Source organism: Microbulbifer sp. ABE4_465 (assembly GCF_056160765.1).
Genome location: NZ_JBSWXV010000002.1, coordinates 519,043 through 634,385, shown reverse-complemented (window position 1 = coordinate 634,385; position 115,343 = coordinate 519,043). Strand labels below are relative to the sequence as shown.

General features: G+C 57.6%; 91 protein-coding genes and 1 other RNA gene (2 of these 92 only partly in view). 51 read left to right on the top strand and 41 right to left on the bottom strand.

Going from position 1 to position 115,343, the window contains the following annotated elements:
• Positions 1–528, bottom strand: the 5' portion of a protein-coding gene (gene rlmE / locus ACXAG1_RS06320; protein WP_475092016.1) for a 23S rRNA (uridine(2552)-2'-O)-methyltransferase RlmE. The gene continues 93 nt to the left of window position 1, outside the view; 528 of the gene's 621 nt are visible here — the first part of the coding sequence; the start codon lies at positions 526–528; the stop codon falls past the left edge of the window.
• Positions 529–599: 71 nt separating this feature from the next.
• Between rlmE and ACXAG1_RS06315 the strand changes: the two genes are divergently transcribed.
• Positions 600–905 carry a YhbY family RNA-binding protein gene (locus ACXAG1_RS06315; protein ID WP_475092015.1) on the top strand — a complete coding sequence of 102 codons (306 nt, stop codon included), beginning with the start codon at positions 600–602 and terminating at the stop codon, positions 903–905.
• Between the two features lie 78 nt (positions 906–983).
• Here ACXAG1_RS06315 and ACXAG1_RS06310 read toward each other — a convergent pair whose 3' ends face one another.
• The 5 genes from ACXAG1_RS06310 to mobA form a co-directional block, all read right to left on the bottom strand.
• Positions 984–2,966, bottom strand: coding sequence for a hypothetical protein (locus tag ACXAG1_RS06310; RefSeq protein WP_475119256.1), 1,983 nt, complete (start codon positions 2,964–2,966; stop codon positions 984–986).
• Between the two features lie 196 nt (positions 2,967–3,162).
• Entirely contained in the window at positions 3,163–4,560 is a 1,398-nt protein-coding gene (pntB, locus tag ACXAG1_RS06305; protein ID WP_475092013.1) for a Re/Si-specific NAD(P)(+) transhydrogenase subunit beta, read from the bottom strand.
• A 12-nt stretch (positions 4,561–4,572) separates the two neighbouring features.
• Positions 4,573–6,114 carry a Re/Si-specific NAD(P)(+) transhydrogenase subunit alpha gene (locus ACXAG1_RS06300; RefSeq protein ID WP_475092012.1) on the bottom strand — a complete coding sequence of 514 codons (1,542 nt, stop codon included), beginning with the start codon at positions 6,112–6,114 and terminating at the stop codon, positions 4,573–4,575.
• Positions 6,115–6,783: 669 nt separating this feature from the next.
• Positions 6,784–7,575 (bottom strand): molybdate ABC transporter substrate-binding protein, encoded by a 792-nt coding sequence (gene modA / locus ACXAG1_RS06295; RefSeq protein WP_475119255.1) that lies wholly within the window; start codon positions 7,573–7,575, stop codon positions 6,784–6,786.
• A 126-nt stretch (positions 7,576–7,701) separates the two neighbouring features.
• Positions 7,702–8,373 carry a molybdenum cofactor guanylyltransferase gene (gene mobA, locus ACXAG1_RS06290; protein WP_475092010.1) on the bottom strand — a complete coding sequence of 224 codons (672 nt, stop codon included), beginning with the start codon at positions 8,371–8,373 and terminating at the stop codon, positions 7,702–7,704.
• Positions 8,374–8,842: 469 nt separating this feature from the next.
• On the opposite strand from mobA, the gene ACXAG1_RS06285 reads away from it, so the two are divergent.
• The 15 genes from ACXAG1_RS06285 (at position 8,843) to ACXAG1_RS06215 (ending at position 28,326) form a co-directional block, all read left to right on the top strand.
• Entirely contained in the window at positions 8,843–9,019 is a 177-nt protein-coding gene (locus ACXAG1_RS06285) for a hypothetical protein (protein WP_475092009.1), read from the top strand.
• Positions 9,020–9,027: 8 nt separating this feature from the next.
• On the top strand, positions 9,028–9,630 hold the full coding sequence (locus ACXAG1_RS06280) for an ANTAR domain-containing response regulator (RefSeq protein ID WP_475092008.1): 603 nt from the start codon (positions 9,028–9,030) through the stop codon (positions 9,628–9,630).
• Between the two features lie 54 nt (positions 9,631–9,684).
• Entirely contained in the window at positions 9,685–10,773 is a 1,089-nt protein-coding gene (locus tag ACXAG1_RS06275) for a CmpA/NrtA family ABC transporter substrate-binding protein (RefSeq protein ID WP_475119254.1), read from the top strand.
• Positions 10,774–11,175: 402 nt separating this feature from the next.
• Complete coding sequence (locus ACXAG1_RS06270; protein ID WP_475119253.1) at positions 11,176–12,654, top strand: NarK family nitrate/nitrite MFS transporter; 1,479 nt, start codon at positions 11,176–11,178, stop codon at positions 12,652–12,654.
• Between the two features lie 146 nt (positions 12,655–12,800).
• Positions 12,801–14,267, top strand: coding sequence for a NarK family nitrate/nitrite MFS transporter (locus ACXAG1_RS06265; RefSeq protein WP_475119252.1), 1,467 nt, complete (start codon positions 12,801–12,803; stop codon positions 14,265–14,267).
• Positions 14,268–14,464: 197 nt separating this feature from the next.
• Complete coding sequence (locus ACXAG1_RS06260; protein ID WP_475119251.1) at positions 14,465–16,213, top strand: bifunctional protein-serine/threonine kinase/phosphatase; 1,749 nt, start codon at positions 14,465–14,467, stop codon at positions 16,211–16,213.
• A 292-nt stretch (positions 16,214–16,505) separates the two neighbouring features.
• On the top strand, positions 16,506–19,034 hold the full coding sequence (gene nirB / locus ACXAG1_RS06255; protein WP_475119250.1) for a nitrite reductase large subunit NirB: 2,529 nt from the start codon (positions 16,506–16,508) through the stop codon (positions 19,032–19,034).
• A gap of 329 nt (positions 19,035–19,363) precedes the next feature.
• Complete coding sequence (nirD, locus tag ACXAG1_RS06250; RefSeq protein WP_475092002.1) at positions 19,364–19,720, top strand: nitrite reductase small subunit NirD; 357 nt, start codon at positions 19,364–19,366, stop codon at positions 19,718–19,720.
• A gap of 24 nt (positions 19,721–19,744) precedes the next feature.
• On the top strand, positions 19,745–22,447 hold the full coding sequence (locus ACXAG1_RS06245; protein WP_475092001.1) for a nitrate reductase: 2,703 nt from the start codon (positions 19,745–19,747) through the stop codon (positions 22,445–22,447).
• A 294-nt stretch (positions 22,448–22,741) separates the two neighbouring features.
• On the top strand, positions 22,742–23,995 hold the full coding sequence (gene moeA / locus ACXAG1_RS06240; protein ID WP_475119249.1) for a molybdopterin molybdotransferase MoeA: 1,254 nt from the start codon (positions 22,742–22,744) through the stop codon (positions 23,993–23,995).
• 200 nt (positions 23,996–24,195) lie between these two features.
• On the top strand, positions 24,196–24,489 hold the full coding sequence (locus tag ACXAG1_RS06235) for an antibiotic biosynthesis monooxygenase family protein (RefSeq protein WP_475119248.1): 294 nt from the start codon (positions 24,196–24,198) through the stop codon (positions 24,487–24,489).
• Positions 24,490–24,711: 222 nt separating this feature from the next.
• Positions 24,712–25,398 carry a tRNA (guanosine(18)-2'-O)-methyltransferase TrmH gene (gene trmH, locus ACXAG1_RS06230; RefSeq protein ID WP_475119247.1) on the top strand — a complete coding sequence of 229 codons (687 nt, stop codon included), beginning with the start codon at positions 24,712–24,714 and terminating at the stop codon, positions 25,396–25,398.
• Between the two features lie 363 nt (positions 25,399–25,761).
• On the top strand, positions 25,762–26,490 hold the full coding sequence (locus ACXAG1_RS06225) for a dienelactone hydrolase family protein (RefSeq protein WP_475119246.1): 729 nt from the start codon (positions 25,762–25,764) through the stop codon (positions 26,488–26,490).
• Positions 26,491–26,600: 110 nt separating this feature from the next.
• On the top strand, positions 26,601–27,548 hold the full coding sequence (locus ACXAG1_RS06220) for an ATP-binding cassette domain-containing protein (protein ID WP_475091996.1): 948 nt from the start codon (positions 26,601–26,603) through the stop codon (positions 27,546–27,548).
• A gap of 16 nt (positions 27,549–27,564) precedes the next feature.
• Positions 27,565–28,326 carry an ABC transporter permease gene (locus ACXAG1_RS06215; RefSeq protein WP_475091994.1) on the top strand — a complete coding sequence of 254 codons (762 nt, stop codon included), beginning with the start codon at positions 27,565–27,567 and terminating at the stop codon, positions 28,324–28,326.
• A gap of 71 nt (positions 28,327–28,397) precedes the next feature.
• Here ACXAG1_RS06215 and ACXAG1_RS06210 read toward each other — a convergent pair whose 3' ends face one another.
• Entirely contained in the window at positions 28,398–29,042 is a 645-nt protein-coding gene (locus ACXAG1_RS06210; RefSeq protein ID WP_475091993.1) for a TetR/AcrR family transcriptional regulator, read from the bottom strand.
• Positions 29,043–29,315: 273 nt separating this feature from the next.
• On the opposite strand from ACXAG1_RS06210, the gene ACXAG1_RS06205 reads away from it, so the two are divergent.
• A complete protein-coding gene (locus ACXAG1_RS06205) occupies positions 29,316–30,464 on the top strand; it encodes an efflux RND transporter periplasmic adaptor subunit (protein WP_475119245.1) in 1,149 nt (382 codons plus the stop codon).
• Between the two features lie 51 nt (positions 30,465–30,515).
• Entirely contained in the window at positions 30,516–33,608 is a 3,093-nt protein-coding gene (locus ACXAG1_RS06200; protein WP_475119244.1) for an efflux RND transporter permease subunit, read from the top strand.
• Positions 33,609–33,706: 98 nt separating this feature from the next.
• Here the strand turns inward: ACXAG1_RS06200 and ACXAG1_RS06195 are convergent, their stop codons facing one another.
• From ACXAG1_RS06195 to ACXAG1_RS06150, 10 genes are all read right to left on the bottom strand, one after another.
• Positions 33,707–34,630 carry a glycerophosphodiester phosphodiesterase family protein gene (locus ACXAG1_RS06195; RefSeq protein WP_475091990.1) on the bottom strand — a complete coding sequence of 308 codons (924 nt, stop codon included), beginning with the start codon at positions 34,628–34,630 and terminating at the stop codon, positions 33,707–33,709.
• Entirely contained in the window at positions 34,631–35,392 is a 762-nt protein-coding gene (locus tag ACXAG1_RS06190) for a glycerophosphodiester phosphodiesterase family protein (RefSeq protein WP_475119345.1), read from the bottom strand.
• A gap of 37 nt (positions 35,393–35,429) precedes the next feature.
• Complete coding sequence (locus tag ACXAG1_RS06185) at positions 35,430–36,860, bottom strand: hypothetical protein (protein WP_475119243.1); 1,431 nt, start codon at positions 36,858–36,860, stop codon at positions 35,430–35,432.
• Positions 36,861–37,094: 234 nt separating this feature from the next.
• The gene (locus tag ACXAG1_RS06180) at positions 37,095–38,219 is read right to left on the bottom strand and encodes an ABC transporter permease (protein ID WP_475119242.1); all 1,125 of its coding nucleotides are present in this window, start codon (positions 38,217–38,219) and stop codon (positions 37,095–37,097) included.
• Complete coding sequence (locus ACXAG1_RS06175; protein WP_475119241.1) at positions 38,216–39,193, bottom strand: ABC transporter ATP-binding protein; 978 nt, start codon at positions 39,191–39,193, stop codon at positions 38,216–38,218. Before ACXAG1_RS06175 ends, ACXAG1_RS06180 begins: the two co-directional genes overlap by 4 nt.
• Complete coding sequence (locus tag ACXAG1_RS06170) at positions 39,180–40,370, bottom strand: HlyD family secretion protein (protein WP_475091985.1); 1,191 nt, start codon at positions 40,368–40,370, stop codon at positions 39,180–39,182. Before ACXAG1_RS06170 ends, ACXAG1_RS06175 begins: the two co-directional genes overlap by 14 nt.
• A 7-nt stretch (positions 40,371–40,377) precedes the next feature.
• A complete protein-coding gene (locus tag ACXAG1_RS06165) occupies positions 40,378–41,157 on the bottom strand; it encodes an outer membrane protein OmpK (protein WP_475119240.1) in 780 nt (259 codons plus the stop codon).
• On the bottom strand, positions 41,154–42,377 hold the full coding sequence (locus ACXAG1_RS06160) for a c-type cytochrome (protein ID WP_475119239.1): 1,224 nt from the start codon (positions 42,375–42,377) through the stop codon (positions 41,154–41,156). The genes ACXAG1_RS06165 and ACXAG1_RS06160 overlap by 4 nt, the downstream gene beginning before the upstream one ends.
• On the bottom strand, positions 42,378–42,923 hold the full coding sequence (locus ACXAG1_RS06155; protein ID WP_475119238.1) for a (2Fe-2S)-binding protein: 546 nt from the start codon (positions 42,921–42,923) through the stop codon (positions 42,378–42,380). It abuts the gene before it with no gap.
• 12 nt (positions 42,924–42,935) lie between these two features.
• Positions 42,936–45,749 (bottom strand): xanthine dehydrogenase family protein molybdopterin-binding subunit, encoded by a 2,814-nt coding sequence (locus tag ACXAG1_RS06150; protein ID WP_475119237.1) that lies wholly within the window; start codon positions 45,747–45,749, stop codon positions 42,936–42,938.
• A 682-nt stretch (positions 45,750–46,431) separates the two neighbouring features.
• Here ACXAG1_RS06150 and ACXAG1_RS06145 point away from each other — a divergent pair.
• The 8 genes from ACXAG1_RS06145 to ACXAG1_RS06110 all read left to right on the top strand — a co-directional run bounded on the left by ACXAG1_RS06145 (position 46,432) and on the right by ACXAG1_RS06110 (position 52,812).
• The gene (locus tag ACXAG1_RS06145; RefSeq protein WP_475091980.1) at positions 46,432–47,025 is read left to right on the top strand and encodes a response regulator transcription factor; all 594 of its coding nucleotides are present in this window, start codon (positions 46,432–46,434) and stop codon (positions 47,023–47,025) included.
• Complete coding sequence (locus ACXAG1_RS06140) at positions 47,022–47,483, top strand: CsgE family curli-type amyloid fiber assembly protein (RefSeq protein WP_475091979.1); 462 nt, start codon at positions 47,022–47,024, stop codon at positions 47,481–47,483. Before ACXAG1_RS06145 ends, ACXAG1_RS06140 begins: the two co-directional genes overlap by 4 nt.
• Positions 47,483–47,902, top strand: a complete 420-nt coding sequence (locus ACXAG1_RS06135; RefSeq protein ID WP_475091978.1) for a curli assembly protein CsgF — start codon at positions 47,483–47,485, stop codon at positions 47,900–47,902. Before ACXAG1_RS06140 ends, ACXAG1_RS06135 begins: the two co-directional genes overlap by 1 nt.
• A 142-nt stretch (positions 47,903–48,044) precedes the next feature.
• Positions 48,045–48,908 carry a CsgG/HfaB family protein gene (locus tag ACXAG1_RS06130; protein WP_475093927.1) on the top strand — a complete coding sequence of 288 codons (864 nt, stop codon included), beginning with the start codon at positions 48,045–48,047 and terminating at the stop codon, positions 48,906–48,908.
• Positions 48,909–48,955: 47 nt separating this feature from the next.
• Positions 48,956–49,498: a hypothetical protein gene (locus ACXAG1_RS06125; protein ID WP_475119236.1), complete on the top strand. Its 543-nt coding sequence runs from the start codon at positions 48,956–48,958 to the stop codon at positions 49,496–49,498.
• A 91-nt stretch (positions 49,499–49,589) separates the two neighbouring features.
• The gene (locus ACXAG1_RS06120) at positions 49,590–50,429 is read left to right on the top strand and encodes a hypothetical protein (protein ID WP_475091976.1); all 840 of its coding nucleotides are present in this window, start codon (positions 49,590–49,592) and stop codon (positions 50,427–50,429) included.
• Positions 50,430–50,948: 519 nt separating this feature from the next.
• A complete protein-coding gene (locus tag ACXAG1_RS06115; protein ID WP_475091975.1) occupies positions 50,949–51,836 on the top strand; it encodes a hypothetical protein in 888 nt (295 codons plus the stop codon).
• Between the two features lie 103 nt (positions 51,837–51,939).
• On the top strand, positions 51,940–52,812 hold the full coding sequence (locus ACXAG1_RS06110) for a hypothetical protein (protein ID WP_475091974.1): 873 nt from the start codon (positions 51,940–51,942) through the stop codon (positions 52,810–52,812).
• Positions 52,813–52,896: 84 nt separating this feature from the next.
• Here the strand turns inward: ACXAG1_RS06110 and greA are convergent, their stop codons facing one another.
• The 6 genes from greA to dapB form a co-directional block, all read right to left on the bottom strand.
• On the bottom strand, positions 52,897–53,373 hold the full coding sequence (greA, locus tag ACXAG1_RS06105; protein WP_475091973.1) for a transcription elongation factor GreA: 477 nt from the start codon (positions 53,371–53,373) through the stop codon (positions 52,897–52,899).
• A gap of 145 nt (positions 53,374–53,518) precedes the next feature.
• A complete protein-coding gene (gene carB / locus ACXAG1_RS06100) occupies positions 53,519–56,749 on the bottom strand; it encodes a carbamoyl-phosphate synthase large subunit (RefSeq protein WP_475091972.1) in 3,231 nt (1,076 codons plus the stop codon).
• Between the two features lie 68 nt (positions 56,750–56,817).
• On the bottom strand, positions 56,818–57,954 hold the full coding sequence (gene carA / locus ACXAG1_RS06095) for a glutamine-hydrolyzing carbamoyl-phosphate synthase small subunit (protein ID WP_475093926.1): 1,137 nt from the start codon (positions 57,952–57,954) through the stop codon (positions 56,818–56,820).
• Positions 57,955–58,462: 508 nt separating this feature from the next.
• Positions 58,463–59,053, bottom strand: coding sequence for a YfiR family protein (locus ACXAG1_RS06090; RefSeq protein WP_475119235.1), 591 nt, complete (start codon positions 59,051–59,053; stop codon positions 58,463–58,465).
• Between the two features lie 147 nt (positions 59,054–59,200).
• Positions 59,201–60,601 (bottom strand): 30S ribosomal protein S6--L-glutamate ligase, encoded by a 1,401-nt coding sequence (rimK, locus tag ACXAG1_RS06085; RefSeq protein WP_475091970.1) that lies wholly within the window; start codon positions 60,599–60,601, stop codon positions 59,201–59,203.
• Positions 60,602–60,645: 44 nt separating this feature from the next.
• The gene (dapB, locus tag ACXAG1_RS06080) at positions 60,646–61,455 is read right to left on the bottom strand and encodes a 4-hydroxy-tetrahydrodipicolinate reductase (protein WP_475091969.1); all 810 of its coding nucleotides are present in this window, start codon (positions 61,453–61,455) and stop codon (positions 60,646–60,648) included.
• 247 nt (positions 61,456–61,702) lie between these two features.
• Between dapB and ACXAG1_RS06075 the strand changes: the two genes are divergently transcribed.
• On the top strand, positions 61,703–62,170 hold the full coding sequence (locus ACXAG1_RS06075) for a hypothetical protein (RefSeq protein WP_475119234.1): 468 nt from the start codon (positions 61,703–61,705) through the stop codon (positions 62,168–62,170).
• 75 nt (positions 62,171–62,245) lie between these two features.
• On the opposite strand, the gene dnaJ is transcribed toward ACXAG1_RS06075, so the two are convergent.
• From dnaJ to grpE, 3 genes are all read right to left on the bottom strand, one after another.
• Positions 62,246–63,370 (bottom strand): molecular chaperone DnaJ, encoded by a 1,125-nt coding sequence (gene dnaJ, locus ACXAG1_RS06070; RefSeq protein WP_475091966.1) that lies wholly within the window; start codon positions 63,368–63,370, stop codon positions 62,246–62,248.
• Positions 63,371–63,495: 125 nt separating this feature from the next.
• A complete protein-coding gene (gene dnaK, locus ACXAG1_RS06065) occupies positions 63,496–65,430 on the bottom strand; it encodes a molecular chaperone DnaK (RefSeq protein ID WP_475091965.1) in 1,935 nt (644 codons plus the stop codon).
• 151 nt (positions 65,431–65,581) lie between these two features.
• Entirely contained in the window at positions 65,582–66,187 is a 606-nt protein-coding gene (gene grpE, locus ACXAG1_RS06060) for a nucleotide exchange factor GrpE (RefSeq protein WP_475091964.1), read from the bottom strand.
• 318 nt (positions 66,188–66,505) lie between these two features.
• Between grpE and recN the strand changes: the two genes are divergently transcribed.
• Positions 66,506–68,158 (top strand): DNA repair protein RecN, encoded by a 1,653-nt coding sequence (gene recN / locus ACXAG1_RS06055; RefSeq protein ID WP_475091963.1) that lies wholly within the window; start codon positions 66,506–66,508, stop codon positions 68,156–68,158.
• Positions 68,159–68,282: 124 nt separating this feature from the next.
• A complete protein-coding gene (locus ACXAG1_RS06050; protein WP_475091962.1) occupies positions 68,283–68,876 on the top strand; it encodes a 1-acyl-sn-glycerol-3-phosphate acyltransferase in 594 nt (197 codons plus the stop codon).
• A gap of 69 nt (positions 68,877–68,945) precedes the next feature.
• On the opposite strand, the gene fur is transcribed toward ACXAG1_RS06050, so the two are convergent.
• Positions 68,946–69,356, bottom strand: a complete 411-nt coding sequence (gene fur / locus ACXAG1_RS06045) for a ferric iron uptake transcriptional regulator (RefSeq protein WP_475091961.1) — start codon at positions 69,354–69,356, stop codon at positions 68,946–68,948.
• 297 nt (positions 69,357–69,653) lie between these two features.
• Between fur and ACXAG1_RS06040 the strand changes: the two genes are divergently transcribed.
• Complete coding sequence (locus ACXAG1_RS06040; protein WP_231758265.1) at positions 69,654–69,998, top strand: outer membrane protein assembly factor BamE; 345 nt, start codon at positions 69,654–69,656, stop codon at positions 69,996–69,998.
• A gap of 34 nt (positions 69,999–70,032) precedes the next feature.
• On the opposite strand, the gene ACXAG1_RS06035 is transcribed toward ACXAG1_RS06040, so the two are convergent.
• Both ACXAG1_RS06035 and ACXAG1_RS06030 read right to left on the bottom strand, forming a co-directional pair.
• Positions 70,033–70,362, bottom strand: coding sequence for an RnfH family protein (locus tag ACXAG1_RS06035; RefSeq protein WP_475091960.1), 330 nt, complete (start codon positions 70,360–70,362; stop codon positions 70,033–70,035).
• The gene (locus ACXAG1_RS06030; RefSeq protein ID WP_475119233.1) at positions 70,359–70,817 is read right to left on the bottom strand and encodes a type II toxin-antitoxin system RatA family toxin; all 459 of its coding nucleotides are present in this window, start codon (positions 70,815–70,817) and stop codon (positions 70,359–70,361) included. The genes ACXAG1_RS06035 and ACXAG1_RS06030 overlap by 4 nt, the downstream gene beginning before the upstream one ends.
• Before the next feature lie 245 nt (positions 70,818–71,062).
• On the opposite strand from ACXAG1_RS06030, the gene ACXAG1_RS06025 reads away from it, so the two are divergent.
• The 5 genes from ACXAG1_RS06025 to ssrA all read left to right on the top strand — a co-directional run bounded on the left by ACXAG1_RS06025 (position 71,063) and on the right by ssrA (position 76,275).
• Positions 71,063–72,481, top strand: a complete 1,419-nt coding sequence (locus ACXAG1_RS06025) for a sodium-dependent transporter (protein ID WP_475119232.1) — start codon at positions 71,063–71,065, stop codon at positions 72,479–72,481.
• A gap of 41 nt (positions 72,482–72,522) precedes the next feature.
• Positions 72,523–73,002, top strand: coding sequence for an SsrA-binding protein SmpB (gene smpB, locus ACXAG1_RS06020; protein WP_475119231.1), 480 nt, complete (start codon positions 72,523–72,525; stop codon positions 73,000–73,002).
• Positions 73,003–73,039: 37 nt separating this feature from the next.
• Positions 73,040–74,386: a sodium-dependent transporter gene (locus ACXAG1_RS06015; protein ID WP_475091956.1), complete on the top strand. Its 1,347-nt coding sequence runs from the start codon at positions 73,040–73,042 to the stop codon at positions 74,384–74,386.
• A gap of 6 nt (positions 74,387–74,392) precedes the next feature.
• Positions 74,393–75,787 carry a 23S rRNA (uracil(1939)-C(5))-methyltransferase RlmD gene (gene rlmD / locus ACXAG1_RS06010; protein WP_475119230.1) on the top strand — a complete coding sequence of 465 codons (1,395 nt, stop codon included), beginning with the start codon at positions 74,393–74,395 and terminating at the stop codon, positions 75,785–75,787.
• 98 nt (positions 75,788–75,885) lie between these two features.
• Positions 75,886–76,275: a transfer-messenger RNA gene (gene ssrA, locus ACXAG1_RS06005) on the top strand.
• 202 nt (positions 76,276–76,477) lie between these two features.
• Here ssrA and ACXAG1_RS06000 read toward each other — a convergent pair.
• Positions 76,478–77,209 carry a tRNA-uridine aminocarboxypropyltransferase gene (locus ACXAG1_RS06000; protein ID WP_475119229.1) on the bottom strand — a complete coding sequence of 244 codons (732 nt, stop codon included), beginning with the start codon at positions 77,207–77,209 and terminating at the stop codon, positions 76,478–76,480.
• Positions 77,210–77,484: 275 nt separating this feature from the next.
• Here ACXAG1_RS06000 and ACXAG1_RS05995 point away from each other — a divergent pair, with 275 nt between their 5' ends.
• The 8 genes from ACXAG1_RS05995 to ACXAG1_RS05960 all read left to right on the top strand — a co-directional run bounded on the left by ACXAG1_RS05995 (position 77,485) and on the right by ACXAG1_RS05960 (position 87,731).
• Positions 77,485–77,694 (top strand): cold-shock protein, encoded by a 210-nt coding sequence (locus ACXAG1_RS05995; RefSeq protein WP_475119228.1) that lies wholly within the window; start codon positions 77,485–77,487, stop codon positions 77,692–77,694.
• Between the two features lie 235 nt (positions 77,695–77,929).
• Complete coding sequence (gene rnr / locus ACXAG1_RS05990; RefSeq protein ID WP_475091954.1) at positions 77,930–80,203, top strand: ribonuclease R; 2,274 nt, start codon at positions 77,930–77,932, stop codon at positions 80,201–80,203.
• Between the two features lie 313 nt (positions 80,204–80,516).
• The gene (locus ACXAG1_RS05985) at positions 80,517–81,266 is read left to right on the top strand and encodes an OmpW/AlkL family protein (protein WP_475119227.1); all 750 of its coding nucleotides are present in this window, start codon (positions 80,517–80,519) and stop codon (positions 81,264–81,266) included.
• Positions 81,256–83,589, top strand: coding sequence for an autotransporter family protein (locus ACXAG1_RS05980; protein WP_475119226.1), 2,334 nt, complete (start codon positions 81,256–81,258; stop codon positions 83,587–83,589). Before ACXAG1_RS05985 ends, ACXAG1_RS05980 begins: the two co-directional genes overlap by 11 nt.
• A gap of 54 nt (positions 83,590–83,643) precedes the next feature.
• Complete coding sequence (locus tag ACXAG1_RS05975) at positions 83,644–84,516, top strand: DUF1853 family protein (RefSeq protein ID WP_475119225.1); 873 nt, start codon at positions 83,644–83,646, stop codon at positions 84,514–84,516.
• Between the two features lie 74 nt (positions 84,517–84,590).
• On the top strand, positions 84,591–85,172 hold the full coding sequence (locus tag ACXAG1_RS05970; protein WP_475091950.1) for a GbsR/MarR family transcriptional regulator: 582 nt from the start codon (positions 84,591–84,593) through the stop codon (positions 85,170–85,172).
• Positions 85,173–85,320: 148 nt separating this feature from the next.
• Positions 85,321–86,715, top strand: coding sequence for a cytochrome ubiquinol oxidase subunit I (locus tag ACXAG1_RS05965; protein WP_475119224.1), 1,395 nt, complete (start codon positions 85,321–85,323; stop codon positions 86,713–86,715).
• Positions 86,712–87,731 carry a cytochrome d ubiquinol oxidase subunit II gene (locus ACXAG1_RS05960; protein ID WP_475119223.1) on the top strand — a complete coding sequence of 340 codons (1,020 nt, stop codon included), beginning with the start codon at positions 86,712–86,714 and terminating at the stop codon, positions 87,729–87,731. The genes ACXAG1_RS05965 and ACXAG1_RS05960 overlap by 4 nt, the downstream gene beginning before the upstream one ends.
• 103 nt (positions 87,732–87,834) lie before the next feature.
• On the opposite strand, the gene pelA is transcribed toward ACXAG1_RS05960, so the two are convergent.
• The 3 genes from pelA to ACXAG1_RS05945 form a co-directional block, all read right to left on the bottom strand.
• A complete protein-coding gene (pelA, locus tag ACXAG1_RS05955; protein WP_475119222.1) occupies positions 87,835–89,007 on the bottom strand; it encodes a pectate lyase in 1,173 nt (390 codons plus the stop codon).
• A gap of 191 nt (positions 89,008–89,198) precedes the next feature.
• The gene (locus ACXAG1_RS05950; RefSeq protein WP_475119221.1) at positions 89,199–90,326 is read right to left on the bottom strand and encodes a PepSY-associated TM helix domain-containing protein; all 1,128 of its coding nucleotides are present in this window, start codon (positions 90,324–90,326) and stop codon (positions 89,199–89,201) included.
• Positions 90,327–90,586: 260 nt separating this feature from the next.
• Complete coding sequence (locus ACXAG1_RS05945; protein WP_475119220.1) at positions 90,587–92,680, bottom strand: TonB-dependent siderophore receptor; 2,094 nt, start codon at positions 92,678–92,680, stop codon at positions 90,587–90,589.
• Positions 92,681–92,868: 188 nt separating this feature from the next.
• Between ACXAG1_RS05945 and ACXAG1_RS05940 the strand changes: the two genes are divergently transcribed.
• From ACXAG1_RS05940 to ACXAG1_RS05930, 3 genes are all read left to right on the top strand, one after another.
• Positions 92,869–94,530, top strand: coding sequence for an ethylbenzene dehydrogenase-related protein (locus ACXAG1_RS05940; RefSeq protein ID WP_475119219.1), 1,662 nt, complete (start codon positions 92,869–92,871; stop codon positions 94,528–94,530).
• A complete protein-coding gene (locus ACXAG1_RS05935) occupies positions 94,527–95,222 on the top strand; it encodes an Lcl C-terminal domain-containing protein (protein ID WP_475119218.1) in 696 nt (231 codons plus the stop codon). The genes ACXAG1_RS05940 and ACXAG1_RS05935 overlap by 4 nt, the downstream gene beginning before the upstream one ends.
• Before the next feature lie 87 nt (positions 95,223–95,309).
• Positions 95,310–97,799, top strand: a complete 2,490-nt coding sequence (locus tag ACXAG1_RS05930; RefSeq protein WP_475119217.1) for a DNRLRE domain-containing protein — start codon at positions 95,310–95,312, stop codon at positions 97,797–97,799.
• Between the two features lie 92 nt (positions 97,800–97,891).
• Here ACXAG1_RS05930 and ACXAG1_RS05925 read toward each other — a convergent pair whose 3' ends face one another.
• The 5 genes from ACXAG1_RS05925 to ACXAG1_RS05905 form a co-directional block, all read right to left on the bottom strand.
• Positions 97,892–100,108: a S9 family peptidase gene (locus ACXAG1_RS05925; protein WP_475119216.1), complete on the bottom strand. Its 2,217-nt coding sequence runs from the start codon at positions 100,106–100,108 to the stop codon at positions 97,892–97,894.
• 84 nt (positions 100,109–100,192) lie between these two features.
• Complete coding sequence (locus ACXAG1_RS05920; protein ID WP_475119215.1) at positions 100,193–101,587, bottom strand: sodium:solute symporter family protein; 1,395 nt, start codon at positions 101,585–101,587, stop codon at positions 100,193–100,195.
• Between the two features lie 193 nt (positions 101,588–101,780).
• A complete protein-coding gene (locus ACXAG1_RS05915; RefSeq protein ID WP_475119214.1) occupies positions 101,781–102,164 on the bottom strand; it encodes a RidA family protein in 384 nt (127 codons plus the stop codon).
• Between the two features lie 49 nt (positions 102,165–102,213).
• Positions 102,214–103,653, bottom strand: coding sequence for an N-acyl-D-amino-acid deacylase family protein (locus ACXAG1_RS05910; protein WP_475091938.1), 1,440 nt, complete (start codon positions 103,651–103,653; stop codon positions 102,214–102,216).
• A 23-nt stretch (positions 103,654–103,676) separates the two neighbouring features.
• Positions 103,677–104,543 (bottom strand): MurR/RpiR family transcriptional regulator, encoded by an 867-nt coding sequence (locus ACXAG1_RS05905; protein WP_475091937.1) that lies wholly within the window; start codon positions 104,541–104,543, stop codon positions 103,677–103,679.
• Positions 104,544–104,755: 212 nt separating this feature from the next.
• Here ACXAG1_RS05905 and ACXAG1_RS05900 point away from each other — a divergent pair, with 212 nt between their 5' ends.
• The 3 genes from ACXAG1_RS05900 to ACXAG1_RS05890 are packed head-to-tail and all read left to right on the top strand — an operon-like array spanning position 104,756 to position 109,425.
• A complete protein-coding gene (locus tag ACXAG1_RS05900; RefSeq protein WP_475119213.1) occupies positions 104,756–105,982 on the top strand; it encodes an amino acid deaminase in 1,227 nt (408 codons plus the stop codon).
• Positions 105,983–106,008: 26 nt separating this feature from the next.
• Positions 106,009–108,537 (top strand): family 20 glycosylhydrolase, encoded by a 2,529-nt coding sequence (locus ACXAG1_RS05895; protein WP_475119212.1) that lies wholly within the window; start codon positions 106,009–106,011, stop codon positions 108,535–108,537.
• Between the two features lie 18 nt (positions 108,538–108,555).
• Entirely contained in the window at positions 108,556–109,425 is an 870-nt protein-coding gene (locus ACXAG1_RS05890; protein WP_475119211.1) for an SMP-30/gluconolactonase/LRE family protein, read from the top strand.
• Positions 109,426–109,718: 293 nt separating this feature from the next.
• Here the strand turns inward: ACXAG1_RS05890 and ACXAG1_RS05885 are convergent, their stop codons facing one another.
• Positions 109,719–112,883, bottom strand: a complete 3,165-nt coding sequence (locus tag ACXAG1_RS05885) for a TonB-dependent receptor (protein WP_475091933.1) — start codon at positions 112,881–112,883, stop codon at positions 109,719–109,721.
• A gap of 445 nt (positions 112,884–113,328) precedes the next feature.
• On the opposite strand from ACXAG1_RS05885, the gene ACXAG1_RS05880 reads away from it, so the two are divergent.
• Positions 113,329–113,754 carry a hypothetical protein gene (locus tag ACXAG1_RS05880; protein ID WP_475119210.1) on the top strand — a complete coding sequence of 142 codons (426 nt, stop codon included), beginning with the start codon at positions 113,329–113,331 and terminating at the stop codon, positions 113,752–113,754.
• 66 nt (positions 113,755–113,820) lie between these two features.
• Positions 113,821–114,441 (top strand): hypothetical protein, encoded by a 621-nt coding sequence (locus ACXAG1_RS05875; protein ID WP_475091931.1) that lies wholly within the window; start codon positions 113,821–113,823, stop codon positions 114,439–114,441.
• Positions 114,442–114,463: 22 nt separating this feature from the next.
• Here the strand turns inward: ACXAG1_RS05875 and fghA are convergent, their stop codons facing one another.
• Entirely contained in the window at positions 114,464–115,306 is an 843-nt protein-coding gene (gene fghA, locus ACXAG1_RS05870) for an S-formylglutathione hydrolase (protein ID WP_475091930.1), read from the bottom strand.
• 18 nt (positions 115,307–115,324) lie between these two features.
• A protein-coding gene (locus ACXAG1_RS05865) for an S-(hydroxymethyl)glutathione dehydrogenase/class III alcohol dehydrogenase (protein ID WP_475091929.1) crosses the window boundary here: on the bottom strand, positions 115,325–115,343 show its 3' portion. Its footprint extends 1,118 nt past the window's final position; only the last 19 of its 1,137 coding nucleotides appear in the window; its start codon lies off the right edge, out of view; it ends in the stop codon at positions 115,325–115,327.

Here is a 115,343-nt window from a genome sequence, read left to right as displayed (position 1 = left end):
GCGCAGGTCGCGAATCAGTTCATCAAATCCTTCGCCCTGGAAGACTTTGGCTACAAAAGCGCCTCCAGACTTGAGGGTCTGCCGCGCCATGTCCACCGCCAGCTCCACCAGATACATGGAGGCCGGCTGATCTACAGCGCGCACTCCACTCATATTGGGGGCCATATCGGAAATCACAAGGTCGGCGCGCTCTTCCCCGAGTTTTTCGAGAAGCTCGTCAAAGACTTCTTCCTCGGTGAAGTCGCCCTGCACAAAGTCCACACCCGCCAGGGCATCCATGGGCAGGATATCCGATGCAAGAACCCGGCCTTTGTGGCCAACCAGTTCTGCAGCCACCTGCGACCAGCCACCGGGAGCGGCACCGAGATCCACCACCGTCATGCCCGGTTTGATCAGCCGGTCCTTCTCCTGCAGCTCCTGCAACTTGTAGGAGGCACGGGAGCGGTAGCCATCTTTCTGGGATTGCTTGACGTAGTGGTCGTTAAAATGTTCACGCAGCCAACGGTGGCTGCTCTTTGATCGGCCCATCAGTTACAATACATCGCTAATTTCTGGGGTTGTCCGCGCACGGGTTACCCGATTTAAGGATGGAGTATTGTATGCCTTTAACTGCTGACCGCAAAAAAGCCTTGCGCGCGCGTGGCCACAGCCTCAAACCCATTGTCACTGTAGCCGACAAGGGACTGACCGAAGGGGTGCTGGAAGAGCTGAATCGCGCCCTGGAAGACCACGAGCTGATCAAGGTGAAGCTGGCGGTGAATGACCGCGATGTACGCCGCGAGCTGATTACCGAGCTGTGCACCCAGAGCAAATCCGAGCTGGTTCAGGAAATCGGCAAAATTGCGCTGATCTTCCGCAAGGCGGAGAAGCCCAACGCGCGCCTGTCCAACCTGCTGCGCCCCTGACCCACCTGCTACGCCTCACCCTGGAACACAGGCTGGGGCCTCCTCTCTCTGAGATCCGCGCGACAACCCGCTTTACCGTTAAAAACGGGTGGGCGGGATAAAGCTGCGCGGGCGCTCTACCGGCATCGGGACTCGCTGGCTGGGCACGGGCGCGGCAAAGCGCAGCAGGCCCGATGCGCCTTCGCAGGCGGGGGTCAGGTTCTGGGCCCACCCCTCTCCGGCACACAGTGCCAAAGGCAAAATGCTATTCAGGTGTGCATCCGCCTCTGCCCATGCCTCCGGCAGTAACCCCTGCACCGCGGTGCTGGCACGAGGGCGTATACGCTCGGAAGCAATTCTGCTGCGCTGTCCTCGCGATACCACATAGTCGTCGGCCGAGAGCGGTGCGCTGGGGCGGTTGGTAACCGCGATGTCGCGCTGGATACCGTAGCGCAGGCTCATCATGGTTTCCTCAAACAGCATGGCGGTGTCCTCCCAGGGGGAGCTGTAGCTGTAGAAATCATTGGCCGAGTCCGGAAAAAAGAAACCGGCAATGTCCGCTGGCGCGTACTCGCGCTGCGTGGCACTGGCCTCGACACCGCGATAACGTACATCTGCCAGTGCGAACAGTTCAGGGGAATACATCGGGTTTACCGCGGTGACAGACTCATTGACGAACCCACCACTGCTGGACTGGTTGAAAAATATATCGTCGCGATCCAGGCCGCTGTTGAGCTTGGCCGGTGACATGGCATCGGCCGCGTGCGCCAGCTCGTGGTACATCAGCGAGCCCAGGTCTGCTTCAAGCTCGTAGAAATCCCGATGGTAACGGTCCTGAACCTCGTAACTGGTAAACACATAGTTGTTGTTTTTCACATAGCGCCAGGGGGTGACAAAATTCAGTGCAGAACTGAAACCACTGCGGTAATCCGGCTGCTCATTGATCACGTCGCGCTCGGCCGGCGACAGCCACAGACTGTCCGGGTCCAGATAGATGGCCCCGGTAAGCGACCAGTAAAACGACGGGCGCACGTCGCTGGAAATCACCACCGCGGTCACCGAACGCAATAGCCGGGCGAAATCCCCGTGGTTGTCCAGCTGGGTCAGGAAGCGTTCGAAACGCTCGCCCATCCAGTCGTGGGACACCAGCACGTGATCCATGATCTGGTCCACCGTGGGCGCGTTGCTGATCAGACCGATTGGCGGCAGGGTGCGCAGAGTACACAGATTGCTGTCGTTTAACTGATTGGAATAGACACAGTCTTTCAGCACATCGCGGTAGGGGCTGTCGGCGCGGTAGCTGTATACCGGCATCAGGGGCTCGTAGGTCGCACAGGCCTGCCCGTCGCCATCACAGAAATAGTCGCTGTTGGTTGCCGGGCGATCCTGCACCACCACATAAGCGGTATCAGAGAAACTGCCCGCGGTGGTTTCCAGGGTGGCGCGCAGAGTGATCACCTGGTCGCCACTCACTCGCGGCGCTGTCACAAATACCACCGGCTGACCGGAGTCGTCTTCCACCAGGTCCGCCTGAGGGCCGGCGAGCTGCTCGAAGCGCCAGGAGTTGACACCGCCACTGACATGGCTCGCATTCAGGCGCAGTGAAAACTCTGCGCCCTCACTCACCGCGCGATCCGCACGGAACTGAACCCGGGTGCTTGCGCTGCTGGGCGCCACGGAAATATTGAAAATGTCCTGCAGGCTATCGCCTTCGGGGTTGGATGCTGTCAGGCGGAAGCTGTACTCACCGCTGAACACGGCATCAAAACTGATACCTGCTGTACCATTTCCCGCCAGCGGCATGACGTCGGGGCCAGACAACTGCTCCCATTCAAAGCGGTTGTAGCCCTGCTCGCTCAGGCTGGCGACCACACCGACACTGTCGCCCTGACTGGCACTGCTGTCGCCGGTGAGTGTCATTTGCGTCGGCGCCGGGGCAATGGGTGCTCCGCCGCTGTTGTCGCCACTATCCGAGCCTGAACCGCCACCTCCACCGCCGCAGGCAGTCACCGAGAGAGCCAGGAGAGAGGCGGAAAAAACGCGCAGTGCGCGACCGGAAAGATTGCGGAGAACGGCTGTCATGCTGGCTCTTATTCTGATGATCACTTGATTGACCCGTAGATTACCACCGGTCTGACGAACGAGAGAACCCCGCGCCACACACCACCCTCCGGCGGTGATCCTCCACAAAAAGTGATCCACCACAAAATCCGGGCGAAAAAAAACGGCCCTCCTCGCGGGGGCCGTTTTTTGATCAGATACAGTACTGACTGATGGATCAGGCCGGATTCATCTTACCCAGCACAGACTGCAGACTCTCTTTCGCATCGCCGAACAGCATGCGCGAGTTGTCCTTGAAGAACAGCGGGTTGGAGACACCGGCGTAGCCGGAGGCCATGGAGCGCTTCAGCACCACCACTTTGCCCGCCTTCCACACTTCCAGTACCGGCATGCCGGCGATGGGGGAACCGGGCTTTTCAACGGCATCCGGGTTGACGGTGTCGTTGGCGCCGATCACCAGCACCAGGTCGGTTTCCGGGAAGTCGTCGTTGATCTCTTCCATCTCCAGCACGATGTCGTAGGGCACGTTGGCTTCCGCCAGCAGTACGTTCATGTGCCCTGGCAGACGGCCCGCTACCGGGTGGATACCGAAGCGTACGGTTTTGCCGGCCTTGCGCAGCTTGTCGGTGAGGTCGCTCACCGCCTGCTGGGCGTGGGCTACCGCCATACCGAAGCCAGGTACGATCACGATGTTCTTGGCCGCTTTCAAGTCGTCCGCCAGCTCGTCGTGGGTGGTCGCTACCGCTTCACCCTCTTCCTCGCCATCGGCGCTGACTGCGGCGCCGTCGGAACCGAAACCACCCAGGATCACGCTGATAAAGGAACGGTTCATACCGCGACACATGATGTAGCTGAGGATGGCACCGGAGGAGCCCACCAGCGCACCGATCACAATCAGCAGGTCGTTGCTCAGCATAAAGCCGGTGGCCGCAGCGGCCCAGCCGGAATAGCTGTTCAGCATGGAAATCACCACCGGCATATCCGCACCGCCGATGGCGGCGATCAGGTGGATACCCAGCAGCAGGGCGATACCGGTCATGATCAGCAGATTGATGATGGTGGCATTGCTCACGTCCGCAGGGATGAACTGGGCACCGAGCACCACACAGATCACCAGGGCGATCAGGTTCAGCCAGTGACGCGCCGGCAACATCAGCGGCTTACCGGAAATCAGCCCCTGCAGCTTGCCGAAGGCAACGATGGAGCCGGTCAGGGTAATGGCACCGATGAAGACGCCGATAAAGATCTCGGAGTTGTGCACGATGTGCGCGGCACCTTCGAGATTGATGCGCGGATCCAGGTAGCCGCCCCAACCGATCAGTACCGCGGCCAGGCCCACAAAGCTGTGCAACAGGGCTACCAGCTGTGGCATTGCGGTCATTTCGACCTTGCGCGCCAAGTGGATACCGATCACCGCGCCCACGCCCATGGCGATGCCAACGGGCAGGTAAGCGCCGGAGGTGATGCCGGCCACGGTGGCGATGATGGCAACCGCCATACCGACCATGCCGTAGTAGTTACCGCGACGCGCGGTTTCGTGTGTGGACAGTCCGCCGAGGCTCAGGATAAACATCACCGCGGAGAACAGATACGCCATAGAAATTACACTATTCATGTCTGTCTCTCCTTATCGACGGAACATTTTCAGCATACGGTGGGTTACGAAGAAACCACCGAAGATGTTGATACTGGCAAACAGTACCGCGATAAATGCCATTACGGTCACCAGGAAGGAACCGGTGGCCCCCACCTGCAACAGGGCACCGATGATCACGATGCCGGAGATGGCGTTGGTCACACTCATCAGCGGGGTGTGCAGGGCGTGGGATACGTTCCAGATCACCTGCCAGCCGATAAAGATGGACAGAACAAACACGGTAAAGTGGGCCACGAAGTCCGCCGGGGCGGATTTGCCCAGGGCCAGCAGCAGTGCACCGGCCACGGCCCAGAAGGCCACCAGTGACAGCGGGGAAGATTTCTTCTCCGGCTTGGGTTCCACTTCAATCTGCGGCTCCGGCTTTTTCTGCTGGGGCGCGGCAGAGATTTTCGGCGCGGGGGGCGGCCAGGTGATTTCACCTTCCTTCACCACGGTGGCACCGCGCACGGCTTCGTCTTCAAAGTTGATGACGATCTCGCCGTTCTTCTCCGGTGTCATGTCGGTCAACAGGTGACACAGGTTGGTGGCGTACAGGGTGGACGACTGGGTGGCCGCGCGGCTCGCCAGGTTGGTGTAACCGAGGATGGTCACGCCGCTCTTGACGACTTTCTTGTCCGCTTCGGTGAAGTCACAGTTGCCGCCCATCTCCGCGGCCAGGTCCACCACCACAGAACCGTCGGCCATGGTTTCCACCATGTCTGCCAGCCACAATTTTGGCGCCGGCTTGCCCGGGATCAGTGCGGTGGTGATGACGATGTCCACTTCCTTGGCCTGTTCGCGGAACAGGGCCATCTCCGCGTCGATAAATTCTTTCGACATCTGCTTGGCGTAACCGCCAGTGCCGGAGCCGTCTTCCTCGATTTCCACGGTGAGGAATTCCGCCCCCATGGACTCTACCTGCTCGCGTACTTCCGGGCGGGTATCGAAGGCGCGCACGATGGCCCCCATGCTCTTGGCGGTACCGATGGCGGACAGGCCCGCAACACCGGCGCCGATCACCAGCACCTTGGCCGGCGGAATCTTACCGGCGGCAGTGATCTGGCCGGTAAAGAAGCGACCGAACTCGTGGGCCGCTTCGATCACCGCGCGGTAGCCGGCGATGTTGGCCATGGAGCTCAGTGCGTCCATCTTCTGAGCGCGGGAAATACGTGGGATGGATTCCACCGCCAGCGCGTTGATGTTCTTGTCGGCGAACTTCTTCAGCAGCGCTTCGTTCTGCGCCGGCTTCAGGAAGGCCACCAGGGTGGCGCCGCTGGGAATCAGGTCCAGCTCGGCGTCGTTGGGCTGCTGTACTTTCAGTACGATGCCCGCCTGGCTGATGCATTCCGCTGCGTTGGCACACAGCTTGGCGCCGGCCTGTTCGTATTCTGCGTCGGGGAAGCTGGCTGCTTCACCGGCCCCCTGCTCGATGACAACGTCAAAGCCCAGCGACTGCAAACGCTTTACGCTGGCTGGCGTTGCCGCGACCCGCGACTCTCCAGGCGCGGTCTCCTTTGGTATGGCAATAATCACCGTTTGTGCTCCCGTTAAATATTTCGTTGTTATAAAACTCTTTCCAGAACGCTTTATAAAATCCTGCCAAGAGCCGACCCGGTTAACCGGGTCATTTATGTACCGCTGACATTTAATCCTGAACTTCCCGGTCCGTCATCAGGGCTATCTGATTTTGGCGCGAAAGCGGTCCTCTCCGGGAAAAACAATTTCCCGGAAAAATTAAATCCGTTTCGGTAGGACGATGAATTAAAGGGAATAAAACTGGGCAACGGAAATAGAGGATTCTTATTACTCGTTTAGTGGAAATCTATCAAAAATGCGGAAAATCGCTTAAAAAACAGCAGATTACGTTACACATGTAACAGAAAACACCACTAAGGACATGACTTTCGTGTGTTTTGATTAAATCACAACCGGCGGTGAACATTTCATTGAAGCGGCGCGAAATTAATCAAAAACCGGTTTTTAAATTCATATAAAGGAATATTTGGTTAACTATTCCAATGTGTTTCCGTTTAAACCAAATAAATAATAACGCTTTGATATGGTAATAATTCACCAATGGAATAGGTATCAATTAAAACCATTTATCGGCCCAGGAATTTGCACTATTCAGACGGGGGAAATAAATGGAATTTATGGTAACTATTTCCACTGAAACCAAAATATTCCACGTTTTGCAGAATATTATTCTGCCGAGCGAAAACCCAATTCCGGCAGCTTCTGCTGAACTCCATCTGAGCGCAGATATTGCAGCAGTCGAATCGCCAGAGTGCGCCGGCGGGTGTCCCGCAAAATCACCATCTGTAACTCGATCGGCGGGTGGAACTGCTCGGGGATGCGCATATATTGCCCGCGGCGCCCAGAGGCCAGCGCCTGGCTGTAAGGAATCACCCCCAGGTCCCCCTCCCCCTGGTGCAACATGATCTGCGCATGGCCGGAATGACCGGCATACACCACCCGGTTTTTGACCCGTGGCCACAGGCGCAGCTTCTTCAGCATCTTCACCGCCGCATCCCCGTCCGGGGCCAGCTGCGGATCCGCCACCACCAGCTTGTGTTTGCCGCGCCCCAACAACAGGATCAGTTGCCGCGGTGTCAGGGCGGCATCGCTCTTTGCCAGCTGCATGGAGAGCGTGGAAAAGCCGGAGGACTTGTCTTTGGACACCACCGGGTTAGCCCACACCGCCAATTGCCCACGGGCAAATGCCTGGCGACTGGCGGGCACCGTCAGGCCGGCCTTCTCCAGCAGCACCGGGCGCGCACTGTCGGCGGACAACAACAGATCGAAGGGAGCCTGGGAGTGGTCTGCGCGAATCTGGCTGTAGAGCAGACCGCTGGCACCGGCGGTGATTTGCAGGCGGCAAGCACAGAGGGATTCGAACTGGGGCCGCAGGGCCTCCAGGGCCGGCTGGAAGCTGGCGTCTACCGCCACCCGGAGCACCGGTTGCGAGCGCTCACCGCAGCTTGTCAGTAGCAAAGAAAAGAGAACTGCGAACACTGTCCACAGAGAGAGGGGCTTCCGGGGCGGAAGGAATGCGCTTGCTTGTCCCGTCATTCGAAATCAGTACCTCTCTTCGATAGCGAACGACTGCTCCGTGCCGAACTAACCCTGGAAGCGCTGGTAGTCCTCCGGGCGGTTCAGATTCAGGTGCCAGTCCCCTTCCGGTTCGGGCAACTGCATACACCCGATAAAGCCGAACAGCGCACGCACCGAGGCAATGGCATTGCCCTCTGCCGCGGCGTCCAGATAATCACGGCAGCGCTGCCCCAGCGGCAACCAGCACGGCAGGTAATAATTGCCATAACACACCGCCTGCTCCACGGTCTGCCCGGCCACACACAATCGATGCAGCAGCCCGGGGGTCAGCAGAGGCATATCCACCGGTACCACCAGCAGTGCATCACAGGGCAAATCCCACTGTTGCAGGTGCCGGTAAATTGCCTGCAGGCCTCCAAGGGGACCGACGGCCTCGGTCTGGTCCGGAATCCCTCCAGGGCGACGCCCGCTAACCAGTGTGGGCATCAAATTGACACCATTAACCGCGCGCATCTGGGCAAACTGGTTCTTGGCCTGCTCCAGCAGAGAGCGTCCATTGGATAATTTTAGCAGCGCCTTGTCCTGGCCCATGCGGCTGGACAGACCACCAGCGAGAACAACCGGGCAAACCTGTACGGGTGCAGCGCTACTGCGGGCGTTTTGAGGCTTATTGACCGTCGCAGCGCCGGCATCGGAGCTGGGCTTGCCAAACGAGTTGAAGTTATCGGGAGGGGTCATTGAATACGGCTTCCTGGCATCAGAATCATCCTTCCTTGTGACATCCTGAAAAGGAAACGATACAACAAAAGCAGCTTCGCATAATCCATAGCGGACTCCACTAGCCCAAAAGGGCTATTTCGCTCCGCGGCTCCCTTTTGAGGCCGCAACAGTCAGCACTGCACCAAATTGCCGCCAATGCCGCCCGCCTCGCACCAACTGGAGGCACCCAGGGCAACGGCCAAGCGCATCACCCGTCCACTACCGGTCCGGGAGGTCAGGTTTTCCCGAAGGTTCACGGGATCTGCTGCAGTTGGTACGAGTTTTGATTGTCCATATACCTCAGGCAAAGAAGCCCGGCTGCACAATCCGTGCCGCCGGGCTTTTTTATGCCTGCCGGACTGCAGGAATTGATGGTGCTCGGGATGGTACTTGGGACTGATGAGTCGACAGCTCAGCCGCTGTCTCTGGCATCAAGATTGCAGCGACTTTGCATAAATTCTATAGCGATCGCCACAGCCGCGAGTACGGCAACGAACTCGACCTGGTAGCGACCTATGCCATAACAAGAAATATCGGCCTGCTCGCCAAGTACGCCACCTACGATGCTGATACCTTCAGCACCGATTCGGACAAGTTCTGGCTGCAGTTCGAACTGAAGTTTTGACGGAAGCGATGACGACGATACCTGCCACTGCCCCTATCAGTATTCTGCTGGTCGATGACCAGCCCGAACGCGCCTCTATGGTCGCCGGGCAGCTCACCGCTGCCGGCTACAACCTGCTGGCTCAACTTTCCAGTGCCGAAGGCCTGCTGTTTCAGGTAGAACAACACCGCCCGGACATCGTGCTGATCGATATCGAATCCCCGGACCGGGATATTCTCGAGAGCCTGTCGGTGATCAACCAGCACAATCCCACCCCGGTGGCGATGTTCTCCGCCCGCGGCGGCGCTGAGTTTATTACCAGTGCGGTAGAGGCCGGGGTCAGCGCCTATATGGCCGAGGGCCTGTCCGCGGAGCGGGTGGCACCGGCCATCGAAATCGCCATGGCCCAGTTTCGCAGCTACCAGCACCTGCGCCAATCCCTGGAGCGCACCCAGCAGCAACTCGACGAGCGCAAAATCATTGAGCGGGCCAAAGGCCTGCTGATGGCGCGCAAAAACATCAGCGAGCAGGCCGCCCACCAGACCCTGCGCACCCTGGCCATGAACAGCAATTCCACCATGCGCAATGTGGCAGAGCAGATCGTCACGCATCTGCAGAGCGCAGTGAATTAATACGGAAGACCCCCTGGTGCGACCAATGACTAAAAAGAATTCGAGAGTATTACTGTGAGCAGCCTGCAAGCCGAAAAGCCAAACCTGAAACTTCTTTACCTGCGCCTCACCGACAGCGCACCGCTGATCATTGCTCGCGAGATGGGCCTGTTTGATCGCTACGGACTGAACGTGGGGTTGCAGCGGGAAACCTCCTGGGCCACCCTGCGCGACAAACTGATTGGTGGCGCCGCCGATGCCGCGGCGATGCTGGCCCCCATGCCACTGACCCTGAAGCAGACGCTGCCACACTGCGAAGAACAGCTTCTCAGTGGCCTGATCCTTAGCTGCAACGGCAACGCCATCACCCTGTCAAAAGCGCTCTACGATCAGCTGCAGACAGATACCGACGATGCCGCCGGCACCGGTGCCGCACTCAAAGCATTTATTGACGCCCGCGGTGACGATGAAGCGCCGCTGACCTTTGCCAGCGTCTACCCCTTTGCCAGCCACACTCTGCAACTGCGTCACTGGCTGAACAGCGCCGGCATCAACCCCGATACCGATGTACGCCTGCTGGTACTGCCACCGGAGCAGATGGTGGATCATTTGCGCCGCGGCGATATCGATGGTTTCTGTGTGGGCGAGCCCTGGAACACCCTCGCGGTACAGGAAGGTATCGGTGTGATCGCCACCCCCAACAATGCCCTGATGCCAGCAATGCCGGAAAAAGTGCTGGCAGTCACCCAGAGCTGGCACGAGGCCAACCCGGCCACCCACCTGGCCCTGCGCGCCGCCCTGCTGGAAGCCTGCGGCTGGTTGAGCGACCGCAGTCACCGCCGCGATGCCATCGGTATTTTGGCCCGGGCCGAATATCTCGACCTGCCGGAGGAAACCATTGCCGCCTCCCTGAACGACCAACTGCTGAGCCAGCAAGGCCGCGAACCGACACAGAATACCGGCTGGCACCTGTTCGCCCACCCGCAGACGGACCACGGCCGCCCCACCGAGAAGAAGGCCCGCGAGCTGCTCACCCTGTGTAATGAGATTGCGCCGGTGGATATGGACACGGCGGCGCTGTTCCAGTCCGATCTCCACCAGCAAACCCTGGACTATATTCGCCACCAGCAGCTGAGCGCCCCCAGGCACGCCCGCACCAATTAACCCCCAGCCCGATCAGGGCTCGCCCGCCCCCGGTGCACAAGCGTGCACCGGGGCGCTCAAAACAGCCCAAAACAGGGCACCCACTCTCTCCCGCACCAATAGACTTCCCCCCTTTGCACCACCATCCGTACCTCGCCCAAAAATGGCACAGATATTGAATACCTATTAAATGCGCGCGCAAAGCGGCGGGATAAAAACAACAGACCTGAGCAAGACTCGGGCAAATCCCAACGCTGAAGTCAGTAGCGCCATCTCTTTATTGAGAAACCATAGCGAATACGAAATTCAGGACAGCGAAGTCCACCGGCGGCAGCCAGCTGCGCCCGTGGGCTTTTTTTGTGTCTGCGATTTGGCCCCGCCGACACGAACCCAGCTGCTCCGATGAGGGAATTAGAGAAACCGATGTCTGGACACAGTCAATCCGATCGCCTGAACCTGTTGTCGTTTACCGGCAACGTTAAAATCCTGCACATGACCTGGCTGGCCTTTTTCCTGTGCTTCTTTGCATGGTTCAGCCACGCCCCGCTGCTGATGGCCATCGCCGATAGCCTGGCCCTCACCCCGGACCAGGTAAAAACCCTGCTGATCCTGAACGTGGCGCTGACCATTCCCGCGCGCATGATTATCGGCATGCTGACCGACAAATACGGCCCGCGCCTGACCTTCTCCGCGCTGCTGGCCATCGGCAGCCTTCCCTGTTTCGTATTCGCCCTGGCCGACAGTTTTGTGCAGGCGGCCATCGCGCGCTTTTTTATGGGCTTTATCGGTGCCGGCTTCGTGATCGGTATCCGCATGGTGAGCGAGTGGTTCCCCGCCCGCCACCTCGGCACCGCCGAGGGTGTCTACGGAGGCTGGGGTAACTTCGGTTCCGCCGCCGGCGCCATCTTACTGCCTTCCCTAGCATTAGTATTCGGTGGTGACGACGGCTGGCGCTACGCCATTGGTCTCACCGGTGTGATCGCGCTGCTGTACAGCGTGGTCTACTACAACAGCGTGACCGACACTCCCAAAGGATCGACCTATTTCAAGCCGAAAAAAATCGGCGCGATGGAAGTGACCAGTAGCGGCGACTTTTTTCTGCTGCTGTTTATGAAGCTGCCCATGTACGGCGCCCTGGCGCTGTTGACCTGGAAACTGTCGCCGGCGGAAGTGGGCCTGCTGAATCAGTTCTGGACCTACACCATTTACGCCGCCCTCACCGGTCTCTATCTGCTGGAACTGAAAAAAACCTGGAGCATCAACCGGGAGGTTTTCACCAATCCACCGGCGCCGATTCACCGCTACAAATTCAAGCAGGTGGCGATTCTCAATCTGCTGTACTTCGCCACTTTCGGTTCCGAGCTGGCAGTGATCTCCATGCTGCCGCTGTTTTTCTTCGAGACCTTCACCCTGGACCCGGTAAAAGCCGGTCTGGTGGCCTCCGCCTATTCCTTTATGAACCTGGTTTCCCGCCCCACCGGCGGTCTGCTGAGCGATAAATATGGTCGCAAACCGGTGCTGATGATTCTGGTGGCGGGCCTCGCCTGCGGTTACCTGCTGATGAGCCAGATCGGTGAAACCTGGCCGCTGTACCTGGCGGTGGGTGCGGCCATGCTGTGTTCCTTCTTTGTACAGGCCGGTGCCGGTGCGGTATTCGCGGTAGTGCCGCTGATAAAGCGCCGCCTCACCGGCCAGATTGCCGGTATGACCGGCGCCTACGGCAATGTGGGCGCGGTATTTTTTCTGACGGTGCTGACCCTGGTGGATTACCAGACGTTTTTCCTGGTGATCGCCGGCACCGCTGTTTTCAGTTTTATTGTTCTGTTGCTGATGGAAGAGCCGGAAGGCCATATGGTAGAGGTGATGCCGGACGGCAGTGTCTCCCTGATTGATGTAGCCTGAGCTCTTCCACTTCCGTCATTCCCGCGAAGGCGGGAATCCAGCTCTGCGGTATCTGGATCCCCGCGTTCGCGGGGATGACGAGCTCGCGTTTCGGGCGGCGACCGCAACAGAACAGAGAAAAGATTCATAACTAACGGGATACGACCATGTCCAGTGATTCTTTAAATCTGTTTTCCTTCAAAGGAAAGATCCGGGTGCTGCACCTGACCTGGATCGCTTTCTTTATTACCTTCTTTGCCTGGTTCAACCACGCACCGCTGCTGATGGCCATTGCCGACAGCCTGTCGCTCACCTCCGAGCAAGTGAAGACACTGCTGATCCTGAACGTGGCGCTGACCATTCCGGCGCGGGTGATTATCGGCATGCTGACCGATAAATACGGCCCGCGCCTGACCTATTCCCTGCTGCTGGCCATTGGCAGTATCCCCTGTTTTATCTTTGCGCTGGCGGACAGCTTTACCGCGGCGGCTATCGGCCGTTTTCTGCTGGGCTTTATCGGCGCAGGGTTCGTGATTGGCATCCGCATGGTTTCCGAGTGGTTCCCGGCAAAGCAGCTGGGTACCGCGGAAGGTATTTACGGTGGCTGGGGTAACTTTGGTTCTGCCGCCGGTGCCATGAGTCTGCCGACCATCGCACTGCTGTTCGGTGGCGACGACGGCTGGCGCTATGCCATCGGTATTACCGGTGTGATTGCGCTGGTTTACAGTGTGATTTATTACCGCTCGGTAACCGACACTCCGAAAGGCGGCACCTATTTCAAGCCGAAGAAAATCGGCGGTATGGAAGTGTCCAGCCCGTCGGACTTTGTACTGCTGCTGATCATGAAGGTGCCCATGTATGCGGCGCTGGCGCTGCTGACCTGGAAGCTGTCGCCGGCGGGCGTGGGCATGCTGGCAATGCCGGTGGCGATCGCGATTTATGTATCCCTGGTGGCGCTGTACGTGTTTGATGCGAAGAAGTGTTACGACATCAACAAAGAAATTTTCGTCAAACTGCCGGAGCCGATCCATCGCTATCAGTTCAAGCAGGTGGCGGTGCTGAACATTCTGTACTTCGCCACTTTCGGTTCTGAGCTTGCGGTGATTTCCATGCTGCCGCTGTTTTTCTCGGAGACCTTTACCCTGGATCCGGTGAAAGCGGGCCTGCTGGCTTCTGCTTATGCGTTTATGAACCTGATGTCCCGCCCGGCGGGTGGTTTGATCAGTGACCGGTTCGGGCGCAAGAGTACGCTGCTGATTCTGACGGCGGGTCTGGCGCTGGGCTATCTGACCATGAGCATGATCGACAGCGAGTGGCCTTTATACCTGGCGGTGGCTGCGGCGATGGCATGTTCTTTCTTCGTGCAATCCGGTGAGGGTGCGGTGTTTGCGGTGGTACCGCTGATCAAGCGTCGCCTGACCGGGCAGATTGCGGGGATGACCGGGGCTTACGGGAATGTGGGCGCGGTGTTTTATCTGACGGTGCTGAGCATGGTTTCTTACCAGACCTTCTTCCTGGTGATTGCGGGTACGGCGGTGCTTGGCTTTGTGACGCTGCTGTTCCTGGAAGAACCGGAAGGTCAGATGGCGGAAGTCATGCCGGATGGTAGTGTTTCTCTGATCGACGTTGCGTAATTCTTCAAATACGGTCATGCCGGACTCGATCCGGCATCCAGCTTCGCAGCACTGGATTCCGGGTCAGGCCCGGAATGACGAGAGGGGCGAATTCTGGCACCGACTTTATAAACCGTCATGCCGGACTTGATCCGGCATCCAGCTTCGTAGCACTGGATTCCGGGTCAGGCCCGGAATGACGAAAGAGACCACCTATTTTGAACACCACCTGCGAAACCATCACCGTGCCCGATTCAGACCAACAGGCCTCCAATTCCGAGAACCTGGAATTTGCCACGGCCACCGAGTGCGGACAGCGCGCCTACAACGACGACGCGGTTGCGATCTACCGGGCCACCGGCAGCGATCTGCGTTATCGCGGTTCTCTCGCCGCGATTGCGGATGGGGTGGGCAGCGCGGAGGCCGGGGGTGCGGCGGCGCGGGCGGCGGTGAGCGGGTTTATTTCCGACTATTACAGTACGCCGGATTCCTGGTCGGTAAAGCAGGCGGCGGCGCGGGTTTTGCACGCACTGAATGGCTGGCTGTACCGGCAGAGCGGCGGCGCGGATGAGGTGCAGCGGGGTTGGTTGACGACCTTCTCGGCGGTGGTGCTGAAAGGCTCTACCGCGCATCTGATTCATATCGGGGATTCGCGGATTTATCGACTGAGAGACGGCAAGCTCGAATGCCTGACACAGGACCACAGCCGCACCCTGGGACCAGGGCGGACGTTTTTGAGCCGCGCACTGGGGATGGATGCGCATATCGAGGTGGATTACCGCCAGGAGCCGCTGGAAGCGGGCGATCTGTTTTGTGTGACCACCGATGGTATTCACGATTTTCTGCCGACCAGGCAATTCAAGGATCTGCTGGTAGAGCACCAGCTGGAGGCGGCACAGCCGCTGATGTCGGCGGCGCTGGATAATGGCAGCAAGGACAACTTGAGCCTGGCGCTGTGCCGGGTGAATGTGCTCGACTCTTTACAGGCGGACGATGTGATGCTGGCGACAAGCCAGCTGCCCTTCCCGCCGCCCCTGCAACCGGGCAACAAGATCGACGGTTACGAGGTGCTGCAGGAGTTGCACGCGAGCAGTCGCAGTTATCTGTATCTGGTGCGGGATATGGAATCCGATGCGCTGCGCGCTTTGAAGGCGCCGTCGGAAAATTTCAGTGACGACCCGGCTTATATCGAGCGGTTTATCGCCGAGGAATGGACCGGGCGCAGGCTGGAGCATCCGGCCATTGTGAAGGTGTTTCCGCCGCGCAAGGAGCGTCAGTTTCTTTACCACGTTATGGAGTATGTGGACGGGCAGAATCTGCGGCAGTGGATGCAGTTGAATCCGGAACCGCCGCTGGATCAGGTGCGCAATCTGGTGCAGCAGCTGGTGAGCGCCCTGCGCCGCCTGCAACGGCTGGAAATCGTGCACGGGGATCTGAAGCCAGAAAACATCATGGTGGATTCCACCGGTCGCCTGAAGCTGATCGATCTGGGCGGCGCCAATGCAGCGGGGTTGCAGGAGCTATTGCGTTACCAGGACAGTGCACCGCCCGGCAGCAAAAATTACTGTGCTCCGGAATATTTCTTCAGTGATGCGGCCAGCCACCGCTCGGATATCTTCTCCCTCGGGGTCATCGCCTACGAGATGCTCACCGGGCACTACCCCTATAAAGAACGCTTCGGCAGCAACCACTATCAATTAAAGAACTACGCCAGCCTGCGCTATCTCAGTGCGCGTCGGCAGCGGGAAGATATTCCGGACTGGATCGATGGCGCCCTGCGTAAGGCCTGTGCGCCAGACCCGAAGAACCGCTACCCGGCACTGTCGGAGTTTGTGCACGACCTCAGCACGCCCAACAAAAAATTCGATAGTGCGGATAAACCGCCGCTGATGGAGCGCAATCCGCTGCTATTCTGGCAGACGGTCGCGGTGCTGGCGATTCTGTCTCACCTGCTGTACTTCCTGTAACCTGCCCCTCTTTGACGCAAGCCTGACGGAACCGCACCAAATTAACGCGCACCGCTATGCGAAATCGCCAATAAACCGCACAAATCCTGTGGTTTCCCCCACCTTCCGCCGCTCGTAAAAGTTGGCACAGAGATTGAATATCTTTAGTCACAATCCGAAATTCTTTTAGCAAGGCAACGGCGCCTGATACTCTTCGACAGAAGAGGGGACGCCCGTGCAGCCGCAAGCTACCCAGGCCCTCCCCCAACGCTGTACTTCTGTCGAAACCAATCAGGTTCAAACGGCAGAGATTATGGTTAAGCAAAAAATCGTCGTCATCGGCAACGGCATGGTGGGTCACCACTTCCTGGAACAACTGGCAAATCGTCCCGCACGGGAACTGTTCGACGTGCTGGTATTCTGCGCCGAACCCCGCCCCGCCTACGACCGGGTACACCTCTCCGAGTACTTCGGCGGCCGCACCGCCGACGACCTGGCCATGGGCAAGGTCGAGCAGTACCGCGAGTGGGGTTACGACCTGCGTCTGAACGATGCCGCCGTGGGCATCGACCGCGAAAACAAAATCGTGACCTCCGCCAGTGGCGCAAGTGAAGCGTACGATCACCTGATCCTGGCCACCGGTTCCTATCCTTTCGTACCGCCAATCCCCGGCCACCAGCACGACAAGTGCTTCGTGTACCGCACCCTCGAAGACCTCGACAAAATCCAGGCCGCCGCCAAAGACGGCAAGGTCGGCGTAGTTGTGGGCGGTGGCCTGCTGGGTCTGGAAGCGGCCAACGCACTCAAGCAGCTGGGCCTGGAAGCCCACGTGGTGGAATTCGCCCCGGGCCTGATGTCCGTACAGCTGGACGAAGGCGGCTCCAAACTGCTGCGGGAAAAAATTGAAGAGCTGGGCGTGACCGTACACACCAGCACCGCCACCGAACTGATCGAAGAAGTGGACGGCGGTCGCCTGCGCATGAACTTCAAGGGCGACAAGTCCCTGGATACCGACCTGATTGTGTTTTCCGCCGGTATCCGCCCGGAAGACAGCCTGGCCAAATCCGCTGGTATCGAACTGGGTGAGCGCGGCGGTATCGTGGTGGACAATACCTGCCGCACCTCCGACAAAAATATTTTCGCCATCGGCGAGTGTGCCCTGTTCAACAACTTTATCTACGGCTTGGTAGCCCCCGGCTACACCATGGCGCGCACCGCGGTTTCCCTACTGTGTGGCGAGGCAGCCGAGTTCAACGGTGCGGACATGAGCACCAAGCTGAAACTGCTGGGCGTGGAAGTTGGCTCCATCGGCGATGCTCACGGCCGTGCGGAAGGTTCCGCTGCGATCACCTTCGTTGATGAGCAGACCGGCGTGTACAAGCGCATGATCACCGACCGCGAAGGCAAGAAACTGCGCGGCGCGGTACTGGTAGGCGACACCGGTGATTACGACACCCTGCTGCAATACCACCTGAACGATATGGATCTGCCGGAGCACCCGGAGCAACTGATCCTGCCGGCACTGGACGGCGCCGCCCCGACTCTCGGTGCCGACGCGCTGCCAGACACCGCCACCATCTGCTCCTGTCACAATGTGAGCAAGGGCGATATCGTCGGCGCGGTACAGGGTGGTTGCTGCTCTGTGGGCGAAGTCAAAGACTGCACCAAAGCGGCCACCGGTTGTGGCGGCTGTTCTGCGCTGCTGAAAAATGTGGTGGATGCAGAGCTCGCGGCTCTGGGGATGGAAGTCAACAACGACCTCTGCCCGCATTTCCCCTACACCCGCCAGGAAATTTTCCACATGGTGCAGGTAGAGGAAATCAAGACCTTCGACGAGCTGCTGCACAAGCACGGTTCCGGTAAAGGCTGTGAAATCTGTAAGCCTACCGCGGCTTCCATTTTCGCCTCTCTGTGGAACGAACATATTCACGAGAAGCCCCACGTTGGTCTGCAGGACACCAACGATACCTTTATGGCGAACATGCAGAAGAACGGTACCTACTCCGTGGTTCCGCGTATTGCCGGCGGTGAGATTACGCCCGACAAACTGATCGTGCTGGGCCAGGTGGCGAAGAAGTACGACCTGTATACCAAAATCACCGGCGGCCAGCGTATCGACCTGTTCGGCGCGCGCCTGGAAGAGCTACCGGAAATCTGGCGCGAGCTGACCGATGCGGGCTTTGAGACTGGCCACGCGTACGGCAAGTCCCTGCGTACGGTGAAATCCTGTGTGGGTAGTACCTGGTGTCGCTTTGGTGTCCAGGACAGTGTGGGCATGGCACTGACGGTCGAGAACCGCTACAAGGGCCTGCGTTCGCCGCACAAGATCAAGATGGCGGTTTCCGGTTGTACCCGTGAGTGTGCGGAAGCCCAGAGTAAAGATATTGGTGTAATTGCTACCGAGAACGGCTGGAACCTGTATGTGTGTGGTAACGGCGGTATGCGCCCGCGTCACGCGGACCTGTTCGCGACGGATCTGGATGATGTGACGCTGATTAAATATATCGACCGGGTGCTGATGTTCTATGTGCGCACGGCGGACAAACTGCAGCGTACTTCGGTATGGCTGGAGAACCTGGAAGGCGGTCTGGATTACCTGCGTGAGGTGGTGATCGAGGACAAACTGGGTATCTGCGATGAGCTGGAGCGTCAGATGGGTAATGTGGTTGGCACTTACCAGTGTGAGTGGAAAACCGCGATCAACGACCCGGAGATGATCAAGCGCTTCCGCCAGTTCGTGAACACCGACGAGAAAGACGAGAAGATCGTCTTCGTAGAAGAGCGCGAACAACGCCGTCCTGCGACCCAGGAAGAAATCGTCAAGATTGCCGAGCCGGCGTAGAGGCTTGAATTAGCCCGGTGGCGGTGGAGCACCGGGTGTCAGGTTTCAGGACCGCTGCAAGTACATCCATGTACGCTGCGTCGGCGACGTCCCTGTCGCCGACGCTCCTGAAACCTGACACCCGGCACTCCACCTTCGCATCGACCTCGTATCGTCATTCCGGCGCCGTCATGCCGGACTTGATCCGGTACGGAATCCAGCTCCACAGGAGCTAAATAGAACCACTCCGCCCCGCGTCATTCCGGCGCAGGCCGGAATCCAGCCCCACAGAGGCTGGAAAAGAACACAAGTTTTAAGAATTTCACCACCACCATTTGTGGAGAACCAGAATGAGCGAAGTTGCCATAACCCGCACCGAGTGGCTGCAAGTCTGCAAGCGATCAGATCTTGTAGCCGATTCCGGAGTGTGCGCTCTTGTGGGCGGTCGTCAGATTGCCCTGTTTTTTTTACCCACCCAGGAACCCCAGTTGTACGCTGTTGATAACTGGGACCCTGTCGCCAATGCGGGCGTGATCGGCCGCGGTATTGTGGCGGAAATTGACGGTGAACTGACCGTTGCCTCGCCGCTGTACAAGCAGCACTACCGTCTGACCGACGGGCAGTGTCTGGAGGAGGAAGAACTCAAGCTGGAGACCTTCCCCGTTGCCTTTGAAGGCGATGATGTGCTGATTAAGATCGATCAATAAGAACCAGAAAATAAGCAGTCTCCAATGGCATTAACCGAACTGTTCAGCGCCCACCGTTCCTGCACCACCTGCCCCTATTGCGGGGTGGGTTGTGGGGTGGCGGCGACGCGGGAGTCGAGCCCTTCCAGTGGCGAGGATGTGATTCGTATCCAGGGGGATGAACAGCATCCGGCCAACAAGGGCAAGCTGTGCGTTAAGGGTTCGTCCCTGGCGGATACCCTCGGCAACCACGGGCGTCTGTTAAAGCCGCAGTTGCACGGCGAAGAGTGCGACTGGGAAACGGCGCTGGAATTTGCTGCTTCCAGACTGCGTGAGACCATTGACGAGCACGGGCCGGATTCGGTGGCGTTTTACCTGTCCGGTCAGTTGTTGACCGAAGACTATTACGTTGCCAACAAACTGATGAAGGGATTTATCGGCACGGGCAATGTGGATACCAATTCCCGCCTGTGTATGTCCTCCGCGGTCGCCGCCTACAAACGCGCGCTGGGTGCGGATGCGGTGCCGTGTAATTACGAGGATCTGGACGAGGCGGAGCTGGTGGTTCTGATCGGCTCCAATGCCGCCTGGACCCACCCGATTCTGTTCCAGCGGATGCAGGCCGCGAACGCCAAGCTGGTGGTAGTAGACCCCCGCGGCAGTGCCACCAGTGAAATGGCGGATATGCACCTGGCGATCACGCCGGGTAGCGATGCGGCTATATTCAATGGCCTGCTCCATTACCTGACCGAGTTCGGCGCGCTGGACCAGGAATTTATCGACAACCACACGGAAAGCTTTCCCGACGCGCTTTACGCAGCCGCGGAGTGGACGCCGGAGAAAGTGGCGGAATACTGCAGTGTGGAGCAGGAACAACTGCTCGAATTCTACGAGCTGTTCCGCACCACGGAAAAAACCATCAGTTTCTATTCCCAGGGCGTCAATCAGTCCAGCACCGGCACCGATAAAAATAACACCATTATCAATTGCCACCTGGCCACCGGCCGCATCGGCAGGCCCGGCTGCGGCCCCTTCTCCATTACCGGCCAGCCCAATGCCATGGGCGGGCGTGAGGTGGGTGGCCTGGCAAATATGCTCGCCGCGCATATGGATTTCACCAAAGACAATATCGACCGTGTGGGCCGCTTCTGGAATGCCACCAAGATGGCACAGGGCCCGGGCCTGAAGGCGGTGGATCTGTTTAACGCGGTGGAGAGCGGTCAGATCAAGGCCGTGTGGATCATGGCCACCAATCCGGCGGTGAGTATGCCGGATGCACGCCGCGTCGCCGCCGCCCTGAAAAACTGCCCCACGGTGATCGTCTCCGACTGTGTCGGCGATACCGATACCGCGCGCACCGCCGACCTGTTGTTGCCCGCGACCACCTGGGGTGAAAAGACCGGCACCGTCACCAACTCCGAGCGCCGTATCTCCCGTCAGAAAGGTTTTCTGCCGAAACCGGGGGAAGCCCGCCACGACTGGGAAATCATCTGCGACGTGGCAAAGCGCCTCGGCTTTGGCGAAGCGTTTGATTTTGAAACCCCGGCGGATATTTTCCGCGAACACGCGGCCCTGTCCGGTTTCGAAAACCACCGCAATCAGGCCCGCCGCGCCTTCGATATTTCCGCGCTGGCGAATATCAGTGATCAGGAATACGACTTCTTTACCCCAGTGCAGTGGCCGGCTAACGCCGAACACCCCAACGGCACCGCGCGCCTGTTCAGCGATGGCGATTTCTATACGCCCAATGGCCGCGCGCGCTTTATCGCCGTGCAGCCCCAATGCCCGAAACAAGAAACCCGCGACGAATTCCCGCTGGTACTGAACAGCGGCCGTCTGCGCGATCAGTGGCACACCATGACCCGCACCGGCCGCGCGCGCAAACTGCTGGACCATAGCGAAGCGCCGGAACTGCACGTACACCCGCAGGAAGCGTCTAAATTCGGTATCGAAGATGCGCAACTGGTGCGCGTGGAAAGCGAGAAAGGCCAGTTTTTCGGCCGCGCCCGCGTTACTAGTAGCCAAAAGCCCGGCCAGCTGTTTGCCCCCATCCACTGGAGCGACAGCCTCGCCCACAACGCCACCGTCAGCGCCCTGGCCATCCCCTTCACCGACCCCTTCTCCGGCCAACCAGAGTTGAAGCAAGTGGCGGTAAAGGTAGAACCACTCTCCGCCCACAGCTACGCCTGTTTATTGCTACGCAGCAAAGCCGCGGAAGAACTCCACAGCCGCCTGCAGGCCGGCGATGCGCAGCTGTTTGAAACCATCCTGCACTGGTATCGGGTACCGGTGGAAGGCGGCTACCGTTTCGAGCTGGCCCTGAAAAAGCAGCCGGACTGGCAGTCGATGGCGGACAAGCTGTTCAACCTGAGCGGCAAACAACTCAATCGCAAGCAGCTGCAACTGCCCAGCGGTGAACGCTGGTTACTGCACAGCGAAGAGATGGAACTACTGGTCTTCACCAGCGCCGACTGGCAGGGCCTGCCGGACCGCAAAACCCTGGAAAACGCCCTGCAAGAGCCACTGCCAGACGCCCCCGCCAAACTCTTGCATGACGTACCCGCCGGCGCGCAGATGGTATGTACCTGTCTGCAGGTTTCCCGCAAGGAAATCGAAGTGGCCATTGCCGAAGGTGCAGCGTCGGTTGATGCTCTGGGTGAACTGCTGGGATGTGGTACCAACTGCGGTTCCTGCAAGCCGGAAATTTCGGCGCTGCTGAATACCAATCTCGCGGTGGCAGTCGGATAACGACCAGATTATCGTCATGCCGGACCTGATCCGGCATCCAGCTTCGTAGCGCTGGATTCCGGGTCGAGCCCGGAATGACCGGAGAGCGGCGAATCAACCGGTAAGTGCGACACAGCTACTCTCAAGCTCTATCACCGTCATGCCGGACTTGATCCGGCATCCAGCTTCGTAGCTCTGGATTCCGGGTCAAGCCCGGAATGACGATGGAGCGAACAATCCCATATCAGTACTTGGCAAATCCCACCCAGCCCAGCTATCTTCTCGACCAAACAGACAAGATTTAAGGCAATAACAATGACTGATGCCTGTGCAGAAAACGGTCTGCGTTCCGTAGAAGCGGCCAAGCAAGCGCTGATCGACAGCATTACCCCCATCAGCGGCTCCGAAACCGTCCCTGTGGCCAAAGCCTGCGGCCGGGTACTCGCAGAACCCGTGCTGGCCACCCTCGACCTGCCCCCCTGTGACAACTCCGCCATGGATGGCTACGCCCTCTGTGGGGATCACAACAGTTACACCCTGATCGGCAAAAGCCTCGCCGGCCATCCGTTTGCTGGCACCCTCAGCGCGGGCCAGGCCGTGCGTATCACCACCGGTGCCGCGGTGCCCAGTGGGGCCGATCGGGTACAGATGCAGGAAAACTGCACTTTAGATGGCGACCAACTCTCCATGAGCCGCCCTGCCAGACCCGGCGAAAATATTCGCCGCCGAGGCGAAGATGTTCATACCGGCCAGAGCCTCATACCAGTCGGCTCCAAAATCAAAGTCCCCCACATTGCACTGTTAGCCGGCGCCGGTGTGGCCGAAGTCACGGTACTGCGCAAACTCAAAGCCGCACTGCTCTCCATCGGTGATGAACTGAAGCCCATTGGCACAGCCGCTTCCGAGCTGGGTGATGGCGATATTTACGATAGCAACCGCATTGCACTACAGGCTGCACTAGAACAACTGGATGTGGATATTCTGGATCTCGGCTGCTGGCCGGACCAACCAGAAAAAATCCGCGAGGCGTTTATCAAAGCCCGCGACAACGCAGATTTTGTTATCACCAGCGGTGGTGTCTCCGTAGGTGAAGCGGATTTCACCAAAACCGTATTACAGGAACTCGGCGAAATCGGTTTCTGGAAGCTCGCGATCAAACCCGGCAAACCCTTCGCCTTCGGTCGCCTCCCCAAAACCGACGGTGAAACATTATTCTTCGGCCTGCCCGGCAACCCAGTTTCCGCAATCGTTACCCTGTACCAGCTGGTTGTTCCCGCCCTAGAAAAATTGCGTGGCACCTCCGAAAAATTCCGACAGCCTCCGCTACAGGTTCGCGCGCGGTTATTGAACGATATCCGCAAGAGACCTGGACGCACGGATTATCAACGCGGGTTTACCTATCGTGATGAGGATGGGATTCAGGTGGTGGAGACTCGTGGAATTCAGGGAAGTCATATTCTTTCCGGCTTTGCTTCGGCGAACTGTTTTGTTGTTTTGCCGAGAGAAGGTGGGGATTGTGAGACTGGGGATTGGGTAACCGTGGAACCCTTTTCCGCACCTCTCGCGTAGTTCTTGGTTCGGGGTACCGAGTAAGCGAGTTTTTTTGGCGGCAAAGCACCGGGTGTAGCTTTTCGAAACCGAGCTAGGCGCCCCCCTGTAAATACATCCCTGTACGCTGCGTCGGCGACGTCCCTGTCGCCGACGCTCCTGAAAACCTGTACCCGGTACTTTACCTTCGTATTTAAGTTTGTACTTTTTAAGGAACTTGCGTGATTCTTGAAGTTGCAATTCTGGACATAAAGCCCAATCAGAATAAAGATTTTGAACGTACCTTCAAGAAGGCACAAAACATCATTTCCTCAATGCCAGGCTACATAAATCACCAATTACAAAAGTGCCTTGAGAAAGAAAGCCGCTACATCCTGTTGGTAAACTGGGAAAAACTAGAAGACCACACCCAAGGCTTCCGAAAGTCTCCCGAATACCAAAATTGGAGGGCCCTCCTCCACCACTTCTACGATCCATTCCCAGAAGTAGAGCACTACTCCCTAGTCGAACTGTAAAACCCCCGATGCGAAGGCCAAGTGCCGGGTATGGGGTTTCAGGAGCGTCGGCGACAGGGACGTCGCCGACGCAGCGTACAGGGATGTATTCACAGCGGTCCTGAAACCCCATACCCGGTGCTTGGCCACCACCAATCCGCCCGAGTGGGGACCACAAAGCCCACCATAAACCACAGTGCTATAATCCGCGGCCAACAGAAGACCGAACAAGACAGAAGTACCATGAGCCGCAGCCGCTACGAGAAATTCAAGCAGGTGCTCCGCCAGCGCCAGCACGATATGACGATCCTTACCGACCAGGTACATAAAGCCCAGAATATCTCTGCCATGCTGCGGACTGCTGACGCTGTCGGCATCCCCGAAATCCACATGGTGCAGCCCACCCACGGTCACAAGATTTATCACAACACCGCCGGAGGCAGCGGCCGCTTTACAGGGAACAGCGTCTACCCCGATATTCAAACCGGTATGGCTCACCTAAAACAGCAGGGCATGCACCTCTACGCCGCCCACTGGTCCGACCGCGCTATCGACTACCGACAAGCCGACTACACCCAACCCTTCGCCCTCGTCATGGGCGCCGAGAAAGATGGCCTCAGCGATTACGCCGCCGAGCACGCCGACGACCATGTCACCATCCCGATTATCGGCATGGTGGAAAGCTACAACGTCAGTGTGGCCGCGGCGATTATTCTGCAGGAAGCGATGTATCAGCGGACCAACGCCGGAATGTATGAAAACAAAGCGCTCGATGAAGAAGATCCGGAAATAAAAAATATTCTGTTTCGCTGGATGCACCCGAAAATGGTGAGATATTGTGAGCAGTACAAGTTGCCATTTCCGGAGCTGGATGAGGATGGCGATATTATTCCGCCTAAAGACTCAAAGTACCGCCAACCGAAAAGCTAACCGCCTGATCGTCATGTAGGATTCGATCCTGCATCCGGCTTCGTAGCACTGGATTCCGGGTCAAGCCCGGAATGACGAGGGGGGGTCGATTCCCGCACCCAACTTTACAGAAACCGTCATGCCGGACTTGATCCGGCATCCAGCTTCGTAGCACTGGATTCCGGGTCGAGCCCGGAATGACGAGGGGGGTCGATTCCCGCACCCAACTTTACAGAAACCGTCATGCCGGACTTGATCCGGCATCCAGCTTCGTAGCACTGAGTTCCCGGTCGAGCCCGGAATGACGGCTGCGCGTTGCTTTACCCAAAGCACCCATCTACCCTTGGCACAATATTTCCAAGACCACTCTCCAGGGAGGAAGCAATGCACACCGAAGAAATCGAATACACCATCGACGGCGAATCCTTTACCGGCTACCTGGCCTACGACGAAACCATCGAGGGCAAACGGCCCGCCATTCTGCTGGTGCACGAATGGTGGGGCATGAACGACTTTACCAGGGAAGAAGCCGAGCGCCTCGCCGCTGAAGGCTTCACCGCCTTTGCCCTCGACATGTACGGCACCGGCGTCGGCGCTGACAACCCGGGCGATGCCGCAGCTCTGATGAACAAAACCATCGAGACCGAAGGCGCCGCCCTGAAACGTTTCCAGGCCGCCCTCGATCTGATCAACGCCCACGAAACCGTGGAAGCCGGCCAGGTTGCCGCTCAGGGTTACTGCTTCGGTGGCGCGGTGGCATTGACCATGACCCGCCTGGGCCTGCCGCTGAAAGGTGTGGTCAGCTTCCACGGCGACCTGCAGACCGAAGTGCAGATCAAGCCCGGCGACGTCAAGGCGGAAATTCAGGTCTACACCGGTGGTGACGACGACATGATTCCTGCCGAGCAGGTAGCCAACTTCGTCACCGAAATGCAAACCGCCGGTGTGCGTTTTGATGTGATCAGCTACCCCGGGGCCAAGCACGGTTTTACCAACCCAGCCGCCACCGGTCGCGGCGAAAAGTTCGGTATTCCCCTGGCGTACAATGAAGACGCCGCCAACGATGCCTATGAGGGTGCGGTGAACTTCTACAACAGAATCTTCCGACTCTAAGATCGGTAGAAAACGCTCCCCTGATTTCTGGCGGTAGCGGCCGCGGTGCCATTCGGGGCACAATAGCGGCCGCTACTTGCACCGCCAGTCATATTTCAGAAGGGGGAAGCGTGCAACCGATCATTTCCATTGAGGGTGTGGGTAAAACCTACTCCGGCGGTTTTACCGCGCTCAAATCCGTCGATCTCCAGATAAACCGCGGCGAAATCTTCGCCCTGCTCGGCCCCAATGGTGCCGGCAAAACCACCCTGATCAGTATTATCTGCGGCATCGTCAATGCCACCAATGGCAGTGTGTCCGCCGATGGCCACGATATCCAGCGGGAGTTCCGCCCCGCGCGCAGCAAGATAGGCCTGGTACCCCAGGAGCTTTCCACCGATTCTTTCGAGAGCGTGTGGAACACCGTCAGTTTCAGCCGCGGCCTGTTTGGCAAAGCGCCCAATCCTGAATACATCGAAAAAATCCTGCGTCAGCTCTCTCTGTGGGAGAAAAAGGACAGCAAGATCATGGCACTGTCCGGCGGTATGAAACGCCGGGTGATGATTGCCAAAGCGCTGTCCCACGAGCCGTCCATTCTGTTCCTCGACGAACCCACCGCCGGCGTGGATGTAGAGCTGCGCCGGGACATGTGGGAAATGGTGCGCGGGCTGCGGGAAAATGGGGTTACCGTGATTCTCACCACGCACTACATCGAGGAAGCGGAAGAAATGGCAGATCGCATTGGCGTGATCAACCATGGTGAGCTGGTACTGGTGGAAGAAAAACACACGCTGATGCGCAAACTGGGCAAAAAGCAGCTAACCATTCACCTGCAGAACCCGGTTACCGAGCTGCCTGAAGCTCTCGGCGATTTTTCCCTGGAAGTGGCCGACGAGGGGAACCAGCTGGTGTACACCTTCGACACCCAGCGCGAGCACACCGGCATCGCAGAACTGCTGCGCGCACTGAACCAGCAGGGTATCGAATTCAAGGACCTGCACTCCAGTGAAAGCTCCCTGGAAGAAATCTTTGTCAATCTGGTGCACCAAAACCAGAACGAACGCCAGCAGGCCGGATAACAGAGGAGTTTTACGGATGAATGTTTACGGTATCCGCGCCATTTACCAGTTTGAAATGGCCCGCACCGGCCGTACCCTGATGCAGAGCATCGCCTGGCCGGTGATTTCCACCTGCCTGTACTTTATCGTGTTCGGCACCGCCATCGGCGGTCGCCTGGGCGAAATCGAAGGGGTAAGCTACGGAGCGTTTATCATTCCCGGGTTGATCATGTTGTCGCTGCTGTCGGAAAGTATTTCCAATGCATCGTTCGGCATTTTCTTCCCAAAATTCAGCGGCACGATTTACGAGGTGCTTTCCGCTCCAGTATCCGCGTTTGAGATCGTCGCCGGCTATGTAGGTGCGGCAGCCACCAAGTCGGTCATTATCGGCATACTGATACTGATCACCGCGCGTTTTTTTGTGGACTACGAGATCGCCCATCCGTTCTGGATGATCGGCTTTCTGATTCTCACCGCAGTGACCTTCAGTATGTTCGGTTTTATTATCGGCGTGTGGGCAGACGATTTTCAGAAGCTGCAGATTATCCCGCTGATGGTAATTACCCCGCTGACTTTCCTCGGCGGCGCCTTTTACTCCATCAATATGCTGCCGGAATTCTGGCAGAAGGTAACCCTGTTTAACCCGGTGGTGTATCTGATCAGCGGGTTCCGCTGGGCCTTTTACGGTGTCTCCGATGTGAATGTGGGTGTCAGCCTGGGCATGACCCTGCTGTTCCTGTTCACTTGCATGGCGGCGGTGTGGTGGATTTTCCGCACCGGCTACAAGATCCGCACCTGATTCAAAACAGAAGAAATAAAAAAAGCCCGCGGGAGCATGCTCTGCGGGCTTTTTTGTGTACGGCGCTGGTGTTAATGCGCCTGGTATGCCCGGATAAACACCCGCACCACTTCCGCCACATGTTCCGCAATCTCTTTCTTTTCCGGAGGCGCCGCACACCCGAGCATAATCTGAATATGCCGACACCCACCCTGCAGCATGCCAAAAAACACTTCCGAGGCGCGCTCAGGATCCGGCACTCGCAGCTGCCCAAGTTCCACCGCCCGCTTCAGGAAGCGGGTCATTTCATTGCGGGTACGCATGGGGCCGGCCTCGTAAAACAGATTGGCCATGGTCTGGTCCTGGGCCCCCACAGCGCTGATCAGACGCATCAGTTTCATGGAGTCCTCGTGATAGAGCATCTCCAGAAAGGCCTCGCCGATTTTGTGCAACATCTCCGCCACCGGCATTCCCGGCTCCAGAGTAAACATCACCATCGGCATCTGGCTGCAGCACTTGGCCTCGATGGCCGCGCAGAACAGGTTCTCCTTGTCGGAGAAGTGACTGTACACCGTCAGTTTGGACACTCCAGCCTCGCCGGCCACCGCATCCATGCTGGTTCCGGTAAAACCGTGGCTGAGAAACAGGTGTTTGGCCGCATCCAGAATCGCCTGCCGCTTGATCGGGTCTTTCGGGCGGCCCCGGCTGGCAGGGCTGCTTGAATTTGTTTCGCTCATGGTCGTCATCGTCTTTATGTCGCGCGCGGCACCCTGCCAGTTTGGCAAATTTGCCGGATGTTGAAACACGCGCTCACCGCCACTGAATTAGTGGACTCGTGAGTTTAATATACTTACTATACTCGCCAGTACAGAATAGCGTCCGGCGCAGTATGGCAGACAACTGTACCAGTTTCCGCCGACTTCCCCGACCTATAAGTCACGTTCTTCATAGTCACCGGGTCACGCGCCGCACCGTTCCGCAGCCAGCGAACCACAAGGAATGAGGTATTCATGAACCGCTTCCTCCCGAACATTGCCCCAACCCTGAAGCTTACCGGCGGCCTTTTCGCCGCGATTCTTCTGGCCGCCTGCTCCGCACCTGAAGCAGGTAACAGCAAACCCCCACGCCCCGCCATTGTCGTCCACCCCACTGCCTCGGGTAGCCAGTTGGCGGTGTATCCCGGGGAGATCCGCGCACGGCACGAGCCGGCACTGGCATTCCGGGTCGGCGGCGCTGTAACCCGCCGCCTGGTGGAAGTGGGCGACAGGGTCAAGCAGGGGCAGCCTCTCGCACAACTGGACGCAAGCGACCTGCAGCTGCAAAGAGACGCCGCCCGCGCACAGCTGGAAGCGGCGCAAACGGACAACCGCAATGCCAGCAATGAACTCGCCCGCTACCGCGACCTGCTGGAGCGCAAGCTGATCGGAGAATCCCAGTTCGACGCGGTCAAAACCCGCCACGACAGCAGCGTAGCGCAACTGGATCGCGCCCGAGCTCAGTGGAAGGTGGCAGAAAACCAGGCCGACTACGCAACCCTCAGGGCCCCCAGCGACGGTGTGATTACCCGCCGCAGCGTCGATGCCGGGCAGGTAGTGAGCGCCGGCCAGACCGTATTCGCCATGGCCGCCGATGGTGAGCGCGAAGTGCGTATCGATCTGCCAGAGCACGAAGTGACGCGTTTTGCCGTAGGCCAGCCGGTGACCATCGAACTGTGGTCCGCACCGGGTACCCCCATCAATGGTCAGGTCCGGGAACTCTCCCCGGCGGCGGAATCCGGCCTGCGTACCTTCGAGGCACGAGTGGCATTCGCAGTAGATAACAGTGCCAACAGCAAGCCGCAGCTGGGCCAGAGCGCCCGCGTCTATGCGCGCACCGATTCAAACCGCCCCACACAACGCCTGCCAATGTCGGCGATTACTGCCGACGGCGTCGAGGCGCACGTATGGCGCATGGACCCGAGTACCTTCACCCTGCAAAAGGTCGCGGTCACTGTGGCCAATTACGGCCATGAATACGCCGAGGTGATATCCAGCCTCACAGCGGAAGACTGGGTACTTTCCGCCGGTACCCAACTGGTGCGAGAAGGTCAGCGTATACGCCCGGTGGACCGGCAAAACCGACCGATCGAATCGGACGACCGACTGGCGCAAAGCCTTTAACCGTCCCCAAAGAAGCCTCCAAGAAATTCCTGCATCCACGGACACACCAAGATGTCATTCAATCTCTCCGAGTGGGCCCTGAAAAATAAACCGCTGGTGCTCTATGCCATGCTGATACTCGGCTTGCTGGGCGCCATTTCCTATACGCAGCTTGGGCAGAGCGAAGACCCACCCTTCACCTTCAAGGTGATGGTGGTGAATACCCTGTGGCCCGGCGCCAGTGCCGAAGAGGTTTCCCGCCAGGTGACCGAGCGCATTGAAAAGAAACTGATGGAGACCGGCGACTACGAGCGCATCACTTCCTTCTCACGCCCGGGTCAATCCCAGGTCATGTTTGTGGCCCGGGACAGTATGCGCTCTGCAGAGATCCCCGACCTCTGGTATCAGGTACGGAAAAAGGTCAGCGATATTCGGCACACGCTGCCCGGGGATATTCAGGGCCCGTTTTTCAATGACGAGTTCGGTACCACCTTTGGCAATATCTACGCGCTGACCGGTCAGGGATTCGACTATGCGCTCATGAAAGATTATGCCGACCGATTGCAGCTTGCGTTACAGCGCGTCGACGACGTCGGCAAGGTCGAGTTGCTGGGCCTGCAGGATGAAAAAATCTGGGTAGAAATCTCCAATGCCAAACTGGCCTCCCTGGGGATTCCGCTCTCGGCAGTGCAGTCGGTGTTGCAGGCCCAAAACCAGATGGCTGATGCGGGTATTGTGGAGGCCGCCAGCGATCGGGTACGCATCCGTATCAGTGGGCAGTTCCGCAGTGTTGACGAAATCCGCCAGTTTCCGATTCACGCCAACGGGCACACATTAACACTCGGCGATATTGCCAACGTACAGCGTGGCTTCAGTGATCCACCGCAGCCGCGTGTCCGTTTTATGGGCGAGGATGCCATCGGTATCGCCGTGTCCATGAAGTCCGGCGGCGATATTCTGCAATTGGGTGAACGGCTGGATGCCGCCGTGGAAAGTCTGCAACAGGACCTGCCCATCGGTCTCTCCCTGAGCAAGGTATCCGACCAGCCGGCGGCGGTAAAAAGCGGCGTGGGCGAGTTTGTGAAAGTGCTGATCGAGGCACTGGTGATTGTGATGCTGGTGAGTTTCTTCTCGCTGGGCTTCCGCACCGGGCTGGTGGTGGCGCTGTCGATACCACTGGTGCTGGCGATGACCTTTGCGCTGATGAGTTACTTTGATATCGGCTTGCACAAGATTTCCCTCGGTGCACTGGTGCTGGCACTGGGACTGATGGTGGACGATGCCATCATCGCCGTGGAAATGATGGCGATAAAAATGGAACAGGGTCTTAGCCGGCTGAAGGCAGCAGGCTTCGCCTGGACCAGTACCGCGTTTCCCATGCTCACCGGCACCCTGATCACCGCCGCGGGCTTCCTGCCCATTGCCACCGCACAGTCCGGGACCGGTGAGTACACCCGCTCGATTTTCCAGGTGGTGACGCTATCCCTGCTCGCCTCCTGGGTAGCGGCAGTGGTATTTGTGCCCTACCTGGGTAACCGCCTGCTGCCGGAACACGGCGGGCACGGGTCGACCTCTCAAAATGATCCGTACAGCAAACCCTTTTATCAGCGCTTCCGTCGCATACTGAACTGGTGTCTGCACTATCGAAAAACCGTATTGCTGCTGACCGTTGTAATTTTTATAGGCTCCATATTTCTGTTTCGCTTTGTGCCTCAACAGTTTTTCCCCTCCTCAGCTCGCCTCGAGTTGATGGTGGATCTGAAACTGAATGAGGGCGCCTCGCTGCACGCAACCGAAGAGCAGGCCTTGCGATTGGAGGAATTGCTTTCCCAGAATCCGCTGGTGGAGAATTACGTGGCCTATGTGGGCACCGGCTCACCGCGGTTTTACCTGCCACTGGATCAACAGCTGCCCGCCGCAAGCTTTGCGCAGTTTGTCGTGCTGACCCGCAGCGTGGAAGAGCGGGAACAGGTACGCCAGTGGCTGATCTCCACCCTGGGCGAACAGTTCCCCGCGGTGCGCACCCGGGTATCCCGCCTGGAGAACGGTCCGCCGGTGGGTTACCCGGTGCAATTCCGGGTTTCCGGTGAACATATCGGCGAGGCCCGCCGCATCGCCCGCGAGGTGGCTGCGGTAGTACGCGAAAATGAAGACGTGGCCAACGTCCACCTGGATTGGGAAGAACCCAGTAAGGTGGTAAAACTGGACGTCGACCAGGCACGGGCACGGGAAATGGGTGTGAGTACAAATTCACTTTCCCGCGCATTGCAGGGGTCACTTTCCGGCACCGCGGTTGGCCAATACCGCGAAGACAACGAGCTGATCACCGTCGCTGTACGCGGCCAGGAGCGGGAGCGGCAGGCGCTGGAACAGCTGGGTAACCTGGCGGTACAGACCGACGCAGGAAGGTCGCTCCCCCTGAACCAGATCGCGACTCTCGACTACGGCTTTGAGGAAGGGGTTATCTGGCACCGGGACCGCCTGCCCACAGTGACGGTGCGCGCGGATATCTACGGCACCCAGCAGCCGGCAACCGTGGTCGCCAGTATCTGGCCACAGCTACAGGCACTGCGCGATACACTGCCCCCAGGTTACCTGCTGGAAATCGGTGGCAGTGTGGAGGAATCCGCGCGAGGCCAGGATTCCGTCAATGCCGGTATGCCGCTGTTTATTTTTGTGGTGTTCACCCTGCTGATGTTGCAGCTGCGCAGCTTCTCCCTGTCCACCATGGTGTTCCTCACCGCGCCGCTGGGAGTAATCGGGGTCACACTGTTCCTGCTGCTGTTCAATCAGCCGTTTGGTTTTGTCGCGATGCTCGGCACCATTGCCCTGGCCGGCATGATCATGCGCAACTCGGTCATTTTAATCGACCAGATCGAGCAGGATAAACGGCAGGGACTTGCGCCCTGGGATGCCATTGTGGAATCCACCGTGCGCCGCTTCCGCCCGATTGTGCTCACTGCACTGACGGCTGTGCTGGCGATGATCCCGCTATCCCGCAGTGATTTCTTCGGCCCCATGGCGGTGGCAATTATGGGCGGTCTGATCGTGGCCACCGCACTGACGCTGCTGTTCTTGCCCGCGCTCTACGCGGCATGGTTCAGGGTTAAGAAATCCGAGGAAAGCGATTCATCGGAAAGTGCCTTACCCGCAACCAGCAGCTAAGTGAAAACTGCTATATGAAACCAACTATGTGAATCCAGCAAAAAAGGCTTCCGGAACGGAAGCCTTTTTGTTTCAGTCGCGGGAAATCGCTTATTTGCTCATTCGCTCATCTCGTGAAAGTCCTGCAACTCCTCGATCACCTGAAACAGGCGATCGGGTCTGTCGGTCATAATCCCATCCACACCCAGTTCTATCAGTCGGCGCATCTCGGCCTCGTCATTGACCGTCCACACATCGACGCGCACACCGTGATCCTGAACCTGATGCAGGCTATTGCGATCCACCAGGGCAATGCCATCGTACTCGGTGGGAATGTGCAGCGCCTGGTAGCGCGGGCTCAGTAGCCGGAACACGCGTAACTTGCTGGCTGTGGCAAAGACCTTGACTTCATCGGAGCCAGCCCCGGTAGCCACCTGCGGGCAGTCTTCGCGCAGGGCATCCACGGCGCCCTGATGGAAGGAAGATACAATCACCAGGTTGCTTTTGTTGTATGCCTTCAGCTTGTGACAAAGTGAGCGCGCTGCTTCGGGATTCGGGGTTTTCAGCTCGATCACCATCGGGTAGCGAGGATAGGTCTTGAACACTTCATCCACAGTGAGAATACGCTGGGGATTGTCTCGATAGGGGTAGCGACTGCCATCCTGGCTCCAGTTGTAAGCCACATTCAGCTGTTTGAGCTCAGCAAGGGTTTTATCGCGTATGCGCCCTTTGCCGTCGGTGGTTCGGTCGACGGTATCATCGTGCATCAACACCAGTTCATCATCGATGCTGGCATGCACATCCATTTCCAGAACATCCACCTTCATCTCGGCCATTTTCTGTAAAAAAATCGGCGTGTTACCCGGGTAAAGTCCCTGGCCGGAGTCATCCGCATGGGAAATCACCAGCGGCCGGCGAAAACCTTCCGTTTGATAGCTGGGGAATTGCAGTCCGGTGTAGGGTGCCGGGCGCGCAGCGAGATAACGCCAGCCGAGAAATCCCAACAGACAGATCAGCAGCAACAACAATAGACGTTTGATCATTCAGCGTTCCAGAGTCGACATCAGTTTATCGGGGCGGTCGGTAACGATTCCGTCCAACCCCAGGGTAATGAACTTTTTCATTGCGGCGGAGGTATTTACCGTCCACACGGAGAGGGGCAGCCCACAGCGCCTGGCAGCTGTTACAAAACGGTGTGTAAACACCGGTATGCCATAGTAGCGCATGGGTAATTGCATGGTCCGATAGGCGGGTTTAAGAAAACGCTCGGCAAACACCAGCTGTGCAACAAAAAACAATAATGCTTCGGGTAAAGTGGCCCCTGTAGCAACGTCGGGGCAGAGCTTGCGGAAGGTGCGAATCACACCGTGGTGAAATGAAGAAACAATAACGCGCGAATGGCTGCCCGCCCGCTCGATCGCCTTCGCCAGCGCCTGCGCCGCGCGCGGGTCATCGTTCTTCAGCTCGACAATCATCGGCACTTGCGGGAACTCGCTAAACGCTTCATCAATGGTCATCAGCGGCTGGGGATCGTCGCGATAGGGAAAGTGATGCCCGTCTGATGACCAGTGATAGGCTGCATTCAGTTCTCTCAACTCCGCAAGGGATTTGCCGGTTACCAAACCACTGCCATCGGTGGTGCGTTCAAGGGTACCGTCGTGGAGTAATACCAGGTGACCGTCTGCGGTAAGGTTCACATCAATTTCCACAGCATCGACCCCGAGCGCAACCATTTTGCGCAGGTACAACCGCGTATTGCCGGGACAGAGCCCGCGCCCGCGCTCATCCCCATGGGCGATCACCATTGGGTTCGATCGGTTTTGACTCAACCAGCCTTGAATATCAGTCAACGGGGATTTGCTCAGCCGGGATCTTTCTTGCGGCCACTTTGCGAGCAGCCTGTTCACGCCAGCGCAAGTAGCGGGCTTCAAGCCACAACGGGAAGAAAATGACAATATCGTAGACACGAACCAGCATGGCACCGGTGCGAAGAATGCCGGTGCCGGCAAGCCGCAGAATAACTGAGAGTAAACGCAGAGAAAAGGCCACAAAAAACCCGATGAGCGTGCGGGTCGACGCAATAAATTTCTCCAGCGGAATAGCCACGAAGGTGAGCATAAACGGCAGGACAAAACCCATTCCCATCTGCGCCGCAGTGATAATCCAGGAAATGCCACCCGCTGAAACCGCCGCGTCCTCGCCGGGCGACTGGGCGCTCACGGCCAGATCTTGCTGCATCAATATTTCACGCATGAATGCGAGTCCCGCTTCCAATGTCGCGAGGAAGAACAGCAGAAAAAACGCAGCCCACATCATGCGTGTGCGGATTTTATCGTGCAGTGCACTGATAATGGGGAACAGGCGAGTGATTCGCAGGCACTCCATCACAAACAGTCCCATGGTAATTTCCACCAGGATAATCACCAGCGCAGAAATATCCGCAACCTTGAAGTTTCCGATATAGCTGGTGCCACCGACCATTTCGGTCATGGGCCGAGCGATCAAATGAAAATTGATCAGCGCCCCACCCACTGCGATAGTCAGTACGAACGCGGAGATAAAAAACTGACTCAGGGAAGACGAGGACAGCATGCGTTGCGCGCGGTCACTCCCCTGCAGGATTTCCTCATAGCGCTCCATATGCCCATCAATCACTTTGGCACGCTGCTGCACGGTAGTGACCGTCTTGTTCACTTTGCCGAGGCTTTTCAGAATAGATCGCCAGGCGGGCATCATGCGCTTGAGTAGCTGATGACGCTCGCGCGCGGATTCACGATAGGCTTCCAGTGCCTTGCCTTCCGCCTTGCGCATGGATCCGTGAATGGTCTCCAGTACATCGCCCACCACCGGGTCCTGCTTGGCCGGAATCTCGGCAACCGCCTTGATGGCCTTTGCCCAGTTAGTCGGTTCCGGCGGTACTTCGGCGCTGCGCACATAGTCTTCGTCGATGGCGGTGAGCTGCTCGCACAGACGGCGGTGTAATGCCGGGTATTGCGCAAGCTCTTTTTTCATCGCCCCTTCAATTCGATCAAAGTCCCGCTCTATCTGCCGCTCGGTGGTCTCTCGACCTGCGGCCAGTAGCACCTCACGATTACGCAATTGCAGTCGCGCCTCAGCGGCGGCAACGGCGTTGGCACCCAGTCGGAAAGACTGGTGAAAAAAGCGCGCCAGCGCATAAATTCCCTGATGCACGGGCTTGCGTGCCAGGAACAGCGCAACCAGTGCAATCACAAACCACAACCATGGTGGCAAACTGTGGAATAGCTCGGTCATGGTACAGCTTCCTCCCTGCTGACAGGCAGCAACGTTATTGTGTGTACAGACCCCGGTACGTCCTTTATGGGTTCCCGTCAGATGCTACCAACTGTATGAATCGGATTCCCGTGGACAGTCCCACAAATGCTGTGAAAAGCACGGTACCTGCGGTGAAATAGAGGGGGAATTGGCAGGAAAGTTCTCAGGAAGATGCATTGCACGCCAAGCAATCGAATAGCCCTATCGGGTGGTTCAGTCGAGGCTCTTGTTGAAGCGCAGAATTGCGAGGGTCATCATCACCGCAATGAAGGCCAGCAGGGCCATCAGGTCCGGCCACAATTCGAGGATATCTGCACCGCGCAGCATAATGCCCCGAATCAGGCGCAGGAAGTGAGTGAGAGGCAGAATTTCCGCCAGCCACTGGGCCGCCCCGGGCATACCTTCAAACGGAAACATAAACCCGGATAGCAGAATCGAAGGCAGAAACACAAAAAAGGTCATCTGCATTGCCTGAAACTGAGACTGAGCACGGGTAGAGATCAACAGCCCCATCGCCAGGTTGGCGAGGATCAGTAATAGCGCGGCCAGGTACACATCGAGCAGGCTTCCGCGAATAGGCACACTGAACAGAAACAAACCCAGTATCAGGATCAGGCTGGTCTGGATGAGGCCGATCAGGCCATAGGGCAGAACCTTGCCAATCATCAGTTCCGCGCTGCTCACGGGGGTCGCTATCAGCAATTCCATATTGCCCCGTTCCCGCTCCCGCACAATCGCCACAGAGGTGAACATCACCATGGTCATGGTAAGAATGATACCGATAAGCCCGGGGACAATGTTGATCGCAGAAACCCGCTGCGGATTATAAAACGCAACAATGCTGATGGCGCTTTGCGGGAAGGGTACAGAGGACTGGCGGTTGGGTAACTGCGTATTATTTTCCGGCGGAGGCTCGCCAATGGGAATCTGGGCCAGCTGTGCGGCGGCGCTCTGTACGACCGTATCACTGCCATCCACCAGAATCTGAACCGCCTCCTGACCAACCGCAAGGCGGCGTTCAAAATCAAAGGGAATGACCACCCCCACACTGATTTCTCCGCGCCGCAGCATTTCCATCAACTGCTCTGGCGTTTGCGCCGGTGCCACGGGCTGGATCACCTCCGTCGCCAGCATATCCATCACGAACTGGCGCGACGCACTGGTACCGGATTGATCCGCAATCGCCGCGGGCAGATGCCTTAAATTAAGGTTGATAGCGTAGCCAAACAGCACCAGCTGCATGACCGGGATCCCCACAATCATCGCCAGGGTCATCCGGTCCCGCCGCATCTGGCGGAATTCCTTGATCAGTACCGCGCAGAGGCGACGCAGGTTCAAGTGCGGCCCTCCTTTTCCGCCGCAGCTCCGGTACCGGTCGACTGACGGTGGGTTACCGAGACAAACACATCCTCGAGGCTGGCGCCGATCGGTGCAACACGCACATCGCTTTCCTGCGCCTGCAATATGTTCTGCAGCTGCTGCCGGGTCTCGGCTGCACCCTGTTTACCGTCGGTCAGGATCCTCAAGCTGTTGCCAATCTGTGCCGCACTAATGATTCCCGGTACGCGCAACACCTGCTCACGAGCTGCACGCTGATTGTGCGCTTCCACCAGTAAGGTCCGCCCTTCCAGCGCTCCGGTCAGTTCGCCGGGGGTACCATCGGCAACCAGTCGACCGCGATCGAGAATGGCCAGACGGTGGCAGCGTTCGGCTTCATCCATATAGTGGGTGGAGACCAGAATTGTCGTGCCGCTATCGGTGAGCTCGAATAACTTTTCCCAGAAGTCCCGCCGCGATTCCGGATCCACCGCACTGGTCGGTTCATCCAGAAACAGTAGTTCCGGTTTATGGATCACCGCACCAGCAAGGGCCAGGCGCTGCTTCTGGCCGCCACTCATGGTTCCGGCCAGCTGTCGGGCGCGTCCCTCGAAGTGGTACTCCACCAGTAAGTTGTCAATACGCGATCGCGCCTGACGCGCCGGTAGATTCTGGACCGCCGCCAGAAACTCCAGATTCTCCCGCACCGTAAGATCGGCAAACAGTGAAAACTGCTGTGTCATATACCCGATGTGCTGGCGAAGGACTTCCGCCTGGGCAGGGATTTGCAGGCCCAGAACTTCAATCTCGCCCGCCGAAGGTGTCAGCAATCCGCACAACATGCGAATGCTGGTGGACTTGCCGGAACCATTCGGCCCGAGAAACCCGTAGATCTGTTGGCGGGGCACCGTAAGATCAACCTGGTCTACCGCAACCAGGTTGCCAAACTGCTTGCTGAGACCTCTGGCGCAGATCGCAATTTCACTTTCCGCCATTGTAGGGCTCTGGATCGCGTGGCATATACGCATCAGCGTCTTTATCGGGGAGCGGACTGTGCGTATCTGGCTGAGTATCTGGCCGAATGTCGGGCGTGTAGACGGAATACGGATCCTGCGTGTCAGATTGAAGACCCCCTTGTGGATACTCCTCCTCACCGACGGCGCCCGGCAGGAATTCCACACGCAGGGGCAGACCAGCGGGTAGCTGCGTTGCCCGCGGATCATTGCGCAGCTGAACTTCGGCGATATAGCTGAGGCGCGCCACATCATCACCGGTGAGCGCATAGTAGGGGGTGAAGGAGGGTTCGTTACGTACCATACGCACGCGGCCGTCGAACAGCGACAAGTGATCCTGTTCAGAGTGCGTCGCAGCGGAACCGCCACGGTCAACACTGCTATCCAGAATAATCCGCGCGCGTCCGCCAACAACAACATCCCGCCGCAGTGACTGGGGTACGTATACCCGCGCATAGGGGGTTTCGCCACTGAGCAAAACCACCAGTGCACCACCGATGGGGGCCTCATCACCCAGCTTGAAGGGAATACTATCCACCACGCCCGCACGAGGCGCGCGTAGTTTCAGTTTTTCCAGCAGAACCCGCTGTGCCTGAGCCTGGGCGCGCGCCGCAGCCAGGGACGCCTCGCCCTGATCAATATCTTCAGCCCGGGTGCCGCGCTCCAACTCCAGCAATTGCTCCTGCGCCGCTCGCACCTGGGCGCCGGCACTTTCTGCGGCTGCGCGGGCGCCGTCAATATCTGATCGGGATGCATAATTCTTTTTGCCAAGGGCAACCAGACGCTGGTAATCCGCCTCGCTATCCACAAGGTTTGCACGAGCCGCCACAAGACTGGCTCTGGCACGCTCGATTTCCTCAACCCGAGGACCCACGCGTAACTCGATCAGCGCAGCCTGTGCCCGTGCAACCGCGGCCTCTGCATTGTGTAGCTGTGCCAGAGCTTCCGAAGCATCCAGATCAAGCAGCCGCTGCCCGGGCCCTACCCGCTCGCCCTCGCGTACATAAACGCGCACAATTTTTTCTGCCGCCGGCGCCGGCAGCACAATCCGATCCCACTCCAGGGTACCCAGTGCTACGTCTTCTCGCTCGGCGCAGGCCGTCAGGAAAAGCAGAATCGAGAAAACGACACCTTGCGGGTTCAGGCGGGATAAACACATCGCTGCATCAGAAACGCCATACAAGCAGAGCCTGCACGGTGCTCTCGGTAATATCGACGCCGAGCTTGTTGCGCCAGTACTGGTACTCTATCCCCACAAAAATCTGCTTGGGGCTGTTGAAAAGCGTCTTGCCCATGTCCCAGCGAAACTGGGGCTGGGCGAAAACCCAGCTTTTAACATCACCGAACTCGCTGGTACGGTTGTGGATATATTCAATATGCCCCTCGATACTGAAATCCTGCTCACCAATACTGAAAGGAAAGGCACCGTTGAAGTCGATCATGTAGCTATCACCCTCTTTGGGTGCGCCATCACCGTAGCCAATGTCTTTGTACCCGGTAATATCCGTATTCAGGAACGCCTCTCCCGGTAGTTTCCACGCCACCCGCACACCGGGTAAAAACTTCTCGACATTGGCATCCGACGAGAAATTAAATCCCGCGATCACTCCCAGATCCTTAACCGGCCCAAAGCTCAGGTCACATCCGGTTATCTTTCCGAGGCTGAAATTTGGATACCATTCCGCATAGACATCGGAGTCATTGAAACCATCGCGTGCTCCGTCATTGATAAAATCGACGAAGAAAAAGTTATCGCCATACTTCCAGCCACTGGCATGCTGCAGGGTGAGAATGGTCGTGCTGGTTTTGCCACCATCAAACGGGTTCTTGAGGCGGCCGTACTGCAACTGCGCTTCGGTTGTCGACCACTCGGCGGCCAGCGCAGGGAATGCCACCAAATTGAGGGCTATGAACAGGCCCCCGAAAGCTTGCCGGAAACCGTTCATTCCACTTCTCCAAGAAATCCGTGTTTGAGAAGGTCCGCCCGAATCTCGGCAACCTGATCCCGGGTTACTTCGTTTGAGGATGTACCCCATGCCGCACGCATAAAGTTCACCAGTCCGGCAATCCGTGCATCGTCCAGTTCGTGGGCGAAGGCTGGCATTCCGGCGCGCGCATTGGAACGGCTCATGCGCTGCACCGGTAGTCCCCGCAGGATCACCGCAATGGTGTTATATGGATTTTCACCGCGAATACCCGCATTGCGGTTCATCGGCGGTGCAAAGGCCAGTGTTATACCGGCGCCCTCGCGCCCGTGGCAGGCGGCGCAGTAGGCGACAAAATCAGCGCGTCCCTGCCGGTACTTGTCCGCAGCGAGGGTCGCATCACCATCATTCACCGCAATTGCCTGGGAGTCGTCCAACAGATAGGTGATCATCGCATTGATGTCACTTTCAGAGAGATGGCTCAGGCTGTGCTTGACCACGCTGAACATTTCACCGAAAGCCATGCCCCGCTCGCTGGCACCGGATGTGAATAGTTGCCGCAGATTATCCCTGTCCCAACCCTGGCGCTGCAGGGCCTGAGGGCGGATATCCACAGCGTCCCACCCCTCGAGAATGTTGCCCGCGAAAGCGTCATCCTGCTTCATTGCAAATGCAAAATTACGCGGTGTATGACACTCACCGCAGTGTCCCAGGGTATTGACCAGATAATTGCCCCGCTGCCATTCAGCGCTTTTTCCTGCGACTTGTGCCAGTGGCTTCCTGTCAAAGAACGCCCAGTTCCAGCTTTTCAGACCAAACCGCAGGTTCGCGGGGAAAAAAAGATCATTTTTTGGCGCCACATATTCAACCGGTGGCAATTGCATGAAGTAGGCGTACAGGGACGCAATATCTTCATCGGTAATCAGGTAATAAGAGGTATACGGCATGGCCGGGTAGAGATTGCCATGCATCCCCACTCCACGACGCATGGATGCAGTAAAGTCCTGCAGGCTGTAGTTGCCGATACCGGTCTTTTTGTCCGGCGTGATGTTTGTCGAATAAAGAATCCCGAAAGGGGTGTGGAAGGGCCTGCCACCGATAAATGGGCGTCCGTTGGTTGCGGTATGACAGGCAACGCAGTCTCCGGCGGTAGCGAGGTAGCGCCCCTTTTCTACCGGTGTTTCAGCAGTCGCAGTGCCAATGGCCAGTATGCAGGACAGAAAGAGTGTCACCCGGAACATTTAGTCGCTCTCCTTCAGTAAACCAGGAGTCGATTCAATGACTTCCTTCACCGCGCGAAAGTAGCGCACGTAACCGGTACAGCGACAGATATGTTCTCCCAGTGCCCCTTCGATTACCTGCTCCACCCTGTCCGCCGACACTGGCTCGCGCCTGAGTCCGTCGATCAGTGCGGTCGCAGCGTTGACGAAACCCGCCGTGCACCAGCCGCACTGGAAAGAAAAGTTGCGCAGAAACGCTTGCTGCACCGGCGATAAAGACAAGAGTTCGCCATCACCACTCCGTTCGGCCTGCCCCTCAACGGTGGTGACTTTGCTCCCATCAAAACGCCCGACATTATTGATACAGCTGCGCACGGGCTCCAGTGCACCATCTTCGCCCTCCACCACTATGGTGCAGGCGCGGCAGACACCGATACCACAGCCAAGTTTGGTGCCAGTAAGGTTCAGGTACTCCTGTAGAAAATCCAGCATGGAGGTGTATTCGTCCACGTCCACGGGGCCCACCTTCTCCCCATTCACCACCATTGAAACCGGAATTCTCGCCATTGTTCAGTTTCCTCACAGCACCTGGGGGTTGAGCGCACGACGCAATTTTTCCGGCGAAACCGGCGTTTCGTTGAACCGCTTTCCGGTGGCCTGATAAATGGCTTCGACCAGTGCCGCAACAATCGGAATCATCACTACTTCGGCGATACCCTTATGCGGGTCCTGTTCCGTTTCCGGGGGCAGAATGTCATGCTGCTGATTCCATACCGGAACGTGTTTCGCGAGCGGTACCTGGTAGCGGTTGAGATTCCAGGTGCCATTGCCCGCGCCATCCCCCAGAGTTGGCAGTACTTCGTACAGCGCATGGCCGATTCCCATGGCCACCCCGCCTTCAATCTGTCCTTCCACCAGCTGGCGCACGATGGGGCGGCCGCAATCCATATAATTCTGCAGTCCGTGAATAGTGACTGCCCCGGTCCCCGGATTGACAGCCACTTCAACCATCGCAGCGGTCGGTGCGTAGTAGGTGACCATGGCGTTGTTCAGGGCCGTAGGCGGGTAACGCACGGCACGGCGCTTCACTACTTCGTATTCGCCGGCCAGAACTTTTTGCGAACGCCCCCCACGGCGCAGGGCCAATCCGTCGACGCTTCGGGTCTGCGGAACGTCATCAATATCAAAATCAGCTTCCGCCCACTCCCAGCGATTGAAGCTGTGCACCATGACCCCGGTAACACCGCCACTGCGATGCGCCTCTTCGGCCAATTGCGGCAGAGACAATGGCTGCCGCTTGCCGTAATGCAATTTGCCCTCTCGCCACTGAACCTGTGAATCGTCCATGTCCGTCAATTTCCACAGGCGTCGGGCAGCAGGCATTAGCCCTTGGGCAAGAAGGATCTGTGCCGCCTGCTGTGTTGCGTGACTCTGAAAATAGGCCGACATGGATGCGGCACTGGCCATTGCGGTTACCGGTGTCCACAGGGGGTCAGAGGACATCTGATCCTGGTGGTCCTGGCTCATGGTGTATGGGCTTTCGGTCTGGAACTGCTGCAATGCATGCCAGGCATCCACCTCACCCACGTCACAGCGATGCGCCGGCTGCCCGAGAATACTTTCCACCAGCATGGACTGGGAGGTACTAATCCCGGTACCCATTTCCATGAACTCTACCGCGATGGAAACTCGGCCCTCAGCGTCAAACTGCACTGCCGCACTCGGCGCTGCGGCTCCGGTGCCGTAATCTTTGGTGGCGATAGCATATCCAGTGCCAAACAGCAGCCCGGGATTCTTCTGTTCGAACGCCTTTTTACGCTCCGCTCGCTCAAGCCACATCGGGTGCTTGCGGGCACGCTCCAGTAGTTCCGTATAGCGAACCCCGACTCTCGGCACCGCTCCCTGAGTATTGCGCCAGCCGTTCTGAAAGGCATTGCGCAAGCGCAGCTCGATCGGGTCAATACGCAACTCTTCCGCCGCCTGATTGACCATCATTTCCATCGCGGACATGGTCTGCAGGGTGCCGTAGCCGCGCATGGAGCCAGAGTCCACATTCATGGACTGGTTGGCGACCGCGGAAATATCGTTGCGAGGCAGATAATAAATACTCTGAATGGCACTGGCCCCGACCATCGACACAGACGCGCTGAAGTTCTGCCGACCGCCACCATCGACCTGCATTTCGGCAATAAGGGCCTGAAACTTCCCGCTCTTTCTGTCCACGGCCAATGTGTTGCGCATATGAAAGGGGTGTCGTTTAAGTCCCGCCTGGAACTGCTCAAAACGGTTATTGGCCAAACGCACCGGCGCGGTCGCGAAAAGCCCGGCAACCAAACCGTAATACGGAAAAATTGAATGGTCTTTTGCGCCAAAGCCACCGCCGACTACCGACGAGTGCACCACGATATTTTTAATGTCGGAGCCATAGCCGCTTTCCGCAATCATATGGGCCGCCAGCTCCTGAAAATCCTGCGGCGATTGGCTGGTCAATACCAGGTGTAGCGTCTGCTGCGCACTATCGAACCAGACATTGGATGCCTCGGGCTCCATCATCATCGGGTCGATGATCTGCGTATGGTATTCACCTTCAACCAGGTGCCAGTTACCGGAGCCGGCTTCATCCCGGGACTGTTTACGAATTTCCTGCGCGTAAAAGATACCCCGTTCGCTGACGTCCCCGGCCTTGTTGGCATCGGTCGGCCACGCCACCTTGCGGTTATGATAATTGGGAAAGAAAAGGCCATCCTGCAGGGGAGAATAGAGATCAGCTCCGCCCGGTCCCTCCGGGCCTTCCACACGAATAATGCGCCAGCTGGCGTATGGATCTCTTTCCACCGGAGGTGTCTGCTCGCCGTACCGAATGATCTGCTCATTGAACTGCAGAGCCTGTTTTGTGGCGGCATATTTTTCGAAATCGTCGAACAGCAGAATGGCGACTGCGTGACCGTAATAAAAGGGAGACTCGCCCTCCGGCAGGAGCATCGCATCACCGTAAAAAGGCGGTAGCTTCAGCTTCTTTTCTGTCAGCGATTTTGCGGTCACTCTCGCGTAGGGTTGAGCATTGGGGGGAAGCTGGCTCCAGTCGATCCCGCTAAAGCGCCGCTCTACCCGATTGCATCGCAATACATAGGCATAATGCTGCTGTTGTTTCCACCCGGGCATATCCGCGGCACGGAAATCCCGCCCAAAGATTTTCTGTCCGGTAACTTTAGCGATACCGTCCATGCGAAATGCAGGCTCATCTCCTACGCCCCGCCAATTCGGCAGGTTATTCGCTAACTCCGGTGTTTCGGCACTACTACGCTGCCACAGCGCAGGCACAGCGAATACACTGATACCGGCAACGGTACAGACCTTGATAAATTTTCGCCGATCCGCACGGAACCCTTGCATAGTCTTCCTGACTGATTGTCGTGGATTTTCGGTAATGAATGTTTCCCGCGACAACACCGGGAGACAGGTCGTAACATGAACCAGCACCCTGAATGGGTACCTACAGCAAGCGCTTGTCTTTTAATTAAGCACGGTGATCAAGCACACTCTCACTCGCGCCATCCATGAACTAATAGCTCTCCCGACGCCGAACTTCCAATAATCGGATCACCTGTGGCGCGACTTCTATCTCGACCCTTGTTATTGCTCAGGCCAGCGCCAAACCTAACGGCGGGAGAATAAAGCCCGAAGATAAGGACCCATTCACCAACAAATCCTGCCAGGGAAAACCAAAGTCGCTATCTGGTCCGGCCAAGAATAGAAATTTGTTTCAACAAGCACGCAAATCGTTTGCGCAGGGAATAATCCATTATTAAAAACTCATTTCTTAACAAAAAATAATATGTGATATATGTCACAACAATCATCAGCACCCCAAGGCAAGCCGACTACACTCCATACAAATTTCTCAAGGAATGAGATTTTCCACTTAACGGACTTGCGCAAACTCTTGAAAATGGGGCAATTAGCGGTAACCGCCCGAACTAGAAGTAAGAGAGGTGAGCAGCGGGGAACACCCCTGTGATCATAGGCGCATAAATCTCCACCTGGGATCATCAGCGACTAATCACGGGGTACTTTCATGCCGATTCTCTTTTTGAGTGATTCCGGCCTGCATGGGGACTTGCTGTTCTCACTTGTTTCAGAATCTATTCCTTTCAGTTGGGAAAAATCGGATTTCGGTAAACAGAAACACTGCCTGAAGACTTACGATGCCATTGTGGTCGACTGCTTTGGACTATCGTCAAAATCCACGCCCAGTGCTGAATTCAATTACCTGAAGAATATTGATCACTCAAAAGTGATCCTTATCAACATCCCGCAAGAGCTTCCAGCGCATATCACGCAGCCTCTTGAGAGCCGGAAATTTTCCTTTCTCTGCGACAATCGGGCCAGTCAGAAAGACCTGATCAAAAAACTGGAATATTCCATTCAGAACACCCGCTCGCAATCCGAACCAGATCCGCGCTCGCAACTTCTGCTCACCAAGCGGGAACAGGAAATTCTCGCCCAGCTGACGACCGGTGACCCGAACAGCATCATCGCCTCGCGCCTGCATCTGAGCGAACACACCGTCAAAAATCACATGTACAACATTTACCGGAAGATCGGAGTCAAGAACCGGCTTCAGGCCAGTAACTGGGCAAAGCTTCACCTGCAGGTCGAGCGGATATGAATCCCCTGGTCCGGCTCGCTATACCGCTGTTCATCACTCTTTTCAGCCTGTCTGCGATCACCTGGGCTCAGGAGGGCGACTCCAGTGCACTGGAAGAAGGTCCGGGGCAATCCGACAGTGGTCAGATCGAAGATGAGATCAGCGGATTTAATATCGATCAGACCATCACCCGAACGGGACATGATTTTGCGCGCTATATGAGCGAATACCGCAACCTTCACTACCCGGATAGCACCTACAACCTGACCATTCAGGAGCGCCCCTCCGCACGCTGGGGCAATCTGATCTGGGTGACTTACAACAACAAAACTGTCTTTCGACAATTTATCAGTCCCAGTACCAACAATATTCGCGCAGTCGCCGAAGAAACGTCAAAGGCCATTCACGAGATGGTGCTTCAGGAAATGGTCCGACAGGCATTAACCGATCACTTCGATCTAGGAAAGGATGAATTCTAATGAAAATCAACAGGCTGGCCGCACTGGCCACGGCTCCCATCCTCCTCTTTGCAGGGGCCCATGGGCTTGCCTCTCAACTGATCTACGAACCGGTAAACCCTAATTTTGGCGGGAATCCACTGAACGGTAGTTATTTAATCCAGAACGCGCAATCACAGGATGACCACGAGGATCCAGATAATCCGGCGGACCTGTACCAACAGCCCAGCGCGCTCGATCGCTTTACCGATTCACTGGAAACCCGCCTGTTGAACCAGCTCCTTACCGATGTGGGCGACGGCAATAGTGGCGAGTTGGTCACCGATGATTTCATCGTGCAAATTGTCGACAACGACGGACAGCTCACCGTACTCATCACCGACCGCACCACCGGCGATAAAAGTGAAATCATCGTCAGTGGGCTGAATCCAACCAACTGAATCAACCATCTGGCCCGAACAAAGCACCAAATTCGGCACAACAGGAACTACACGAGAGGAAGTACAGCTATCGAGTCCTAGATGTACCCGGGACTGATCCGTGAGCCCTGAATAATCACGAATAATATTGGAGATAAGCGTGATGTTTTTAAGAGGTACAAAACTGGTTGCAGCCCTGTCTTTCGTAACCGCATTGGCAGGATGCACGGCCGTAAAAAATACCGGCGACGCCATTTTTGGCCCCGGTGAAGAAACCGCCAAACTGACCCCGAGAAATGAAACCTACCGGGACCTGCTCAGCCTGCCGCAACCGAAGGGTAAAATCCTGGCAGCGGTGTATAGCTTCCGCGATCAAACCGGGCAATATAAACCTTCACCGGCGAGTAGCTTTTCCACTGCTGTAACCCAGGGTGCGGCGTCTATGTTGATGAACGTACTCAACGAGTCCGGCTGGTTTATCCCGCTGGAGCGCGAGGGACTGCAGAACCTGCTCACCGAGCGGAAAATTATTCGTGCCGCGCTCGCCAAGCCCAATGCACCAGAAAATAATCTGGCATTGCCATCACTGGTCGCGGCCAACATTCTGCTTGAGGGCGGCATTGTGGCCTATGACACAAATATCAAAACCGGTGGTGCCGGCGCTCGCTACTTTGGCATTGGCGCCGATGAGCAGTATCGGGTCGACCAGGTAACCGTTAACCTTCGTGCCATCGATATCCGTTCTGGCCGGGTGCTGCATACGGTTCTGACATCCAAAACTGTTTATTCAAAAGCTATCAGTGCTGATGTATTCCGCTACGTGAAGTACAAGCGGCTGCTGGAAATCGAGGCGGGTACCACAACCAATGAGCCCGCTCAGCTCGCCATGCTGTCCGCGATGGAGTCCGCGGTCATTCACCTGATCAGCAAGGGTATTGTCGACAACTCCTGGGCTCTGCAAAACCCGGATGACATAAACAGCCCAGTGCTCCAGTACTACCTCAATGAAAGCACGGCGATTATGTAGAAACAGACACTTCACTCTCCAGTAAAAGTATAGAAGCCGAGGTAGGGATGGAACCGAGTACGAGCCGCCATCAGCGAACAGCACTGGCAATGATGCTGTTCCTGTCCACAGGAACAGTATGCGCTGACGATTTTTCGGCAGCCCAGGAGTTATCTGCTGTCAGCGAACTGGATTTGTACAGTGTTGGGGCTTCGGCAAACCTCGCCGTGATCCACCAGGAAGGGAACTTCAATCATATTGCCGCAGACCAGTCTGGCACGGTTAACTACCTTTCCATTCAACAGTCTGGCTACGGCAACCTTCAGATCGTCAATCAGATCGGCAAGAGCAATAGCATGATTACCAGTCAGCAAGGGGAAAGTAACATCGCCGTATTGCTGCAGGCGGGCTATGAGAATCTTATTTTACTGGAACAGATTGGCTTTGCGCACAAGGCGGGTATCACGCAATACGGTATTCAGAATTCGGCGACCGTCGAACAGATAGGTCTGGCACACCAGATCACTATCAATCAGCGCGGTAATGGGTTACATACAGCGGTTACCCAGACAGGGGTTTCGATGACAACAACGGTCAACCAATATGACTGATGCAAGATTCACCAGGTGCAAAAAGACGCTGGCTGGCTCCCGGTTATCGAACCTGACGATAGCAACCCTGTGCCTGCTATCGGGCTCAAACGTGGCGTATACACAGGAGTTATTGCCCTATCAGCACCAGATCCCCATCGAAGATATCCCTGCGATAACGGAACAGGTCAACACCGGTTCCGGAAATACACTGACACAACAACAGGATGGGGAAGCGAATACTGCCGATGGTGGGCAGCTGAACGAAAGCGATAGCACCATTGCGCAGATACAGGATGGCACGCTTAACAAGAATTCTGCGTTACAGGCGTACGGTGCGCAAAATTCGATTTCCAGCAGCCAGTTTGGCGCACAGAACTCCGTACAGATCACCCAGATTTATGTGTTTGATAATGCGACCACCAGCCAGCAGGTCGGTTTTGGAAACGAGCTCGGGGTGGACCAGACAAACGGAAACTTCAACGAAGTGCAGACATTGCAGGCTGGCGTGATAAACCGGGCCGAGGTGTCTCAACAGAGAAGTATCTACAGCCGTGGCTACGTCAACCAATATGGCAATGACAACACGACGTTAATGCGACAATCCGGCAGTGGAAGTTTCTCGGCCACAAGTCAGGATGGAGCGTTTAACTACGCCGCCACCCAGCAATCCGGGCTGGCTCAGGATGCTGAAATACTGCAGAGCGGTATTGCCAACCAGGCAGAACTCGCGCAAGACGATAGCTACAACAGTGTCAGCACCTTTCAGAGTGGTTCGTTCAATCAAATTGCTGTATCGCAAAGTGGCACCTTTGGGCTCGGAGGAGGCCATCAGTCTCTCGTCAATCAGGTCGGAAACCTTAATGCCACATCGATCAATCAGGCCGGTATTTCCTCGACTGTCATCGTCACCCAGTTTGGGCACGGCAATTCAGTGTCACTCAGCAATTGAGCCAATAACATGACGGGGCCAATTGCTGCCCCGCATACCACTCTACCTCAACACTCTGCCCGTGCTTTACGCCCAGTCACTATTGCCTGCAAACGCCTTCATCGATACTAAAAAAGCGCCACAAAAAGTATTGCGCGCCAACTCTCAACCTTTCGGTTATCAAACCCGGCTAATCAGAATGAATACTGATTAAAAACTGTACTTTTTTCCTAGTCTTTCATGACTTCCCTCCTATAGCGACCCACCCAGCCAGCGACAACACTCAATACCAAGGTGAACATTTTTTGTTCTTTCTGTCCAAAATTCAAACCTGACGCCCAAGGTTTGAACAGGCAAGAAGAATCGTGGGACACCCCACCGGAAATCGTTCGCAGGGCGACTGGGTACTCATGAGATTAACCTGATCTCAGCTTGGTACCTCGCCCGATAAGGAATATGGCGCTGCTTTCAGCACCATTGAAGATCAGTTCCGCCCTCGGGGCTGGTTGGATTCTAACGTCCGAAGTAAAGGAGCAACTCATGAAGACGTTTTCCCGTATCGCTGCTGCCATCGCACTCGTAACCAGCGGCAGTGTTTTCGCAGACGACAATATTGCTGTTCAAACCCAAGTTGGTGCTTTCAACCTGGCGACCTCTACCCAGCTGGAACTTATCGGTGGCTTCAACGAGGTTTATCAAACCCAAGTTGGTGTACTTAACCTGTCTACCGCTTTGCAGCTCGGTGTTATCAGCGCATTCAATGACATCAACCACTTCCAGATTGGTGCACTGAACAACGCTTTCTCCCTGCAGAACGGCTTCATCACCATCGACAGTGATGCGACCATCAACCAGGCGGGCGTGCTCAACAACGCGACTACCTTCCAGAGCAACTCCTTCTTCAACGATGCCACCATCAACCAGGTTGGTGTTCTGAACGACGGTAACATCGGCCAGAACGAATCTGCATTCAACGATGCAACCATCAACCAGGCCGGCCTGCTGAACCAGGCGAACATCAACCAGTCTGCCAGCATCGGTAACACTGCCGTTGCCAATCAGTTTGGTATTGCCAACCTTGCTAACCACCTGCAACAAGGCAACGGCAACACCTCCGTTTCCAGTCAGTTCGGTGTTCTGAACGTTGCTGATGTTTTGCAAGTGGGTAACGGCAATGACTCGATGATCACCCAAGTGGGCGCTCTGAACATTGCTGATCACGACCAGTTCGGCGATGACAACCTGGCTTCTACTCTGCAAGTTGGTGTACTGAACGTCGCCTACGTAGGTCAAACTGGTGACGGTAACGCCGCGTTCACCGCACAGGGCGGCGCACTGAACCTGCACATCACCGCTCAAACTACTGACAACAACCTGGCCGTTGGCACTCAAGTGGGTGTTGCTAACCTTGGTGTAATCATCCAGTAATACACCGACAGAAGTTTCGGCGGCCGCGAGGCCGCCGATTACTGCACCAGGTGTTCGGGATAAACCTGAACTTCCTTTGACGTAAGCAGTAGAGGGGTTTCCAATGAAAGCTTTCCACTTTTGTGCGTTAGCTGCTGCATTGGCGACGAGTGGTTTAGCCTCAGCGTCAGACAACGTTGCCATCCTCACACAAACGGGATTCGGTAACGCAGCGCTCATCGATCAGACGGGCATGGATGGCAGTGTCATTATCAAGACACAGACTGGCGGCCTTAACCAAAGCAGCTCGGTTGTAGCCTCATTCGGTAGTATTACCCAGCACACTCAATTCGGGCTATTCAATGACGCCTACTCGTTACAGGTCGGCGGTCAGGACAATAGCAATGCGATTTTTCAATTGGGTGTAAACAACTGGGGTACCGTACTTCAGATTGATGCCACCAACAGCGAAGCCTACATATTCCAGGTAGGCGACAACAACAGCGCCAATATTTTGCAGCTTGCCGGCAGCGATAATCTGGCCACCATCACTCAATTTGGTTCATTGCACAACGGGAATATCGGGCAGATTGCCGCCCAGGATTCCGATGCGCATATCACCCAGTTTGGTGTTGGACAGCAGGCCTTTATTACGCAAACAGGCATGGGGCAGTACTCCAATATTCTGCAAAGCGGTACTTACAACGTCGCATTTAGCACACAGGCCGGTCAAGGCAACAGTTCTGACATCAGTCAGGACGGTGTCGCCAACTTCGCCAGCGTGACACAGACGTCGAATTTCAATACCGCCCTGGTGACGCAAGATGGCATTGCCAACATGGCCGTAATTTCTCAGGCTGGTGTACTTGGCGGCAACACCGCCATCGTCAGTCAGAATGGCCTGCTTAACAATGCCTATATCAGCCAGATCTCCGCATCAAACACTGCGATTGTTTCGCAGACCGGTATCGGAAACCAGGCTAATATCTTGCAGTAAATTGTGAAGTAAGCGGAATATGTTTGCTCAAAATTAAAAGGGCGGTCTATTGACCGCCCTTTTTTATTTTTGGGAGACTGACAGTTAGATGTGTTCTACCGAATCAATCTCATACTCGATGGCACCCGATGGGGTGTTTACCACGACAATATCCCCTTCCTCCTTGCCAATCAGCGCACGGGCAATCGGGGAGTTCACGGAAATTTTCTTGTTCTTCACATCAGACTCATCGTCACCAACAATTTTGTAGGTCACTTCACTGTCGTCTTCCAGGTGAATGATGGTCACGGTAGTACCGAAAATCACCTTGCCTGAAGGCTCTATCGCTTTAACGTCGATCACCTGTGCCAAAGACAGCTTGGCTTCGATTTCCTGAATACGGCCTTCGATAAAACCCTGCTTCTCACGCGCAGCGTGGTACTCGGCGTTTTCTTTCAGGTCGCCGTGTTCGCGGGCTTCGGCAATGGCCTGCACCACGGCCGGGCGCTGTACTTTTTTCAGATCTTCCAGTTCGGTGCGCAGTGCGTCTGCGCCTTCAACAGTCATGGGTACGCGGTTCATGGGAACCTCCACATTCTCAGTGTTTCGCGACCGGTCAATGCCGGCCGCAATGGTTATTTAATAGCGTTCTTTAACGAAAAAGCTCCGCCAAACGGCGGAGCTTTTCAGGTACACCACTAAAAAGCAGTGCAGATTGGCTCGCTGATCAGCCCTGCAGGCGCACTACACGCTGATGCAGCTCCTGCAAGCTGCGTACCTTGTGCGGCTCGGCAATCTGCATGGCCATGGCCATGGCACGCGCCGCCGCCAGGGTGGTGGTGTAGCAAACCTGGTGGTTTTCCGCACTGCGGCGGATGTCCGCGGAATCGCGAATGGCCTGGCGGCCTTCGGTGGTGTTCACCACCAGGGCGATTTCGTCGTTTTTGATCATATCGACGATATGCGGGCGCCCTTCGCTCATCTTGTTCACCGTTTTAACGGGAATGTCCGCTTCTTGCAAGACCTTGGCGGTTCCGCGGGTAGCCACCAGCTCGAAGCCGAGGCCGGCCAGCTCGCGGGCCACGTCCACCACACCGGGCTTATCCACATCGCGCACGGAGATGAAAACCTTGCCGGATTCCGGCAGTGCGTCGCCGGCGCCAATCAGGCCCTTGTCGAAGGCTTCGGCGAAGGTCTCGCCCACACCCATCACTTCGCCGGTGGATTTCATTTCCGGGCCGAGGATCGGGTCTACCTTCGGGAACTTGTTGAACGGGAATACAGACTCCTTGACGGAGAAGTAGTCCGGAACAATCTCGGTAGTAAAGCCCTGCTCTTTCAGGCTGATACCGGCCTGACAGCGCGCGGCGATCTTGGCCAGGGAGGTGCCGATACACTTGGACACGAACGGCACGGTACGGGACGCGCGCGGGTTCACCTCGATCACGTAGATCTCGCCGTCCTGGTAGGCCAGCTGGGTGTTCATCAGGCCAACCACACCCAGTTCACGGGCCATGGCTTTGACCTGCTCACGCATTTTGTCCTGAACCTCAGCCGGCAGGCTGTAGGGCGGCAGTGAGCATGCGGAGTCACCGGAGTGTACGCCACACTGTTCAATGTGCTGCATGATTGCGCCGATGACCACGTCCTGGCCGTCGGATACCGCATCGATGTCCACTTCGATAGCGGAGTGCAGGAAGTGATCCAGCAGTACCGGTGCATCGTCGGAAACTTCCACCGCTTCCTTCATGTAGGTCTTGAGTTCGTCTTCCTTGTAGACGATCTCCATGGCGCGGCCGCCCAGTACGTAGGAGGGGCGCACCACCAGCGGGTAACCCACTTCTTTCGCGCGCTGGATGGCTTCGAACTCGGAGCGCACGATGGCGTTTTGCGGCTGCTTGAGGCCGAGGCGCATGATCATCTGCTGGAAGCGCTCGCGGTCTTCCGCGCGGTCGATCTGTTCAGGGGTGGTACCGATGATCGGCACACCTTCGTTGGCCAGGAAGCGCGCCAGGTTCAGCGGGGTCTGGCCACCGAACTGTACGATCACGCCCACCGGCTTTTCCTTGCGCACGATTTCCAGCACGTCTTCCAGGGTGACCGGCTCAAAGTAGAGGCGGTCGGAAGTGTCGTAATCGGTGGAAACCGTCTCCGGGTTACAGTTGACCATGATGGTCTCGTAACCGTCTTCGCGCATGGCCAGTGCCGCGTGCACACAGCAGTAGTCAAACTCGATACCCTGGCCGATACGGTTTGGACCGCCGCCGAGTACCATGATTTTTTTCTTGTCCGTCGGCTCCGCTTCACACTCTTCATCGTAGGTGGAGTACATGTAGGCGGTGCTGGTGGAGAACTCTGCCGCACAGGTGTCCACGCGCTTGTAGGCGGGGAAGACACCCATCTTCTGGCGGAATTCACGCACGGTCTTCTGGCTCACGCCGAGCAGATCCGCGAGGCGCTTGTCGGAGAAGCCTTTGCGCTTCAGGAAGCGCATGGTCTCGGCGGTTAGCGCGGAGGTGGGCATGGACTTCAGCGGCTCTTCGATATCCATCAGTTCCTTGATCTGTACCAGGAACCAGGGGTCGATGCCGGAAAGTTCGTACACTTCATCGATGCTCATGCCCACGCGGAAGGCATCGCCCACGTACCAGATACGCTCGGCGCCTGGTACGGACAGTTCGCGACGCAGGCGCTCCATGGAGCCCACTTCTGCGGCGTCGATCTTCGGCTCGAAACCGAAGGAGCCCACTTCCAGACCGCGCAGGGCTTTCTGCATGGATTCCTGGAAATTACGGCCAATGGCCATCACCTCACCCACGGATTTCATCTGGGTGGTCAGGCGCGCGTCCGCTTCACCAAACTTCTCGAAGGTGAAGCGCGGAATTTTGGTCACAACGTAGTCGATGGACGGCTCGAAGGACGCCGGCGTGGCACCGCCGGTGATGTCGTTCTGCAGTTCGTCCAGGGTGTAACCCACCGCCAGCTTGGCCGCGACCTTGGCGATCGGGAAGCCGGTGGCCTTGGAGGCCAGTGCGGAGGAGCGGGATACCCGCGGGTTCATCTCGATCACTACCATGCGGCCGGTTTTTGGATCCATACCGAACTGCACGTTGGAACCGCCGGTTTCCACACCGATCTCCCGCAATACCGCGATGGATGCGTTACGCATCAGCTGGTATTCCTTGTCGGTGAGGGTCTGCGCCGGGGCTACGGTGATGGAGTCGCCGGTGTGCACGCCCATGGGGTCGAAATTTTCGATCGCACAGACGATGATGCAGTTGTCGTTTTTGTCACGCACAACTTCCATCTCGTACTCTTTCCAGCCGAGCAGGGATTCGTCGATCAGCAGCTCGTTGGTGGGCGACAGGTCGAGGCCGCGTTTGCAGATCTCTTCAAATTCCGGCCAGTTGTAAGCCACACCGCCGCCGGAACCACCCATGGTGAAGGACGGACGAATGATCACCGGGAAGCCGAATTCTTCCGGTACCTTCTTCGCTTCCTCCATGGAGTGGACGATCTTGGCGCGCGGGGTTTCCAGGCCGATGGCCTTCATCGCCTTGTCAAACAGGTCGCGGTCTTCCGCTTTTTCGATGGCGTTTTTGTCCGCACCGATCAGCTCACAACCGAATTCCTTCAGCACGCCGTGCTTGTCCAGCGCCAGCGCACAGTTCAGTGCGGTCTGGCCGCCCATGGTGGGCAGGATGGCGTCCGGGCGCTCTTTCTCGATGATCTTGGCAACGGTCTTCCACTCCACCGGTTCGATGTAAGTGGCGTCCGCCATCGCCGGGTCGGTCATGATGGTGGCCGGGTTGGAGTTCACCAGGATCACCCGGAACCCCTCTTCCCGCAGCGCTTTACACGCCTGGGCACCGGAGTAGTCAAATTCACAGGCCTGACCGATGACGATGGGGCCCGCGCCGATGATCAGAATGCTTTTAATGTCTGTGCGTTTTGGCATCTTTCTTCCGTATCTAGCCGGCCGCAGCCGGTGGATAAAATTCTGGTCTTCGTTTCAGTAGAGGCGGCTTAGCGGCGCGCTTCCATCATCTCGATAAACTGGTCGAACAGCGGCGCCACGTCATGCGGCCCCGGGCTCGCTTCCGGGTGACCCTGGAAGCTGAACGCCGGTTTGTCCTTCAGTCGAATGCCCTGCAGGGTGCCGTCGAACAGAGATTTGTGGGTAACTTCCACATTCTCCGGCAGAGAGTCCATGTCCACCGCAAAACCGTGGTTCTGCGCGGTGATCATCACCTTGGTGGAGTTCAGGTCCTGCACCGGGTGGTTGCCGCCGTGGTGGCCGAATTTCATTTTTGCGGTCTTGGCGCCTACCGCCAGGCCCAGCAGCTGGTGACCCAGGCAGATGCCATAGGTAGGCAGGCCGGTGTCGAGGATTTCCCGGATCGCCTTGATGGCGTAATCGCAGGGCTCGGGGTCGCCGGGGCCGTTGGACAGGAAGACACCGTCCGGGTTCATCGCCAGCACCTCGGATGCGGGGGTTTCCGCCGGTACCACCGTGATGCTGCAGCCGCGGTCCACCAGCATGCGCAGGATGTTGCGCTTAACGCCGAAGTCGTAGGCCACCACTTTGTGGGGCTGCGCCGCCGGTGCCGGCTTGTGGCCCTGGCCCAGTTCCCAGGTGCCTTCGTTGAAGTCGTACTTCTCCTTGGTGGAGACGACTTTCGCCAGATCCATGCCTTTGAGGCCGGAAAACTCCTGGGCTTTTTTCAGCGCTTCCGCTTCATCGATGCCTTCACCGGCAATGATGCAACCGCTCTGGGCGCCCTTGTCGCGCAGAATACGGGTCAGGCGGCGGGTATCGATATCGGCGATGCCGACGATATTGCGCGCCTTGAGGTAATCCTCCAGGGACTGCTCGTTGCGAAAGCTGGAAGCCAGCAGCGGCAAGTCGCGGATCACCAGACCGGCAGACCAGATCTCACCGCACTCTTCATCTTCCGAGTTGGTACCGGTGTTGCCGATATGAGGGTAAGTCAGGGTAACGATCTGGCGGGCGTAGGACGGGTCGGTCAGGATTTCCTGGTAACCGGTCATGGAGGTGTTGAAAACCACCTCACCAACAGTTGAGCCTTCCGCGCCAATAGCGCGACCGCGAAAGACACTGCCATCGGCGAGCACCAGCAAAGCCGGGGTGGTGCTGGGCATCAGGGATTCCGGCGTGGGAACGGCGTTGTTCAATTCAATCTCCAGTCGTCAGAACAGCTTCCGGGCAGGGTGAGAGGGCGCACCTGAACAGGTAATTCAGGGTGCGTGCCAGGTGAAGTTTCAGCTGCAACTTTTTCCCCTGAGCCCTTTATAAAAAAGCGAGATGAAACCTACGCTTCATCTCGCTTCGTTATAGAGTTCTTCTCGGGCGCTCACTGCGGCATGTACCTGGGCTCTCACGGTGTGTCCGGCAACCGGTTTTTCGGTTGAGTGGGCGGGGAAATCCGCCAGCACCGGCGCAATTTTGGGGCTGGAAAGCCACGGGCCCTGCTGCCTGCTCCTCGACCGCGTGAACACGGGAAGAAGCCATTCTGGCGCGGGAAACTTCGGTGGGACCTTTCCAAGCCGGGCGCAGATTCTACGGGAAAACGGCAGTAATCGCCAGTACAAATTTACGCCAGAGATCACTCTCCGGGACAGCCAGTCAGAAGGAAGGCGCGAATCGCCGCTAGTTCGCGGCGCGGGTCAGGCGGAACAGGCTGGTGCCCATTTTCAGTTCCGCGCGGTCAAGACGGGTCTTGTTCAATTGCAGGGACAAATTGGCGCCGCTGCCGGAGAACTCCACCATGCCCCCCAGCAGGGTAAAACGGCTGACGTCGCTGACGGTCAGCACCGGAAAGAACTCCAGCGCGCCCACTGTCTTGGCCATGAGCTCCCTGTCCATTTCACCCCCCATCACCACAATCTGGCAACGCCGCATGCGCATGGTCTCATCGTCGTTTACCGTTTCCAGTTCAACCAGGCGCCCCTGGATACGGTGCCGGTGAAATCGCACGCTCAGTGGTGGTATCAGCGCATCGTCGCCCACCACGCAGATACGGAAAGGCGCAGCGGAACCGTTGAACACCTCAATGGGCCACTGGAAGTGGTGGGCAAAATGGACGATGTAGTCGACCATGACCTTACGGCCAAGGTCCGTATCGGAAAGGTAATCCGCACGCGCAGGGGCGGCGGCAAGCGCGCTGGATACAAGGCAGCAGCACAGCAGACGACAGCAGGCCGACGTCATCTTGGCGGTCAAAATAGCGAACTTGAACATCTATGGGGTCACCGGCGCGAATAATGGCCCCACCGGGAAATTAGCGGTGGGGCTCCCCAAAGACTAGTCTCGCCCAGCCTCCCCCACCACGGGGGGAGCACAAGCCGGGCGCCAGAAAACGTACACCGCTGGCCCCGGGGCAGTCACTCAGTTTTCTCCGTCCCCAACAGGTATCGTCGGGCGCCATTTCAGCGCCTTCTCGATGGCCATGATCATAGAGCCGGCCACATCCTTGCGGGTGGCGCTCTCGATACCTTCAAGACCCGGCGAGGAGTTCACCTCCAGTAGCAGCGGCCCCTTCTTGGAGCGGATGATATCCACACCGGCCACTTTCAGGCCGAGTGTTTTCGCCGCCTTGATCGCCAGCTTGCGCTCTTCCGGCAGGATTTTGACCACCGACGCGGTGCCACCCTGGTGAATGTTGGCGCGGAACTCGCCCGGCGCCGCTTCCCGCTGGATGGCGGCAAAGACTTTACCGTCCACCACAAACAGGCGCAGATCCTTGCCCTGAGCCTCGCGAATAAACTCCTGCACCAGCAGATTCACCTTCAGCGACTTGAACGCATTGATCACCGACTCCGCCGCCTTGCGGGTTTCCGCCAGTACCACACCGCGCCCCTGGGTGCCCTCGAGCAGCTTCACGATCAGCGGTGCGCCGCCCACCATTTCAATCAACTCATTGGTATCCATGGGCGAGTTGGCGAAACCGGAGATCGGAATATTCAATCCGCCTTCCTGCAGCAGCTGCAGGGAGTAAAGCTTGTCCCGGGACTGACTGATGGCCTGGGAACCATTCAGGGCGTAGACGCCGATACTTTCAAAGTGACGGGTAAGCGCGCAGCCGTAAAACGTCTGGCTTGGGCGAATACGCGGAATGACCGCATCCAGGTTGTTGAGAATGCGGCCGTCCCGGTAGTGCACCTCCGGCTCGGCGGAATCCAGCTTCATGTAACACTGGCGAATATTCAGGAACGTCATGCGGTGACCGCGTTCGGCACCGGCTTCCATAATCCGCTGGTTGCTGTACAGATCCGGGTTCGACGCCAGCACACCAATTCGCAGACCCGTGCCCGCTATATGGTGCTCGTCGTGGTAGTACTCTTCGATTTGACTGGGCGGGATTTCCCCCAGGCAAAAACTCTCCGACGGGTCCACCAGCATGCGCCCCATCATCGCCTCGCGGCCGAGCAGCATGCGGTAACCCATGGAATCCCGGTTGGTCAGAGTCAGTTCAATGTCCCAGACACTGCCGCCAATACTGATACTGGTTTTGATCACAAGGCGCTTTTCCGAATCGCCGGAAGAACTGCGTATGGTTCTGCGGTCCAGTACACGCGCTTCACAGCGCACCCGAGGGCGACGCAGATTCTGCAGAGGATGCGCCTCGAAGCTCACCCACGGCTCACCGCCACGGTTGAATTGCTGGATGTTGTAGGCGTGCAGACAGGAAGTCTTGGCTCCGGAGTCCACCCTCGCCTTGATCGCGGGAATCCCCAGACTCGGAAAGGCACACCACTCTTCACTGCCAACAATGATCTTTTTATCCAAGTGTCGCTCCTTAAAAGCGTGTAATACCGCGAGGTGACGTGGCGTTACTTCAACCCCAGCACATCGCGCATATCGTATTGGCCGGCAGCGCGGCCGGTTAACCAGGCCGCGGCGCGCACGGCACCGCGGGCAAATGCCAGACGACTGCTGGCCTTATGGGTGATTTCAATGCGTTCGCCGTCGGCGAGAAAAGACACCGTATGCTCCCCCACCACGTCGCCGCCGCGCACAGTGGCAAATCCAATGGTTTCGCGCTCACGGGCCCCGGTCTGGCCCTCGCGGCCATAGACTGCGACCTTGGACAGGTCCCGCCCCAGGGTATCGGCAATCACTTCTCCCATACTGAGCGCGGTACCGGAGGGAGCATCCACTTTGTGGCGATGGTGGGCCTCGACGATTTCAATATCCACGTCATCGCCCAGCACCCGCGCCGCGGTTTCCAGTAAGTTAAAGCACAGATTCACACCGGTGGAAAAATTGGTCGCGAAACACAGCGGGGTTTTATCGCCCGCGCTCAACATCTGAGCGCGCTCGTCCGCGGTAAACCCGGTGGTGCCAATCACGATAGCCTTGCCGCGCTCGGCACAGTAGGCCGCATTGGCGAGCGTGGCCTGCGGTGAGGTAAAGTCGATCAGCACATCGAACTCGGCCTTTTCCAGGCTGTCCACAATTGCCAGGCCATTGCGGCCGAGACCGGCCACCTCACCGGCATCCACACCCACCAGGCTCGACCCGGGGCGCACGATGGCACCGCTCAGCCTGGCCTTACCCTCTTGCTCTGCATAGGACACAGCCTCCGCCAGTACCCGGCCCATACGGCCACCAAACCCTGTGATTGCAATGTTTACTGACATATTCCCTGACTCTCCTGCTGTACCGAGGTTCCAGTCGCTCATCGGCCTATTTTCAGCCCGACCGAACGAAAGCGGCGGATTCTACCCCGGTTTTTCGGCGCACCCCACCAAAAAGCATGACGGCGCCAACACTGTGACATCCGCCACAGCGAACAAAGCTACCAGAGAACTGACCCGGGAGTTCACCTTGTGACACAGAATTCCTTCACTAGACTTTGAATAGCCCGAATGAATGGAGCGCCTCTTGATGTTTAGTGACACGCAAAACTCTCTCTGGTCCAACCTGTCCGCCGCCATCCTGGCAATACTGCTCTCCACCATACTCTCCTTCCCCAGCCACGCCTCTGATAGCCAGGCTTCCGATAGCAAGCTGGGATCAATGGACGACTTCTGGGAGAAATACGACGATATCGCGGACTGGATAACCCTGCGCCTGAAGCTGACACCGGAGCAGGAAGAGAAGGTTCTGCCTCTCCTGGAAAAAAACTTCGAATTGCAGATGGCCATTATGGGCGACTACGGCATCAAGCCAGACAAGATGGTCCCCGAGTTGACCGAGGAACAGAAAGAAGAGATTGATGCAAAGATAATTGCGGTGCGCGCGGCAACCCGAGTGGAAGCCATCAGCGTCTTGAGTGAAGAGCAACTGGAAGAGCTAAAAAAAATCCAGAAGGAATATCACCAGGAGCTTCGTGCGAGGCTTGAGGAAAACTGACACCAACAAAAAAGCCCGGGCTTTACAGACCGGGCTTTTTTGTAGCGTGAACCAGAACGTAACAGCGCACAGCGCTTACAGTTTCATATCACCAAAGAAATTCTTCACGCCCTCAAACCAACCGGTCTGGCGGGGCGAATTTTTCTTCTCGCTCAGGGTACCGGCGAATTCTTCCAGCAGTTCTTTCTGCTTTGTGGACAGGTTTACCGGGGTCTCCACCACCACACGGCACAGCAGGTCGCCCGGGGCACCACCGCGCACCGGGGTGACACCCTTGCCGCGCAGGCGGAACAGCTTTCCGGTCTGGCTCTCGGCCGGGATCTTCAGTTTGACCTTGCCATCCAGGGTCGGCACTTCCATCTCGCCACCAAGAGCAGCGGTCACGAAGCTGATCGGCACTTCGCAGTACAGGTTTTTACCATCGCGCTGGAACAGCTCATGCTCGCGCACCATGACCTGTACATACAGATCGCCGGCCGGGCCGCCATCGGGGCCGGCTTCGCCTTCACCGGCCAAGCGAATGCGATCGCCGGTATCCACACCGGGCGGTACCTTGACCGACAGGGTTTTGGTTTCTTCCACGCGACCGCGACCGTGACAGTCGGTGCAGGGATCGGTGATTACGGTACCGCGCCCGCGACAGTTGGGGCAGGTCTGCTGAACCGAGAAGAATCCCTGCTGCATGCGCACCTGACCGGCACCACCACAGGTGCCGCAGGTCTGGGGTTTGGAACCGGCCTTGGCACCGGAGCCATGACAGGTGCCACAGTTGGCCAGGGTCGGCACCTTGATCTTGACCGTGGTGCCGCGCACTGCGTCTTCCAGATCCAAGTCCAGGTCGTAGCGCAGGTCGGAACCGCGTGCCGGACCACGGCGGCCGCCACCGGCGCCGCCACCAAAGATATCGCCAAACACGTCACCGAAGATATCGGAGAAACCGCCAAAGCCGCCGGCACCGGCGCCGCCTGCCTGACCGTCAACGCCGGCGTGACCGAACTGGTCGTAGGCCGCTTTCTTTTGCGGATCGGAAAGCACTTCGTAGGCCTCGTTGGCCTCTTTGAATTTGTTTTCCGCCTCTTTATCGTCGGGGTTGCGGTCCGGGTGATATTTCATCGCCACCCGGCGGTAAGCTTTTTTCAGCTCCTTTTCATCCGCGCCTTTGCTGACGCCGAGGACTTCGTAGTAATCGCGTTTGGACATAGCTCTGTGTGTTCTTCTTAAAACTGCAGAAGGCGCGAAAGCTCAGCCGAGCCTCCGCGCCTTTTTTTAAACCCTCCCGGAGCCAGCTCAGGGAGGGTTAGGACAAGTCGTTGACTCGTGAAGAGTTACTTGTCTTCTTTCTTGTCGTCTTTGACTTCTTCGAACTCAGCGTCCACTGCATCGTCACCGCCGGAAGACTGTGCCTGTTCGGCCTGCTCCGCGGCGGCTTCGCCGGCTTGCGCCTGCTCTGCATACATCTTCTGCGCGACAGGGCCGGAGGCTTCGGTCAGCTTGGTGGTAGCCGCTTCCATGGCCGCCTTGTCGTTGCCTTTTACCGCTTCCTCGGCTTCTGCCAGAGCGGCGTCGATTGCGGCTTTCTCTTCCGCAGTCGCCTTGTCACCGGCTTCTTCCAGAGTTTTCTTGGTGGCGGAGATCAGGCCGTCGAGGGTGTTGCGGGTGGTCACCAGCTCCTCGAACTGCTTGTCCGCTTCGGCGTTGGCCTCGGCGTCCTGTACCATTTTTTCGATCTCGTCATCGGACAGGCCGGAAGAGGCCTTGATCACGATGGACTGCTCTTTGCCAGTCGCCTTGTCTTTGGCGTGCACGTGCAGGATACCGTTGGCATCGATGTCGAAGGTTACTTCGATCTGCGGCATGCCGCGCGGTGCCGGCGGGATGTCAGCCAGGTCGAAACGACCCAGAGATTTGTTCTGTGCCGCCTGCTTGCGCTCACCCTGCACCACGTGAATGGTCACCGCAGTCTGGTTGTCGTCAGCGGTGGAGAACACCTGGGACTTTTTGGTCGGGATGGTGGTGTTCTTGTCGATCAGCGGAGTCGCCACGCCACCCATGGTTTCGATACCCAGGGTCAGCGGGGTTACGTCCAGCAGCAGTACGTCTTTCACGTCACCGCCCAGAACCGCGCCCTGAATCGCTGCACCAACGGCAACGGCTTCGTCCGGGTTCACGTCTTTGCGCGGCTCTTTGCCGAAGAATTCGGTGACCTTGGACTGTACCAGCGGCATGCGGGTCTGACCGCCCACCAGGATCACTTCGTCGATACCAGAGGCAGACAGGTCGGCGTCGGCCAGAGCAGTTTTTACCGGCTCCAGGGAGCGGGTAACCAGGTCTTCTACCAGGCTTTCCAGCTTGGCGCGGGTCAGTTTCACAACCAGGTGCTTGGGACCGGTGGCGTCTGCGGTGATGTACGGCAGGTTCACTTCGGTCTGCTGGCTGGAAGACAGCTCGATCTTGGCTTTTTCTGCGGCTTCTTTCAGGCGCTGCATGGCCAGTGGGTCGCCTTTCAGGTCGATGCCCTGCTCTTTCTTAAACTGCTCTGCCAGATAGTCGATCAGGCGCAGGTCGAAGTCTTCACCACCGAGGAAGGTGTCACCGTTGGTGGACAGCACTTCAAACTGTTTCTCGCCATCGACGTCGGCGATTTCAATGATGGAGATATCGAAGGTACCACCACCCAGGTCATAAACCGCGATGGTGCGGTCACCACCGGCTTTGTCCATGCCGTAGGCCAGCGCAGCCGCAGTCGGCTCGTTGATGATGCGCTTCACGTCCAGACCGGCGATACGGCCGGCGTCTTTGGTGGCCTGGCGCTGGGAGTCGTTGAAGTAGGCCGGTACGGTGATTACCGCTGCGTCTACTTTCTCACCGAGGAAATCTTCCGCGGTTTTCTTCATTTTCTTCAGCACTTCGGCAGAAATCTGCGGCGGTGCTTTCTTGTCGCCCTTCACTTCTACCCAGGCGTCGCCGTTCTCGGCTTCAACGATGGAGTAAGGCACCATTTTGATGTCTTTCTGCACAACGTCGTCTTTGAACTTGCGACCGATCAGACGCTTTACCGCGTACAGGGTGTTGGTCGGGTTGGTGACGGACTGGCGCTTGGCGGACTGGCCCACCAGCACTTCGTTGTCGTCGGTGAATGCAACGATGGAAGGGGTGGTGCGATCGCCTTCCGCGTTCTCGATAACGCGGGCCTTGTCGCCGTCCAGTACCGCCACACAGCTGTTGGTGGTACCCAGGTCGATGCCGATGATTTTACCCATGCTCTAAATCCTCACTTTGCTGCGCGCGCCGCTGCTCTGTTCTGTGTGGCCGGGCGCTGCGCTGTTTAATTCGGTTGCCTGCTTATATTGGTGCCGCCGTTCACATTTCAAGGGCGGCGCCACAGGGTTTCTGGTGAAAAAGCGAAAGGCCTTACGGCGCTTTGCTAACAACCACCATCGCCGGGCGCACCAGGCGGCCGTTCAGGCGGTAGCCTTTCTGGAAGCAGTCCAGAACCGTGTTTGGCTCCACATCCGGGTTGGGCACCTGGGTCATAGCCTGGTGCAGTTCCGGATCGAAGGGCTCGCCCGCCGGGTCGATCACTTCCACACCGGACTTGACCAGGGTGTCGATAAAAGACTTCTGGGTCAGCTCGATGCCTTCCACCACCGCCTTTTGCGCTTCATCTTCACCATCGATGGTGGAGAGGGCGCGCTCCAGGTTATCCACCACCGGCAGCAGCTCTTTGATCAGCTTCTCTACGCCGAATTTGTGGGCCTTTTCCACATCCTGCTGGGCGCGGCGGCGGGCGTTCTGCACCTCGGCCTGGGCGCGCAGCACCATATCTTTGTGGTCCGCCAGTTGCTGGTGCAGGGAAGCGATCTCTTCTTCCAGTGCACTGTCACTGCCAGCCAGCTCTTCCGCCAGCGCTTCTTCTGCGGCTTGCTGCTCTTCGGCGCTCGGGGTTTCCACCTCGGCGGCCTGCTCTGCCTGATCGCCAGTCTCGATCTGTTCTTCTTCGCTGCGCTCTTTGGCCACTGCTTTCTCCGTCTGTGTCCGTCGGACAACTGCCAATTGGTCAAAATGGGAACACACCGGCAGCGGGGACGCCGCGGGTGAGGATGGCTATATGGGGGCGCCGGTGGCCACTTCAAGTGATGCCGCAATTGATGCCGAAAGGGATCCGCGCCGGGCCGGCAATTGAGTGAGGAAAATGTGCTGCCCGCCGCACGACCAAGTTAACTGCCTTGTTGATTGCCTCGCAATTAGCCCCCGGGGTGATTGAAACCCCCTGGACAAATACTGTATAAACAACCACTACTGAATCACCAATCTAACAACGGCGATCACATTCCCATGTTGCTGCATCTGTCTATCAGTCAGTTCACCCTGGTCGACCAGCTGGAGCTGGAATTTGGCCCGGGCACCAGCACCCTCACCGGAGAGACCGGCGCGGGCAAGTCCATTACCCTCGATGCCCTGGGCCTGGCGCTGGGCGACCGCGGCAACGGCGAGCTGGTCCGAGCCGGCGCCAAGCGCGCCGACATCCACGCCACCTTCGATATCAGTGCGCATCAAGACGCCCGCTCCTGGCTGGAAGAACAGGAGATGGACGCCGGGCGCGAAGTAATCCTGCGCCGCACCATCAGTGCCGACGGCCGCTCCCGCGCCTATATCAATGGCCAGCCGGTCACCCTGATGCAGTTGCGCACCCTGGGCGAACAACTGATCGATATCCACAGCCAGCACGAACACCAGTCACTGCTGAAGAAAGACACCCACCGCCGCCTGCTGGACGAATACGCCCACGCCGAGGCGCAGAGCGCCGAAGTGCGCATTCACTACAAAACCTGGCAGGACCAGTATCGCCGCTACCGCAAACTGGCAGACAGCGCCGAGGAAACCCAGGCCCGCCGCGACCTGCTGGAATACCAGCTAGAAGAGCTGGAACAGCTGCACCTGAAACCAAACGAGCTGGAGGAGCTGGAAAGCGAGCAGCGCCAGCTGGCCAATGCCGGTGACATCCTGAACGGCAGCTATCAACTGGCTGCGCTGCTGAACGGCGGTGAGGGCGATATCGCCGAGCAACTGCACCGCGCCCTGCAGCTGGTGGGCGCCATGCCGGAACAGAGCCCGGCGCTCGCCGAAGTCGCGCAGATGCTCGACAGCGCGCGTATCCAGATCGACGAGGCCGGCAGCACCCTGTCCCGGCATATCGACCGTTTTGAGATGGACCCGGAGCGGCTGGCGGAAGTGGAAGAGCGCCTGTCCGCCATCTACTCCATCGCCCGCAAACACCGGATCCAGCCGGATCAGCTGCCGGAACTGCAACAGCAGTGGCAGCAGGAACTGGAAGAAATCGGCGCGGTGGATGCCCTGGACAAGCTGGCTGGCGAGTGCGAACGGCTGGAGCAGGACTTCCGCAAAGCCGCCGGCAAGCTCAGCAAACTGCGCACCGCAGCTGCGAAAAAGCTGGCGGATGCGGTAAACAGCCAGCTGGCGGATCTCGCCATGCCCCACGCGCGGGTGGAGTTGGCACTCACATCACTGGAAAAGCCCACCGCCACCGGCCTGGAAGAAGTGGAGATACTCATCGCCACCAACCCCGGCCAAGCCCCGCGGGCACTGGGAAAGATCGCCTCCGGTGGCGAGCTGTCCCGGGTCAGCCTGGCGATTCAGGTGGTCACCGCGCAGACCTCGCGCACCCCCACCCTGGTATTCGACGAGGTGGATGTGGGTATCGGCGGCGCCACCGGCGATGTGGTGGGCAAGCTGCTGCGCCAACTGGGCGAGCGCGGCCAGGTAATCTGCGTGACCCATCTGGCCCAGGTGGCCGCCCGCGCGCATCGCCAGTACCTGGTGGAGAAGCACAGTGACGGAGAAGCGGCCTTTGTGGCCCTACGGGAGCTGAAAGATGCCGAGCGCAGTGTGGAAGTCGCACGCATGCTGGGTGGCGAGCCCACCGCACAATCCCTGGCGCACGCCGAGGAGATGTTGGCGCGAGCCTGACCGGGGTCTAGCTGAGGCCGAAATTGACCGAAAGTGGCGGCAGATTCACTTTATACTGCCGCGTCCAAACCCAGGCCCCACTGGGGATACAACTACACTGTCGGGCAAAGAACTCGGTCTCACTATGCAAACCACCATATTCAACACCCCAATCCTCACTCCCTGCCTGCGCCTGCTCGCGCGCCTGCTGCTCAAATTGCACGGCTGGAAGGTGGTCGCCGACGAACGCGCACTGAAGCTGAAGAAGTACGTGATGCTGGCGGCCCCACACACCTCCAACTGGGATGGCTATTTCTTTATCCTCGCCGCGCTGAAGCTGAAGGTGAACCCCCAGTGGATGGGCAAAGACAAACTGTTCCAGTTTCCTCTGGGTGGCACCATGCGCTGGTTTGGCGGTATTGCGGTGGACCGCAGCAAGGCCAATAACCTGGTGGAAGCCACCATCAATCAGTACAAGGTGCGGGACGAATTGGTGATCGCAGTGCCGCCGGAAGGCACGCGCGGCAAGGCGGAGCGCTGGAAAACCGGCTTCTACCACATTGCCCGCGGCGCGGCGGTACCGGTGGTATGCGGCTTTATCGATTTCGCGCGCAAGGAAGCCGGGCTCGGCCCCGCGATGGAAATGGGGGAAAACCTGGCCAGGGAACTGGCGCGGTTTGGTGAGTTCTACGCAACCAAGACCGGGAAATACCCCAGCGATTACACCCCACCGGTGTGATTGGCAGACATGAAAAAGGGGAGCATAGGCTCCCCTTTTTCATGTCAGGCGCAGCGACGCTCGTCGCTATCAGCCTTCTTTCTTCTTCACATACAGCACCAGGCTGTGGCCGGTCAGCTCGTAGCCGTGCTCTTCGGCAATCTGGTGCTGAAGCTCTTCGATCTGCTCGTTGTGGAACTCAATCACCTTGCCGGAATCGGTGCACACCATGTGGTCGTGGTGGTCGCCGCGGTCCAGCTCGAATACGGAGTGGCCGCCATCAAAGTTGTGGCGCATCACCAGGCCGGCGCTCTCAAACTGGGTCAGTACCCGGTAAACAGTGGCCAAACCGACGTCTTCGCCAGCCTCCAGCAGCATCTTGTACACATCCTCAGCGCTCAGATGCTGTTCACTGGCGCTCTCGAGCAGCTGCAGAATTTTTACACGCGGCAGGGTGACCTTGAGGCCAGCCTTGCGCAGTTCCTGATTTTCGTTCGACATGTGTATTCAGATTCCGGATGTGTTTTCTCTATCGGTGTTTCGCCTGTTGGCAGGCGAATAGTTCGGGTATTATCCACGCCCAGTGTGGACAGCGAAACCCCAACCGCTGAAATCGCCAACTGTGCCGCGAGGGGATCCGGTGAGGAATCTTCCGCAGATGCGGGAACTTAATTGCCCGAATGGCGACTATTCTGTGTTGGGGCCGGGCGCTGGACGCCCGGGCCACAAGCCCCACCTGAACACCCTCGTCAGGTCGGGGGCCGTTAAGGAACCATAAAAATCCAGATGGAGCATTCAATGCCATCAGTTGTACGTATTCTGCTGATCGCCGGGCTGGTTAGCCTGGTTACCGGTTGCAGCCTGTTCAAATTCCCCGGCGTGCACCGCATTCAGGTTCAGCAGGGCAATATCATCACCCAGGAGATGGTCGACAAACTGCAACCGGGTATGACCCGCCGTCAGGTACGCTTCGTGCTGGGCACCCCGCTGGTTGAGGACACCTTCAACCCCAACCGCTGGGACTACATCAACCGTGTGCGCAGCCCCAAAGGGGAAGAGACCCAGCAGCGTTTCACCGTCTATTTCAATGGCGACCAGTTGATCGAAACCAGCGGCGACTGGCAGCCGGCCAACTGGCCCTGAACACCCCCAGCTTCCCGGACCGGAGCGAACCGCGTCAGCCGCCCTCGGCCTGACGCTTCGCCTTCGCCGCCCGCTGCTTGCGCGCCTCTTTGGGGTCGGCAATCAACGGGCGGTACACTTCTACCCGGTCTCCCGGCTGCAAAACATACTCTGCGGCCACCGCCAACCCCTTGGTGCCAAGCGCCTGGCCAAATATCCCGAGTTTCGCAGTTGCCGGATCCACTTCCGGGTATTCCCGCGGTATACCCGACAGCTCCAGCGCCTGCAGCGCCGTAGTACCCGGTTCCACCAGCAGGCTCATCAGGCGCTGCTCGTGGGGCAACGCATAAACCACTTCTACGGCGATGGTTTTCTGCTTGGTCATCCGTTCTCTCCATTCATTCCGTTCTGCTTATAGACCTGCTTCGCCCGCTCGCACATGGCATCCACCATCTGGTTGGCGATACCGCCGAACAACTTGCCGGCGGCGGCACCCAGCAACCGGTTCTCCACGCTAAACGACAGCGCAAAGGCCACCTTGCAGGCATTTTCGGCCAACGGGGTAAAAGTCCAGCAACCGTTGAAACTGCTGAACGGTCCGTCCACCAGCACCAGCTCCATCTTATCCGGGCGCTGCAATCGGTTGCGGGTGGTAAAGCTCTGGCTGATACCCGCCCGGGACAGGTCCAGCCGCGCTTCCAGGGTTTCTTCGTCCCGGTGCAGCACTTCCGCCCCGCGGCAGCCCGGTAAAAACTGCGGGTAACTCGCCACATCGTTGACCAGGTCAAACATCTGTTCCGCGCTGTACATCACCAGCGCGCTGCGCTCAATTTTTGTCATCGGTCAAACTTTATTCATCATTTAAGGATTGCCCCACGGAGGCGGATTTCTTGCCTATCCTGTGTGGCGAGGGCAATTTTCGCCCGCGACGCTACTCAAGGCGGATAAATCCTGCAACAATCGGTTTTTATCTGCCCGGTTGTTCCGGGCCCGAAAGTGTTAAAAAGTCCGGCCGCCAACCTCATATCCAGCGGCCAGGGCCGCAATCATTCAGACGACAAGAATAAAAGGCAAGCGAGAAACCTATGTCTGCAGCTCGAGAACATTTCGGATCCCGCATCGGGTTTATCCTGGCCGCCGCCGGCTCCGCGGTCGGCATTGGCAACCTGGTCGCTTTCCCGGTGGCCGCCACCAAAAGCGGGGGTGGCGCCTTCCTGCTGGTTTACGCCCTGTTTGTATTCCTGATCTGCCTGCCGGTGATGATGGCGGAGCTGGCACTCGGCCGCAAAACTGATAAAGACCCGGTGGGTGCCTATCGCCAGCTTTCCGGCAGCTCTAAACTCTGGCGTATTCCCGGCTGGCTGGCGCTCATCACCCCATTTATGATCGCGGTATTCTATATGGTGGTCACCGTATGGGTCCTCGGGTATCTGGTCGAGATCTTCAAGGGCAACCTGACCAGTCTCACCACCGAAGCCTATTTCGGCGAGTTCATCAATTCCAAGACCGTGTTCTTCTACCTGATCGCGCTGATGCTGATGATCAATGGCGTGCTTTCCATGGGTGTAAAAGACGGTATCGAGCGCGCGGCCAAGACGCTGATGCCGCTGCTGTTTGTGATGCTGCTGGTGCTGGTGCTGTTTGTCCTGACCCGCGAAAACGCCATGATCGGGGTGAAGTACTACCTGATTCCCGACTTTTCCAAGTTGAGTGGCGAGGTCATCAGCAAGGCCATGGCACAGGCCTTCTTCTCGCTGTCCCTCGGCATGGGCATTATGATCACCTACGGCTCCTATATGAAAAAGCGGGACTCCATCCCCGGTTCCGCCAAGGCCGTGGCCCTGACCGACACCATGGTCGCGTTTACCGCGGGCCTGCTGATTCTGCCAAGTATCTTCCACTTCAACCCGCAGATTGATACCGCCTCCCTGAGCGACTCCTCTGCCGGTATGATCTTCCTGTTCCTGCCGAAGATCTTCCTCTCTCTCCAGGACAGCATCGGCTACACCGGCGCGAGCATATTTGCCGCGGCGTTCTTTTTCCTGGTCTTTGTGGCGGCACTCACTTCGCTGGTTTCCATCATTGAAGTGCCCATCGCCACTCTGCGTGACGAGCGCGGTATGACTCGCAAAAAGGCCATTTACACCGTAGCGACAGTGCAGCTGATCCTCGCCGCGTGCTGTGCCATGTCCTTTGGCATGGCGGACTGGCTGACCCAGTTTGTCAGCCTTGCCGGCAGTGATAAATCCTTCTTCGATCTGGTAGAAATCGTGTTTTACGATACCATCCTGCCCCTGAACGGCCTGCTGGTATGTATCTTCGTGATCTACAAGTGGAAGCGGGCCAATTTCGACCAGGAGCTACACGAGGGCGATACCGGCTTTGCAGGCTCTCTCTCACAGAAATATGTAAACTTCGCCCTCGGGACCTTTATCCCGGCAATTCTGCTGTTGATCTTTATCAACACCGTTGCGCTGAAGTTTTTCGGCTCCAGCATTCTCTAAAAGACACGACATTCGCCTGACAAAGGCACACAGAAGTATTCATGGCAAAAAAGAAAAAGGCCCCGTCCTCAAACACCATCGCCCTCAACAAGAAGGCCAAGCACGATTATTTTATCGAGGAGAAGTTTGAGGCGGGCATGGAACTGCAGGGCTGGGAAGTCAAATCCTGCCGCGAAGGCAAGGCTCAGCTCACCGACAGCTACGTACTGTTCAAAGACGGCCAGGCCTGGCTGCTGGGCGCGCGGGTCCAGCCGCTGCCCAGCGCCTCCACCCACTTTGTCACCGAGCCGGATCGCACCCGCCGCCTGCTGCTGAACAAGCGCGAAATTGCCAAGCTGGTCGCCGCGGTGAACCAGAAAGGCTACGCCTGCGTGTGTACCGCCATTTACTGGAAGAAACACCTGATCAAATGCGAGATCGCACTGGCGAAAGGTAAGGCCAGCCACGACAAACGCGAAACCCTGAAGGAACGGGACTGGAACCGCCAGAAGCAGCGGTTGATGCGCACGGACAATCGCTGATTCCCCCTCAACAGAAGAATAACGACGAGATTCACCAATGAGTGCACCGCGAGGACAGTTCAGTTCCAATTTCGGCTTTCTGATGGCCGCAGCCGGCTCCGCCGTAGGCCTGGGTAATATCTGGGGCTTCCCCACCAATGTGGCCGCCAACGGTGGCGCCGCCTTTGTGATGGTCTACCTGCTGCTGGCCTTTATGCTGGCCTACCCGGTATTGATGGCGGAACTCGCCATCGGCCGCCACGCCCGCAGCAATATGGTGAAAGCCCTGCGCGGTATCTCCACCGGCCCGGTGAGCCGCGGCGTGGGCACACTGGCGGGCTTCGGTGGTATCGCCGTTGCCTCACTGATTCTCAGCTTTTACGCCATCGTCGCCGGCTGGATGGTGGCGCATCTGGCAGATCCCTTCGCCACGCTGGTCGGTGCGACCGATACCGCAAGCTGGCTCACCGGTGACAGCACCACCCGCAACTTCACCTTTACCGCCATTTTCAGCGGCCTCACCATGCTGATTATTGCCAGTGGCGTTGAGAAAGGGATCGAACGCTGGTCGACCCTGCTGATGCCAGCCCTGATTGTTCTTTTGCTACTGCTGATCGTGTACGTACTCACTCAGCCCGGTGCCATGCAGGGCCTGGAAGCCTATCTGATTCCGGATTTCAGCAAGCTGTCTCCGCAACTTCTGCTGTCGGCCATGGGCCAGGCATTCTTCTCGCTTTCTCTGGGTGTGGGCACCATGCTGATCTACGGCTCCTACCTCAGCAAACAGGAGAGCCTGCCGCGCCTGGGTGCGCTGGTTACCCTGATCGATGTGGGCATCGCGTTCACCGCCGGCCTGTTGATTCTGCCGGCCATGTACGTGGCACAGGAAGCGGGTACCCAGATCTTCTCCGAAGCGGGCGACCTGATTGCCGGCCCCGGCCTGATCCTGCAGGTACTGCCCGCCCTATTCGACACCATGGGCACCAGCGGCCTGTTTGTCGCCATCGCCTTCTTTGCCCTGATGGTCATCGCCTCCCTCACCTCCTCCATTTCGATGCTCGAAGTACCGGTGGCCTTTTCCATCGAGAACCTGGGACTCAAGCGCAAGCCCGCCACCCTGATGATGGGCGCGATCATTTTTGCCATCAGCACCCTGATCATTTTCAACTTCGAAGCACTGTTTGGACTGGTGATCTCCATCAGCACCGAATACGGTCAGCCACTGCTGGGCGTCGCGCTGTGCGTATTTGCTGGCTGGATCTGGCGCCGCGACCAGCTACTGGCAGAACTTCAGGAAGGTCACCCGGGTATCGAGAACACCCTGTTCTGGAAGATCTGGCCCTGGTACGTGCGCATTGTCTGCCCGCTGCTGATCCTCGCCGCGTTTGCGCAAACCGTGCTGTAAGCACCCATGCCAGCCAGAAAACCGCCCTCGTTCGTCCGCAACCGCACCGCCAACGGCAAGCGCCCCGGGAAACCGAAACCCGTGCAGGGCACGCCGGAGCTGGATATCGAGCGCTTCAGCCACGAGGTGCGCGGTATCGCACGCTACAACGGCAAAACCGTGTTTGTGGATAACGCACTGCCGGGGGAGAAGGTACGCGCACGCTTTACCGCGCAGCGCGCCAAATTTGATGAGGCGGTGGCGGTAGAAATCCTCGAGCCATCTGCAGACCGCTTGTCGCCACCCTGCCCCCACGCGGAGGTATGCGGAGGCTGTGCGCTGCAACAGATGACTCCCGAGGCACAGATCCAGGCCAAACAGCAGATACTCCTGGACCAGCTGCAGCGCTTTGCCAAGGCCGTTCCGGAACAGGTCATTCCGCCCCTGACCGGCGCAACCCTGGGCTACCGCCACAAGGCGCGCCTGGGCGTGCGTTTTGTAAAACCCAAGAGCGGAGGCAAGCCGCAGCTGGTGCTCGGGTTCCGGGAAAAGGGCTCCAACGATCTCACCGAGATCGACCAGTGCCTGGTACTGCCCACGTCCGCCTCGGCACTGATCCCGGGATTAAAGGAAACCGTTCTGCAGTGCGAAGGTCGCCGGGCAATTTCGCATATCGAAATTGCGGTCGGTGATGACCATACCGCCCTGGTGATCCGACACCTGCAACCGCTTTCCGCGAGCGACCTGGCACACTGGCGCGCTTTCGCCGAATCCCACGATCTTCACCTGTACCTGCAGGGGGAAGCGGGCGACGACAGCACCCGCAAGGTGTGGCCGGAATCCAGTCCCGATCGCCTGAGTTACGGACTGCCCGCATTCGACCTGAAACTGGATTTTCATCCCCAGGACTTTATCCAGGTCAACTTCGACATCAACCGGCAGATGGTTTCCCACGCCCTCGAACTGCTCGACGTGCAACCGGAGGACCGGGTGCTGGATCTGTTCTGCGGTCTCGGCAATTTCACCCTGCCCCTGGCCACTCGCGCCAGGGAAGTGGTTGCCGTAGAAGGTCTGTTATCGCTCACCCAGCGCGGCCGCGAAAACGCCGAGGCGAACGGACTGACCAATATCCAGTTCCAGGCCGCCGACCTCAACGCCGACTTCACCCGCAGCCCCTGGGCCCGCGGCGGCTTCGACCGCATCCTGCTGGACCCACCGCGCAACGGCGCCCTCGAAGTGGTGCGCAATATCCGCCACTTCAACGCCAAAGCCATCCTCTACATCTCCTGCAACCCCGCCACCCTGGCCCGGGACGCCGGGGAACTTCTGCAGGCCGGCTACCGTCTAAGCAAAGCGGGCGTAATGGACATGTTCCCCCACACCACCCATGTGGAGTCCATCGCCCTGTTCGAAAAAGCCTGAACCGGCAGTCAAACTTTTTTGAGTCACGTCTATTGTGACAATCCGGCTTCAGGTATAATGATCGATACGCAAACGTGCTTTAGCACTGAGCAGAATTCGGGGATGACTTGGATTCGACGCCGGTGACAAAACCATGGGTGCATGCCGTGAGGGTAGCGAATCACGTAAATCCAAAGCTGCATTTTATTAGTTGCCAACGACGACAACTACGGTGCCGCTCTGGCTGCGTAAGCAGCCCGTAAAGCACTAACTAAGGGTTCGTCCCTTAGCGGCCTTTAGCAAGGTTCCAGTACCGCGCTGAAAGCTGTTATACAGAACTGGATCGCCGTGAAGCTTATCTGAGGTGGATCGGTTAAAACTTTTTCAGAATCGTCTTCTACGTCCTGCCCGTTGGGCTGTAGCGGATTAAATCAATTAACGGATCTAAGCATGTAGAGCCTCTGGCGGAGTGCTGACGGACGCGGGTTCGACTCCCGCCATCTCCACCAAATTAAAAAGGCCCGTTACCGCAAGGTAACGGGCCTTTTTAATTTGGAAGAGCTGATGCGAGTGGAGTGCAAAGCGCCGGGTTAGAGCAGCGCGCACCGCGCGCGTTAAGACGGCCGAAGGGGTGAGGGGCGCAGCGACGAATCACGCCCGCCATGGAAGCTTACCGCGAGCCCCCAATACCGGCACTGGAAATGTGCTGTACTAACCTGCAGCCCCCCGCAGAAAATCATGACTCTCCCCCAACTCCGGCGCACAACACCCCCGCGTCGCCAGATAATGCTGATTAAACACCGAAAAATAATGCTGCAGAGTAAGCGCTGATTGCCCCTCTCCAGCCAGCAGTAAACAACTGATCGCCGCTTCTGCTGTCGAAAATCGGTGATCCCTTCCAGACTCCCTGACCGCATAGGATCGCACCAGCGATTTGGGCAGGCTCAGGCAGGGAACATCATCCAGCCAGCGGCTAAGGCCGATCATACGGCTGCACTGCTTCCAGGTACCATCCAAAAGAATCAGCGTGGTTTTCTTTTCACTCGGTGGAATTTCCTGCACCACGTTTCGCGAGCAGTTTTCAGTGCCGTCTGCTGGGAATACCACAAGGCAATTGCGTTCGGGATCTTGCAGGATATCCGTTAAATCCTGCGGTGCTTCGAGGCGATTCCACAGAAAGACCTGTGTGCTGGGAAAGACATCCACGATAAGCCGGCCGGTATTGGTCGGCTTGAACAATTCCTTGCGGTGCATCAGCAATACAAAATCCAGATTGCTTTCCGCCACTGGTCGCCACGCACACATACAGGCGAATTCCCCCATCTGGCAGCTGGCGCAGCGCCGCACGTTTTTGCCTTTGGCGAGAAAAGGTTTGGTGGATTTTGCGAGTTCTCGCTCTCGCAGGCGGGTATATGGGGTGCTATGCATAAAAAATAATTTCAAACTACGCTGCCGAGGGCCCCTGACTGTTGCGTCAAATGACGCTTCAGCGCTCAAAGCCCTGCATTTACTCACTGGGACGTAAATATCTCGAAATTCTTTGACTTGTTCCACCGGCGGGCCTACAGTGGAGTCAGTTAAAAAGTAAGCCTCCCGTTTAAATCCTCAGTTTCGTCGTAGCAGTTCTTCTTCGTCCTGTAGCATCTAAATTCAAGTCTTTATTTTTGCTATTCATGCCTAATGAAGGCGTACCCTTTTTTTGTTTACAGGAAATGATCATGTCCAACACTACTACCGGCACCGTCAAATGGTTTAACGAGACCAAAGGCTTTGGCTTTATCGAGCAGCAGTCTGGCCCCGACGTCTTCGCACATTTCAGTGCGATTGCGAGCTCCGGATTCAAAACACTGACCGAAGGCCAGAAGGTCGAGTTCTCCGTAACTCAGGGTTCCAAAGGCCCGCAAGCTGAAAATATCGTTTGCGCCTGACCCCTCTGCCATGGCGCGGCCTGACCGCGCCTGTTGGGGCGCCTTCTTCGGCACCCCAACCTGAGCGACGATGTCCATAATTGATACAGACTGATTGTCACTGACAATTACCGACTCAACTCCTGTTGAGCGATTTCCGCCAATCTGACTTGCCAAGTAACACCTGATTTACCTCCCGCATTTTTCAAGTTCTTACCTAGCACCAACTTCCTGGCGGTTTCTACTAGAGCAAACTATGCGAAAGACCCCAGTGGCCGCGTTTGATCCGGCCGACAAAGAAAAGTACAGCAATCCGATTCCAACCCGCGCGTTTATCATGAGCTTACTGGAGAACAGCCAGAAGGCACTCAACCGCGATCAGTTGGCCCAGGCTCTCCAGCTCTCCGACCCCGACCAAAAAGAAGCCTTACGCCGTCGACTACGCGCCATGGAGCGAGATGGTCAGGTGCTGTGGGACCGTCACAAGGGATACCGTCTGGTAAATCCAGATGAACTCATCAGCGGCCGGGTCATCGGCCACGCGGACGGGTTCGGCTTCGTCAAAAGCGATGCATCCCCCGAAGACCTGTTTTTACCGGACGACGAAATGCTGACGGTATTTGACGGCGACCAGGTACAGGTGCGCATCAGTGGCGAAGATCGCCGCGGACGTAAAACCGGGACAATTATACGGGTACTGGAACGCAATACACATAAATTGATCGGGCGACTACACCAGGAGGAAGACCAATACTTTCTCAAGCCGGAAAATAGCCGCATCGCCCACGAGATTGATCTCGACGCCAGCCAGTTGATGGGGGCGACTCCGGGGCAATACATTGCGGTAGATATTATCGATTTCCCCACTTATCGCTACAACGCGTTCGGAAAGATCAGCGAAGTTATCGGCGACGCCATGGCTCCGGGTATGGAGATCGACATCGCCATCCGCAGCCACGGAATACCGTACATCTGGCCACCGGCAGCGGCACAAGAAGCGCTGCAGCTTGGTGACAGAGTACCTGAAAGTGACAAGCAGCATCGCGTAGATTTACGCCAGCTGCCATTTGTCACTATCGATGGCGAAGACGCCAGAGACTTTGATGATGCCGTTTACTGCGAGAAAGCAGATACTGGCCACTGGCGCCTGTTCGTAGCCATCGCCGACGTATCCCACTATGTGAAACCGGACAGTCCCCTAGACAAAGAGGCGCAACACCGCGCTACCTCTGTCTACTTTCCCGGACGCGTGGTGCCCATGCTGCCGGAGTCCCTCTCCAATGGCCTCTGCTCACTGAATCCGCGGGTGGATAGACTGGTGATGGTGTGCGAGATGACCATCGACAGGCACGGCAAGCTGGTAAACTATACCTTTTCCGAAGGTGTCATCCACTCCCACGCCCGGCTTACCTACCAGCAAGTAAACGCTTTTATTACTTCCCCGGCGTCCATGAACGGGGAAGCTCCCCACAACCACCCACTGAAAAATGTGGCCGCTCCGGTCCGGGCACTGCACCAGCTGTATGGCGTACTGAAAAAAGCGCGGGAGAAACGCGGTGCGATGGATTTTGAAAAATCAGAAGTACGCTTTGCGTTTACCAGCGACCGAAAAATTGACCGGATTATTCCTGTAGTCCGAAACGATGCGCACAAGATGATCGAAGAGTTCATGCTGAGTGCAAATGTGGCTACGGCAGACTTCCTGAAGCGGGAGAAGATCCCAGCTCTGTTCAGGGTACACGCTGGACCGCGGGACAAGAAACTGGCTCTGCTGAGGGATTTTCTTGCCGCCAAAGGTCTAAAGCTGGGTGGCGGGGATAAACCTTCACCTGCGCACTACGACCAGATACTCAAAAGCATCGCGGACCGCAATGACGCCCAGATCATACGTACCATGTTACTGCGCTCCCTGAGCCAGGCGGAATACAGCGCGGCCAATAGCGGGCACTTCGGTCTGGCTTATCCGGCATATACGCACTTTACCTCGCCAATCCGCCGCTATCCTGACTTGCTGGTGCACCGGGCCATCCGTTTCGTGATCCGTTCGCAAAATGATCGCCCCCTGCTACGTCGCCTGTCGCAGTTCTTTAAAGGCCGCTCTGCAAATCCCATTCGTCGCTTTGCGAGCGCTCCCATCCTGGATCGTGCGACGGCTTACCCTTACCCGAAATCCTCTGTCACTTCTCTCGCCTCACATTGCTCCCAGGCTTCGCGCCGCGCGGATAAGGCCAGCTGGGATGTGGACGCCTGGCTCAAGTGCGAATATATGCAGGATTTTATCGGCGAGACCTTCCAGGGTGTGGTCAGCAGTGTGATGAATTTCGGCCTGTTTGTAGAAATTGAAGAAACTCAGGTGGAGGGACTTATTCATATCTCGGCACTGACTAAAGATTACTACCACTATGATGCCGGTCAGCAGCGCCTGCGCGGCGAGCGCAACAAAGCAGGTTTCGGTATCGGCGACACCGTGCGAGTGCGCGTCGTTCGGGTGGATATGGAACGCCGTAAAATTGAATTCGCACTTGCCTAGGGAATCTCTGATCAAGACCGGAATGCCTCTGTGTGACCTGAAGGCAGTGGCTGGTGGGCACAGCTCGCGGTGAATGGCTAGCCCTTTACAAGAGCTGCAACTGCCTGGCGCCATTTACTCATGGCGCCCAAGCAGCCACCTCCAGTCACCAATTTCCCTGCAACTTCCCTTCCTGCTGCTACTTTTACAGGTGCCCAATGAAATTCCTCTGGCAGCCCAAAGTTCAATAAATGCCGCGCCACAAAAAGCTGTTACAAGGACCCTTGGCCAATAACGCATAAGCAGGGCTAATCGGTGTTAAACGGAGTTAACAATGAAAAGTCTCAGGCTGGCCGCTTGCATAGCATTTCTGTTCCCGCTTTTGGCGCACGCGCAGATTCCTGTTTCCGATGTGGACCTCAAGCGTTTTTACGCACGGGTGGGCGCCAGCTTTATTTACCCGGATGACAACAATACGTCGCTGAAATACCACATCTTCCAGGACTGGAACCTCTACCGCACGGAGTGGCACGTCGAAGACGATGTAGGCTGGAATATTTCCGGGGTCTGGCGTCCTCTGCCCTATTTCGGTGTGGAGCTCATGTATACGGACGGGGCCGATTTCAACCTGAGGCTGGATCACCTGAAAGGGCGCCCGGGGTACGAACGCATCGACTTCGGGCGCTTTAACGCCTCCTCCGCCAACCTCTTTATCAACTGGTACATGATGGACCTGGAGTGCCTGGGCCAGCCGTACCTGGGCATCGGCCTCAATTACTCGGATTTTTACGACGACGAACTGACCCCGGATTTCCAGGATTACCTGGTGGATAGCGGCATAGCGACCGGCCCCAGTTATTTCGGTATGAGCCACAGCTGGGGAGCGAGCGCCCAGCTGGGGATCGACTGGCGCCTGGGCCGCGGCGTGGCGCGCTCCTGGCTGATCAATGCGGCGGTCATCTACACCGATGCCAACACCGATACGATCGTCACCTACAAAACAGACCCGGGCTACCAGCGTCTCTACTCGGATTTCGAAGTCAATCCATGGACCCTGAATCTGGGTATCACCTATGAATTCTAAGGGTCGGGTATATCTACCCGCCGCCCTGCTGCCGGTCGCCCTCGGCCTTTTCCTATCCCCGTCCGGCGCCAGTGCGGAGTGTACTCCCGGCAATATCGGAACAGAGGGCCCCGATCAGATTTTCTGTGACCCGGACAACGATCCCGATGGCGCGGACGTCAGCGCACTTGGTGGAAACGATTTCCTTTCGATCGATACCGTCACACTGGGTACCGTCGATACCGGAGCGGGCAACGACACCGTAGAGATACTCGATGGAGAAATTGATACAAATCTCGAGACTGGTGACGGAAACGATACCGTGATTGTCGAAGGTCGCGACTCGACGATCGGTAATTACTTCTCCGGTGGTATCCACACCGGCGCGGGTAAAGACTACGTTGAGATTCTCGATGGTGTCGCGTTCGAAGTCCTGACCGGGGACGGTGACGACACGCTGATCCTGGACGAAGGGTTTATCTTCCACCGTGCGGATATGGGCGCGGGGGACGACCACTTCTACTACGACGAAGGCGTTATCGAACACTTTATCGGCGGCGACGGGTCCGATACCGCCCGTGTGGATTCCTTTGCCTACGACACAACCACCCTGTTTGACGGCGGCGATGACCTCACCGCCGACGATGGCTATATCGACAGTATCAAGTTCGTTCTCGATCACGACCTGGACGGCCGGCTGCTGCAAAACTGGGAACAGGTGATAGTGAACGGCAGCTCGAAAATCGATTTCTTTGGCACCCTCGAAGTGGGCGGCGGAACCGCTGCCAACGGCGAACGCCTGGGACTGACCATTCGCCGCGGTGGCGTGGTTGAATTTATCCCCAACGCTTTTACCATCCACGGCGATGTCGTCAATGCCGGCACCCTGTGGCTAAACGATGGGCGTATTAACCAGTTGACCCTCGCACCGCACGACGACGGTCGCTTTGGCAATTACACCGGCGACAACGGCCGGCTTTGGATGGAAACCACCCTGGCCGGCGACGATAGCCCCACGGACCTGCTGAACGTGGCCGGGGACACTGCCGGACACACGTTCGTGCGGATTTACAATTTTGGTGGCGACGGCGCCGCAACAACCGGCGACGGTATCAAGATCATTGACGTTGCGGGGAACTCATCCGCGGATGCGTTTACCCTGGACGGCGAATACATCGGCTACGACGGTCAGCCCGTTACGGTCGGCGGCGCCTATGGCTACACCCTGCACTATGGCGGCCAGAGTGATCCTGACGACGGGAACTGGTATCTGCGCTCCACCCTTCCGGATCCATTTAATGAAAGCGGGCAACTGATACCGCGCTGGCAACCGGGCGCAGTCCTGTACGAAACCTACGCCCAGGCCATACGGCGTATGAACCAGCCCACTACTCTGCGCAAGCGCGTGGGCAACCGCTTTTGGGCAGGCACCAGCTTCAAGGACCGCGGTCTGTGCTGCTACGGCGATGCGGTGGAGCGCACCATTGACGGCGGCGGCCTGTGGATGCGGGTCAACTCTGTTTACAACGACAATGCCCCGGAAGAATCCACCGCGACGGCACACTGGCAGCAGGATTTCGGGCAGGTGCAGATCGGCTCCGATTTCTCCTTTGACCCCTCGGTGTACCGCGGGCGCCTGATGCTGGGCATTTTTGCCCAGTACGGTTACGGCAGTACCGAGCTGGACAGCTACTTTGGCCAGGGAGATATCGATACCTATAACTGGGGCATCGGCAGTACCCTGACCTGGTATGGCAGCCAGGGCAGCTACGCGGATATTCAGACACAGTTCAACTGGTTTGATTCCGATCTCTATTCGAGAGAGCTCTGGGTTCTCGGCACCGGCAATGATGCCATCGGTTTCAATTTTTCCGCCGAAGGTGGACACAGCTTCAAACTCTGCGATTTCTATTCCCTCACACCGCAATTGCAACTGGCCTATACCGCGGAAGATATCGACGATAACCACGACCCCTACGGGGTAAGGCTGGAAGACACCGAAAACCAGGGTGGCTTTGCCCGGCTTGGGCTGGCATTTGAGCACCGGGTGAGCCAGCGCAACAATCGCAATATGTACGGTAATCTGCTACTGGAGCGCATCGGCCTCTACGCCATTGCCAACACCTATTACTACTTTGATGATAAAACCGAAGTGAAAGTCTCCGGCACCTCCCTGTATCAGGCACGGGATGAATGGTGGGCACAGCTGGGACTTGGGTTTACCTACGACCAGTGCGGTGATCGCTGCTCCGTCTACGGTGAAGTAGACTATGCCAGCAGTGTGGAAAACTTTGGTGATAGCGACAGCGTGCAGTTGACCATTGGTTTCCGCTTCAAATGGTAAAGCACCGATCGCGCACGTATTTCGGTCGGGCGTGCAATTACCTATACTCCGGCCATGAGCAGCCCACGCCCCACTGCGCCCTCCAGCGCGCGCCCCAACCACTGGCAGAACTTGCTGTGGGCCCTGGGCGCGCCGGATGTTGCCCCTGAGTTCCCCCTGCCCTGGCTACCGGCAAACCGCCACCGGGCGCTCACCGAGTTCTTTTCCCGCCCTGAAATCCAGCCACAACTGGAGCCCTCCCTGCTCGCGCATCTTGAGCAGTTGCGCAACCATCGGCTGGGTATCTATTTCGAGAGCCTGTGGGCATTCGCCTTTACCCATCACCCGGACTATGAACTTCTGGCCCATAACTTTCCCATTCGCGACCAGGGCAAGACTCTTGGCGAGCTGGATTTTGTTGTGCGCCACAACCCAGACAGTGCACTTGAGCACTGGGAAATAGCACTGAAGTTTTATCTGCAGGTGGGAGACTACTGGGTGGGACCGGGGCTGCGGGACCGGCTGGATATCAAACTCGCACGCATGCACGACCACCAGCTGCCGATTGCCCACAGTGCCGCTGGCTCTGCCACCCTGTTGGCATCCGGGTTCCGTGTAGACCGGCAATGGGCACTGATGCCGGGGCGACTTTTCCCGGCGCTGACCGCAACAACGGACAGCCCTGCCGCGAGCGCTTACTGGTGGACAGACCTGACGGGATTCCACAACTACCTATTTAGCAGTGGGGACTGGTGGCTGCTACCCAAGCCCTGCTGGCTTGCGCAAATTGACGGTGACCTCCCCTCCCGCGCCACCCGCATCGACGAGGCGCTCCTCACCCGCGGCCCCGTTTGCGTGGCCACACGCGACCGCCACGGTGAGGTGAGCCGCGGCTTCCTGGTTCCCGCCGATTGGCACACCCGCGCCCTGCACGCCATGGACCACTAGCTTTCACTTGACATAGATCAAAACAGGTTTACAATTTTCAGAAATTTCTGAAAGTTAAGAAGAAACCAAAACTAATGAAACTTTCCAGTCAGGCTCAGGCCTTCGTTCTGCACTTTGGCGAAATGGGCAGCCGTTGGGGGTTCAACCGCACGGTGGGACAGATGTTCGCGCTGCTGACGATCCACAGCGAGCCGGTGAATGCAGACCAACTGGCGGAAGCGCTGAAGATCAGCCGCGGCAATGTGAGCATGGGACTCAAGGAATTACAGGCATGGCGGCTGATTGAGTTACACCACCAGCCGGGAGACCGAAAAGATTACTTTACCGCGGCGGGCTCTATCTGGGATCTCGCACGCACCGTATTCGAGGAGCGACGCAAGCGCGAGCTGGACCCGACACTTACCCTGCTGCGCCAGTTGCTGCTGGCAGAACCCGGGGATGATCAGGAGGCCGAGGCGCAGAAGAAAATCCAGGAGGTCTACAGCCTGCTGGAAATGCTCGACCAGTTTGCCAATACCCTGAGCAAGCTGGATGAAAAGGACCTGCTCAAACTGATGAAACTGGGCTCGGGGCTCAGCAAGTTGCTGGAGCTGAAGTCCAAAGCCACGGGTTCTGGTGCAAGGGCCGGGGCGAAAAAGAGCCCTTCGCGTAAATAACCAATTCCCTCTCTTTCACTAACTTCAAAAAACTCATCAATAAAACTTTTCAACAAGACAACCCGGTTTCGCGGCACCGGGATACAGCCTGCCGCGCCCAGTTTTACGTCGCGGCCACTCCGACCGCGGCGGTTTCAAAGAGGTGCCCATGCTGGATACTCTGATCCTTTCGCGCATACAGTTCGCTGCCAACATCAGCTTTCATATTCTCTTTCCCACCATCACCATTGCTCTCTGCTGGATTCTGTTCTTTTTTAAACTGCGCTTCGACCTCACCGACAACCCGGTGTGGATGCGGGCCTATCGCTTCTGGGTAAAGATCTTTGCACTGACGTTTGCGCTCGGCGTGGTAAGTGGCATCACCATGTCATTTCAGTTCGGTACCAACTGGCCGGGCTATATGGAAACCGTGGGCAATATTGCAGGGCCATTACTGGGCTATGAAGTGTTGACCGCGTTTTTTCTGGAAGCGACCTTTCTCGGCATCATGCTGTTCGGGATCAAGCGGGTGCCCAGCAAGGTACATACTTTCTCCGCATTGATGGTGGCCATCGGCACAACGCTTTCCGCCTTCTGGATTCTCGCGCTCAATTCCTGGATGCAGACACCGGCGGGTTATGAGATTCGCGATGGGGTGGTGCATGCGACCAGCTGGCTGGAAGTGATTTTCAATCCTTCCTTCCCCTACCGACTGGCGCATATGCTGCTGGCCTCTGGCCTCACTGCGGCATTCTTTGTCTGCGGACTTTCCGCCTACCGGATTCTGAAGGGCGACGAAAAGCAGGCGCCGCGGCTGGCACTGAAAACAGGCCTGATTCTGGCGGCGATACTCGCGCCATTGCAGACCTTTGTCGGTGACCTGCACGGACTGAATACCTTCGAACACCAGCCGCAGAAAATCGCTGCCATGGAAGGTGTATGGGAGACCGAGCGCGGCGCACCGCTGCTGCTATTCGCCGTGCCCAATGAAGAAACCCGCAGCAACGACTTTGCCGTGGGTATCCCCAATCTCGCCAGTCTGATCCTTACCCATGAACCGGACGGCGAAATTCGCGGGCTCAACGAATTTGAAGGCGATCACCCACCGGTAAAACCGCTGTTTTTCGGGTTCCGCATTATGGTTGGGATGGGCCTGCTGATGCTGGCCACCGCCTGGACCGGCTGCTACCTGCTGCGCCGCAAGAAATCACTGCCACCCATTTTTCTCAAACTGCTGGTAGCCATGACCTTCTCCGGCTGGGTCGCCACTCTCGCGGGCTGGTACGTTACCGAGGTGGGGCGGCAACCCTGGCTGGTTACCGGAATTCTTAAAACCGCCGATGCGGTAACCCCGGTGGCACCGGCCAACGTGGGTCTCTCCCTCGCGCTTTACCTGACCGTGTATGTGATCCTGATGTGGGCCTATATCCACACGCTGAAACGTATGGCGCTGAAGTCGGTCACGGTGGAGGAATTCGAAACAGCGGAACCGGTAGCGGATGGCAGCCTGACCAATCTGCCCCATTCGCACGCACACACTGAAGCTCGTGGAGGTACAGCATGAACGAGGTGATCAACCACAGCAGCGACTGGTTACCGGTGGTCTTTATCGGATTGATGGGTGTGGCGGTGCTGGCCTACGCAATTCTCGATGGCTACGACCTGGGCGTGGGCATTCTGCTGCCTATGGGGGAAGACGACGAGCTACAACGGGATACCATGATCGCTTCCATGGGGCCATTTTGGGATGCCAACGAGACCTGGCTGGTACTGGCGATTGGACTATTGCTGATTGCCTTCCCCGCGGCCCACAGCCTGATCTTGATGCATCTGTATATTCCCGTGGCGATTATGCTGATTGGCCTGATCATGCGCGGAGTGGCCTTCGACTTCCGCGCCAAGGCGGCGGTGGATCACAAGCTGGCCTGGGATCGCACCTTCAAGATCGGCTCACTGCTCACCACCCTCACCCAGGGTTATATGCTTGGCCAGTATGTGATGGGGTTTGATCAGAGCCTGCCTTCCCTGCTCTTTTGCGGAGTTTCCGCGCTCGGGGTAACGGCGGCCTACAGCTATATCGGCGCGGCCTGGCTTGTATTGAAAACCGAAGACAAACTGCAGGCACGGGCCGTGCGCTGGACGCGCCTTGCTGGGCGCGCCTCACTGGTGGGCGTGATTGCGGTGTGTGCCATCAACCCGCTGGTGAACCCCGGTGTTTTCGACCGCTGGTTTACTTTCCCACTGGTGATGTTTGTGCTGCTGATTCCGGCGCTGTGTTTCCTGGGGTTTATCTTCAACGACATATTATTGGCGCGCCTGCCCAAGGCCAATGATCGCCACAGTGCGATCCCCTTTGCCATTGTGGTGGGGATTTTCACTCTGTGCTTCAGCGGGATTGGATTCAGCTTTTTTCCGGAAATTGTGCCGGGCCAATTGAATATCTGGGAGGCGGCCAGTGCGCGCGAGTCGTTGCAGTTTATTCTTGTAGGCGCTTTGATCGTGATTCCGGTGATACTGCTGTATACGGCGTTTTCCTACCGGGTGTTTCGGGGCAAGGCGACCGAGCTGCACTACCATTGAAGGTCGTTGCTTTCGCAGATACGAAAAAGCCCTGATTTTTCAGGGCTTTTTGGGTTCGTCTGCGGGCAGGCTCCCGCAGGAAAGTAGATTGCCCGGTGAGAAGCTACTGCTTCCACTTGCGGTATTCTTTCAATGCCTTGTAGGGGCGCTCGCTGTACCAAGCGTAGCCTTCGCGGCGTTCCGCGGATACTTTTTCAATTTCAAAATAAATACTGCCATTGCGGTCGCCGAATACCGGGCGATCACTGTCGATATCGTAGAAGCGCGCCCACAGCGGGTCCGCGTTTTCATCGCGCACCAGCGCCGGTGATATATCGCCACGGCGATAGCGCAGGCCGTCGATCTGATGCTTTTCAAACCAGCTGGCGGCACTGTCAATCGCCTCGCGAATAGGTTGCGGTGGGTTCTTAAGGGTCATCAGGAACAGCATCAGGTCGGCACTTTCACTGGTGGCCAGGGCCACCGGTTCAAACGCGCGGGCAGAGGTGGGTTCCAGGGTTTGTGGATGGTGCTGGGCACCCCAGATCGTAGGCTTGCCGTTTACCTTTACCTGGGTCGCTACCAACATTTCCAGCGCGCGCTTCAGAGCGTTTTGAGCCTGCCCTTTTAACTCCGCAGAAATAAATTCGAGGCGCTCATCCCCTTCCGCTGCGGCACCCACCACTTTCAACAGATTGGCAATGGCGTCGTCATTAAAGGTGATGTCGTCGTGGTATTTACCGCGCAGGGGGAAGGTCTGGGGCCAGCCGCCATTGGGGTACTGGGCCAGCAAGATAAAGCGCAGGGCGCGACTGGCGGAATCGCAGTAGCGCGGTACCTGTGTCGCGTTGCAGGCATTGACCATCACCCAGAACTGGATACTGGTGGCGTAGTTATCAAAAGTGGGGATATAGCTTTTTTCGGTGCCGTAGTACTGACCCGGCTCGCGGGGTTCCCGCATATCGGTGCGCTTGGACCAGCCGCCGGACGGGGTCTGGTAGGTGAGCAGGCTGTCGGCCAGCGCCCTGCCCTCATCACTGGCGATATAGTCGCGATCGTAGAGCGCTTTTTTGACGTCGAAGCCAAACAGCTTGGCCTTGGTGGGCTTGGTGCTTTTCTCGATCCCGGCCGCCTTGCGCTCCGCCGCCAGCGCGTTCTGGTCCAATTCGTAAAAGAAGCGGGAGAGTGCCCGGTAGTCTTCCATATTGCTGGCGGGCTTGTGGGCGAGCGCGGTTTCGGCTTCCAAACTGCAACCACCGGAGAACATCAGCAGAAGGCCGAGGGAAAACGTGCGCACGGCGCCGATCCATTGAACAGGCTTAACTGGTCGCAAGGTCATGATTGGGGCTCGCTATTGTTCCTGTCAGGCAGAATTTCATTATTTGGTAAGGCCAAACGATGGTAGCAAAAGCCCCGCAGGGAGGAAACAGGCACAAAAAAGCCGGGACTGGCCCGGCTTGAAGGATGCACAGCTATTGAATCGCGGGGTCAGGCGGTGGCGCCTGCCAGGGCCGCCGCCTTCGCGCGTTTCTTCACGCGGGCATTGCGGCGCTTTTCGCGGCGCTGGTACCAGATGTACACACCGGTGATGGACAGCAGTAGCGGCGACAGTCCGATCACACACCACAGGATCTTGCTCACCAGGCCGGCAAAGTTACCGAAGTGCAGGCGGCGGTAGCTATCCACAATCACCGCACCCACAGAGGCGTCGCGGATATCGTAGCTGAGCATATGCTCGCCGCTCTGGGCGTTGTAAGTGACGTTACTAGCGTATTCGCTGATCAGCGGATTGCCGGTGTGGACGTCGCCCCAGAAGGTGAAGTTGGCACCCGGCTCCCAGGGGAAGGAGATGTAGGTGGTCTCGAAGTTCTGGATACGGTTGCCGGTATCGTCCATCAGCCCCTGCAGGGAGAGGTCGTCGTTGTATAGGCGCTCGGCCATCTTGTAGTGCTCGTGACCGTCCGCGTGCTCTTCCAGCTCGTGGGCGAAGTGGGTGATGTTCCACCAGGCACCGGTAAAGCCGAGGATCAGCAGGATGGGGGCGCCGATAATACCGGTCATTTTATGCAGATCGGAGAAGTACACGATCATGCGCGCGCTCCAGCGCAGGGTGAAAAAGTTCTTCCAGAATTTGCGGTACAGAATAAAACCGGTGATGCCGAGCAGACACAGGAGAATGGAGAAGACACTGGTGATCAGCATGCCCCAGTCGCCCATCAGCAGTGTGTAATGCAGGTCCAGCAACCAGTTGGTGAGGTCATCGGTCAAACCGGTGGGGCCGCGCAGGGGCTCGCCGGAGTACTGGTCCATCAGCGCGAAGGTCCAGTCGTCGGTGCCGTACTTCATGGTGTAGACCACGTCCGCGCGGTCGTTGTCCTGAAACAGTGCCCAGCCGGTAACTTCGTAATCCGGGAAGTTCCGGTGCATGGACGCTTCCAGCGCATCCAGGCTCAGGCGCTCGCGCCCGGCCGAATCCACCCGCACCACATCTGCCGCCAGCATGGTGTCGATTTCATGCTTGAACACCAGGATGCTGCCGGTGATACAGATGACCAGCAGCGGGACAAAAGCGGCCAGTGCCATCCAGCTGTGCAGTTTGAACAGGGTTTTATTCATAATTTTTGAATGCTTGAAATGCGCGTATTCGAATATCAGCGGAGGGCAGCATCACTGGACAGGCACAGGGCTGACCAATATGCGGGTTACAGCTTAGACGGCAGTCTAGTCCTCTATTGCATCAAATACAACGTATTCTCATTTAGCTTTTATCAATCGACGCCATACAAGATATAAATGGCGGTTGCCTTACAAAAAAGCCGGACAAACCACTGGTTTGCCCGGCTTTTTTTAACTCACCTGACGGCGATGGTTCGATATCAGAAGCTGTACTGGAACGATACCTGACCGTGACGCGGCGCACCGTAGATGGCACCGTAGGCCAGACCTTCCACGTACTTCTCGTCGAACAGGTTGTTGATGTTGAATCGAACAGTCGCGGACTCGCTCACTTCATAAGACGCGAAGGCGTCCGCGCGGAAGAAGGCGTCCTGCTCGGCGTAGCTACCGATAATATCGGACTGCCAGCGACCGTTCACACCCACTCGCAACTGCGGCACGGCATCCAGGCGAGTATCAAAACGTACCAGGGCGGTGGTGCGCGGTACCCATTCGTAGATGTCGTTGCCGTCCGGGCCGGTCAGGTCCAGATGGGTCAGCCCCACGGTCAGGTTCGCGTTGTCGGTTACCTGGCCGACCGCTTCGATCTCAAAACCCTCGGACTTCACGTCTTTGGGGGCATACCAGGAAGTGCCATCGATTTCGCCAGCGTAAGTCGCCAGGCCCTGCTGCTCTGCACTGAATACCGCAGCAGTGGTCAGCAGGCGGCTGTCGAACCACTCGGCCTTGACCCCGGCTTCCATATTCACGCCCTTCATCGGGTCCAGATAGACACGGTTGATATCGGTCTGGTCCTGATTCTGGAAAATATCGGAGTAGGAAACGTAGCCGAGAATATTGTCGGTGAAGTCGTAGGTCAGCCCCATATACGGGCTGGTCTCTTCGGTATCCGGGTAGTAGGTCTGGGATACACCACCGCCGTAAATAGAGCTACCTTCGCGCGCCAGCTTGATGGAGTTCACCCCCACGATCGCATTGAGCGCATCGGTAATGCTCAGGCGTGCCGCAGCGTAGAGACGGGTCAGTTCCTGCTCACCGGCGGACGCGGGGGACATCTCACCCCATGTGGGCTCCGGATAATCCTTTCCACCATTCGGAATGGGAAGCGGAAGAAACATTTGCTCGTCCGGAGCCGGCGCAGAACTAGAAGCGGTCTCCTTCATTGAGTGGCTGATTCCGGCAATCAGGGTGTGCTCCTGACCAAAGGCATTGAATGCGCCGGTCAGGTTCGCGTCCAGCAGATCGTTGGTGCTGTCGGTGGCTCCGCGATACGGCCAGCCTACCGGTCCGGTGCCGTCTTCATTGATGTAGCTACCCCACGCGTAGAGAAGCTTGGATTGAGTTTCGTTCTCGTGCCGGTTGTAGGTGAACTTGGCCTCCCAGCCCTCTGGCAGCTGGTGGGTATATTCAACAAACGCGGTTTTGGATTCGGTGTCCCAGTAGGCCCAGTCAGCGGCGGTGGAAGTGGAGGTATCGAAGTCCGCCATGCTGCCGTCTGCGCGGAACAGAATCAATGAGCCCCACATCGGGGAATCCTGCTTGTCATCGCGAATGGTCACACCGGCAGTCAGTACACCGTTGGTGCCGATCTGGCCGTCCACTACACCGTACAGGGACATCTTCTCATCGTGCTGGTCACGGATGTGAGAGTCCTTGTCTTCGTAAGCAACAACCACACGGCCGGCCCAGCTGCCATCTTCGGTCAGCACCTGGTTGTAGTCTGCTGCGGCACGTTTGTAGCCGTAGGAGCCACCGCGGAAATCGACGATGCCACCGGTTTCATTGGTCGGGCGCTTGCGCACATAGTTGATGGTGCCGGAGGCGTTGCCCACACCGGTCAGCAGGCCGTTGGCGCCGCGGATCAACTCAATCTTTTCAAACAGGAAGGTATCCAGCTGGCCAACTACAGTACCGAAGTCGTTGGTCATACCGAGGCCGTCGACCTGGGTAAGCTGGATCTCGAAGCCACGGGAGTTATAGGTAGCGCGGTTGGTTTCGTACTGATCAACGTTGACACCGGTGCTCAGCTCCAGGGCGTCATTGGCGCCGGTCACGCCGAAGTCTTCCATGGTGCGCTGATCGACGATGCTGATGGACTGAGGAGTATCCTTGATGGCCAGCGCCAGGCCAGTGGCACCGCGGCTTACGCGCTTTTCGCGCACTCCAACTACGGTCATCTCTTCAATGGCGGTTGCACTCGCCTCACTTTCCCCTTCAGCGGCGATGGCGCTATTGGCTGCGGCCAGTGCGACAGCCAGCAGAGAGCTGGCGAATATACGTGGATTTGATTGCATTATTGAGCCCCCAGGAACTACCCCTTGAATTTGGAACGGGAGTCTAATGAACCGCAACCCGTAATGCAATGAATTCTCATTTAGATTTTATCGTGAAAAGTCATTTGGTGTTCTGACCGGCCAGTGTCATTGAATTGCCATCTGGCCTGTTTAGTCTGCCGCCCTTTGAGAGCCGGACGGGAGAGGACGTGGCCGCCAACCGCAAAAGCCTGCGCTGGATTCTGCTGCACGGAGCTGCCGGCGTTGCGGTGCTGTGCAGCCTGCTGAGTGGATTGCGCATTGCCAGTCTCTCTCGCCCGGAAGTCGCCCGATTTGAAGAGCTGCTCCCCCAGGGGCAGGTGATCGGACTGCACTTCCTTAGCGCAGTGGCGGTCACCCTGGTCGCCATCCTTTATGTCGTCCACCGCTTGCTGGCAGCCTACCGCGCGCGCGATTGCCGAACCTCAACCTCTGCCACGACCCGGCGCTGGCCGGGCTGGCAGCGGGCGATTATCCGCGCGGGATACCCGGTTCTGCTGTTGTCGCTGGGGAGCGGCTGGCTGCTGTTTGCGGGCACGGCAGGTATGGAGTGGAGCCTGCGCGACTGGCACTACCTGGGTGCCATCGGGATGCTCGCATATATCGCGCTACACGCCGGGCTCTACCTGGTGCGCTGGGGCCGAAAGTCCCTAGTGCGAATTTGCCTTCCTCAGGCAGGGCAGCGATCTCCCGGACGCCTGCTCGTCGGCGGCGGACTAGTCACCGCCACCCTGCTGATGCTTTTAAGTGGCTGGCTGCTAACTCACGGCCAGAGCCAGGTCCCGCTGCTGGTCGCGCAGATTCCACTTATCGACCCCGATCATTCCCCCATCGAGATCGACGGTCGCGCCGATGAACCCCAGTGGCAGCGGGCAATGCCAATCACGGTTTACACCGACGGCGGTGCCAACTTCGATGACGGCGCCACCGAGGTCACCCTGCGGGCACTTACCAACGGCGAAGAATTTTTTCTGTCCGCCCGCTGGCGGGATGCCACCCGCAGCCTGGTGCACCTGCCACTGCTGAAAACAGAAAATGGCTGGGAGGTGCAGCAACAGGGTTTCCACAATTTCGATGAAACCCGCCACTACGAAGACAAATTTGCCGTGCTGCTGTCCTCCAGCTGCGCTTTCGGCGCTGCCGGCACTGCGCACCTGGGGCGCAAACCGCTATCCGAGCGCCCGGCCAACTGGCATGGCAAGGGTTACCACTACAGCAGTGACGGGCAACTGCACGACCTTTGGCACTGGAAGGCGGTGCGCACCAACGACATGTATCTCGCCGACGACAACTTTATCGGCCCGCCGGATCAGGTGCGCCCGGGAGAGCGCCGCTATACCGCCGGTTACCAGCAAGACGGCAAGGAGTCCGGTGCTTACGTGATGAACTGGCAGTGGTACAAGCCCAGCATCATAGTACCCAAACGCCTGCCCATAGATCCGGTGCAACTGGCAGCGCTGCAAACAGGCCAAAATAAACACGACAGTAAATACCAAAACGAAAAAGCGGAGTGGGTAATCCCCTGGTTTGACTACCAGCCCTACTCCGCCGCGCAGGACGCGCGCTATCCGGCCGGCACGGTCATGCCGTCGGTGATGTACAACTCCAATCGCTTTGAAGGGGACCGCGCCGATGTGCGTGCCCGCGGCGTATGGAAAGATGGCTACTGGCATCTGGAAATTGCGCGCAAGCGGATTACCGGCTCCACGCTGGACGTGCCGATTGCCGATGGCACCTGCCTGTGGGTCTCGGCCTTCGATCACTCGCAGATTGCTCACACCCGCCACACCCGTGCGATCCGCCTGCAATTTTTCGAGGAGCCGGCGCGATGAAAGTCTGGCAACGCTCGCTTGTGCTTTTTTTACTGTCGGCCGGTGTGCTGCTTACGGCAGCGCTGCATCAACCGGAAGATCCCGTACCGGTTCCATACCATTTCACAAAAATAGATTCCTCTGGTGTACCGCTACCTAACTGGGCAGGCCCCTGGTCCTGCGTGTGCGACAGTCGCAGTAGTCTTTTGTGGGAAGTGAAAACCGACAGTGAAAATATTCACGATGGCCTTTGGACCTACTCCTGGTATCGGGAACAGGTCCACCAGAGCGAGGGGCTCACTACAGTATCCACTTCCGCTTCGAGAAAACAGACGGCGATTGGCACACCCAACAATGGCGACTGCTATTTCGAAGAAGAACGCTGCGATACCGCCGACCTGATCCGGCGCACCCGCGAAGAGACGTTGTGTGGTGCACAGGACTGGCGACTGCCCACCGCTGGTGAACTGCAAACCCTGGTCTACACAGACGCAAAAGCCGGCCAGCCCACCATCGATACCGCCTTCTTTCCAAAAACCAAACGCGGTGATTATTGGACTTCCGAACAAGATGGTTCATTACAAACCGTTTACAACTATTTAAAGTCCGGCGCGGTGGCGGTCAGTTTCGTGGATGGGCAGTCCATCACAATTCCACACCGCAATGCGGCGTTTGTGCGCCTCGTCTCCGGGAATTCAAAAAGCTGTCACTAATCCCCCTGCACACTGCCCGCGCTGTATTTTTTCGTTCTTCTGATTTCCATTTATTTTCTTTCTATAAAAACCTGGACAGGAAAACCCATGAAACAGTTTCTGGGAAGTAACTCTATTCGCCTGGCTGGCTCCGCGAGCCTGCTGATGGCCCTGTGTGCGGCAGACGCCAGTGCCGCCACCAAACATTACCGCCTGGTATGGGACACCGACGGCCGCACCAGCGCCGTGATCGGCTTTTCTCCCGATGGCAGCAGCTCCAATCCTTACGTGAGCTACGGCTACTCCACCAACGAGGGAAGCTGGACCAGCGCCGGCGTGGATGCCAGCTACACCTTTGATGGCAGTATCGACAGCAGTTTTGTACGCCTGGAAAATCTTTCCGCCGATTCCGATGTATTCTTCCGCGTATGTGACCAGGATGGCTGTGGCGATCGTTTCTGGTTCAAGACTGCCCCCAACGATAACTCCCCCTTTGTAGTCATTGCTGGCGGTGACACCCGCACCGGTCACACCAACCGTCGCCAGGGCAACCAGCTGCTGGCAAAAATTCGCCCACTCGCAGTGATGCATGGCGGTGACTTCACCGATGCCAACAGCGCCTCTCAGATGAATGCCTATCTCGACGATTGGGAGCTCACCTATTCCAGTGACCAGATCGACGGTTTGAGCTACAAGCGCATCTATCCACTGATCCCCACTCACGGCAACCACGAAGACGACAACTACTCGACCCTGTGTCAGGTGTTCGGAGCCGACTTCAATACTGACGGCAACTGCAACCCCAGCGACACCTACGGTGCCGTGCAGATTTCTCCGCTGCTGCGCGTATACACACTCAACAGCCAGTTTAAAAACAGCGGCTGGTCTTCCTACGCCAGCGCCCAGAACAACTGGCTGCAGAGCGATCTCGCCAGCTACGGCAGCAGCGCCCAGTGGCGCTTTGCCCAGTACCACAAACCCATGTTCCCCCACTACACCGGCAAATCAGAAAATCAAATTCTGCACACCTGGTGGGCACAGGATTTTTACGATTACGCGGTGAATCTGGTAGTGGAATCCGACACCCACATGACCAAGCTCACCCAGGCCGTTGAGCCCAGCGGTAACGGTTTTACCACCGCGTCCAATGGCGGCACCATTTATGTGGGTGAAGGCAGCTGGGGGGCGCCGGCGCGCTCCGCCAACGACCCCAAATCCTGGACCATCGATCTCGCCAGTATTCAGCAGTTCAAGGTGATTCAGGTAAGTCCGAGTGAACTGACCGTGCGCACTGCTCAATTCAATACCTCCGCCAGCAGCCTGAGCCGCGCCGACCGCGCCGCCGATCCACTGGCACTGCCCGCCAACGTCAACTGGTGGAGTGCCAACCAGGTGGGCGAAGCCATGACCCTGGTGCGCAATGGCAGCAATCGCAGTGTGATCAGCGGCGGTTCGTCCAGCAGTTCATCAAGCAGTTCATCAAGCAGTTCCTCTGGCGGCTCCTCCAGCGGCGGCTCCGGCGCCATTGCCATGGCGGTCACCGACGATGTATTTGTCACCGCAAACCAGACCGGCACCAATTACGATGGCAGCAACGAAGGCCTGCTGGCAGATGGCGCCGACTCGGCCTACGGGCAGATGATGACCCTGTTGAAATTCGACCTGGACGAAGTCGCCAGCTGCAGTAATTTCAGCAATCTGACTCTGGAAGTGAACGTCACCAACTATTCCAACAGCAGCTATGGCGTCTTCCTGGCCAACAGCGACTGGCAGGAAGAGTCCGCAACCTGGAGCAATATTGGCGGCAGTGGTGTGCGAGGCACCCAGCTCGCTACCTTCACCCCATCGTCAACCGGTCTGCGCCAGATCGGCCTGTCCAGCGGTGCGGTGGAAGGCTGGTTGAGCGACAACAATACCGGCCTGGTGATTGCGTCGCTCGGCGGCAGTGACGGTGTGGATATGAACTCGAAAGAGACAGGTACTGCACCGGTGCTCTACGTGAACGCAGACTGCGACGGCAGTGGTTCCAGCAGCTCGTCGAGCAGCTCTTCCAGTTCGGGCTCTGGCAGCTCGTCCGGCTCCGGCAGTACCCAGCAGTTGGTGCAAGCCGCATCTGACGACGTATTCGTAGGCTCAAGCAAAAGTGGCAGTAACTTTGACGGCGACAGCGATGGCCTGCTGGCGGACGGCAGTGATCGCCAGTACGGTGAGATTTACACCCTGATCAAGTTTGATCTGGGTGGTGTGGAAAACTGCAGCAACTTCTCCCAGGCCATTCTGGAACTGAACGTCACCGACCGTTCCGGTAACACCTATGGAGTTTACCGTGCCGCATCCAACTGGCAGGAAGGCAGTGCCACCTGGAACAGTGTCGGCGGCAGCGCCATACTCGGCAACCAGCTGACCACCTTTGTGCCCAGTTCCACCGGCACCCGCCAGATTGACCTGCTGTCTTCCGGCATTGTGGAAACCTGGTTGGCCGGCAGCAATACCGGCCTGGTCATAGCTTCCAATAACGGCAGCAACGGTGTGGACATGACCTCCAAGGAAACCGGACAGGGACCGCTGTTGCGACTGGAAGCGACCTGCAGCAATTAATCTGCGACAGGGTTTTCTGTCTTCCACAAAAAAGGGGGCTTCCGATCTGGAAGCCCCCTTTTTCTAACTCAGCTTTCTGTTTCGCCAGCGCGTTATTCCGATGCCTTCAGGGTGCGGTCAAAAAAGTCCTTCATCATCTGATGCCAGTGCTTGCGGGTTTCCTTGCCGCGCAGGCTGTGCTTTTTGCCGGGATAAGTCATCAATTCAAACTGCTGGCCGTTGTCCTGCAGCTGCTTGATCAATTTGGTGGTATTGGTGAACAACACATTGTCGTCTGCCATGCCGTGATAAATCAGCAGCGGGCCTTTCAGGTCCTTGGCATAGGGGAATACCGACGCCGCCTCGTAGGCCTCCGGCACCTGGTTCGGGTTGCCCATATAGCGCTCGGTGTAATGGGTATCGTACAGACCCCAGTCCGTCACCGGTGCGCCGGAGACGCCCGCCTTGAAATAATCCCCGGCCTTGAACATGGTCATCAGCGCCATGTAACCGCCATAGCTGTGGCCATAGACACCAATGCGCTCGGGATCTACAAACGGCAGTGAGCGCAGGAATTTCACCCCGGTAACCTGATCCTCCACTTCCACGCCGCCCATTTTTTTGAAGATGGGGTCTTCAAATTTTTTGCCGCGATTCGCGGAACCGCGGTTGTCCAGGGTGAACACCACGTAACCCTGCTGGGCCATAAACTGGTTGAAAGGTCTGTCCCAGCTATTGGTAACCAGCTGCGCGTGGGGGCCGCCGTACAGGAATACCATGGTCGGGTAGGACTTCTCGGGATCAAAGCCCGCGGGCTTGTACATGCGGTAGTGCAGTGTGTGCCCTTGCGGCGCTTTGATCTCCCCAAATTCCGGCTCAATCCAGTCACTCATATACGGGTGCAGCGGGTGGCCCTTCTCCACCTTGTTTTCCTGCAGCCAGGTCACGCGCTTACCATCGATACCGTGCAGGCTGACCTGAGCCGGTGTGGTTGGGTTGGAGTAGGTATCGATATAGCCCGAGGCATCAGCGGCAAATTTGATGCTGTGCATGCCGGCGCGGGAGGAAATTTTTTCAATCTTGCCGCTGCCGTTCAGGTCGGTCACATACAGGTGGCGCTCCAGCGGCGTGTCTTTGCGGCCGGAGAAATAAACCTTGCCGGACTTCTCGTCCAGCGCTTCCAGCTCGTCGATAGCCCAGTCACCACGAGTCAGCTGCGCCAGTTGTTTGCCGGAGAAGTCGTACAGGTATAGGTGCTTGAAACCGTCCTTTTCCGACGCCCAGATAAAGCGGTCGCTGTCTTTCAGAAAGCGCAGGTCGTGGAACAGGTTCACCCAGGTATCGCTGGTTTCCACCAGAGCGTTGCGGGTCTTGCCGCTGGGGATATCCACAAAGCGCAGTTCCAGTCTGTTCTGGCTACGGTTCTGCCATTGGTAGGAAAGCAGGTTATCCCGCGCCCATTTCACACGCGCAATATAGATATCTTCGTCTTTGCCAAGATCCAGCCACTGGGTTTTTCCGCTGGCGAGATCCAGCACACCCAGTTTGATTTTTACATTGGGGCGGCCGGCAGCGGGATAGCGCTGCTTGATCATATCGATGCGATCCGCATAGATTTCACTGCGGGTCACTTCATCCACCGGACTCTCATCCACCTGCAGGAAGGCAATGCGCTTTTCATCCGGCGACCACCAGTAGCCGGTCATGCGGTCCATTTCTTCCTGGGCAACGAATTCGGCCATGCCGTTTTTGATCGCGCCGTTTTTTGAACCGCCATCAGTGGTCAGCTGACGCTCCTTGCCGGTTGCCAGGTCCACCACAAAAATATTCTGGTCGCGGATAAAGGAAACGAAGTTGCCCTTCGGGGAAACCCGTACATCGGTTTCAAAAGCTTCGGTTTCGGTCAGGCGCTTGGACTTGCCGCCGTCCAGTGCGTAATAGAACACATCGCCGGCGAGGGGGAATAACAGGGACTTGCCATCTTTGGACCAGCTGTACTCCATGATACCGCTGCCAAAAATGCGCTGGCGCTCGCGGCGGGCCTTCTCCTCGTCGGAGAGCTTCTCCTCGCCACTGTGCAGCTTGTCGGAATCCACCAACATGTGCGTCTCGCCGTCGCTCAGGCGGTACTCCCACAGGTCGTAGCGGTTGTAGTCTTCCTCCCGTCCCTTGAGAAAAGTCACCCGGCTACCGTCCGGGGAATACTGCAGCGCGCGCGGGCTGGTCCCGCTCAAAGCAGGGTCAGAGAATATTCTGTCGATCGTCAGCTGTTCCGCAGAGGAATAACTGGCAAAAGCACAGCCCAACAGGAAAAACAGTTTCCGCTTCATATAACCACTCGCGCTTGAATCTTTATCAGCGAGAGATAATAGAGGGCAGGCTTTTCCAACGCCAGATTTTGCGGCGATGCGACCTTATTCGACGTTGAGCGCCGGGGAAGAAATGGCTGCTGATCGGGGGGAAAGCAGGCTCACCAGTACACCGGCCAGTAACGCGGCAGAGACCGCGGGAATAATCGGATTGCCCCAGAATCCGTTGACCGTGACCATCACAAGCAGTGAGGTGACCGAACCAGCCAGCAGCGAGGCAAGTGCGCCCTGCCAGGTGTAGCGCGGCCAGAAGCGCCCCAACAACCCACAGGCAAACAGCCCGGCCATCACCGTGGAAATCATTTTGCTGATGTAGCCGATCAGGTCGTCGGACATCATCGCCATCGCGAGCGCGATTCCGATGACCACCAGCAATCCAATGCGGGACTGTTTCAAGCCATCACTCTTTTCTTCCGCCGGCGTTTTCTTCAGGTCGCGCACCAGTACCGAAACGCCGGCAATGGCATCGGAGCTGGCACTAGACATGGTGGCCGACAGGCCCGCCAGCAATACCAACACACCGATGCCCAGCGGAAGCACTTGGATCGCGAGATAGGGGAAGGCAAAGTTACGGTTGTCCAGCGCGGGATTCAGCACAAAGGCACAGATACCGATAATGGCCGGTACCAGGGAAAAAAACAGGTAAAGGCCGCCGGAAATATAAAACGACTTGCGCACGGAGCCGACACTGCGCGCGGAGTAAATACGCTGGCGAAAGGAAGGTGTGGCCAGAACACCGATGGCGATAACGGTAGCCAGGGAAAGTGCCGGCAGGAATGCCATCGGCTGTGACCGCTCAACGGCCCGCTGGGATTCAGTAACCACTTCCCAGCCACCCACGGTGTGCACCGCAAATACCGCCATCAGCAGAAAACCGATAAACAGTACCAACGCCTGCAGCGTATCGGTCCACACCACCGCGTGGTAACCGCCCACGATCACAAAAATTCCAAAACCCACTGCCACCAGCAGTTTCGCCAGCTGCAGATCGATGCCGGTAATCCAGGCAAGGTACAGGCTACCGCCCAGAATGTGCGCGCCGAGCCAGCCGAGGCAGGCCACCAGAATCAATACCGCGACCACCTTCTTTACCAGCGGGTGATTACCCACATAAGACGCGAGCTCTTCACTCATGGTGGCAAAGCCCTGCGCCCGTACGGGAGCGAACAGCAACCCGAGCAGCAGGATCCCCACCGCACCGCCAATACCATACAGAGCCCCCGCCCAGCCATTGGCATAGCCAAAGCCCACCGCGCCCATGGAAGAGCCGGTGCCAACCATAGTGGCAACGGTGGTGCCGATGGTCAGAAAGATCGGCAGGCTGCGGCCGGCGAGCAGGAAGTCGTCCTCATCGGTGCTGCGCCGGGAGACGAACCAGCCAACGGCGATCAGGAAAACGATATAGAGGCCGAAGGCCCCCAGAAAAATACTGGCATTCATTGTGGGAAATTATTGTTATTGAACGCGGATTATTGGGTTATTTTTTTAGGCTGCCACCGCAGCGGCGACCTGCAATGCAGGCGTGGCCTGAAGTGTGCAGCTGTTGTGCCTTTCCTCGACGGACAGGGTGGCCCCCTTTCCTAGAGACTATTCTAAAACCAAAGCGCAGCAGATGTGCGCTTCAGGACGCGCGCTACGGAGATTTATAGCAAACTATGCCAACTTCTACTTTGCAGTCTACTACCAGGTCGCATACAGAGCAGATTCGCGCGGGTGGATGATCTCCGAAATTTTCTTTGAAGACTTTGTTAAAAGACTGAAAGTATCTCGCGTCGGTAAGAATCACCGTCACATGGATCACATCCGCAGCGCTATAGCCAGCCTTATCCATAATTGCAAAGCAGTTGTCGATGGCCAGCTGGGACTGCTCAACAACCCCCCCCTCCACCACTTCACCATCGCGCATCGGTGTCTGGCCGGACACGTAAAGAAAACCACCAGCTTCTACTGCACTGGAAAAAGGCAGATGCTGGCCACCTGTACCCGTGCCGCCCTCGGCGCCGAATCTCTGAATCATTGGAAACTCTCAGTTTATTAGTAATTTCAGGAAGAAGGTAAACGGGTAATTAGCCGCGGAACAGAAAAGTACCGCTGCGGCTTTTCTGCACCATGCCTTCGCAATAGGCACAAACCCCGTTTACCCATACCCGGGATATTCCCTGCGCCGGACGCTGCGGTTGTGCATAACTCGCCATGGATTCCAGCGCGACGTAATCGAACAGCACCAGATCCGCGCAATACCCTTCGCGAATAAACCCACGATTCGCCAGGCCAAAATTGGTCGCGGAAAGTCCGCTCATCTTGTGCACCGCCTGTGGCAGGTCGAACAAGCCGAGATCGCGGCCATAGTGGGCGAGCACCCGCGGGAAGGCGCCCCACAAACGCGGGTGGGGATGGGGATCATTGGGGAGACCGTCGGAGCCGACCATGGTGAGGGGGTGCTTGAGAATGTTTTTTACATCCTCATCGCTCATGCAGTGATACACCGCACCGGCGGGTATCAGCTTTTTCGCGGCCTCAAGACTGGAGAGATTCCACTCCCGCGCGATTTCCGTCAGCGAGCGGCCGCCCTGCTCGGGGCAAGGTTCGGACCAGGTAATAAAGACTTCCACATCGTCGGTGACCTGGGCCAGATCCAGGGTGCTGGAGCTGGCGGTATAGGGGTAGCAGTCACAGGCGACTTTCTGATGCTCGGCGGCAGCTTCCAGGGTACCCAGCACTTCTTCGCTGCGCCCCCAGTTACCGCGCCCGGCGCATTTCAGGTGGGAAACTATCAATGGCACCCGGTGTTCCCGGGCAGTCATCAGTGCCTCGTCCATCGCTTCCAGAATGCGATCGAATTCGGTGCGCAGATGGGTGGTGTACACCCCGCCCTGCTCTGCGAGCTCCGCAACCATTTCCAGAACTTCGGCCGTATCCGCGCACTTGGCGCTGCCATAGGCGAGGCCGGAACTGAGCCCGATGGCACCCTGCTGCAGGGCACCGCGCAATTGCGCGCGCATGGCGGTGAGTTCTGATTCGGTGGCGGTGCGCTGCAGGTCATCCATATGGTTGTTGCGCAGGGAGGTATGGCCTACCAGTGCGGCCACATTCACATTGGGGCTGGATTTTTGCACCGCGCGGGCATAATCGGAAAATTGTGGGTAGGCGAAGCGGTTGCGATCGCCCAGCAGATTCAGTGGATCGGGCGGATCGCTTTGCAAAGTGACTGGGCTGGCACTGATGCCGCAGTTGCCTACGATCACCGTGGTGACCCCCTGGCTGATTTTGGCGGGCACCTGCGGATTGTGGATAACTTCGAGGTCGTCGTGGGTGTGGACGTCGATAAAACCGGGGGCGAGATACAGGCCTTCGGCCTCGATAATTTCTCGCGCAGTGTCTGTGATCGTACCGGGCTCGGCGATGCACTGGATACGGCCTTTGGCAAGGGCAATGTCGGCGGTAAAAATGTCAGCACCGCTGCCGTCAACAACCGAGCCCTTGCGAATCACCGTATCGTATATCATTCCATGTCCTACTTGGTGCTCACTCAGTCTCCCAGCGGCAAGCGATCCTCGCCGTGCTTGTGACTGTCGAGCGTATGCTTGAGACGCCGCAACGTCTCACGGCTTTTGCGTTTTTGTTTAACCGCCAGCTCGGTGGCCAGCACATCGATCGCGGCCAGCATCACGTAGCGCGCCGCGGTCGGTTTGAAAATGTAATCGGTTTCCAACGGTTCCATCGGCACCAGGTGGTGCAGAATTTTCGCCAGTGGCGAATCCGCAACGGTGACGCCCAGTGTGGTTGCGCCGTACTCCCGCGCAATCTCCGCCGCTTCCTGCACATCCGGGCTGTAACCGCCCATGGAAAGACACAGCACCACATCGTTGTTGTCGATGGTGGAAGCCGCCATGCGCATCAGCATGGGATCCGAGTAGGCGGTGGCCGCAAAGCCCAGGCGGAAAAACCGGTGCTGGCATTCCTGAGCCAGCACGGTGGAGCCGCCGCCCACCCCAAATATCAGAATCTGACGGGCTTTCACCAGGGCTTCTACCGCGGGCTCGATCACCGTCTCGGTAACCAGTCGCGCGTTGTGGTCCAGCGCCGCCTTGATCTCGTCGTAAACGCCGTAGTTGGCACCCGGCTCCGCCTTTACCTCGGTGTAGAACCGCTGCCCCACTGCCAGCGCCTGGGCGAGACGCAATTTCAGGTCGCGTACATTCTTGCAGCCCACCGCTTTGGCGAAGCGGGTAATGGTGGCCTCGCTCACGCTCGCTTTATCCGCGAGTTCACTGATACTCGCGTGGGCGGCAAAGCCGATATCGTCCATCACCAGTCGCGCGATCTTCTGCTCGGCATCGCGCAATTGGCCATAATGGGCGTTGATCTTCGAAACAATATCCGGTTCGTGACTCACGGCAGGGTTCCTGTTTTCCTGGAGATCTTTGGGCCACACATGTGACTCTTTGAAGCGGCTCTTTTAGACGCCTCTTTTGAAACGGATAGGATGTTACTGAACTCGGTGCAGTATATGTATCGTGTTTGTTACTTTCAATACTGCAATTGAGTATGTGATACTTTCTACCACCCCTTATTAACAGTTTGATCGTTTTGAGACGGAGTTGGCCCATGAGCGCCGAGCCCACAAACCCGCAGTCTTCCCCGGCCACCAACCTGCTGCGCGAGGAAATCCCCCTGCCCGCAGCGGTCCTCTACCGCTCGCGCCTGGAGCACAACCTGCAGTGGATGCAGTCATTTGCCGACCAGCGCGGGGTAAAGCTCGCCCCCCACGGCAAAACCACCATGACCCCGGCACTGTTCCGCATGCAGCTGGCCGCGGGGGCCTGGGGTATGACCCTTGCCAACCCGCAGCAGGCAAGGGTAGCGGCAGAAGCCGGGGCAACCCGGATCCTGATGGCCAACCAGCTGGTGGGCCGGGCAAATATGCAGCTGGCCAGTGACTTGCTGCGGGATTACCCACAGCTGGATTTCTATTGCCTGGTGGACTCCACAACCAATATCCGCCAGCTGGGAGAATTTTTCGGCTCCACCAAGCAGCCACTGAAAGTACTGATTGAAGTCGGCGTGCCCGGGGGGCGCACCGGCTGCCGCAATACCGACGAAGTAAATGCGCTGTGCGAAGAGCTTAAACACTGGCCCCAATTGCAGCTGGCGGGAGTGGAAACCTACGAGGGGCTAATACAAAAAAAAGAGGACGGGGAAGGCGCCGAAGCGCGTGTGACCGAGCACCTGAAATTGGTGCGCGATATCTGCCTGTCACTGCTCGAGCGAGAAGAGTTTGCCACTGAAACGGTCATTCTGAGTGGAGCGGGTTCCGCCTGGTACGATCTGGTGGCCGAGGTATTTACCGATCACAAGGCACCGCGCATCCTGCCGGTACTGCGCCCGGGCTGTTACCTCACCCACGACCGGGGCATTTATGAGGAAGCACAGGCCGCGGTGATGGCGCGGCTGGACGGGCACTGTTGCCCAAGCGGGGATCTGCAATCGAGCCTGGAAGTCTGGGCCTATGTGCAATCGCTGCCGGAACCGGGCATGGCGATTCTAAATTTCGGCAAGCGCGACGCCGCTTATGACGCGGGATTGCCGCGACCGGAAATGCACTTTCGCCCGGGCCGGGACACAACCCCGCATACAATCACGGAAGGCTGGCGGCTTACCAACATCATGGACCAGCACGCCATGCTGCAGATTCCCCGGGACGCCGATCTTCAGGTGGGCGATATGCTCGCGCTCTCCACCTCGCACCCCTGCCTCACGTTCGACAAGTGGCGCCAGGTACTGATCATCGACGATGACTACAACCTGCAGGAAACCGCGGAAACCTGCTTTTAAACAGTACAACAAGAATAAAAAAAGATATGGCAAATCTATTATTCAAGATCAGCGCACTGACGGGCCTGGCTCTCGTAATGGCCGCACCGATTGGTAGCGCTGAATCCACAGACCGCGGGGAGGTCAAACTACACACGCCATTGATGCCCTACCCCCGCCAGATCCAGCCAGTTTCCGCCGATCCGATGCAACTGGATGCGAATAGCCAGCTCTGTTTTGCGCACGCAGCCTCTCCTAAACTGATCGCGGCCACCGAGCGTTTCCGCGCGCAGCTGCAGCGCCAGCGCATTATGGCATTGCAGGCTGCCGTCGACTGCAAAAAAATCGCGGACAATAACGCGGCGGCACGGATCGAAATCGCGTTTGAAAGCAAACCGAAACGTATCGATGAAAACACGCTGGCGGCACTCGACGTCAACCGCGAGCTTTACCGCTTGCGCATTGAGGCGGGCAAGGTGCGGCTGAGTGCCCACAGCGACACTGGACTGCTTCACGGCCTGCAAACGCTCTCACAATTGAGCGGCGTCGGGGAGACCCCATCGAGCACAAACGACATTAGCTTGCCGGCCGTCGAGATTGTCGACTACCCGCGATTCCGCTGGCGCGGAGTGCTGCTGGACTCCGCACGCCACTTCCTTTCGGTCGACACCATCAAACACCAACTGGACGGTATGGCGGCGGCCAAGCTGAATGTCTTCCACTGGCACCTGACCGATGACCAGGGCTGGCGCCTGGAAAGTCGCGCCTACCCCCGGCTACACCAGACGGCTCCGGATGGAGAGTTTTATACCTGGCAGCAGGTGCGGGAAATCGTCGCCTACGCCGCCGAGCGCGGCATCGTTGTAGTACCGGAAATTGATATGCCCGGCCACGCCAGCGCCATTGCGGTCGCCTATCCGGATTTGATGTCTGCGCCCGGCCCCTACCAGCCGGAAGACCGCTGGGGCGTGCACAAACCGCTGCTCAATCCCGCCAACCCGGCGGTGTACACCTTTGCTGAAAAAATTCTCGGAGAAGTCGCCGAGCTGTTTCCGTTCGAGTATGTGCATATCGGCGGGGACGAGGTGGACCCGGAGCACTGGGAACAGAACCCGCAGATACAGCGCTATATGCAGCAACACAACCTCGCCGACAGCCACGCACTGCACAATGATTTCAACAGCCGACTGGCAGGGATTCTGAAAGAACTCGACCGCAAGATGATCGGCTGGGATGAAACCCTGCACCCGGATCTGGCACCTACGGCCGCGGTGCAGTCCTGGCGCGGTCCGGATGCGCTGGGGGAAATTGCTCGCGCCGGACACTACGGCATTTTGTCCACCGGCTTCTATGTGGATCAGCCCCAATACACCAGTTACCACTACCGCAATAACATTATCCCCACACCACTAGAATTTGATGCCATTCAGCCCGGGGAGAAGTGGCAGACCTGGCAGTTCGAAGCACCGCGCAAACGGGGCAGCGCGGTTACCGGTTCTTTTACCCTTGTGGAATCCTCGAGCGGAGAGCTGCGCGGGGTAATGGTATTCAATGGCAAAAAACCCGCGGTTCTGCAGCAGGGAAAGCGTACCGGCCCCTATACCTACTTCCGACTGGACACCTGGATGGGCCCGCTGCGCGCGCGTGTGAATCTGCAGGATAAAACACTGCGCGGTGAATTTATTGTGGGTAACGCGCCCTACCACCCAACGGGTGAGCTGATTGCCAGCAACAGCCAGGAGAGTAAAGTCCCCACTTTCTCTTCCGGCTTTTCTGGTGCTGCCGCACTCAACGATGCACAGAAAAAGAATATCCTCGGCGGTGAAGCGGCTCTCTGGGCGGAGATGGTCGACGAACACAATATCGACCTGCGCCTGTGGCCCCGTACCTTTGCGGTCGCGGAGCGACTCTGGTCGGGCAGGGAATTGAAGGATGAGGGTTTTCTCTACCAACGGCTGAGTGGAATCGATCAATGGGCAGAAGCGGCGCTGGGGCTTCAACACAAAACCCAACAGACGGAAGCACTATCAAAACTGTTCCCGAAAGACCTGCAGGCAGAGGCGCTGGCATTTTCAGCCGTACTGGAGCCCGCCCACTACTACCACCGCCACCACGAAAAATCAGCCAATGAAACCTACTCCCGCCGGGATTCCCTGCACCGCTTTGCCGACAGTCTGCCGGTTGAGAGTATGGCCCTGCGAGATTATCGCAAGCTTCTAGATAGCCTGCCGGCAAATCCAGAATCCGACTTCACCCGCCAACGCCTGCTGAGCGGCCTCGAAAGTATGCAACGCGCAGGTATCGCCGCCGAGGCGCTGCTGAATCAAAAAAATCCGCTTTCCCCTGAGATCCAGCAGCTGGCAGAAAAAGTGCAACAACAACTGAAACTGGCCGAGCTGATTACCGATCGCTACCAGAAGCAACAGACCTTCTCGGCAAGTGAGGAAATCAAACTCCGCAAGCGACTGGCAGCGCTGAAAGGAATGCACGCGGAGGTGACTCTGCCTGCGGTTTATGTTCTGGAGCGGCTGCTGGACCAACTGCAGTACGCTTTAACGAAGAACCCAAAAAAGTAAACGGACAATATCTTTAACATGGTTAAGACTTTAACAATCTCCCTGCTGGCACTGGCGATTACCGCAAACGCCGCGGCTTCTACAAAGATCAACGAAAAACCGGACACTACCGACTGGATGCCTGAGGGCAGTTTCACCAGTGGCGTGGAGGGACCGGTAGTCGGCGCAGACGGCAGTCTGTATGCGGTAAATTATTCAGAGCAAGGCACCATCGGCCGCATCACAGGAAAGGAAACCGGCGAAGTCTGGCTGAAACTCCCCGAAGGCAGTATCGGCAACAGCCTGCGCTTTCACCAGGGCTTTTTGTATGTTGCAGATTACACCGGCCACAATGTGCTGAAAATCAACCCGGCAAGTCAAAAGATCGTGCACAGATTTCACAACCCGCAGATGCATCAGCCAAACGATATTGCCATTGCGGGCAACGGCACTATTTATGCGAGCGATCCGGACTGGGCGAACAACAGCGGCCAGCTGTGGCGAATCTCACCACACGGTGAATTTACGCTACTGGAAAAGGACATGGGCACCACCAATGGTATCGAACTGAGTCCGGATGGTAAGAAACTATATCTCAATGAAAGTGTGCAGCGTCGGGTGTGGGTTTACGATGTGCTGGAAAATGGCGATGTCGCCAACAAGCAGCTACTGATCGAGTTTGATGATTTTGGGCTGGACGGAATGCAGACAAATACCGAGGGTAATCTATACATCACCCGCTACGGCGCGGGCACAGTGCTCAAGGTTTCTCCCGCCGGTGAAATTCTTGCAACCATCCGCCTGAAAGGACAACACCCGACCAATATCGCACTGAACGCTGATGGAAGCACCGGGTACGTGACCATGCAGAAGCGCGGTGCTATTGAGTATTTCTCTATTCCTCACTGACTGCGCTAGTGGTCCATGCGGAAAGTTGTGTAACTGTTCGCTTCGCCAAAGTGTCCAGCTCTGCGTTGAGAAAGCTTGAAATAGAACCACTATTCCTGCGCTTTCTCGCCTTGATCTGAACACTTTGGCTGTGCTCCTTAGTTACCGAACTTTCCGCATGGACCACTAGAAAATAGAAATCCAATCTGAAGTCCGTGACTCTCACTAACTGAAACAGCAGATACAACAAAAAAGGTGTGCCACTTGCGTGGCACACCTTTTTTGTTGAACAACGCTGTCGGATTAACCCGCGATCAGAAATTACCGCTGATCGTCAGGCCATAGCGACGGTCGGTCTTGAAGGTCAGGGACTCCTTGGTGGTGCCTTCCTGATTGACCTGCGCCAGGGTCTTGGTTTCAAGATCCAGCAGGTTGCCGATCTCCAGTCCCACTCGCCAGTTGTCATTCAGGGAGTAGAACAGGCTCGCATCCATCATGCCGGCAGCTTCCGTGTAGATGGGGGCGAACTCGTTGGAGTCGCGGCGGGTGACCATGTAATCCGAACGCCAGGTGTAGGCGAGACGCATGGAGAAGTCGTTGTACTCGTACATGCCCACGATGTTGTAGTTCTGATCGGAATATCCCTCAAGCGGCAGCCCGGAGAAGTTGCGGAAAGTATCGCGCTGATCGCTGATGGGTTGTCCGTCAGCAGTGAAGCGCTGCGCACCCAGGCCGCTCTCCGGATCGTTCAGGTCATTCTGATCGATGTAGGTGTAGTTGAGCTGCAGTCCCAGACCACTCAGCGCGCCGGGCAGGAAGTCGTAGAACTGCGAGTAAGACAGCTCGACACCCTGAATGGAACCGGAGCCGGTGTTCGCCGGGCCGGTCAGGCTGAATTCCTGGGAAATGCCATTGTCCGGGTTGGTCACGGTTTCGACGAAACTGCGATTGCGGATAATGTCGTGCATTTTCTTGTAGAAAAGCCCCATGGACACCGAGCCAGCGTCGGAGAAGTACCACTCCGTCGTCAGATCGAAGTTGTCGGCTTTCTCCGGCTCCAGGTTCGGGTTCAGCGAGGTACCGAACAGGTTGACGTCAGTAACGCCGACCACCGGATTGGTGGCGTCGTCGGTGTCGTCGGAGCCCGGGTTCTCGCGAATCGCGGTGTAGCTGATACCCAGGGTTTTGGTGCTGCGGGCCTGATCCAGCGTCGGGAAATACAAGCCGCGGGAAGCGCCGAAGCGCAACAGCACATCATCCGACAGGTTGAACACCAGGTTCAGGCTGGGGAGCACGGTATCGTAATCGGTGCCCTCAACACTCTGCACGGAACCGGTGCCGTCGGCAAACGCGTAGAGGTCCGGATAGGTTTCCTGGAATACGCTGATCAGGCTGTCGCTGCCGGAAATGGCCGGGGGCAGTACCACGTAGCCGTCGGAATCCAGCTGGTAGCTGACATAGCGCAGGCCCACATTACCGCGCACCGGGACAGCGCTGTCATCTATAGCGAAATCCGCGCGGATATAAGCCTCAAGGCGCTCTTCCCCGGTATTGGAAATATCGTGAGCGGCGAAAGGTCCGTTGACGCGGTCGGCGAGATCTTCGGAGCCCGAGTAACACTCTGCATTGGGCTGGCCGGCGGAACCGAACGGCGCATTGTTCCAGGTGCCACAACCACTGCGCATGGCTTCACTGAAATTCTTCACCAGGCTCATACGCGGGAAGAAGAAGTTGCTGGTGATATCACCCTGCAGTACCTGACCATCGTAAAAATCACTGAAGTCGACGGTCTCCCAGGCTTCCGGCGCCACGTCCGGCCCGGCCTTGTCCACCTGCGCCTTCACCCAGCCTTCATTCACGAAGCCCCAGTTGGCGTACTCGGTGTTGCGCATGGTCAACGCTTTATCCGAGTAATACATGCCGGTGTGAATTTTGTTGAACAGGCCATCCAGCTCGTAATCGAGATCGAGACGGAAACTGTCACCCTCGGCATCGGAATTGACCTCGTGGTCCAGCGCGGTGGCAATATAGTGGGTCTGGTTTTCACCGGCCCAGTTTGACCAGTAACCCGGGTTGTTCCAGGTGGGATTCAGGAACTCAACGGAGGGCAGTGAGCTGCGCAGATCCAGGAATACATCCGAGGCATTGGAGCCCGGGGCAACGCGGGCATTGATCCCGTAGTTGTGCACAATCTCTTCGGATTCGACGTGCTGGTAGTCCACGGATACCGTCATGCGATCCGTCGGTCGGAAGGTCACATTGAGCGAGGTATCTTCAACGGAATTGATGTTCTGGTTGTAGCGGGAGGAAGCCAGCATCGGCAGTTCGGCGTCGGCACGGATGATACCGCTGGTGAGGTAACCGTCGTCGAAAGTGATGGGATGCGCTTCGTCCTCCAGCCAGTGGGCGGCAAACCAGGTGGTGGGGTGGAAGCCCTGCCCCTGGGTACCGATCACCCGCTCTTCCCACTCCAGCTCGGCCTTGGAACTGATGTGTTCCAGGGTAGCGGTGATCCTTTCATCGTTGCTCTGCCACTGCACGGAGCTGGCAAAGCCTTCGCGGGTGCGGTCATTTTCCGCGGTGCGCAGGGAGAACTGGCCGGGTGCGTACACCACGCTGCCCGCTTCCTGGCCGGGAATCATCGGGCCTTCCAGCGGCGAGCCCTCTGCCGGGCGAACCACAGCACCCCAGGCCATTTCGCCAATAAATGCATCGCCGCGGGAATAGTAGTTGGCTACGCCGACGCCATCGCCGCGGGTTTTGTATTCGGAACCGGAGCCGGCCACCAGGAAGCCGACCTTACCGATGTCTGTTTCCCAGGAATCGGAAAACAGACCGGAAAAGGACGGTGTGGCCTCTTCACGAAAATCGCCGTAATTGGCTTTGGCGGTAAACGCCAGAATCTGCTCGTCGGTATCCAGCGGCTTGCGGGTAATCAGGTTTACCGTGCCGGCGATACCACCGGCGGTCAGGTCCGCGGTCTGGTTCTTCACCACTTCTACCGCGCCCAGCAGTTCCGGGGAGATATCTTCGTAGTTCAGGCCGCCCCAGGGATTGGCACTGAAGGCATCGCGACCGTTGATCTCACTGCGCACGCGGTCGAGACCGCGCACTAGTACACCGGTACCCTCATCGGCGTAGTGGTTGGGGTCGTCGGACGCGGCAAAGCGCTCGATGGTTACGCCCGACACCCGCTGCAGGGCCTCAGTCACGGATTTGTCTGGCAGCGCGCCGATGTCCGATGCGGTAATCACGTCTTTTACCGTGTCCGCATCCCGCTTCAGGTCCTGGGCGGACTGGAGGTTGGAGCGCAAATCACCGTAGACCACAACCTCTTCTACCAGCGCATCGTCGATTTGTTCTGCTTCCTGCGCAGCGAGCTGTCCTGGCAATAGGCCATAGACCGCGCCGTATACGGCGATGCTCAGCAGTTTTTTGTTGAACCCTTTGTTGAACGCGGGATGGTGTTTCCTTGTCATGGCGAACCCTCGGTGATGTCTATTTTTTATTCGAATCGATTTGTTTGATTATTAGTATCTGCGCGGCCACCAGCGCATGTTGCACCCCCAATCTGCACCCCAACCCTACCCCACTGCGATGCAAAAAATGCTCCGGGGCTCTTTAGGTAACCAGGTGGGCCAAGCAGACCCGCTTCCGGCGTTACCCGGGTGAGCCCCGACTGCGAGCGATACAAGGTGAACATCAAAAACGGACTGGTGATACCAGCGCATGACATGAAACATACCAATCAAGAAAATAACTTTCAACATTAAATTCAATTAATGTTAGAAACTTTCACAGCGCAAGAATTCAAACTTCCCCGAGTAGCACCGGTTAACACTCGTTAACGGATCTTTACCACTCGTCCTCAGTAAAAATAGTGTCTCTATGGTCTCATAGACCACACACCACACAGGAGACACCATGAAACGTCTGTACAGCGCTGCCACTTTCGCGGCCATTGCCACAGTGACCGGATGCGCCAGCGCCCCGAAAGCGCCGCCGGTTTATTCCGAGTCCTTCATTACCAATATCACCCCGCAGGGCAACCATCTGTTTACCTACACCGCCAGTCTGAGCATGGAAAATGCAGGAGGTGGCCGCAAGCCGGGCGGCGGCGGTCGAGGTGGCAAGGGAGGCAGAGGCCCCGGTGGCGGTATGGGTGGAGGTAAGGGCGGTGGCGCGGGCGGGATGCCGGCCAAAATGCGCGAAAACGCCAGCGAGGCCGCCATGGAACGCCTGGACCTGGTGCTCGCAGAAACCAACTACTGCCCACATGGCTGGTTTGTTATCGAAAAAACGGCAGACCGGGGCAATGTGGAGGTTAAAGGAGAGTGCCGAGCCCGTTGAGGCCCCTACGATTCCCCGCGAGATAGCGTAAACTGGCCTGAATAAATCCAACTCTGGGCGTTATCAATGAAAATTCGGGCCGGTGCCATCCTGTCACTGTCTGTCAGCGCGCTGTGGCTGTCAGGCTGTGACTCCAAGTCTCACCCAACTGCACAGGAACATCCTGCGGATCAATTTTTGAAAAACATCGCAGCCCATTGCGGCCAGGCATTTGCCGGAGATATTACCGCCAATGAGCCACGCTCCGATAAGCCCGACCCGTTTGAAGGCAAGGAACTGGTGATGCATGTGCACGGCTGCGAAAATCCGGCACAGGAAATTCACATTCCCTTTCACGTGGGCGACGATCGATCCCGCACCTGGATACTGACACGCACGGAAAACGGGCTTCGGCTCAAGCACGATCATCGCCACAAAGACGGCAGCGAGGACGCTGTGACCATGTATGGTGGCGATACTGCCAGTGCGGGGACAGAAAATCGGCAGGAATTCCCGGTAGACGAGGAATCCATAGAAACCTTCAACCGCGAAGGGTTGAACGCATCAATTGAAAATACCTGGGCCATGGAAATTCACCCCAGCCGGTATTTTATTTACGAACTGACCCGGCCGAATGGGCGAGAATTCCGCGTGCAGTTTGATCTGAGCAAGCCCGTCACGGCACCGCCGGCACCCTGGGGGCACTGAGCCCCCGGATCGACGTATTAACTCAGTCCTTATGCAGCAGATAGTCCGCGTGGAAACGCAGATGTTGCTCGATAAAGGTGGCAATAAAATAGTAGCTGTGGTCGTAGCCCGCGTGAAACTCCAGTTTCAGCGGGTAACCCGCCGCGTCCGCCGCCGCCTTGAGGGCATTGGGCTTCAGCTGCTGATCCAGAAACTGATCCTCTTCCCCCTGGGATACCAGCATCGGTAATTGCGCAGTGGCGCGGCTCAGTAGCGCGCTCGCATCGTATTCCTCCCACAGGGCTCTATCCGCCCCCAGGTATGCCGCCAGTGCCTTCTCTCCCCAGGCGCAGGCCATGGGATTACAGATGGGACTGAAAGCAGACACCGAGGTATAACGGTCGGGGTTTTTCAGCGCAATGGTCAGCGCACCGTGCCCTCCCATGGAGTGGCCGCTGATGGCACGGCGATCACTCACCGGGAAATTTTCCTCAATCAGCGCCGGTAACTCTTTCACCACATAATCGTACATCTGATAGTGGGGCTTCCACGGAGCCTGAGTGGCGTTCACATAGAATCCTGCGCCCTTGCCGAGGTCATACCCCTCATCGTCCGCTACCGAGTCACCTCGGGGGCTGGTATCCGGAATCACCAGTGCGATACCAAGCTCTGCCGCCATACGCTGGGCACCGGCTTTCTGGGAAAAGTTTTCATCGGTACAGGTGAGGCCAGAGAGCCAGTAGAGCACCGGAAAACGCTGATCCTTTTCCGCCTGGGATGGCAGAAAAATGGAAAATTGCATTTCACAATCGAGCGCGTCGGAGCGGTGGCGGTACTGGCACTGGCTGCCATCAAAGCTCTGGGTCTTGCTGACTAGTTCTAGCATGCTGGAAGCACCTCAGTTTTAGTGACCATTGTTGTAG

Coding starts and splice junctions, on each gene's coding strand:
- ACXAG1_RS06315 (WP_475092015.1), top strand. CDS start 600: ATGCCTTTAACTGCTGACCGCAAAAAAGCCTTGCGCGCGCGTGGCCAC.
- ACXAG1_RS06310 (WP_475119256.1), bottom strand. CDS start 2,966: ATGACAGCCGTTCTCCGCAATCTTTCCGGTCGCGCACTGCGCGTTTTT.
- pntB (WP_475092013.1), bottom strand. CDS start 4,560: ATGAATAGTGTAATTTCTATGGCGTATCTGTTCTCCGCGGTGATGTTT.
- mobA (WP_475092010.1), bottom strand. CDS start 8,373: ATGACCCCTCCCGATAACTTCAACTCGTTTGGCAAGCCCAGCTCCGAT.
- ACXAG1_RS06280 (WP_475092008.1), top strand. CDS start 9,028: ATGACGACGATACCTGCCACTGCCCCTATCAGTATTCTGCTGGTCGAT.
- ACXAG1_RS06270 (WP_475119253.1), top strand. CDS start 11,176: ATGTCTGGACACAGTCAATCCGATCGCCTGAACCTGTTGTCGTTTACC.
- ACXAG1_RS06265 (WP_475119252.1), top strand. CDS start 12,801: ATGTCCAGTGATTCTTTAAATCTGTTTTCCTTCAAAGGAAAGATCCGG.
- nirB (WP_475119250.1), top strand. CDS start 16,506: ATGGTTAAGCAAAAAATCGTCGTCATCGGCAACGGCATGGTGGGTCAC.
- nirD (WP_475092002.1), top strand. CDS start 19,364: ATGAGCGAAGTTGCCATAACCCGCACCGAGTGGCTGCAAGTCTGCAAG.
- ACXAG1_RS06245 (WP_475092001.1), top strand. CDS start 19,745: ATGGCATTAACCGAACTGTTCAGCGCCCACCGTTCCTGCACCACCTGC.
- moeA (WP_475119249.1), top strand. CDS start 22,742: ATGACTGATGCCTGTGCAGAAAACGGTCTGCGTTCCGTAGAAGCGGCC.
- trmH (WP_475119247.1), top strand. CDS start 24,712: ATGAGCCGCAGCCGCTACGAGAAATTCAAGCAGGTGCTCCGCCAGCGC.
- ACXAG1_RS06225 (WP_475119246.1), top strand. CDS start 25,762: ATGCACACCGAAGAAATCGAATACACCATCGACGGCGAATCCTTTACC.
- ACXAG1_RS06215 (WP_475091994.1), top strand. CDS start 27,565: ATGAATGTTTACGGTATCCGCGCCATTTACCAGTTTGAAATGGCCCGC.
- ACXAG1_RS06210 (WP_475091993.1), bottom strand. CDS start 29,042: ATGAGCGAAACAAATTCAAGCAGCCCTGCCAGCCGGGGCCGCCCGAAA.
- ACXAG1_RS06205 (WP_475119245.1), top strand. CDS start 29,316: ATGAACCGCTTCCTCCCGAACATTGCCCCAACCCTGAAGCTTACCGGC.
- ACXAG1_RS06200 (WP_475119244.1), top strand. CDS start 30,516: ATGTCATTCAATCTCTCCGAGTGGGCCCTGAAAAATAAACCGCTGGTG.
- ACXAG1_RS06195 (WP_475091990.1), bottom strand. CDS start 34,630: ATGATCAAACGTCTATTGTTGTTGCTGCTGATCTGTCTGTTGGGATTT.
- ACXAG1_RS06190 (WP_475119345.1), bottom strand. CDS start 35,392: ATGGTGATCGCCCATGGGGATGAGCGCGGGCGCGGGCTCTGTCCCGGC.
- ACXAG1_RS06185 (WP_475119243.1), bottom strand. CDS start 36,860: ATGACCGAGCTATTCCACAGTTTGCCACCATGGTTGTGGTTTGTGATT.
- ACXAG1_RS06175 (WP_475119241.1), bottom strand. CDS start 39,193: ATGGCGGAAAGTGAAATTGCGATCTGCGCCAGAGGTCTCAGCAAGCAG.
- ACXAG1_RS06170 (WP_475091985.1), bottom strand. CDS start 40,370: ATGTGTTTATCCCGCCTGAACCCGCAAGGTGTCGTTTTCTCGATTCTG.
- ACXAG1_RS06165 (WP_475119240.1), bottom strand. CDS start 41,157: ATGAACGGTTTCCGGCAAGCTTTCGGGGGCCTGTTCATAGCCCTCAAT.
- ACXAG1_RS06160 (WP_475119239.1), bottom strand. CDS start 42,377: ATGTTCCGGGTGACACTCTTTCTGTCCTGCATACTGGCCATTGGCACT.
- ACXAG1_RS06155 (WP_475119238.1), bottom strand. CDS start 42,923: ATGGCGAGAATTCCGGTTTCAATGGTGGTGAATGGGGAGAAGGTGGGC.
- ACXAG1_RS06150 (WP_475119237.1), bottom strand. CDS start 45,749: ATGCAAGGGTTCCGTGCGGATCGGCGAAAATTTATCAAGGTCTGTACC.
- ACXAG1_RS06145 (WP_475091980.1), top strand. CDS start 46,432: ATGCCGATTCTCTTTTTGAGTGATTCCGGCCTGCATGGGGACTTGCTG.
- ACXAG1_RS06140 (WP_475091979.1), top strand. CDS start 47,022: ATGAATCCCCTGGTCCGGCTCGCTATACCGCTGTTCATCACTCTTTTC.
- ACXAG1_RS06135 (WP_475091978.1), top strand. CDS start 47,483: ATGAAAATCAACAGGCTGGCCGCACTGGCCACGGCTCCCATCCTCCTC.
- ACXAG1_RS06130 (WP_475093927.1), top strand. CDS start 48,045: ATGTTTTTAAGAGGTACAAAACTGGTTGCAGCCCTGTCTTTCGTAACC.
- ACXAG1_RS06125 (WP_475119236.1), top strand. CDS start 48,956: ATGGAACCGAGTACGAGCCGCCATCAGCGAACAGCACTGGCAATGATG.
- ACXAG1_RS06115 (WP_475091975.1), top strand. CDS start 50,949: ATGAAGACGTTTTCCCGTATCGCTGCTGCCATCGCACTCGTAACCAGC.
- ACXAG1_RS06110 (WP_475091974.1), top strand. CDS start 51,940: ATGAAAGCTTTCCACTTTTGTGCGTTAGCTGCTGCATTGGCGACGAGT.
- greA (WP_475091973.1), bottom strand. CDS start 53,373: ATGAACCGCGTACCCATGACTGTTGAAGGCGCAGACGCACTGCGCACC.
- carB (WP_475091972.1), bottom strand. CDS start 56,749: ATGCCAAAACGCACAGACATTAAAAGCATTCTGATCATCGGCGCGGGC.
- carA (WP_475093926.1), bottom strand. CDS start 57,954: ATGCCCAGCACCACCCCGGCTTTGCTGGTGCTCGCCGATGGCAGTGTC.
- ACXAG1_RS06090 (WP_475119235.1), bottom strand. CDS start 59,053: ATGTTCAAGTTCGCTATTTTGACCGCCAAGATGACGTCGGCCTGCTGT.
- dapB (WP_475091969.1), bottom strand. CDS start 61,455: ATGTCAGTAAACATTGCAATCACAGGGTTTGGTGGCCGTATGGGCCGG.
- ACXAG1_RS06075 (WP_475119234.1), top strand. CDS start 61,703: ATGTTTAGTGACACGCAAAACTCTCTCTGGTCCAACCTGTCCGCCGCC.
- dnaJ (WP_475091966.1), bottom strand. CDS start 63,370: ATGTCCAAACGCGATTACTACGAAGTCCTCGGCGTCAGCAAAGGCGCG.
- dnaK (WP_475091965.1), bottom strand. CDS start 65,430: ATGGGTAAAATCATCGGCATCGACCTGGGTACCACCAACAGCTGTGTG.
- recN (WP_475091963.1), top strand. CDS start 66,506: ATGTTGCTGCATCTGTCTATCAGTCAGTTCACCCTGGTCGACCAGCTG.
- ACXAG1_RS06050 (WP_475091962.1), top strand. CDS start 68,283: ATGCAAACCACCATATTCAACACCCCAATCCTCACTCCCTGCCTGCGC.
- fur (WP_475091961.1), bottom strand. CDS start 69,356: ATGTCGAACGAAAATCAGGAACTGCGCAAGGCTGGCCTCAAGGTCACC.
- ACXAG1_RS06040 (WP_231758265.1), top strand. CDS start 69,654: ATGCCATCAGTTGTACGTATTCTGCTGATCGCCGGGCTGGTTAGCCTG.
- ACXAG1_RS06035 (WP_475091960.1), bottom strand. CDS start 70,362: ATGACCAAGCAGAAAACCATCGCCGTAGAAGTGGTTTATGCGTTGCCC.
- ACXAG1_RS06030 (WP_475119233.1), bottom strand. CDS start 70,817: ATGACAAAAATTGAGCGCAGCGCGCTGGTGATGTACAGCGCGGAACAG.
- ACXAG1_RS06025 (WP_475119232.1), top strand. CDS start 71,063: ATGTCTGCAGCTCGAGAACATTTCGGATCCCGCATCGGGTTTATCCTG.
- smpB (WP_475119231.1), top strand. CDS start 72,523: ATGGCAAAAAAGAAAAAGGCCCCGTCCTCAAACACCATCGCCCTCAAC.
- ACXAG1_RS06015 (WP_475091956.1), top strand. CDS start 73,040: ATGAGTGCACCGCGAGGACAGTTCAGTTCCAATTTCGGCTTTCTGATG.
- rlmD (WP_475119230.1), top strand. CDS start 74,393: ATGCCAGCCAGAAAACCGCCCTCGTTCGTCCGCAACCGCACCGCCAAC.
- ACXAG1_RS05995 (WP_475119228.1), top strand. CDS start 77,485: ATGTCCAACACTACTACCGGCACCGTCAAATGGTTTAACGAGACCAAA.
- rnr (WP_475091954.1), top strand. CDS start 77,930: ATGCGAAAGACCCCAGTGGCCGCGTTTGATCCGGCCGACAAAGAAAAG.
- ACXAG1_RS05985 (WP_475119227.1), top strand. CDS start 80,517: ATGAAAAGTCTCAGGCTGGCCGCTTGCATAGCATTTCTGTTCCCGCTT.
- ACXAG1_RS05980 (WP_475119226.1), top strand. CDS start 81,256: ATGAATTCTAAGGGTCGGGTATATCTACCCGCCGCCCTGCTGCCGGTC.
- ACXAG1_RS05975 (WP_475119225.1), top strand. CDS start 83,644: ATGAGCAGCCCACGCCCCACTGCGCCCTCCAGCGCGCGCCCCAACCAC.
- ACXAG1_RS05970 (WP_475091950.1), top strand. CDS start 84,591: ATGAAACTTTCCAGTCAGGCTCAGGCCTTCGTTCTGCACTTTGGCGAA.
- ACXAG1_RS05965 (WP_475119224.1), top strand. CDS start 85,321: ATGCTGGATACTCTGATCCTTTCGCGCATACAGTTCGCTGCCAACATC.
- ACXAG1_RS05960 (WP_475119223.1), top strand. CDS start 86,712: ATGAACGAGGTGATCAACCACAGCAGCGACTGGTTACCGGTGGTCTTT.
- ACXAG1_RS05950 (WP_475119221.1), bottom strand. CDS start 90,326: ATGAATAAAACCCTGTTCAAACTGCACAGCTGGATGGCACTGGCCGCT.
- ACXAG1_RS05945 (WP_475119220.1), bottom strand. CDS start 92,680: ATGCAATCAAATCCACGTATATTCGCCAGCTCTCTGCTGGCTGTCGCA.
- ACXAG1_RS05935 (WP_475119218.1), top strand. CDS start 94,527: ATGAAAGTCTGGCAACGCTCGCTTGTGCTTTTTTTACTGTCGGCCGGT.
- ACXAG1_RS05930 (WP_475119217.1), top strand. CDS start 95,310: ATGAAACAGTTTCTGGGAAGTAACTCTATTCGCCTGGCTGGCTCCGCG.
- ACXAG1_RS05925 (WP_475119216.1), bottom strand. CDS start 100,108: ATGAAGCGGAAACTGTTTTTCCTGTTGGGCTGTGCTTTTGCCAGTTAT.
- ACXAG1_RS05920 (WP_475119215.1), bottom strand. CDS start 101,587: ATGAATGCCAGTATTTTTCTGGGGGCCTTCGGCCTCTATATCGTTTTC.
- ACXAG1_RS05915 (WP_475119214.1), bottom strand. CDS start 102,164: ATGATTCAGAGATTCGGCGCCGAGGGCGGCACGGGTACAGGTGGCCAG.
- ACXAG1_RS05910 (WP_475091938.1), bottom strand. CDS start 103,653: ATGATATACGATACGGTGATTCGCAAGGGCTCGGTTGTTGACGGCAGC.
- ACXAG1_RS05900 (WP_475119213.1), top strand. CDS start 104,756: ATGAGCGCCGAGCCCACAAACCCGCAGTCTTCCCCGGCCACCAACCTG.
- ACXAG1_RS05895 (WP_475119212.1), top strand. CDS start 106,009: ATGGCAAATCTATTATTCAAGATCAGCGCACTGACGGGCCTGGCTCTC.
- ACXAG1_RS05890 (WP_475119211.1), top strand. CDS start 108,556: ATGGTTAAGACTTTAACAATCTCCCTGCTGGCACTGGCGATTACCGCA.
- ACXAG1_RS05885 (WP_475091933.1), bottom strand. CDS start 112,883: ATGACAAGGAAACACCATCCCGCGTTCAACAAAGGGTTCAACAAAAAA.
- ACXAG1_RS05880 (WP_475119210.1), top strand. CDS start 113,329: ATGAAACGTCTGTACAGCGCTGCCACTTTCGCGGCCATTGCCACAGTG.
- ACXAG1_RS05875 (WP_475091931.1), top strand. CDS start 113,821: ATGAAAATTCGGGCCGGTGCCATCCTGTCACTGTCTGTCAGCGCGCTG.
- fghA (WP_475091930.1), bottom strand. CDS start 115,306: ATGCTAGAACTAGTCAGCAAGACCCAGAGCTTTGATGGCAGCCAGTGC.